General features: G+C 32.5%; 94 protein-coding genes (1 of these 94 running past the window's edge). 62 read left to right on the top strand and 32 right to left on the bottom strand.

Going from position 1 to position 115343, the window contains the following annotated elements; genetic code table 11:
- The 3 genes from ligA to BN863_RS11825 all read left to right on the top strand — a co-directional run.
- Positions 1-1057, top strand: the 3' portion of a protein-coding gene (gene ligA, locus BN863_RS11835) for an NAD-dependent DNA ligase LigA (protein WP_038530853.1). The gene continues 944 nt to the left of window position 1, outside the view; only the last 1057 of its 2001 coding nucleotides appear in the window; the start codon falls outside the window, past its left edge; its stop codon occupies positions 1055-1057.
- A gap of 86 nt (positions 1058-1143) precedes the next feature.
- Positions 1144-1881 carry a hypothetical protein gene (locus BN863_RS11830; RefSeq protein WP_038530850.1) on the top strand — a complete coding sequence of 246 codons (738 nt, stop codon included), beginning with the start codon at positions 1144-1146 and terminating at the stop codon, positions 1879-1881.
- Positions 1882-2012: 131 nt separating this feature from the next.
- Positions 2013-2777 carry a hypothetical protein gene (locus tag BN863_RS11825; RefSeq protein ID WP_038530848.1) on the top strand — a complete coding sequence of 255 codons (765 nt, stop codon included), beginning with the start codon at positions 2013-2015 and terminating at the stop codon, positions 2775-2777.
- On the opposite strand, the gene BN863_RS11820 is transcribed toward BN863_RS11825, so the two are convergent.
- Positions 2767-3681, bottom strand: coding sequence for a bifunctional metallophosphatase/5'-nucleotidase (locus BN863_RS11820; RefSeq protein WP_038530845.1), 915 nt, complete (start codon positions 3679-3681; stop codon positions 2767-2769). The two genes, BN863_RS11825 and BN863_RS11820, sit on opposite strands and share 11 nt — an antisense overlap.
- A gap of 12 nt (positions 3682-3693) precedes the next feature.
- Positions 3694-4452, bottom strand: coding sequence for a 5'-nucleotidase C-terminal domain-containing protein (locus BN863_RS11815; RefSeq protein WP_038530843.1), 759 nt, complete (start codon positions 4450-4452; stop codon positions 3694-3696).
- A 70-nt stretch (positions 4453-4522) separates the two neighbouring features.
- On the opposite strand from BN863_RS11815, the gene BN863_RS11810 reads away from it, so the two are divergent.
- The 14 genes from BN863_RS11810 to BN863_RS11745 all read left to right on the top strand — a co-directional run bounded on the left by BN863_RS11810 (position 4523) and on the right by BN863_RS11745 (position 17220).
- Positions 4523-5041, top strand: a complete 519-nt coding sequence (locus tag BN863_RS11810; RefSeq protein WP_038530841.1) for a DUF6913 domain-containing protein — start codon at positions 4523-4525, stop codon at positions 5039-5041.
- A 4-nt stretch (positions 5042-5045) separates the two neighbouring features.
- Positions 5046-5924 carry a 4-hydroxy-tetrahydrodipicolinate synthase gene (gene dapA / locus BN863_RS11805; RefSeq protein WP_038530839.1) on the top strand — a complete coding sequence of 293 codons (879 nt, stop codon included), beginning with the start codon at positions 5046-5048 and terminating at the stop codon, positions 5922-5924.
- Between the two features lie 179 nt (positions 5925-6103).
- Positions 6104-6904, top strand: coding sequence for an outer membrane protein assembly factor BamD (locus tag BN863_RS11800; protein WP_038530836.1), 801 nt, complete (start codon positions 6104-6106; stop codon positions 6902-6904).
- 4 nt (positions 6905-6908) lie between these two features.
- Positions 6909-7235, top strand: coding sequence for a DNA-directed RNA polymerase subunit omega (locus BN863_RS11795; RefSeq protein WP_038530833.1), 327 nt, complete (start codon positions 6909-6911; stop codon positions 7233-7235).
- 10 nt (positions 7236-7245) lie between these two features.
- A complete protein-coding gene (gene coaBC / locus BN863_RS11790; RefSeq protein WP_038530831.1) occupies positions 7246-8457 on the top strand; it encodes a bifunctional phosphopantothenoylcysteine decarboxylase/phosphopantothenate--cysteine ligase CoaBC in 1212 nt (403 codons plus the stop codon).
- Entirely contained in the window at positions 8450-9337 is an 888-nt protein-coding gene (porD, locus tag BN863_RS11785) for a type IX secretion system protein PorD (RefSeq protein ID WP_038530828.1), read from the top strand. The genes coaBC and porD overlap by 8 nt, the downstream gene beginning before the upstream one ends.
- Positions 9338-9399: 62 nt before the next feature.
- Entirely contained in the window at positions 9400-11052 is a 1653-nt protein-coding gene (recN, locus tag BN863_RS11780; protein WP_038530826.1) for a DNA repair protein RecN, read from the top strand.
- Positions 11053-11065: 13 nt separating this feature from the next.
- Positions 11066-11326, top strand: a complete 261-nt coding sequence (locus BN863_RS11775; protein WP_148304607.1) for a hypothetical protein — start codon at positions 11066-11068, stop codon at positions 11324-11326.
- 68 nt (positions 11327-11394) lie between these two features.
- A complete protein-coding gene (locus BN863_RS11770) occupies positions 11395-12219 on the top strand; it encodes an enoyl-ACP reductase FabI (RefSeq protein ID WP_038530822.1) in 825 nt (274 codons plus the stop codon).
- Positions 12220-12292: 73 nt separating this feature from the next.
- Positions 12293-13297, top strand: coding sequence for a glycosyltransferase (locus BN863_RS11765; protein ID WP_038530821.1), 1005 nt, complete (start codon positions 12293-12295; stop codon positions 13295-13297).
- A 2-nt stretch (positions 13298-13299) separates the two neighbouring features.
- Complete coding sequence (locus BN863_RS11760; protein ID WP_038530818.1) at positions 13300-14262, top strand: CdaR family protein; 963 nt, start codon at positions 13300-13302, stop codon at positions 14260-14262.
- Positions 14259-14849: a dephospho-CoA kinase gene (coaE, locus tag BN863_RS11755; RefSeq protein WP_038530815.1), complete on the top strand. Its 591-nt coding sequence runs from the start codon at positions 14259-14261 to the stop codon at positions 14847-14849. The genes BN863_RS11760 and coaE overlap by 4 nt, the downstream gene beginning before the upstream one ends.
- Before the next feature lie 77 nt (positions 14850-14926).
- A complete protein-coding gene (locus BN863_RS11750) occupies positions 14927-16501 on the top strand; it encodes a sensor histidine kinase (protein WP_038530813.1) in 1575 nt (524 codons plus the stop codon).
- Between the two features lie 5 nt (positions 16502-16506).
- Entirely contained in the window at positions 16507-17220 is a 714-nt protein-coding gene (locus BN863_RS11745; RefSeq protein ID WP_038530810.1) for a response regulator transcription factor, read from the top strand.
- A 130-nt stretch (positions 17221-17350) separates the two neighbouring features.
- On the opposite strand, the gene BN863_RS11740 is transcribed toward BN863_RS11745, so the two are convergent.
- From BN863_RS11740 to BN863_RS11710, 7 genes are all read right to left on the bottom strand, one after another.
- The gene (locus BN863_RS11740) at positions 17351-18940 is read right to left on the bottom strand and encodes an aspartate:alanine exchanger family transporter (protein WP_038530808.1); all 1590 of its coding nucleotides are present in this window, start codon (positions 18938-18940) and stop codon (positions 17351-17353) included.
- Positions 18941-19254: 314 nt separating this feature from the next.
- Positions 19255-20169 carry a tRNA (adenosine(37)-N6)-dimethylallyltransferase MiaA gene (gene miaA / locus BN863_RS11735; protein ID WP_051774746.1) on the bottom strand — a complete coding sequence of 305 codons (915 nt, stop codon included), beginning with the start codon at positions 20167-20169 and terminating at the stop codon, positions 19255-19257.
- 4 nt (positions 20170-20173) lie between these two features.
- Positions 20174-21049, bottom strand: coding sequence for an ion transporter (locus BN863_RS11730; protein ID WP_038530803.1), 876 nt, complete (start codon positions 21047-21049; stop codon positions 20174-20176).
- 64 nt (positions 21050-21113) lie between these two features.
- Positions 21114-22490 carry an exonuclease domain-containing protein gene (locus BN863_RS11725; protein WP_038530801.1) on the bottom strand — a complete coding sequence of 459 codons (1377 nt, stop codon included), beginning with the start codon at positions 22488-22490 and terminating at the stop codon, positions 21114-21116.
- Positions 22491-22506: 16 nt separating this feature from the next.
- Entirely contained in the window at positions 22507-23172 is a 666-nt protein-coding gene (locus BN863_RS11720) for a YggS family pyridoxal phosphate-dependent enzyme (RefSeq protein ID WP_038530798.1), read from the bottom strand.
- Positions 23173-23221: 49 nt separating this feature from the next.
- Positions 23222-24112, bottom strand: a complete 891-nt coding sequence (locus BN863_RS11715) for a 3-hydroxyacyl-CoA dehydrogenase family protein (protein ID WP_038530796.1) — start codon at positions 24110-24112, stop codon at positions 23222-23224.
- Between the two features lie 26 nt (positions 24113-24138).
- Complete coding sequence (locus BN863_RS11710) at positions 24139-25098, bottom strand: Gfo/Idh/MocA family protein (protein WP_038530794.1); 960 nt, start codon at positions 25096-25098, stop codon at positions 24139-24141.
- A gap of 123 nt (positions 25099-25221) precedes the next feature.
- On the opposite strand from BN863_RS11710, the gene BN863_RS11705 reads away from it, so the two are divergent.
- Positions 25222-25863, top strand: a complete 642-nt coding sequence (locus BN863_RS11705) for a protein-L-isoaspartate(D-aspartate) O-methyltransferase (RefSeq protein ID WP_038530791.1) — start codon at positions 25222-25224, stop codon at positions 25861-25863.
- On the opposite strand, the gene BN863_RS11700 is transcribed toward BN863_RS11705, so the two are convergent.
- Genes BN863_RS11700 through smpB form a run of 3 tightly spaced genes read right to left on the bottom strand, consistent with a single transcriptional unit; the run spans position 25860 to position 28454 of the window.
- Complete coding sequence (locus BN863_RS11700) at positions 25860-26414, bottom strand: hypothetical protein (RefSeq protein WP_038533547.1); 555 nt, start codon at positions 26412-26414, stop codon at positions 25860-25862. The genes BN863_RS11705 and BN863_RS11700 overlap by 4 nt on opposite strands.
- Positions 26415-26425: 11 nt before the next feature.
- Positions 26426-27964 (bottom strand): M61 family metallopeptidase, encoded by a 1539-nt coding sequence (locus BN863_RS11695; RefSeq protein ID WP_084817533.1) that lies wholly within the window; start codon positions 27962-27964, stop codon positions 26426-26428.
- A gap of 31 nt (positions 27965-27995) precedes the next feature.
- On the bottom strand, positions 27996-28454 hold the full coding sequence (gene smpB / locus BN863_RS11690; protein ID WP_038530789.1) for an SsrA-binding protein SmpB: 459 nt from the start codon (positions 28452-28454) through the stop codon (positions 27996-27998).
- 446 nt (positions 28455-28900) lie between these two features.
- Here smpB and BN863_RS11685 point away from each other — a divergent pair, with 446 nt between their 5' ends.
- Positions 28901-29335 carry a hypothetical protein gene (locus BN863_RS11685; RefSeq protein ID WP_038530787.1) on the top strand — a complete coding sequence of 145 codons (435 nt, stop codon included), beginning with the start codon at positions 28901-28903 and terminating at the stop codon, positions 29333-29335.
- A 200-nt stretch (positions 29336-29535) separates the two neighbouring features.
- Here the strand turns inward: BN863_RS11685 and clpB are convergent, their stop codons facing one another.
- Positions 29536-32145 (bottom strand): ATP-dependent chaperone ClpB, encoded by a 2610-nt coding sequence (gene clpB, locus BN863_RS11680; RefSeq protein ID WP_038530784.1) that lies wholly within the window; start codon positions 32143-32145, stop codon positions 29536-29538.
- A gap of 136 nt (positions 32146-32281) precedes the next feature.
- Here clpB and ytxJ point away from each other — a divergent pair, with 136 nt between their 5' ends.
- Entirely contained in the window at positions 32282-32668 is a 387-nt protein-coding gene (gene ytxJ / locus BN863_RS11675; RefSeq protein ID WP_038530782.1) for a bacillithiol system redox-active protein YtxJ, read from the top strand.
- 75 nt (positions 32669-32743) lie between these two features.
- Here the strand turns inward: ytxJ and BN863_RS11670 are convergent, their stop codons facing one another.
- Positions 32744-33772 carry a TlpA family protein disulfide reductase gene (locus BN863_RS11670; protein ID WP_038530780.1) on the bottom strand — a complete coding sequence of 343 codons (1029 nt, stop codon included), beginning with the start codon at positions 33770-33772 and terminating at the stop codon, positions 32744-32746.
- 172 nt (positions 33773-33944) lie between these two features.
- A complete protein-coding gene (locus BN863_RS11665) occupies positions 33945-36491 on the bottom strand; it encodes an ATP-dependent Clp protease ATP-binding subunit (protein WP_038530777.1) in 2547 nt (848 codons plus the stop codon).
- Positions 36492-36750: 259 nt separating this feature from the next.
- Between BN863_RS11665 and gyrA the strand changes: the two genes are divergently transcribed.
- Positions 36751-39312 (top strand): DNA gyrase subunit A, encoded by a 2562-nt coding sequence (gyrA, locus tag BN863_RS11660; RefSeq protein WP_038530774.1) that lies wholly within the window; start codon positions 36751-36753, stop codon positions 39310-39312.
- A gap of 28 nt (positions 39313-39340) precedes the next feature.
- A complete protein-coding gene (locus BN863_RS11655) occupies positions 39341-40585 on the top strand; it encodes a tetratricopeptide repeat protein (RefSeq protein ID WP_038530772.1) in 1245 nt (414 codons plus the stop codon).
- A 1227-nt stretch (positions 40586-41812) separates the two neighbouring features.
- Here BN863_RS11655 and BN863_RS11650 read toward each other — a convergent pair.
- The 3 genes from BN863_RS11650 to BN863_RS11640 are packed head-to-tail and all read right to left on the bottom strand — an operon-like array spanning position 41813 to position 50759.
- Positions 41813-43726 (bottom strand): OmpA family protein, encoded by a 1914-nt coding sequence (locus BN863_RS11650; protein WP_038530770.1) that lies wholly within the window; start codon positions 43724-43726, stop codon positions 41813-41815.
- Positions 43727-43738: 12 nt separating this feature from the next.
- Positions 43739-44704 (bottom strand): PorP/SprF family type IX secretion system membrane protein, encoded by a 966-nt coding sequence (locus BN863_RS11645; RefSeq protein WP_038530767.1) that lies wholly within the window; start codon positions 44702-44704, stop codon positions 43739-43741.
- Between the two features lie 10 nt (positions 44705-44714).
- A complete protein-coding gene (locus BN863_RS11640) occupies positions 44715-50759 on the bottom strand; it encodes a T9SS C-terminal target domain-containing protein (protein WP_038530764.1) in 6045 nt (2014 codons plus the stop codon).
- 776 nt (positions 50760-51535) lie between these two features.
- Between BN863_RS11640 and BN863_RS11630 the strand changes: the two genes are divergently transcribed.
- The 4 genes from BN863_RS11630 to BN863_RS11615 all read left to right on the top strand — a co-directional run bounded on the left by BN863_RS11630 (position 51536) and on the right by BN863_RS11615 (position 55728).
- Positions 51536-52027 (top strand): SixA phosphatase family protein, encoded by a 492-nt coding sequence (locus tag BN863_RS11630; protein WP_038530760.1) that lies wholly within the window; start codon positions 51536-51538, stop codon positions 52025-52027.
- A gap of 98 nt (positions 52028-52125) precedes the next feature.
- The gene (ppk1, locus tag BN863_RS11625) at positions 52126-54189 is read left to right on the top strand and encodes a polyphosphate kinase 1 (RefSeq protein ID WP_038530757.1); all 2064 of its coding nucleotides are present in this window, start codon (positions 52126-52128) and stop codon (positions 54187-54189) included.
- A 1-nt stretch (position 54190) separates the two neighbouring features.
- Positions 54191-55099: a Ppx/GppA phosphatase family protein gene (locus tag BN863_RS11620; protein WP_038530755.1), complete on the top strand. Its 909-nt coding sequence runs from the start codon at positions 54191-54193 to the stop codon at positions 55097-55099.
- A gap of 98 nt (positions 55100-55197) precedes the next feature.
- The gene (locus BN863_RS11615; RefSeq protein ID WP_038530753.1) at positions 55198-55728 is read left to right on the top strand and encodes a porin family protein; all 531 of its coding nucleotides are present in this window, start codon (positions 55198-55200) and stop codon (positions 55726-55728) included.
- Between the two features lie 1644 nt (positions 55729-57372).
- Here the strand turns inward: BN863_RS11615 and BN863_RS11610 are convergent.
- From BN863_RS11610 to proC, 3 genes are read right to left on the bottom strand one after another with little or no spacing between them, the layout of a single operon-like run.
- A complete protein-coding gene (locus BN863_RS11610; protein ID WP_038530751.1) occupies positions 57373-58572 on the bottom strand; it encodes a glutamate-5-semialdehyde dehydrogenase in 1200 nt (399 codons plus the stop codon).
- A 9-nt stretch (positions 58573-58581) separates the two neighbouring features.
- Positions 58582-59310 carry a glutamate 5-kinase gene (gene proB, locus BN863_RS11605; RefSeq protein WP_051774965.1) on the bottom strand — a complete coding sequence of 243 codons (729 nt, stop codon included), beginning with the start codon at positions 59308-59310 and terminating at the stop codon, positions 58582-58584.
- A gap of 43 nt (positions 59311-59353) precedes the next feature.
- The gene (gene proC, locus BN863_RS11600; protein WP_038530748.1) at positions 59354-60160 is read right to left on the bottom strand and encodes a pyrroline-5-carboxylate reductase; all 807 of its coding nucleotides are present in this window, start codon (positions 60158-60160) and stop codon (positions 59354-59356) included.
- A 1400-nt stretch (positions 60161-61560) separates the two neighbouring features.
- Between proC and BN863_RS11595 the strand changes: the two genes are divergently transcribed.
- The 8 genes from BN863_RS11595 (at position 61561) to BN863_RS11560 (ending at position 68487) form a co-directional block, all read left to right on the top strand.
- On the top strand, positions 61561-62451 hold the full coding sequence (locus BN863_RS11595) for an ABC transporter permease (protein ID WP_394331999.1): 891 nt from the start codon (positions 61561-61563) through the stop codon (positions 62449-62451).
- A gap of 292 nt (positions 62452-62743) precedes the next feature.
- Entirely contained in the window at positions 62744-63091 is a 348-nt protein-coding gene (locus BN863_RS11590) for a four helix bundle protein (protein ID WP_038530742.1), read from the top strand.
- 144 nt (positions 63092-63235) lie between these two features.
- Positions 63236-64495, top strand: coding sequence for an ABC transporter ATP-binding protein (locus BN863_RS11585; protein WP_038530740.1), 1260 nt, complete (start codon positions 63236-63238; stop codon positions 64493-64495).
- Positions 64496-64507: 12 nt separating this feature from the next.
- On the top strand, positions 64508-65569 hold the full coding sequence (locus tag BN863_RS11580; protein ID WP_038530738.1) for a DegT/DnrJ/EryC1/StrS family aminotransferase: 1062 nt from the start codon (positions 64508-64510) through the stop codon (positions 65567-65569).
- 32 nt (positions 65570-65601) lie between these two features.
- A complete protein-coding gene (locus BN863_RS11575) occupies positions 65602-66024 on the top strand; it encodes an acyltransferase (RefSeq protein ID WP_197539159.1) in 423 nt (140 codons plus the stop codon).
- 74 nt (positions 66025-66098) lie between these two features.
- Positions 66099-67028 (top strand): glycosyltransferase, encoded by a 930-nt coding sequence (locus BN863_RS11570; protein ID WP_084817532.1) that lies wholly within the window; start codon positions 66099-66101, stop codon positions 67026-67028.
- On the top strand, positions 67025-67942 hold the full coding sequence (locus BN863_RS11565) for a glycosyltransferase family 2 protein (protein ID WP_038530737.1): 918 nt from the start codon (positions 67025-67027) through the stop codon (positions 67940-67942). Before BN863_RS11570 ends, BN863_RS11565 begins: the two co-directional genes overlap by 4 nt.
- A gap of 287 nt (positions 67943-68229) precedes the next feature.
- Positions 68230-68487, top strand: coding sequence for a helix-turn-helix domain-containing protein (locus BN863_RS11560; RefSeq protein ID WP_038530735.1), 258 nt, complete (start codon positions 68230-68232; stop codon positions 68485-68487).
- 209 nt (positions 68488-68696) lie between these two features.
- Here the strand turns inward: BN863_RS11560 and BN863_RS18060 are convergent, their stop codons facing one another.
- Entirely contained in the window at positions 68697-69338 is a 642-nt protein-coding gene (locus BN863_RS18060) for a DUF6266 family protein (RefSeq protein ID WP_051774733.1), read from the bottom strand.
- A 1758-nt stretch (positions 69339-71096) separates the two neighbouring features.
- On the opposite strand from BN863_RS18060, the gene BN863_RS18055 reads away from it, so the two are divergent.
- From BN863_RS18055 to BN863_RS11535, 4 genes are read left to right on the top strand one after another with little or no spacing between them, the layout of a single operon-like run.
- Entirely contained in the window at positions 71097-72062 is a 966-nt protein-coding gene (locus BN863_RS18055) for a glycosyltransferase family 2 protein (RefSeq protein WP_051774729.1), read from the top strand.
- A complete protein-coding gene (locus tag BN863_RS11545) occupies positions 72059-72907 on the top strand; it encodes a glycosyltransferase family 2 protein (RefSeq protein ID WP_038530731.1) in 849 nt (282 codons plus the stop codon). The genes BN863_RS18055 and BN863_RS11545 overlap by 4 nt, the downstream gene beginning before the upstream one ends.
- A gap of 31 nt (positions 72908-72938) precedes the next feature.
- Positions 72939-73718, top strand: coding sequence for a glycosyltransferase (locus BN863_RS11540; RefSeq protein WP_038530729.1), 780 nt, complete (start codon positions 72939-72941; stop codon positions 73716-73718).
- Between the two features lie 4 nt (positions 73719-73722).
- Positions 73723-74880 (top strand): acylneuraminate cytidylyltransferase, encoded by a 1158-nt coding sequence (locus BN863_RS11535; RefSeq protein ID WP_038530727.1) that lies wholly within the window; start codon positions 73723-73725, stop codon positions 74878-74880.
- A gap of 55 nt (positions 74881-74935) precedes the next feature.
- On the opposite strand, the gene BN863_RS11530 is transcribed toward BN863_RS11535, so the two are convergent.
- On the bottom strand, positions 74936-75811 hold the full coding sequence (locus tag BN863_RS11530) for an N-acetylneuraminate synthase family protein (RefSeq protein ID WP_038533536.1): 876 nt from the start codon (positions 75809-75811) through the stop codon (positions 74936-74938).
- 154 nt (positions 75812-75965) lie between these two features.
- Between BN863_RS11530 and BN863_RS11525 the strand changes: the two genes are divergently transcribed.
- The 12 genes from BN863_RS11525 to BN863_RS11470 all read left to right on the top strand — a co-directional run bounded on the left by BN863_RS11525 (position 75966) and on the right by BN863_RS11470 (position 89077).
- The gene (locus tag BN863_RS11525; protein ID WP_038530724.1) at positions 75966-77363 is read left to right on the top strand and encodes a glycosyltransferase family 28 protein; all 1398 of its coding nucleotides are present in this window, start codon (positions 75966-75968) and stop codon (positions 77361-77363) included.
- Positions 77356-78516: a glycosyltransferase family 4 protein gene (locus BN863_RS11520; RefSeq protein ID WP_038530721.1), complete on the top strand. Its 1161-nt coding sequence runs from the start codon at positions 77356-77358 to the stop codon at positions 78514-78516. The genes BN863_RS11525 and BN863_RS11520 overlap by 8 nt, the downstream gene beginning before the upstream one ends.
- Positions 78517-78604: 88 nt before the next feature.
- A complete protein-coding gene (locus BN863_RS11515; protein WP_038530719.1) occupies positions 78605-79414 on the top strand; it encodes a hypothetical protein in 810 nt (269 codons plus the stop codon).
- On the top strand, positions 79411-80409 hold the full coding sequence (locus tag BN863_RS11510; protein WP_316930362.1) for a glycosyltransferase family 2 protein: 999 nt from the start codon (positions 79411-79413) through the stop codon (positions 80407-80409). The genes BN863_RS11515 and BN863_RS11510 overlap by 4 nt, the downstream gene beginning before the upstream one ends.
- Position 80410: 1 nt before the next feature.
- Positions 80411-80962 carry a serine O-acetyltransferase gene (locus BN863_RS11505; RefSeq protein WP_038530716.1) on the top strand — a complete coding sequence of 184 codons (552 nt, stop codon included), beginning with the start codon at positions 80411-80413 and terminating at the stop codon, positions 80960-80962.
- Positions 80959-82095, top strand: a complete 1137-nt coding sequence (locus BN863_RS11500; RefSeq protein WP_038530714.1) for a glycosyltransferase — start codon at positions 80959-80961, stop codon at positions 82093-82095. The genes BN863_RS11505 and BN863_RS11500 overlap by 4 nt, the downstream gene beginning before the upstream one ends.
- Positions 82096-82216: 121 nt before the next feature.
- Positions 82217-83284, top strand: a complete 1068-nt coding sequence (locus BN863_RS11495; RefSeq protein WP_038530712.1) for a glycosyltransferase — start codon at positions 82217-82219, stop codon at positions 83282-83284.
- 108 nt (positions 83285-83392) lie between these two features.
- The gene (locus BN863_RS11490; protein WP_158409007.1) at positions 83393-84124 is read left to right on the top strand and encodes a transglutaminase-like domain-containing protein; all 732 of its coding nucleotides are present in this window, start codon (positions 83393-83395) and stop codon (positions 84122-84124) included.
- A gap of 80 nt (positions 84125-84204) precedes the next feature.
- Positions 84205-85566, top strand: a complete 1362-nt coding sequence (locus BN863_RS11485; RefSeq protein ID WP_038530710.1) for an O-antigen ligase family protein — start codon at positions 84205-84207, stop codon at positions 85564-85566.
- On the top strand, positions 85520-86533 hold the full coding sequence (locus tag BN863_RS11480; protein ID WP_038530708.1) for a glycosyltransferase family 4 protein: 1014 nt from the start codon (positions 85520-85522) through the stop codon (positions 86531-86533). The genes BN863_RS11485 and BN863_RS11480 overlap by 47 nt, the downstream gene beginning before the upstream one ends.
- A 344-nt stretch (positions 86534-86877) precedes the next feature.
- Positions 86878-88263 carry a sugar transferase gene (locus BN863_RS11475; RefSeq protein WP_038530706.1) on the top strand — a complete coding sequence of 462 codons (1386 nt, stop codon included), beginning with the start codon at positions 86878-86880 and terminating at the stop codon, positions 88261-88263.
- A gap of 205 nt (positions 88264-88468) precedes the next feature.
- Positions 88469-89077: a sugar transferase gene (locus BN863_RS11470; protein WP_038530704.1), complete on the top strand. Its 609-nt coding sequence runs from the start codon at positions 88469-88471 to the stop codon at positions 89075-89077.
- A gap of 24 nt (positions 89078-89101) precedes the next feature.
- Here the strand turns inward: BN863_RS11470 and BN863_RS11465 are convergent, their stop codons facing one another.
- The gene (locus BN863_RS11465) at positions 89102-89944 is read right to left on the bottom strand and encodes an NAD-dependent epimerase/dehydratase family protein (RefSeq protein ID WP_038530703.1); all 843 of its coding nucleotides are present in this window, start codon (positions 89942-89944) and stop codon (positions 89102-89104) included.
- A 440-nt stretch (positions 89945-90384) separates the two neighbouring features.
- On the opposite strand from BN863_RS11465, the gene BN863_RS11460 reads away from it, so the two are divergent.
- Together BN863_RS11460 and BN863_RS18290 are read left to right on the top strand one after the other, a co-directional pair.
- The gene (locus tag BN863_RS11460) at positions 90385-90876 is read left to right on the top strand and encodes a hypothetical protein (protein ID WP_038530700.1); all 492 of its coding nucleotides are present in this window, start codon (positions 90385-90387) and stop codon (positions 90874-90876) included.
- 28 nt (positions 90877-90904) lie between these two features.
- The gene (locus tag BN863_RS18290; RefSeq protein WP_084817530.1) at positions 90905-91114 is read left to right on the top strand and encodes a sugar transferase; all 210 of its coding nucleotides are present in this window, start codon (positions 90905-90907) and stop codon (positions 91112-91114) included.
- A gap of 127 nt (positions 91115-91241) precedes the next feature.
- Here BN863_RS18290 and BN863_RS11455 read toward each other — a convergent pair whose 3' ends face one another.
- Positions 91242-91898, bottom strand: coding sequence for a sugar transferase (locus tag BN863_RS11455; RefSeq protein ID WP_038530697.1), 657 nt, complete (start codon positions 91896-91898; stop codon positions 91242-91244).
- A gap of 596 nt (positions 91899-92494) precedes the next feature.
- Between BN863_RS11455 and BN863_RS11450 the strand changes: the two genes are divergently transcribed.
- Genes BN863_RS11450 through BN863_RS11440 form a run of 3 tightly spaced genes read left to right on the top strand, consistent with a single transcriptional unit; the run spans position 92495 to position 95301 of the window.
- Positions 92495-93241, top strand: a complete 747-nt coding sequence (locus tag BN863_RS11450) for an SDR family NAD(P)-dependent oxidoreductase (RefSeq protein WP_038530695.1) — start codon at positions 92495-92497, stop codon at positions 93239-93241.
- A 12-nt stretch (positions 93242-93253) separates the two neighbouring features.
- Positions 93254-94069, top strand: coding sequence for an SMP-30/gluconolactonase/LRE family protein (locus BN863_RS11445; protein ID WP_038530693.1), 816 nt, complete (start codon positions 93254-93256; stop codon positions 94067-94069).
- Between the two features lie 8 nt (positions 94070-94077).
- Positions 94078-95301: a glycosyltransferase family 2 protein gene (locus tag BN863_RS11440; RefSeq protein ID WP_038530691.1), complete on the top strand. Its 1224-nt coding sequence runs from the start codon at positions 94078-94080 to the stop codon at positions 95299-95301.
- 144 nt (positions 95302-95445) lie between these two features.
- Here the strand turns inward: BN863_RS11440 and BN863_RS11435 are convergent, their stop codons facing one another.
- From BN863_RS11435 to rfbF, 3 genes are read right to left on the bottom strand one after another with little or no spacing between them, the layout of a single operon-like run.
- Entirely contained in the window at positions 95446-96339 is an 894-nt protein-coding gene (locus BN863_RS11435) for an NAD-dependent epimerase/dehydratase family protein (protein WP_038530689.1), read from the bottom strand.
- A complete protein-coding gene (rfbG, locus tag BN863_RS11430; protein ID WP_038530687.1) occupies positions 96339-97403 on the bottom strand; it encodes a CDP-glucose 4,6-dehydratase in 1065 nt (354 codons plus the stop codon). The genes BN863_RS11435 and rfbG overlap by 1 nt, the downstream gene beginning before the upstream one ends.
- Entirely contained in the window at positions 97388-98155 is a 768-nt protein-coding gene (gene rfbF, locus BN863_RS11425; protein ID WP_038530684.1) for a glucose-1-phosphate cytidylyltransferase, read from the bottom strand. Before rfbF ends, rfbG begins: the two co-directional genes overlap by 16 nt.
- Before the next feature lie 617 nt (positions 98156-98772).
- On the opposite strand from rfbF, the gene BN863_RS11420 reads away from it, so the two are divergent.
- The 6 genes from BN863_RS11420 (at position 98773) to BN863_RS11395 (ending at position 107614) form a co-directional block, all read left to right on the top strand.
- Positions 98773-100062: an ATP-binding protein gene (locus tag BN863_RS11420; protein ID WP_038530682.1), complete on the top strand. Its 1290-nt coding sequence runs from the start codon at positions 98773-98775 to the stop codon at positions 100060-100062.
- 32 nt (positions 100063-100094) lie between these two features.
- A complete protein-coding gene (locus BN863_RS11415; RefSeq protein WP_038530679.1) occupies positions 100095-100868 on the top strand; it encodes an SDR family oxidoreductase in 774 nt (257 codons plus the stop codon).
- Positions 100869-101411: 543 nt separating this feature from the next.
- Positions 101412-102533: a DegT/DnrJ/EryC1/StrS family aminotransferase gene (locus BN863_RS11410; protein ID WP_038530677.1), complete on the top strand. Its 1122-nt coding sequence runs from the start codon at positions 101412-101414 to the stop codon at positions 102531-102533.
- A complete protein-coding gene (locus BN863_RS11405; protein WP_084817529.1) occupies positions 102526-104439 on the top strand; it encodes a polysaccharide biosynthesis protein in 1914 nt (637 codons plus the stop codon). The genes BN863_RS11410 and BN863_RS11405 overlap by 8 nt, the downstream gene beginning before the upstream one ends.
- Positions 104440-104452: 13 nt before the next feature.
- Positions 104453-105244: a polysaccharide biosynthesis/export family protein gene (locus BN863_RS11400; RefSeq protein WP_038530675.1), complete on the top strand. Its 792-nt coding sequence runs from the start codon at positions 104453-104455 to the stop codon at positions 105242-105244.
- Positions 105245-105250: 6 nt separating this feature from the next.
- On the top strand, positions 105251-107614 hold the full coding sequence (locus BN863_RS11395; protein ID WP_084817528.1) for a GumC family protein: 2364 nt from the start codon (positions 105251-105253) through the stop codon (positions 107612-107614).
- 944 nt (positions 107615-108558) lie between these two features.
- Here BN863_RS11395 and BN863_RS11390 read toward each other — a convergent pair.
- The 4 genes from BN863_RS11390 to BN863_RS11375 all read right to left on the bottom strand — a co-directional run bounded on the left by BN863_RS11390 (position 108559) and on the right by BN863_RS11375 (position 112925).
- The gene (locus BN863_RS11390) at positions 108559-109581 is read right to left on the bottom strand and encodes an endonuclease/exonuclease/phosphatase family protein (RefSeq protein ID WP_158409005.1); all 1023 of its coding nucleotides are present in this window, start codon (positions 109579-109581) and stop codon (positions 108559-108561) included.
- Entirely contained in the window at positions 109574-110713 is a 1140-nt protein-coding gene (locus BN863_RS11385; RefSeq protein ID WP_038530671.1) for a glycosyltransferase family 4 protein, read from the bottom strand. The genes BN863_RS11390 and BN863_RS11385 overlap by 8 nt, the downstream gene beginning before the upstream one ends.
- Positions 110714-110788: 75 nt before the next feature.
- Positions 110789-111841: a glycosyltransferase gene (locus tag BN863_RS11380; RefSeq protein ID WP_038530668.1), complete on the bottom strand. Its 1053-nt coding sequence runs from the start codon at positions 111839-111841 to the stop codon at positions 110789-110791.
- Positions 111842-111851: 10 nt separating this feature from the next.
- Positions 111852-112925: a glycosyltransferase gene (locus BN863_RS11375; RefSeq protein WP_038530666.1), complete on the bottom strand. Its 1074-nt coding sequence runs from the start codon at positions 112923-112925 to the stop codon at positions 111852-111854.
- A 973-nt stretch (positions 112926-113898) separates the two neighbouring features.
- Between BN863_RS11375 and BN863_RS11370 the strand changes: the two genes are divergently transcribed.
- Complete coding sequence (locus BN863_RS11370) at positions 113899-115152, top strand: hypothetical protein (protein ID WP_038530664.1); 1254 nt, start codon at positions 113899-113901, stop codon at positions 115150-115152.
- Positions 115153-115343: the final 191 nt, after the last annotated feature.

Below are 115343 nucleotides of genomic sequence, written 5' to 3'. Positions count from 1 at the left end.
TACCCGATTGAATGAAATTTCGTATCAAGTTGGGCGCACGGGAGCAATAACTCCAGTAGCAAATCTAGAACCTGTAGAATTGGCGGGAACCACGGTTAAACGTGCGTCTTTGCATAATGCAGACCAAATAGCTAAGCTTGATATTCGTGAAGGCGATGAAGTGTTTGTTGAAAAAGGTGGCGAAATTATTCCTAAAATTATTGCAGTAGATTTAACTCAACGTCCAGCAGACTCTAAACCTACTGAATATATTAAGCATTGTCCAGAATGTGATACAGAACTAGTAAGACAAGAAGGCGAGGCACAGCATTATTGTCCGAATTATAACGGGTGTAAACCGCAAATAATTGGTCGTATTCAGCATTTTATTTCTAGAAAAGCGATGGATATCGATGGATTGGGAGGAGAAACAGTTGCATTATTAGTAAACGAAGGGTTAATAGATAATTATTCAGATTTATATGAATTAACTAAAGATGTTGTACTTCCGCTGGAGCGAATGGCAGAAAAAAGTGCAGTTAATTTAATTAATGGAATCGAGCAATCTAAACAAGTGCCATTTGAACGCGTATTATATGCGTTGGGAATTCGTTATGTAGGTGAAACTGTTGCTAAAAAACTAGTTAAGCATTTTAAATATGTAGATGCAATTGCAGAAGCTACAGAGGAGACTTTAGTTAATGTAGATGAAATTGGTGTGAAGATTGCGAAAAGTGTTGTTGCCTTTTTTCAGTCAGAACAAAATAAAGCAATTGTTAATCGCTTAAAAGGGTATGGCGTGTCTTTAGAGATTTCAGAAGAAGCCTTAGCCAATCAATCAGATATACTGGTTGGAAAAGTATTTGTAGTCTCTGGTGTGTTTACAACAGTTTCTAGAGACGAGCTTAAAAAAATGATTGAAGATAACGGCGGAAAAGTTGGAAGTTCAATTTCTTCAAAAACAAGTTTTGTGGTTGCTGGAGATAAAATGGGACCAAGTAAACGTACAAAAGCAGAACAATTAGGTATTGAAATTTTGTCGGAAACCGATTTCTTAATGATGTTAAATAGTAAATAAGGAAATAACGTGTTCTGTGCTTTTTTATGTTTGTATCTAAAAATGAGTAATTAATATTTATATTTGTTAGGTTTAAGGATAAATTTATGCACAAATCAAAAATTATATTGTGGTTTATACTTTTGCTTAGTGTGATTTATGTCTTCTTAGAACTGTTAGACTTGCCAGTCTATTCAGAGTATGTAAAAGCTTTAATTGTTCCTGCTTTATGTGTTTCCTTTTTTACAGGATATATCATGCGACTGCCGTATTTCATGATTTTTTTGGCGTTATTCTCATTAGCAGACCTTTTAACTTTCTTTAGAAATGTATTACCTGATTATTATGAGTATTATTTAGGTAATGTTTTATATCTCTCAGCATATATAGTACTTCTTTATGGAATTTTAAAGCGCTTAAATTTTGTAGAAATTTGGTCCGATTTTAAACTTACAATTTCGGTGTTAGTTGTGCTTAACTTATATGTAATTCGCGTGATGTATTCTATAGTTGGAGGAGAATTATCGCAAGTTGAAATCTTAGATTATTTTGATTTACCTTCTATTATTTTTGAAGTTGTATATAACACCGTAATTTTATTATTACTCATGGTAGCCTTTATAAATTTTTTATATCGAGATAATAGGCGGTCTTTATATTTATTTCTAGGTTCTTTATGTATTGTGTTTTCTGAAGTTGTTCAATATGCCTTCTTTTATGTAGATAATGATATTTCTTTAGGTTTAGGCAATTTTGTTTTATTGGTATCTGGATTTATGTTTTTTTATTTTTATGCTGTTCAAAGTGTTACAGAAGATGTGGAGTCTATTAAAGTAGAATCTTGATTTTATAATTTATCAATTTACAATATTGAAAATTTACAGTTCTCAAATAAATTTTATTACTTTTCGATGAACTGCACGTAAAATACGTTAAAGTGTCGTATGTTTGCTATACCTACTTATGTGTTTTTATTGTGAATAATTGGATTAAATGTAATTTTAATAGAGTTTTCTTAGCGATTTTATATCTGCTAGCTATTGTTAATATATATGCCGAAGTAACTGAGAAAGATATACTTCTGCAATATGTGAAGCCCTTATTCATTCCTGTATTTGTAGTGTTTTATCTTACTAAATATCGTTACATTAACTGGTATTTTGTTTCATTTTTATGCTTTATGTTTTTAAGCGACCTTACTTCGGTATGCTATGGAAATGCAAAAATTTTACAGTTTTCTGCCTTGTTTTATTTTGCGAGTTATTTAAGCCTGCTAGGATTTATAACTACAAAATTTAAGGGGTTTCGATTTGGAAAGTTTCTAGCTTGGTATTTAATATTTGTATTTATACTAAACACATATTTACTATATCAGTTATATACTATTCTAGATAGTATTATGTTAGAACCATTGGAAGTTCTGTTTTTCGGTTTACGAAGTGCGGCATTGGCACTGCTGGTTTTAATATCTTTTGCAGTGTATTTAAGTTCCGAGAGTAAATCGTCTATTTTGTATTTGTTAATGGCGTTGTGCTTTGTCTTTTCAGATTTACTATATTATATTCACTATTACTATATCTACGATATCTCGTTTGTGTTATTTGATAAGTTTTTATTTGCTACGGGATTGATATGTCTTTTTTACTACTTATCTATTAGAAATGAAGCACAAAAAAGAGCGATAAAAATTCGCTCTTATAATTTTGTATTCGAAAAGCAACAACAAGTTGTTAAACATTAATGGACACGCCATCTGCAGCTTTGTTTTTATTATTGTCGAAATAGAAATCTATTTTACCTAGGTTTAATCCATAACATCCTACCTGATTTACAAGCGTATTTTTACCTTCAAGATTCTTTATAACTGTAGGCTTGGGTAAAAAGGTGTGTGTATGACCTCCAATAATTAAGTCTATATTTTTTGTTTCTGCAGCTAACTTTACATCACTTATTTTACCTTCAAAATTGTATTTGTATCCCATGTGAGAGAGACAAATAACTAAATCGCATTTCTCGTCTTCTTTAAGAATACGTGTCATTTCTTGCGTAGTTTCTATGGGGTCTAAATAAACAGTTTCTTTATACATTGCAGGGTCTACTAGACCTTTTAATTCTATTCCTAAGCCAAAAACACCTATTTTAATACCATCTTTTATAAAGACTTTATATGGTTTGGTATGCGTGTCTAGTATGGTGTTTTTAAAATCGTAATTTGAAATTAAGAACGGAAATTCAGCATGTGGTAATTGGGCGTATAAACCATCGATTCCATTGTCGAAATCGTGATTTCCAATCGTTGCAGCGTCGTACTTAAGTTTACTCATCAACTTAAATTCTAATTCGCCACCATAAAAATTAAAATAAGGTGTGCCTTGAAAAATGTCTCCGGCATCTAAAAGCAAAGTATTTGGATTTTCTAATCTAATGCTGTCAATTAAACGAGCTCGTCTAGCAACACCTCCTTTATTTGCTCTGTCTCCTTCATTAGCTCCAAAAGGATCTATATGGCTATGCACATCGTTGGTGTGTAAAATGGTAATTTTCTTTGAAGTGGGTGCTGTAGTAAAAGATGAAAGGCTTAACCCGCCTAAGGCAACTAAAGATGTTGCAACTGTAGATTGTTGAATAAAATCTCTACGTTTCATAACTCGTTACATTTATTGTATTTGGATAAATCTGTCGTCTATCACAGGGTTAATAGTGTCTGTTTTGGTAAAGTAATCTATAATAGCGTTTCTCCACTTGTAATTTAAAACATACAGACTATCGTTTGGTTTAAAAAACGTCATGTGGTCGCCTCCATTATAAAGGTAATCGTTAGTGGCTATGTAATAGGTTTTGTCTTCCTCTATAGGCTGTCCTTTTACTAAAGCTTCGGTAACATTGAAATCTGAATTTATAACCAATTTTAATTGAGATACAGGATGTGGTCGTTTGGCTTTACTTAAGTAGTTCATCGCCTCGTTTACATTCTTTCCTTTTACGTTAACAACAACGATACTGTTTTCAAAAGGCATAATTTCGTAAGCTGTTTTAAGTGTAATATCGCCTTTAGATATAGGAGCACGAATACCACCGTAATTAAGAATAACAAAATCGATATCGTGATTGGATCTGCTTTTAAAAATAGGATTTGATTGTTCGTAAACAATATCTGCCATTAAGTTTCCAAGAGCAGTATTGTACTCGCCATCGCTCTTTTTGTAAGACGCTGGTGCATATGCAAGAACACTATCTAAGGTTTTAACAACGTGGTCATGATATGGTTTTATAAAGTCGGTTATATCTTGGTTAGGTTGAATAGCTTCGGAAATTGGAATCTGTTCGCCTTCAATTTTTTCAAGATTTAAAGTGCTTGTTTTGCAACCTGCTAATAAGACAAGTGAAATGCTTACAATGAATTGTTTAAAAATCATAATTAAACTTATAAATTTTACTGTAGTATGGATATAGTTTTTCTACATTTGCACGAAAGTTTAAATATAAATGATTTTAAAAGGTTTTAGGGAAAAATCTAATAAAAAATATTTTAATAAATTGTTGGCAAACCGTACGGTTTCTCTAGCCTCAAAACCTATTGAAAGTTTGGGGGTTATCTTAAATATAGACGAGTTTTCTAACCTAGAGGCATTAAAATCTTTATCGAAAACTTTAAACATTAGTCCCAATAAATTTCAATGTATAGCCTTTAGTTCGGTTAATAAGGAGGTGGAAACTATTGAATTTCCTTGTTATTCGGAAAAAGATATTGGTTGGAGAGGATCTATCAAGAACAATGAATTGCAATTGTTTTTAGATACAAAGTTTGATGCTTTAGTGAGTTATTATAATGCAGACGAGTTAGATTTAAAAGTACTTACTGCAGCTTCTAAAGCAGAATTTAAAATTGGGATATTACAAGAAGAACAGCGGTTAAACGATTTAATTATTAATGTAAATCCGGAGGCCATAGAGGTATTTAAAACAGAGCTTTTAAAATACTTAAGTATATTAAAAAGAATTTAAAAAGATGAATAGTAAATTAATGGGTACTGGAGTTGCTCTAGTTACACCTTTTAAGGCGGATCTTAGTGTAGATCATGAAGCATTAACAAATATTGTTAATTTTAATATTGATAACGGTACCAATTATTTAGTAATAATGGGAACTACCGGAGAGAGTGCAACTGTTACTCCGGAAGAAAAACAAGCTATTATTAAAACTGTTTCTAAAGCAAATAACGGTCGTTTACCTTTAGTATTAGGAATTGGAGGAAATAATACTGCAGCTGTTATTGAAGAAATAAAGGCTACAGATTTAAGTGGTTTTGAAGCTATTCTGTCTGTGTCACCATATTATAGTAAACCAACACAAGAAGGTGTTTACCAGCATTTCAAAGCAATCTCAGAGGCTTGTCCTATTTCTATTATTTTATATAATGTGCCTGGAAGAACTGCTTCTAACATGTTACCAGAAACAACAATTAGACTGGCAAACGATTTTGAAAATATAGTTGCCGTTAAAGAAGCTGGAAATAATATTGGTCAGTATTTAAAATTGATAAAGGATAAACCAGAAGATTTTTTAATTATCTCTGGAGACGATGATCTAGTTTTAGGAGTGCTTTTAGCAGGTGGTTCGGGTGTTATTTCTGTAATTGGTCAAGCCTTTCCAAAACAGTTTTCTAAAATGATTCAGTTAGGATTAGAAGGTAAAGCTAAAGAAGCCTATGCTATCCATTTTAAATTAATGGATGTAATTGGTTATATTTTTGAAGAAAATAATCCGTCGGGAATTAAAGCCGTTTACGAAGCTTTAGGACTTTGTCGTGCAGATGTAAGACTACCGTTGGTAGAGGCTACACCAGAGTTGAAAGAGAAAATTAAAGTGTTTGTAGAGAGCATTTAAAATAAGATTGAGTGGCGTATGTTTACCTTGTGAGCATACGCTTGTTTTTTAAAGATGGGTTTAAAAGTTAAATTATACTTAAAGCTAATTGTAACCTAATTACAACCTTTAATTTAGCTAAAAAATAATATTTTTAAAATCAATTAGAATAGCTTAATTTTGCATTCTGTTTAAAAACTATGGGGAAATATTTATACATTTTATTCGCGTTTATTGTTTTAAGCTCATGTAGTGAATATCAAAAGACACTAAAAGCTACAGACATTGGACCAAAATTTAAATTAGGAGAGGAACTTTATAATGAAGGTGAGTACTCTAAAGCCAATAGATTGTTCTCTCAAATTGTACCAAGTTACCGTGGAAAACCACAAGCTGAAAAACTAATGTACATGTATGCACAGACACAATATGGTATGAAAAACTATATTGCATCTTCTTATCAGTTTGAGCGTTTTGCAGACTCGTATCCAAAAAGTGAGAAGTTAGAAGAAGCTTCATTTCTAAGTGCAAAGAGTTATTACATGAGGTCTCCTGTTTTTAGTAAAGACCAAACGGAGACAAAAGTAGCTATAGAAAAATTACAGTTATTTATAAATCAATTTCCTAAATCTGAATACCTAACTGAAGCAAGTGGGTATATTCAGGAATTAGATGGGAAGTTAGAACGTAAAGCATACGAAATAGCAAAGCAATACAATACAATATCAGATTATAAAGCGTCTATTAAATCGTTCGATAATTTCTTATTTGCATTCCCTGGTTCTTCTTTAAGAGAAGATGCTATGTTTTATAAATTAGATGCTTCGTATAAGTTAGCAATGAACAGTGTAGAACGTAAAAAACAAGAACGTTTAGAGTCTGCAGAACAATATTATAAAGATTTAATGACAGGGTTTACAGAAACGCAATATGTAGATCAAGCAAGTAAAATGCACGAAGATATCGTAGAAGAATTAAAAAATTACAGCACTAAAAGTTAATATAATGGATTTAAAAAAAATCAATGCTCCTGTAAATACAATAACGTATAACAGAAACAAAGTTGACGAACCGACAGGGAATATATATGAAGCAATTTCTATTATTTCTAGACGTGCAGATCAAATTAACACTGAAATTAAAAAGGAACTAATTGAAAAATTAGAAGAATTTGCAACGTATAACGATAGTTTAGAAGAGATTTTTGAAAATAAAGAACAAATTGAAGTTTCAAAATTCTACGAAAAATTACCTAAGCCTCACGCATTAGCGGTTCAAGAGTGGTTAGACAACAAAGTATATTACAGAAACACTGACGAAGACGTTCAGTAAATTTTAAGCAATGTCAATACTAAGCGGCAAAAACATACTGTTAGGCATTAGTGCAGGTATAGCTGCTTACAAGACAGCTTCATTAGTAAGGTTATTTATAAAAGCAGGTGCAAACGTTAAAGTCGTTATGACACCTGCTTCTATTGATTTTGTAACACCCTTAACCTTATCTACACTTTCTAAACACCCGGTGGTCTCTTCGTTTTATAATGAAGACGACGAGAATGCGGTATGGAATAGCCATGTCGAATTAGGTCTGTGGGCAGATTATTTTATAATTGCACCTGCAACTGCTAATACCATGTCTAAAATGGCAAACGGAACTTGCGATAATTTGTTGCTAGCAACATATTTGTCTGCTAAATGTCCCGTGTATTTTGCTCCAGCAATGGATTTAGACATGTTTAAACACCCATCTACAGCTCAATCTTTTAAAGCTTTACAAGACTTCGGGAATATAATGATTCCTGCAACCTCAGGCGAATTAGCCAGTGGTTTAGTTGGTGAAGGTCGTATGGCAGAGCCTGAAGATATTGTATCGTTTATAGAAAATCATATTTTAGGTAACTTACCATTGTATGGTAAAAAGGTCATGATTACTGCTGGACCAACCTACGAAGCTATAGATCCTGTTCGTTTTATTGGAAATCATTCAAGCGGTAAAATGGGATTCGAATTAGCAAAATCTGCAGCGAATTTGGGTGCTGAGGTTACTTTAATTTCAGGTCCAACAAATCAATCGATTCAGCATAGTTCCGTAAACATTATTCCTGTTATAAGCGCGCAAGACATGTACGAGGAAGCACATATATACTTTAAAACTGTAGATATTGCTATTTGTGCGGCTGCTGTGGCAGATTACAGACCAAAAGAAATTGCACTTCAGAAAATAAAAAAGGACGATAGTACGTTAACATTAGAGTTAGAGAAAACTAAAGATATTTTAGCATCTTTAGGAGCTATAAAAACCAATCAGTTTTTGGTTGGATTTGCTTTAGAAACGAATAATGAATTAGAGCATGCCAAAGGTAAGCTTAAACGTAAAAATTTAAATCTCATTGTTTTAAATTCATTGAACGATAAAGGCGCAGGATTTAAGTCGGATACTAATAAAGTAACACTTATAGACGCTAAAGGGCATATAACTGAATTTAACTTAAAATCGAAAGCAGACGTTGCTCAAGATATATTCAACGAAATATTCAACCAATTAGATGCGTAACTTATTATTTGTATTGTTTTTATGTCTTTCTGTTAGTGTAGCAGCTCAGGAATTAAACTGTAATGTGGTAGTTAATGCACAACAGACAGGTAATGAAAATATTCAAGTTTTTAAGACTTTAGAAAAGCAACTTACAGAATTTATAAATAATACGCAATGGACATCTAGAAGCTATAAAGTATCGGAACGTATAAATTGCAGTATGGTTATTATTGTAAACGAATATGCAAGCGATTTATTTAAAGCTTCTATACAAGTACAATCTTCTAGACCGGTTTATGGATCTTCGTATAGCACGCCGGTTTACAATTATAACGATCCTAATTTCACCTTTAATTACGCCGAATTTCAGAATTTAATCTTCAGTCCAACGCAATTCGAATCTAATTTAATTTCTGTTTTAGCATTTCATATTTATATGATTCTTGGTCAAGATGCAGACACTTTTAAATTAAAAGGAGGCGACGAGTATTTAAACCAAGCACAAACTATTGTAAATTATTCGCAACAAGAAGGCTTTAAAGGTTGGAAAGTTGAAGATGGTTTACAAAGCAGATATATGCTAATCGATAATATGTTGTCGCCAACATTTAAAGAATATCGAGAAGTCATGTACGGTTACCATAGAACAGGGTTAGACCAAATGAGCACCGACGTAAAAGGCGGTAAAGAAGATGTGGCAATTGCTATTGAAAAGTTTCAGACGATGAATAATCGTAGACCCAATTCTTTTTTATTACGAGTATTCTTTGATGCTAAAGGCGATGAAATAGAAGAGATTTTTTCCGATGGTCCAAATGTTAATGTGTCAAGTCTTGTGGACGTATTAAATAATGTCGCTCCGACATATTCAAGCAAATGGAGAAATATTAAGTTTTAATTTGATTTCGACTTAAATCTAAATTATCTTTGATTCTACAAATCTAAAGCACCTCAATTACTTTGCTTACATCCTTATCTATAAAAAACTATGCCTTAATCGACGATTTACAGGCAAATTTTAATAATGGTTTTACAATTATCACTGGAGAAACCGGTGCGGGTAAATCTATCTTATTAGGAGCTTTATCGCTAATTTTAGGTAAGCGTGCCGATTTATCGTCTTTAAAAGACGATACTCAAAAATGTATTATTGAAGCCGTTTTCGATGTCTCGAATTATAACTTAGAATCTATTTACGAACAGGAAGATTTAGATTACGAATCTCAAACAATCATTCGTCGTGAAATTTTGCCATCTGGTAAATCACGTGCTTTTGTAAACGATTCTCCTGTTACCGTAAGTAGCTTGCAGGCGTTGGGCGAGCGTTTAATCGATATACATTCGCAGCACCAAACCATGCAACTAACAGACGATGCGTTTCAGTTTCAAGTTATCGATGCTTTGGCAAATGTAGAATCTGTTTTAGCAGATTATAAAATCAAATTAAAAGATTATAAATCGCTTAAAAAAGAATTAAAGACCTTATTAGATTTTCAAGCCGAAGCCAATAAAGAGCATGAATACAATACGTTCTTATTACAAGAATTATTAGATACTAAATTGGTAGACGGTGAGTTTGAAGCCTTAGAAGCGGAATACGAAACACTCGATAATATTGAAGCTATTAAAGAAAAAATTGGTGCGTCACATCAGTTATTAAGCGACGAGCAAATAGGTGCGTTGGCGATATTAACCGAAGTAAAATCTAATTTCAGTAAAATAGCAACGTTTTCTCAAACCTATAAAGATTTATACGATAGAATAGACAGTAGCTTAATTGAATTATACGATGTTTTTACCGAAATTGAAGCTTCGGAAGATGCATTAGAAGCTGATCCAAACCGTTTAGAGTTTGTAAACAACAGATTGCAATTACTTCATAATTTGAAGAAAAAGCACTTGGTTTCAGAAATTTCAGAATTAATCGTCATTCAAAATGCTTTAGATGAAAAAGTAGGAGTAACAGAAAATCTTGATAAAAATATTCAGAAACTAAAAACTGAAATCAGTAAGGTTGAAAAGACTTTAAATACATTAGCGAAGACAATTCATACAAAACGTAACGATGTTATCCCGACGTTAAAATCGCAATTAGAAACTTTATTAGCAGATTTAGGTATGCCGAATGCACAGTTTGAATTTACACTTAGCGTGGCTTCAGAATTCTATGCTAATGGTAAAGACGATTTAAAATTTTTGTTTTCGGCTAATAAAGGCGGGACGTTTAAGCCGTTAAATAAAGCTGCATCTGGAGGTGAGTTGTCTCGAATTATGTTGGCCATAAAATCGGTATTATCAAAATATATGCAATTACCAACTATTATGTTCGATGAGATTGATACCGGAGTGTCTGGTGAAATATCGAATAAAATGGGAGTAATAATGAAACAGATGAGTAACAGTATGCAAGTGTTTGCTATTACGCATTTACCTCAAGTAGCTGCAAAAGGCGATACACATTTAAAAGTGTATAAAGAAGATGTAAATCAGGTTACAACCACGAATTTAATTACCATAGAAGGTGAAGAGCGTATTGTAGAAATAGCCCAAATGCTAGGCGGACTAGAATTATCTAGTTCGGCGATTGCACATGCAAAACAATTATTAAATTAAAGCGATTTTTATAATGAAAAAAATGTTCTGTCTACTGTTTGTATTGAGTTTGGTTCTAAGCCTAACAAGTTGCGATGTGGATGATGAAGGCAGTTGCAGTGGTATTTATTCTGAAGGAGAATGTATTCCAGATTTTGTATTTCCCCCAATAGATAACGCAACAGAAGGGCAGAAATTTTATCATAAAACTCAGGGTATTATTGTATTTCACAACGGAAATTGGGTAAATACATCGGCCAATATTATTACTAAAAATGAATTATTAATAGAATAAAAAGTTTTCATAACTTTGATGCTTTCGGGAATTAAGTCCCAACTATAGTTAAAATAAGATTTAAAAATATGTCATACAATTTATTAAAGGGAAAAAGAGGAATCATTTTTGGTGCATTAGACGAGAATTCTATAGCCTGGAAAACTGCAGAACGTGTTCATGAAGAAGGAGGAACGTTTGTTTTAACCAATGCACCTGTAGCAATGCGAATGGGGCAAATAAATGAACTGGCTGAAAAAACAGGATCACAAATTATTCCTGCCGACGCTACTTCTGTAGAAGATTTACAAAACCTAGTTGAAAAATCTATGGAGATTTTAGGCGGAAAAATAGATTTCGTTTTACATTCAATAGGCATGTCTATTAACGTAAGAAAAGGAAATCACTATACGGATCAAAATTACGCGTATACGCAAAAAGGAACAGATGTTTCTGCAATGTCTTTCCATAAAGTTATGCAAACACTTTACAAAGCAGAAGCTATGAATGAGTGGGGAAGTATTGTAGGATTATCGTATATGGCTGCACAACGTGTATTTCCAGATTATAACGATATGGCAGATAATAAAGCCTATTTAGAAAGTGTTGCACGTAGTTTTGGATACTTCTTTGGGAAGGATAAAAAAGTAAGAGTAAATACAATTTCTCAATCGCCTACACCTACAACAGCTGGTTCTGGTGTTAAAGGGTTTGATGGGTTTATTGCTTATGCAGATAAAATGTCGCCGCTTGGTAACGCTACAGCTTTAGACTGTGCAAACTATACGGTATCATTGTTTAGTGATTTAACTAAGCGTGTTACATTACAGAATTTATACAACGATGGCGGATTTAGTAACATGGGAGTTAGTAATGAAGTTATGGAAGCTTTTGTTGCTTCAGAGAAGAAATAATATTAGACTTTATATGTCTTTTAAAAGCTGCCTAAAAAGGCAGCTTTTTTTATGCAATTAATTACATTTGTGTATGCACTTACAGTATTCTTTTATTATCCCTGTTTATAACCGTCCCGACGAAATTGAGGAGTTGCTTGAGAGTTTTATAAACTTAAAAACAAGTTTAGATTTTGAAATTGTAATTATCGAGGATGGCTCTAATATAACTTCGGAAGCTGTTGTCAATAAATTTCAAGAACAGCTGGATATTACGTATTTTTATAAAGAAAATACCGGTCCTGGACATTCCAGAAATTTCGGAATGCAACATGCCAAAGGGAACTATTTTATTATTCTAGATTCAGATTGTGTGTTACCTTCAAATTATTTAAATGAAGTTGATGCCAGTTTAAATTCTGAATTTGTAGATTGTTTTGGTGGTCCAGATGCTGCAGATGCGTCGTTTACAAACCTGCAAAAAGCCATTAATTTTTCAATGACTTCATTTATCACCACAGGAGGTATTCGCGGAAATAAAAATCAGGTGGGTAAATTTCAGCCTCGAAGTTTTAATATGGGATTGTCTAAAAAGGCGTTTCAAGCCTCTAAAGGCTTTGGAACCATACATCCTGGCGAAGACCCAGATTTATCGATTAGATTGTGGGGTTTAGGATTTCAAACTAAACTTATTTCTGATGCTTTTGTATATCACAAACGTCGTATTTCATGGTCTAAGTTTTATAAACAAGTCCATAAATTTGGATTGGTTCGTCCTATTTTAAATTCGTGGCATCCACAAACGGCAAAAATTACATATTGGTTTCCAACAGTGTTTATTTTCGGATTATTAGTTGCAATTATTGCTTTTATATTTCAGTTTAAATGGCTTTTAATGGCTTATGTTGCATATTTTGTTGTGGCGTTCTTTTTGGCTTTATTACAATCTAAAAGTTTAATTGTTGCATTATTGGCTATTCCCGCTATATTAATTCAGTTTGAAGGTTACGGGTATGGCTTTATAAAATCTTATATAAACATTCAGGTATTAAAAAAGGAAGCAGTACGTGTATATCCAGAATTATTCTTTAAATTATAGAAATGAAAGATATAAAATCAAGATTCTTAGAATTTGTTAGAAGTAAGAAAATAAACATTTTTGCTTTGTTTTTAGCATTGTCTTTTACCATTTTAATTCTGAATAAATTATCGAGAACAATTACCAATACCATTCCTATTTCTGTAAATATTGTTAATCTTCCAGAAACGTATGTGGTGTTAAACGATAGCAATCAAAAATTAAATGTGACACTTAAAACTTATGGTTTTAAGTTTTTAAGGTATTACTTATCAAATCCGAAATTAACTTTAGATTATAACGATAAATTAAACTTAACAGATTCCACTTTTAAATGGAGTCAGCAACGTTCATATTCTAAAATTAATGACCAGTTTGATAAGGATGTCGAGGTTATAAGTATTTCTCCCGATTCGTTATTGTTTAAGTACGATGAAAATACAACCCGAGATGTACCTATTAAGTTTCAAAAAAACATCCAATTTAGTCCAGGTTACGATGTGCTTGAGGGCTTTACCATAACTCCAGATTCTATTCATATTATAGGACCGGAAAAAACAGTAAATGCTTTAAAATTTATAAAAACCAAATCGTTAGAATTAACTAATGTGCATTTAGATATTAATCAGTATTTAGAATTGGAGTTGCCAGAAAATAGTCAGCATCTACAGTTTTCGCATAAAAGTGTGCGTCTTACTGCAAAAGTAGAAAAGTTTACAGAGGGAACTTTTAATATTCCTGTGACTATTAAGAATGTGCCTAAAAACTTGTCTTTAAAATATTATCCGAAATCGGTGTCGGTTTCTTATTACACAAATTTAAGTGGTTTTAAAGATGTTGTGGCGCAAGACTTTAAAGTAGAATGCGATTACAACAAGCATTTAGAAAATCAGTCGTATTTGGTTCCAGAGCTTGTCGCGCAACCCGAGTCGGTAAAAAGTGCAAAAATTATTCAACAAAAAATAGAATTTATAATTTCAGAATGATAATAGTTGGTGTAACAGGAGGTATAGGAAGTGGTAAATCTACCGTAGCTAAAACGTTTCATAGCATGTTTGGAATTCCAATGTACATTTCAGACGATGAAGCAAAATTATTAATGGTAAATTCTGTAGAAATTAAATCGGAGTTAATCGATTTGTTCGGAGAAGAAGCGTATTTAGATGGCGCTTTAAATAAGCCTTATATTTCTCATGCTATTTTTAACAACAAAGCGCTATTAGAGCAAATGAATGCAATTGTTCATCCTCGTGTTGCAGCACATTTTAAATCTTGGGTGGATAAACAAACTTCTGCATACATTTTAAAAGAAGCAGCGATCCTCTTTGAAAGTGGAGCAGATAGAATGTGCGATTATATAATTACGGTTACTCTAGATAAAGCAACGAAGATAGAACGGCTTTTAAAACGCGATAAAACGTCTGTTGAAAAAATAGAATCGATTATGAAACAACAGTGGTCGGACGACGAGCGTATTGCTAAATCCGACTATGTTATTGTAAATGATACTATGGCGCATATGGAACAACAAGTGAAAGAAATTCACCGAGAAATACTTAAAAAAAACAAATAAAAGAACTGTTTTAACAAATTTGTTAATGTAAGGTTAAATGTTAAAAAAACTAAATGTTAAAATGTTAATTTTGAACGATGAGCAAGAAGTTATTTATGTTGCTAGTAGTATTAATGAGCTTATCGTTGATAGGTATCATTTTTGTTCAAGCACGTTATATTAGCGATTCGGTAAAAAATGAAGAGGAGCAATTTACTTTTAATGTAAAAAAGGCCTTAAGTTTTGTTTCTAAAGATATAGAACAACGCGAATTAAATACATATTTTAGAAAGTTTCAACGTCTAGTTGATCAAAAAAAAGATGCAGATACCATTGCAATCACGCAACTTTTATTTAATCAGCAAAATGAAAGTACAGACGAAACTCTAATTTATAGAAGTGGAATTTTAGAAGAGAATTATAAGTTGTCTTCTTCGATCTTTGACATAGGTTTAGATAGTATAAATATAAAACGTATTATTAGTAAGTCTGAAACGAAGGTTTACAGTAACAAAAGTGTTATTGAAAATAACGTTAATGTAAATCCTGTTTTAAGTATTTCAAAAATCGGACGATTTAATGAAGCTGAAAAACAAAGTTTTGAGGAAGCTTTTAAAGTATTAACAAGTAGAACACCTATTTATAAACGTGTTAAGAAAGAAGAAATTACACGCTTGTTAACTAAAAAGCTTCACGAAGATAATATTGATATAGATTACGAGTTTGCCATTTATAGTAACGATTTAGCAACTAAAGTGCAAAGTGAAGGTTTTGAGTTGAAAGACGATAAAACGTTTAGTGTGCCCATTTTTCAGAACGAAAACAGCCAAAATAATTTTAGATTATTGGTGAATTTTCCAGAGCGAAATAAGTTTATCATGTCGTCTATATTAGGCATGACATTATTGTCGTTTATCTTTACTTCAATAATTATTATTGCTTACATCAGTGCTTTATTTCAGTTGTTAAAACAACGTAAGATTTCAGAAATAAAGAATGATTTTATTAATAATATGACGCATGAGTTTAAAACACCTATAGCAACAATAAATTTAGCTTTGGATGCTATAAAAAATCCGAAGATTATTGATGATAAAGACAAAGTAATGCGTTATCTTAATATGATAAAAGAAGAAAACAAACGTATGCATGCACACGTTGAAAACGTATTAAGAATATCTAAACTAGAAAAAAATGAACTAAATATTAGTAAGGATAGTGTAGACTTGCACGACTTAGTAGAAGATGCTATTACCCATATTGAGTTAATAGTAGAAGACAGACAAGGTTTTATTCATTTGCACTTAGATGCAGATAAATCTACAGTTTTGGCAAGCGAAACACATTTTACAAATGTTATAGTTAACATGTTAGATAATGCCATAAAATATTCTCCTGAAGCACCAAAAATAGATGTGTATACGGAAACGGTAGGGAATAGTATTTTATTAAAAATAAAAGACCAAGGTAGCGGAATGAGTAAAGCCGCACAAAAAAGAGTTTTTGAAAAGTTTTATAGAGAGCACACAGGAAACATACATAATGTAAAAGGTCACGGTCTTGGTCTTGCATATGTAAAACGAATAGTAGATGATCATCAAGGTCATATTTCGGTGGAAAGTGAGAAAGGAAAAGGAAGTACATTCATTGTAAAACTTCCATTAATATCATAAAGATTATGAGCGAACAACATAAGAGAATTTTATTAGTAGAGGATGATCCAAACTTTGGAACGGTCCTTAAAGATTATTTAACCATGAACGACTACGATGTTACCCATGCTAAAAATGGTATGGAAGGTTTCGAAAAGTTCAAAAAAGATGATTTTGATTTATGTATTCTTGATGTCATGATGCCTTATAAAGATGGTTTTACTCTAGCTAAAGAAATTAGAGAGAAAAACACAGAAGTGCCTATTATTTTCTTAACGGCTAAAGCCATGAAAGAAGATGTATTAAAAGGATACAAAGTAGGGGCAGACGACTATTTAAATAAACCCTTCGATAGCGAAGTGTTATTAATGAAGATTCATGCAATCATTCAACGTAAAGCTTCAGAAACGGTAACAGATAGTAAACAGTTTGAATTTAAAATTGGTGCGTTCGATTTAAACTCGAAACTAAGATTTCTTAAATTAAACGATGACGAACCTATTAAATTATCGCCCAAAGAAAACGAATTATTACGTTTGTTAGCTTTACACGAAAACGACTTAATGCCTCGTGAATTAGCCTTAACTAAAATATGGAGAGACGATAACTATTTTACATCTAGAAGTATGGATGTGTATATCGCTAAACTTCGTAAATACTTAAAAGGCGATGAGAATGTCGAAATTTTAAATATTCATGGTGAAGGATTCCGTTTGGTAGTAAACAATCAGAAAGCGTAATATACGCCTTATATTATATTAAAAAATCCAGCATATTGCTGGATTTTTTTATGTGTAGTAGTTTTTATCCTCTTGAAATACATCCTAAACCATTCTACTTTAAATGTATTTAAGAGCAGTACAAATAGGTTTAAAATAGTAAACCTAAGATTTGTGCACAGATTATTAAAAGTACCATAGCAATAGGATAAACAGTAGCGTAAGCCACCGAAGGAGCATCTGTTTTAGTCATGGTATCTACAGCAGCCAAACCAGGAGTACTTGTCATAGATCCTGTAAGTGTTCCTAATAAGGTTAACGTATTTATTTTAAAGAATATTCTAGCAACAATTGCAGCTATAAGCATTGGCACAAATGTAATTAGTCCACCAATTAAAAATAGCTTAATTCCGTATTGCGAATAGGTTTCTACTAAAGTAGCTCCAGCATTAGTACCTACAACAGCAAGAAATAACATTAAACCAAATTGTCTTAATAATTGGTTGGCGTTACCACTCATTACCCAAAGTACATTTCCTGTTTTTCCTATTCTACCTAAAATCATTGCTACAATAAGTATTCCTCCAGTTAATCCTAAATTAAATGTAAAAGCGTCACCAAACGAGATTGAAATACCTCCAACTAAAATACCAATAACAATTCCTAAAGCAAGAGGGAAAAAATCAGTATCAGATAGTTTACTTTTATTGTCTCCAATAAGTCTAGAAATTTCATTAACAGCACTCTTCTGACTAGAAATCATTAATTTGTCTCCAATCTGTAATCTTAATGTAGAGTTAGGAGATAAGTCTATACCACTTCTTCGTATACGTGTAATAGTAGCGTTAAAATTATCTTTTAAGTTTAATTCTCCTAAGGTTTTATTAACCAAAGATGTTTTAGTCATTAAATACGATTGCACGACATAAGCTTCACCTAAAGATATTTCAACGTCAGCTTTAGGTCCAATTAATAACTCAACACGTTTTAAAGCATCTTCGGTTCCAACAACACGTATATAATCATCTTTATGTAAAATGGTATCTTTATGTGGTACAAAGGCTTCATTATTGTGTTTAACTCGAGATACAACACCCTTAGTCATGGAACGGACTTGAAGTTCTTCTAATGTTTTGTTTATTGCACCTTCATTTTCTACTCTAAACGTACTTCTTAAAATAACATCGTAATGTCCATGAGCTTTCTCTTCATATAACTCTTCTTCTTTAGTCAAATTAATTCTGAAAATTTTTGGATATAGCTTAACGAATAATATAACTCCAATAACACCAAACGGATAGGCAATACCGTAGCCAATAGACGCTAAAGGTGAATGCGTAACATCTATAGCTGTTGCTAAACCAGGAGTACTTGTTAACGCCCCAGCCATTAATCCGATAGCTATAGACTTATCTATGTCTAAAAATTGTATGGATAGAAATGTAATAAGTGCGGCAGAAAAGACAATTAAAGCAGCGATTACCACTAAGTTCTTTCCGTTCTCTCTAAAGGAATCGAAAAAACCTGGACCAGCCTGTAGCCCTATAGTGTAAATAAATAATATTAATCCAATTTTTTGTAAAATGTCTGGTAACTCAACGCCAAAATGACCAAAAAGTAAGGCGACAAATATAATTGCAGAAACATCTAACGAAATCCCTTTTATCTTAATATTACCAATAATGAAACCGATACAAATGATTAAGAATAGGGCTAAATAGGTGGCGTTTAAAAATTCCATTGGTTTAGTTTAAATAAGGTGCAAAAGTAATTATTATAATACTGTTGGATAATGACATTTATCATTAAAAAATGTAAAAAAAGTATCGTTATAAAAATTATAATACAGCTTGTTATATTATTGAAAAATGTTTACTAAACCTTAAGTTTTTTTGAGTTTTTAGGTGTTAGTACATGCTAATTTAACATTTTTTTATGCGCTGTTATAATTTATAATAGTGCATCTGTATAAATTAGTAGTATTGCTGTAATAATTTATATTTTAAGCTAAATATGTAATAAAGTGCTGTGTTTTTAAACGATACGTGTAGAATATTAAACAGCTAATGCGTTTTCAATATCTTGAATAATAATTTCAATAGGCGTTTCGTAATCGAACCACAATGTGTTTTCGTTACGTTTAAACCAGGTTAATTGACGTTTCGCAAAGCGTCTGCTGTTTTTCTTAATTTCTGAAATGGCAAAATCAAGAGGCCATTCTCCTTTTAAGTAATTGAATATTTCCTTATAACCAACCGTATTAAGAGCATTTAAATGTTGTTGATCTACAAGTTGTTTTACTTCTTCAAGTAATCCTTCTTGTAGCATAATATCTACACGTCTATTTATACGGTCGTAAATAACATCTCTTTCTGCTTTTAACCCTACTGTAATGGTATTAAAAGGGCGAGCATCTTTGTCCTTATTTAAAAATGAGGAATAGGGTTGTCCGGTGCCAATGCATAACTCTAAAGCTCTAATTACACGGTGCGGATTATCTATAGCTATAGACTCGAACGATTTTGGGTCTAATTGTTTTAATTGATTTTGTAAATTTTCTAAACCTTCACTATCTAGCTGAGCATTTAATGCGATGCGAATATTAGGGTCTACTTTAGGAAAATCGTCTAACCCACGCGTAACAGCATCGACATACAATCCAGATCCACCAACCATAATAACTGTTTGATGTGTTTTAAAAAGTGTTTCTAGAGTGTGTATGGCTTCTTTTTCAAACGTTCCAACATTATAAGTGTCTTCAATAGATTTATGATGTATGAAGTGGTGAGGGGCTTGAGATAATTCGTCAGAAGTAGGAGCAGCTGTACCAATTTGCATTTCTTTAAAAAACTGTCTAGAATCTGCAGAAATAATCTCGGTATTAAAATGCTGTGCAAGTTTAATACTAAGAGCTGTTTTTCCAATTGCCGTTGGGCCAACTATAGAAATAAGGTTTTTAGGTGTTTCCAAAGGGCTATGTATTATGAAGAGGTTCTCCGCAATTATAACAATTTTGAGCGCCGTCTCTGTGGTCGCTTTTTAAGCAGTTTGAACATGATTGCGAATTTAAACGTACTTTTTTAACTTCTGGGTTGTTAGGACTAGTGTTGTTTTTATTATTATTACCTTGACTGGTGTATTCGGCTGTTACAATTCCTGTAGGCACAGCAATAATACCGTAACCTAAAATCATGATTAAAGCTGCTATAAATTGTCCTAAAGGTGTCTGTGGAGCAATATCTCCAAAACCTACCGTTGTAAGGGTTACAATACACCAATACACGCTTTTAGGAATGTTTGCAAATCCTTCGTTATGGTCTCCTTCAATTAAATACATAATAGTGCCTAAAATAACTGCTAGTATTACAACTGTAAACAAGAACACAGAAATTTTTGCTCTACTAGCCTTTAAAGCAGAAACTAAATTATTTGAAGCACCTAAGTAGCGGGCTAATTTTAATATTCTGAAAACGCGTAATAATCTTAATGCTCTTAAAGCCACTAAGGCATGTGTTCCTGCAAATATTAATGATAAATATTTTGGAGCAGTAGAGAGTAAGTCGATAATACCGTAAAAACTAAAAATATATTTGAATGGTTTTTTTACAGTAATTATTCTAGCAATGTATTCAATAGTAAAAAGTACCGTTATAATCCATTCTGAAATGTTTAGAAAGTCGTGATATTTTATATCAATAGAATAAACACTTTCCAGCATAACCAAAAGAATACTGGCAATAATAACCACAAGAAGCAGTATGTCGAATAACTTTCCCGCAGGCGTATCTGCTTCATAAATTATTTCATGTAAACGGACTTTCCAGTTTTTATCTTGTTTTGGCTCAATCATAAAATCAAAAGTAAGTAAACTTAGCTTATGTTCTTAATTTTAAAAAAGTATGTTAAGAATACTTTTAAGAAGGTAGCTGAATTATTTTAATTTTTTTGTGACTGCGTAAGTAACTCTGAATAATATGTTGCGTATCTCTATTGTTTTCCATTTTTGTAATAATAGATTCTAGAACCGAAATATTATTGATTTGAAAGTTTAAATTAAAGAATCCTAAGCCTTCAAATTGTCCGTTCTTAATGTAAATGGCACTGCGCTCGTCAATATCTCGTCCACGATCTACAATAATCATGTTTTTGTGAGCATAACTATTTTTATCGATAAGTTCTTGAACTCGTAAATTGTATTCTGCTGCAGATTCTTCTTTAATACATGCACCGTGACACGTTTTTAAACTGTGATTAAAACATGGTTTTTCAGAATTAGTAGCACCTAAACCAGTTAATTGTAGGCAAAAGTTATAGGCTTCTACATGATGTTCTATAAAGTGTTTTGCACTTTGCTTATTACTAAAAGTGGTAATAGGATGTTTACGACCGTCTGCAACATCAATTTTTAAATTGATATAACCATTTTTATCTTTAAAGGCGTACAAGGCATGTGTAAAATGCGTACGTTTTCTAGCTCTATTATAAATGGGCTTCAGGCGTTTTATTTCTTCGTTTTCTTTAAGCAACGCTACTAATTCGCTACCTGTTTCTTCATAGCTTACGGCACTAACATGAAGTTGAATTTTTTTAGATTTCGTATCTGTAGCGGTAAAATGCTGATTAACGCGACGTTTAATATTTCTGCTTTTGCCAATGTATATAATGTCTCCTCCTTTTTTCTGAATATAATATACACCTGTAATAGTAGGAAGAGGTTCTATAATATCTATAAGCTTATTATCTATTTTATTACGCTTCTGTCCTTCTTTAATTGAAGATTGAATGATTTTTTTAGTCGTGTCTTTCGTTTGGAGTAGTTTAAACAACTTTACTGTTGCCAAAGCATCTCCGTTAGCCCGATGTCTATCTGTTACAGGAATTCCGAGAGATCGAACCAGTTTTCCTAAGCTATAAGACGGCTGGTCTGGAATTAAATCTTTCGATAATTCTACGGTACAAAGTGTTTTACGTTTATAATCGTAACCTAACCTGTTGAACTCTGTACGTAAAATGCGGTAATCGAATTCAGAGTTATGTGCTACGATAATACAGTCTTCGGTAATCTCAATAATACGCTTTGCTATCTCGTAAAATTTAGGCGCATTTTTAAGCATATTACTGTTAATTCCAGTAAGATTAACAACAAAAGGTTGAATGTCTCGCTCTGGATTTACCAAGGATATAAATTGGTCTACAACGGTGTGTCCATCGTATTTGTGGATAGCAATTTCGGTAATGCCTTCTTGATTAAACTTGCCACCGGTGGTCTCTATGTCTAAAACTGCGTAAATAATATACTCTTAAAAATTAATAATTTCGGACTCCAAAAATACTACTTCCAATACGTACCATTGTGCTGCCACATGCTATTGCTAAAGGATAATCTCCGCTCATTCCCATAGAAATGGTTTTAAACTGAGCAGGATTGTTATGCAGTGTTTTTAAAGTATTAAAGATAGTTTTTAATTGGATAAATTCTGTTTTTATTTGAGATTCATTCTCGGTAAAGGTTGCCATACCCATAACTCCTACAATATTAACGTGTTTCAAATCTGAATTCGTTTTAGATTGAAGAATTTGTGTTGCCTCTGCTTCGGTCATACCAAATTTAGAATCTTCATCGGCAATCTTAATTTGTAGTAAACAATCTATGGTACGATTATGTTTTGCCGCTTGTTTATTTATTTCAATTAGTAATTTTTCGTTTTCAACACCATGAATTAAACTCACAAACGAAGCCATATATTTAACTTTGTTTCGTTGTACATGACCAATCATATGCCATTCTATATCCTTAGGTAACAGCTCGTGTTTTTCGGCCATTTCCTGAATTTTATTTTCACCAAAAATGCGTTGTCCAGCGTCGTAGGCTTCTTGTAAATCGCTAACAGGTTTTGTTTTAGAAACAGCAACAAGTGTTACATCTTTTGGTAAATTTTCTTTGATATGATTTAGATTTTTTTGAATCGACATCTTATGTATTTATGCATTTAAAAATGAGCTGTAAGTAGCACAAAAATGATTATTTTAAAAATTGTTTAGCAACAACTTCTGCTTTTCTGCTCTTTGAATAATCGTAAAACCCTTCACCAGATTTTACACCTAATTTTCCCGCATTAACCATATTAACTAACAATGGGCATGGTGCATATTTAGGATTTTTAAAGCCATCGTACATGACATTTAAAATAGATAAGCAGACATCTAAACCAATAAAATCGGCTAATTGTAAAGGTCCCATGGGGTGTGCCATACCTAACTTCATAACCGTATCTATTTCTGTAACACCTGCAACGCCATTGTATAACGTTTCTATAGATTCGTTTAGCATGGGCATTAAGATTCTATTTGCAACAAATCCAGGGTAATCGTTAACTTCTACTGGTGCTTTTCCTAAAGTTTCCGAAAGCTCCATTATGGTTTTAGTTACCGTATCGCTTGTATTATACCCGCGAATAATTTCAACCAGTTTCATAATCGGAACAGGATTCATAAAATGCATTCCGATAACTAATTCTGGACGAGAGGTTACAGCAGCAATTTGCGTAATTGAAATAGACGATGTGTTTGTGGCTAAAATGGTGTCTTTAGAACAAATATCATCTAATTGTTTAAATATTTTGAGTTTTAAATCGATATTTTCTGTAGCGGCTTCAACAACTAAATCGACATTTTTTACACCTTCAGACATCGCTGTAAATGTTGAAATTCGATTTAATGTTTCGCTTTTCTGAACTTCAGATATAACGTCTTTAGAAACTAATCGGTCTAAATTTTTGGAAATAATGTTTACCCCTTTTTCTAAGGCAATTTCATTAACATCTATTAATTGTACATTAAATCCGCTTTGTGCGAAGGTATGCGCAATACCATTGCCCATAGTTCCTGCACCTATAACTGCAATGTTTTTCATGAGTGTTTAAATGTTAAGAGAGGTGATTAAAATTGATCGATAATCATATTTGCAACTCGTAAAGCTTCAGTTCCATCGTGTAAAGTTACAACAGGTTTAGTGTTGTTATTAATGGCATCTGCAAAGGTTTCTAATTCGTCTAGAATGGCATTGTTGTTTGCCACATCTGGATTTGCAAAATAAATTTGCTTTTTAATACCTTCAGCATTTTGTAAAATCATATCGAAATCTCCTGGATTTTTTGGAGCATCTTTCATTTTAACAACTTCACATTTCTTTTCTAGAAAATCGACAGATATATAAGCATCACGCTGAAAGAAACGTGTTTTACGCATGCTTTTTAACGAAATTCTACTGGCAGTAAGGTTAGCAACACAGCCATTAACAAATTCAATTCTAGCATTTGCAATATCTGGTGTTTCGCTAATTACAGACACACCACTCGCGCTAATATGTTTTACTTTAGATTGTACTACACTTAAAATAATGTCGATATCGTGAATCATTAAATCTAAAACAACTGGAACATCTGTTCCTCTGGGATTAAATTCGGCCAAACGGTGCGCTTCAATAAACATGGGTTTATCAAGTAAATCCTTAATTGCGGTAAAGGCAGGGTTAAAACGTTCTACATGCCCAACTTGTCCTTTTACTTTGTACTCGGCCACCAAAGTTCTTAAAGCTTCAGCTTCTTGAACCGTATTTGTAATTGGTTTTTCAACAAAAATATTTTTGCCTTTAGAGATTGCTAATTTAGCACAATCGTAGTGCGAAAGCGTAGGCGTTACAATATCTACTACATCTACAGCTTCTATTAATTCTTCTACAGTTTCAAAAAATTTATAACCAAATTCGGCTTCAACTTTTTTAGCGTTTTCTTTATCTGCATCATGAAAACCTACAAGTTGGTACTTATCAGATTGATTTAGAAGTTTTAAATGAATTTTTCCGAGATGACCAGCACCAAGAACTCCAGCTTTTAACATGTGAATAGGGTTTTAAACAAAAATAAGATTTTTTATGAGTTTTAAATGCTAATAAAAATTTAAAAAAAGATTTACTTTTGCAAAACGAATATTTCTACCAACCTCATAATATTATACACTCTTTTGAAAGATACTTTTAAACATCAAGGATTACGTCAGCAATTGGTAAATACATTAAAAAATAAGGGCATTACAGATGTTAATGTGCTTAAAACAATAGGTAATATACCAAGACACCTGTTTATGGATTCTAGTTTTTTAGATCATGCTTATCAAGATAAAGCTTTCCCGATTGCGGCAGATCAAACCATTTCTCAGCCGTATACTGTAGCTTTTCAAACTGAGTTATTACAACTTAATCGCGATGCCAAAATTTTAGAAATTGGTACAGGAAGTGGATACCAAACTGCTGTGTTATGCGAATTAGGTGTTAAAGTGTTTAGTATAGAACGTCAGTTAGAATTATTTAAAAAGACGAGTAAATTTCTTCCTAAACTGGGATATCGTCCTAAGAAATTAATTTTTGGAGATGGCTATAAAGGGATGCCAGAAGAAGCACCGTTTGATGGTATTATTGTTACCGCTGGAGCACCATTTGTGCCAACGCCATTATTAAGTCAGTTAAATATTGGAGGGCGTTTAGTAATTCCGGTTGGAGACCAAGTGCAAACCATGACACTTTTTGTTAGAAAGGGGCCGAAAGAATTTGAAAAACACGAATTTGGTGAGTTTCGTTTTGTACCCTTGTTAGAAGATAAAAACTAGTAGTCGTCTTTTTGAAGGAATTCTGCAGGGATAGGTTTATCCTCAGTTTCGTTGGTCCATAACAAGTTAATAATCCACCATCTGTTTCCGTCGAATAACAATTGAATACTGTTAATTCCTTTCATGAAAGGCTCTTTGTCTTCTGAGGAATGATAGGCCTCAAATGTGCTAAAAACTTGGGTAATATCGCCATAGGTATGTACGATTCTGTTTATCTCTTTTTCGTGAAATCCGTTTTTTAACATCCACGATTTAGATGCTTTTACGTATTCGGCGGGCGACATGTATTTGGCTTGTAATTTACCTTCGTAATCGACTCCCGTTGTAATTAATTTAGCATCTTCTTTAAATAAGAATTTAAATAAATCCCAATCGCGTTTTTCTTTTTTATCGCCAGAAAGCGATAAATATAAAGTACCTAAAGTGGTTTCTAAAGACTTTACTAAAGGTCTATAATCTGTTTTTTGTATTTCTACCTCTTTCTTTTTTTGAGCAAAAGTTGGTGAAATCATAAAAATACTCAATCCAAATGCAAATAAAAGATGTTTCATTTTAAAAGGTATTAAATGCTTATTGGTGCCATCCATTTAGTTCTTAATTGCAATTGTTCTGCAGTAGGAGTCGCGTTTAATGAAAACGTATTAGTGTTTTCATTATAATCTACGCCAATCTTATTATAATACGTTTTAATGGGTAGCGACTTAGTGTTTACAATATAATCGTCTATAAATGCTTCAATTTCAGGATAGGTTTCTTTTACAAAAGTGCTGTAAAAAGTAGCGTCGTCGAAAGGAATGTCTGGTCCATATTTTTTTGCTAAATCATTAATAACATCTACATATCCGCGTTTTCCATTAGACAATTCTAAAATTTTTATATCTAAAAGTCCTGCAACTATTGCACCTTTCATATAAATATTCCCGTATTGTTTTTGGCCAGCTTTTGTGTAAGAGGTTAATGATAATTGTTCTAAACTTAAGTCTGGATTGAAGTATTTGGTTTCAACCATTATTTTTCGAGACAAGGTGTTAAAGTAATCTTCTGTAGATTTTAATCCCGAACGAAATAGCATCATATGTGCTGCCCATTCTGTAGTTCCTTCGTACAGCCATAAATGTCTAGATGCTACAGGTGTTATAAAATTAAATTGCTCTACAATTTCACTGTGTATATTTAAAGGGGTCACAACATGAAAGAATTCGTGAGCAGCAACTTCAACAACTTGCTTTTCTAAATTTTCCCATTTGTCTTCCTTGTAAATGTATTCTGAACTATATGAGTGTTCCCAGGCACCATTGGTTGTGTCTTCAAAATGAAACAAGAAGGTGTAATTTTTTACAGGTAAACCGTTAAGAAATCCGCTAGCAGAAAGTAACATGTTTTTCATAGACTCTAACACTTGGTTAGAGGTTACCATACCCGTTTTAGAATAGGTATAAATATCTACATTTGTACCTTCAATATTCATATTTGCTTTAGTAAGATTTCCTAGCAGAATAGGTGAGTCTACGACTTTGTCGTAATCTTCGGCATAATATAAACTGTCAGCATTTTTAGTTAAAGCAGTGCCCACACTCCAAGTTTCTGGAAAGTCTAGCTTAATAGTAATAGGGCTATTTTGTTTGTCTTTAAAATATCCAAAAACAGCTTGTCCGTTAATTAAGGCATGATCGTTTTCTATAGAAGTTCCACACATTAAATAGATTTTGTTTTCAGAAACCGGCGTATCCCAGGTTTCTGAAATCTCATATTCTATTTTTGCAATTTTTTCAGGAGAAGTCAACTGGAATTGATTTGTTGTCACCTGATTTGTCGCTAACTCATGACCTTCTGCATCTGTGGCTTTAAAATGTTTTACATAGCGGCCTATATCCATAACTTGATACGTACCAGGTGCTGTAGAAGCAAACTGATAAATAGAATTTGCATCGGTTAATGTTGGAGGTGTTACGGTAACTTTATATGTATCGTTAGAACGGTCTAAAAGATTAACTTCAAACTTTACAGTTTCAACAGTTTTTGTAGACACGTTTTTGGTTACTCCACAAGAGTATAGTACAAACGTAAAGGCAATGAGTATAATTCTGAAACTCGATTTCATAGTTTTAATTCGGTAAAATTAGACGTGCTTTTTATTTATAAATTTTCTTTACGCGATCTAAGTTTCGTTTGTTATCACGATCTTTTATCGTTTCACGTTTATCGAAAAGTTTTTTACCCTTAGCTAAAGCAATATCTAATTTAGCAAACCCTTTATCGTTTATAAACAGTTTTAATGGGACAATGGTTAATCCGCTGTTCTTAACTTCTTTTTCAAGTTTTTTAAGCTCGCGTTTGTTTAGTAGCAGTTTACGTTCTGCTTTTGGGCGGTGGTTGTAATAGTTGCCGTATTTATATTCTTCAACGGTCATATTTATAACAAACAATTCGCCTTGCTCGTTAAATTCGCAAAAACTTTCGGCAATAGAAGCTTTACTACTTCTTATAGATTTTATTTCGGTACCAGAAAGTACAATCCCAGCTGTATATTTGTCTAAGATTTCGTATAAAAAACGAGCTTTCTTATTCTGTATGTTTATCTTTTTTTGCATAGATGTCAAAGGTAAATAATTAAATATAAATTTTGTAACGCTATCAGAGCTATAACTTCAATTTTGAATGGTTAAATATCAATTTTAAAGTAAATGGTCCTTAATAGTACGTTTTATAAGTTCAATTTGTAAGAATTAAAAGTTTTTAAACGGATAAAATCGTTCGTTTATCTGTGATTTATTTTCCTAAAATTAGTTTTAGTCAGATATAGAGTACAGATATTTATTTAATCTCATTGCATTAGAATTTTATTGTAAAAAATGCAACTTGTTAATTTTCAATTTGTTAAATAGTCATATTTATTTTAGCGATTTGTTGCGAACACTTATAAAAAGTAGTTTAAATATATGCAAGTATTAAATTATTCTTAATTTTTCATTTTATGTAAGAAAAAATATATTTAAATTTGAATAGTCAACATTAATAAAATTTTAAATAAAATATTATGAAGAAATTTACATTATTATTCGCTTTTGCTTTAATGCTAAGTGCAGCAAGTGTATTTGGACAAGCCAGAAAAGAATTAAACTTTGGACTAGTAGGAGTTAACTACGAAATTCCTGTGCACAAGAACATTACAATTGCTCCTGGAGTAGGAACTAACTTTGACTTTGATTGGATTACATTAGGCGTTAAAGCAAACTACTATTTTGATGAAGTTTTTGGTATTTCTGATGCCGCTTGGGATGTTTACGGTGGTGCTAATGCAGGTTATGCAATCTATGCTGGAGATAATGATTTTGATTATGATAGTGGTATCGATTTAGGTCTTCAAATAGGAGGACGTTGGTTCTGGAATGATAAATGGGGTATATACGCAGAATTTTCTGGAGGTATCAACACATTTATGCCAGCTTTAGGTGTTACAATGAAATTATAATACGAATACTTTTATATTTAAAAAGCCTTCAGATATTCTCAAGGCTTTTTTTATGTACTCAACTAAATGTTTTAAAAATATGAAAAAAGCAATGCTCATCTAAACTATAGACTCACATTGCTTTTCTCTAACTAACCAACCTGACTGAATAACGAGGTTAATTTTAGTGTAGTATATTAAAATTACGCTTTAACAAAATTTTAGTTTTTTTCAGGAACTAAACTCTCTTGATTTCTAAATACTAATTCATCATCAAAATTATCTAGTAAAATAATACTATCTGTGGTTACTTTGCCAGAAAGAATCTCTTTACTTAATGCATTTAAAACTTCTTTCTGAATAACACGTTTTACAGGTCTTGCGCCATACTCCGGATTGTATCCTTTTTGAGCTAAATAATTTATTGCTTCCTGAGTCGCATCAAAAGTAATGCCTTGTTGAGCAATCATTTTAGACACGCTTTTTAATTGTAAGCCAACGATTTCTTTAATATTGTCTTTGCTAAGCGGAGTAAACATAATCGTGTCGTCGATACGGTTTAAAAACTCCGGTCTAACCGATTGTTTCAATAGGGCTAGAACATCAACTTTTGCCGATTCAATAGCGCTTTCAATATCTTTAGTCGCTTCAAAACGTTCCTGAATAATATGACTTCCCATGTTAGAGGTCATAATTATTATCGTGTTTTTAAAATCGGCTACACGTCCTTTATTGTCTGTTAAACGCCCTTCATCTAATACTTGTAATAAGATGTTGAATGTATCTGGATGCGCTTTTTCAATTTCATCTAATAAGACTACAGAATACGGTTTTCTACGTACAGCTTCTGTTAATTGTCCACCTTCGTCGTAACCTACGTATCCTGGAGGTGCTCCAACCAATCTGCTTACAGAATGACGTTCTTGATATTCACTCATATCAATACGGGTCATAGCATTTTCATCGTCGAATAAATACTCAGCCAAAGCTTTTGCTAATTCAGTTTTACCCACACCGGTGGTTCCAAGGAATAAAAAGGTTCCTATAGGTTTTTGCGGATTTTGTAAACCTGCACGACTTCGTCTCACGGCATCACTTACGGCTTCTATGGCTTCTTCTTGCCCAATTACACGTTTGTGTAACTCGTCTTCTAAATGTAATAACTTGTCGCGTTCACTTTGTAACATTTTAGTTACAGGAATTCCGGTCCATTTTGCTACTACTTCGGCGATATCGTCGTAAGTAACCTCTTCTTTAATTAAAGAACTTTCAGACTTGTTTTCGCTTAAATTCTTTTGAAGAGTATCTAAACGTTCTTGTGCGTCTTTAATTTTTCCGTAACGGATTTCAGCTACCTTACCATAATCACCTTCGCGCTCTGCACGTTCGGCTTCCAGTTTGTAGTTTTCAATATCTAACTTTGCCGTCTGAATATTATCTACAACCTCTTTTTCGCTTTTCCATTTCGCATTTATTTCATTACGGTCTTCTTTTAAATTGGCTAAATCGGCTTTCAGACTCTTTAGTTTTACGTCGTCTTTCTCGCGTTTTATGGCTTCAATTTCAATTTCTAACTGCATGATCTTTCTGTCTAATACATCAAGTTCTTCAGGTTTAGAATTGATTTCCATACGTAATTTAGAAGCCGCTTCATCCATTAAGTCAATAGCCTTATCTGGTAAAAAACGATTTGTAATATAGCGTTCAGATAATTCTACTGCACCAATAATAGCTTCGTCTTTAATACGCACTTTATGGTGTGTTTCATACTTTTCTTTAATACCGCGTAAAATAGAAATCGCACTTTCGGTATCTGGTTCGTTTACCATTACTTTTTGGAAACGACGTTCTAGGGCTTTATCTTTTTCGAAGTATTTTTGATACTCATCTAAAGTTGTAGCTCCAATTGAGCGCAGTTCTCCACGCGCTAATGCTGGTTTTAAAATATTTGCAGCATCCATAGCACCTTGGCCACCACCAGCACCAACAAGGGTATGAATTTCGTCTATAAATAAAACGATATCACCTTCGCTGTCTGTGACTTCTTTAATAACGGCTTTTAGGCGTTCTTCAAATTCTCCTTTATATTTAGCACCAGCAATAAGTGCTCCCATATCTAAGGCGAAAATTTGCTTGTCTTTTAAGTTATCAGGCACATCACCATCAACAATTCTATGTGCTAAACCTTCGGCAATTGCGGTTTTACCAGTTCCTGGTTCTCCTACTAAGATAGGATTGTTTTTTGTTCGTCTGGTTAAAATTTGTAAGATTCTACGAATCTCTTCATCGCGACCAATTACAGGGTCTAATTTTCCGTTTTTTGCTAATTCGTTTAAGTTTTTAGCATATTTGTTTAAAGAATTGTATGTTTCTTCTTGGTTCTGAGAGGTAACTCGGTCACCTTTACGTAATTCCTCAATAGCTGCAATAAGTGCTTTTTCTGTAACACCTTGGTCTTTTAGCATTTGAGCAATCTTGCTTTTCGATTTAAAAATAGCAATGATTAGGTGTTCGATAGACACGTATTCATCGTTCATTTTTTTAGCAATAGTAGATGCTTCGTTTAAAGCTGTACCTAAATCACGGGATGCCATAATCTCGCCTCCAGAAACTTTAGGAAAGTTTTCAATTTGCTTATCTATTGCTTGTTCAAGAATGTTTATGTTTACATTCAATTTTTTTAGAATAAACGGTAACACATTTTCGTCTACTTCAGAAATAGCTTTAAAAACGTGTTCGTTTTCTATGTTTTGCTGTCCATGTTCTTGCGCAATTTGTTGCGCCCGTTGTATGGCTTCTTGAGATTTTATTGTATAATTGTTAAAGTTCATTGTTCAAGTGTTTTTCAATGTATAGTCAACTTTCTTACCAATTTTATATTTGAGACAAAATGTCTGTTTTGCAAGGTTTTAAACTGACGATTTGTCTTTTGTGTAGGGTGAAGTGAGATGTAAATTTAATGAAAATATGGGGTTTTTTGATAAAATATTTAGTAGTAATTCTTCTGGTGAGCAGGAGGAAAGTGCAATCGCTTGGAGGCCTTTAGTGCATATGGATCAATTGGATGCAATTGCGGAAGCGTCTAAGGAAAAAACACAAGCGATTTTTAAACATTCTACACGTTGTGGTATTAGTAGAATGGTGTTGAGTCAGTTTGAAAAATCGTTTAAAGCAGAGACCAATATTGACATGCATTTTTTGGATTTATTACAGCATCGCGATATTTCGAATGGTATTGCTAGTAAATTCGATGTGTTTCACGAATCGCCTCAACTTTTAATTATTAAAGATGGTGAGGTAGTAAGAACAGCATCTCATGGAGACATTAATGCTGTAGATTTATTGGCTTTTTAGACCAAGTTTAGCAAATAGAAAATCCGCTTAAAACAACTCGTTTAAGCGGATTTTTTATTCATTTATTTTGAAAAATTAGATACTTAAAGATGTAAATAATTCTTTTAATTTTTTGTCTGAAGGTCTAGGAGCACTAGGGTCTACTATATTTCCTGCAGGGTCAATTAATATGAATCTAGGAATTCCGTTTATTTTATAATCTCTTACAAATTGTGATTTCCAACCTTCTGGAGCCATAACTTGAACACCGCTTAATTCTTTATCGTTAACCATTGCTAACCAATCCTCTTTTGCTTTATCCCAAGATCCACCATGTGATCTGTCGTCGTCTACAGAAAGACTAACAAATGTAATGTTCTTCTCGCGGTATGCTTCTTCAAGTTCTTTTAATGCTGGAATTTCAGCCTTACAAGGGGCGCACCATGTTGCCCAAACATCTATGTATACATATTTTCCTCTCAAACTTTCTAAAGATGTTTTAGAGCCGTCTACATTCTCATAATCCACAAAAAGCGGAGAAGGCTTTCCTGTCATTTCTTGTTTTAATGCAATGTTTCCTGCAAAGTACTTTTTTGTACCTTCTAACATAGGTTGTAGGTTTTTGGTAACAGATTGTGTAACCATAGTGTCTAGACCTTGCTTAGAGTTGTAAAAAGCAGTTAACTCTGATTCAATGTTTGTAAACGTTTCGTCTAATGTAGTTAAATCCATAGATGAAAAATCTTGATCCATTAAAGCTTCTTGTTTTAAAGAATTTTCTGCTAAGAAATTATTGTTTTCAGCACCTTCACCTGTGTAGGCTATACTCTCGTCGAATTCTTTAGTGTCTAAAGAAATGTTTAAATCGTAGCCGTTTCTTAAGAATACAGTAGACGATTCTCCACCATCGAAAAGATTGTAAAGTCCAGCTTCCACTTTTAAAGTATCGCTAAAAGTACCATCAGCATTAACTTGAATGGTTTTGTTGTACGTACGGCTTCTAATGACTAGAGAGTCGCTGTTTTTGTCGATTATCTTACCAGAAAGAGTGACATAATCTTTTTTTGGAGCTTCTTGACAAGCAAGAATAGAAAGTGCACTAAGTGCAATAAATATTTTTTTCATCTAACAAATTATTTTTACTCAAAAATAGGGCATTACATGTATAAAACATGAATTAATTGTGTTTGTTTCTTGTGTATTTGCTTAAATACAGAATTTTTTATAAATAGTTAATAGAACAAAACATGCCCAATATGTTTAATACCGGGCATGTTATATACTACTTTAAAAAGTTTTAAGACTCAGTAGGATTCTCTTGTTTCTCGATAGTGATAACAAGCTCTTGGTTGTCTTCGTCTAAATCCATTAATATAATATCGCCTTCTTGAATTTTAGCGGTAATTATTTCTTCGGCTAGAGCATCTTCAATGTATTTTTGAATAGCTCTTTTTAGAGGTCGTGCACCATATTGCTTATCATAACCTTTATCGGCAATAAAGCTAGTTGCCTTGTCGCTAAGTTTTAAATCGTAACCTAAATCTTTAATTCTTAATAATAATTTATCAAGTTCAATTTTAATGATTTCATTTAAATCACTTTTCTCTAAAGTGTTAAATACAATAACATCATCAATTCTATTTAAGAATTCAGGAGCAAATGCTTTCTTTAAAGCGCTTTCGATAACACTTCGTGTGTTAGCTGCTTCTTGAGATTTTTGAGATGCTGTTCCGAATCCAATTCCGGTTCCAAAATCTTTCAATTTACGAGCACCAATATTAGATGTCATTATAATAATCGTGTTTCTAAAATCGATTTTACGTCCTAAACTATCAGTTAAGAATCCGTCATCTAACACTTGAAGCATCATATTAAACACATCTGGATGCGCTTTTTCAATTTCATCTAAAAGCACAACAGCGTAAGGTTTACGACGAATTTTCTCTGTTAATTGTCCACCTTCTTCATAACCTACGTATCCTGGAGGTGCACCAACTAATCTAGAAATGGCGAATTTTTCCATGTATTCACTCATGTCTATTCTAATCAATGCGTCTTCGCTATCGAATAATTGCTTAGCCAATACTTTTGCTAATTGCGTTTTTCCGACTCCGGTTTGACCTAAAAAGATAAATGAACCAATTGGTTTATTTGGATCTTTAAGTCCGGCACGATTACGCTGGATGGCTTTAACAACTTTAGAAACCGCTTCGTCTTGACCAATTACTTTGCCTTTAATAAGTTCAGGTAAAAGTGCCAATTTATTACTTTCTGTTTGTGCAATTCTATTTACAGGAATACCTGTCATCATAGAAACCACATCTGCAACATTGTCTTCAGAAACCACTTCACGATGTTGTTTGGTGTCTTCTTCCCATTTTTCTTGAGCAACGGCTAACTCTTTTTCAAGACGTTTTTCGTCGTCTCTTAATTTTGCAGCCTCTTCGTATTTCTGCTTTTTAACAACAGAAGTTTTGGTTTCTCTTACTTGTTCTAATTCTTTTTCAAGCTCTAAAATTTGTTTAGGCACATTAATGTTGGTAATGTGTACACGAGAACCCGCTTCGTCTAAAGCGTCGATAGCTTTGTCTGGAAGGAATCTGTCGGTCATATAACGATTCGTTAATTTTACACAAGCTTCAATGGCTTCTGGTGTATAATTTACGTTATGGTGACTTTCGTATTTATCTTTAATATTGTTTAATATTTCAATAGTTTGTTCAACTGTAGTTGGTTCTACAATCACCTTTTGAAAACGTCGCTCTAAAGCTCCGTCTTTTTCGATGTATTGTCTGTACTCATCTAAAGTTGTTGCACCAACACATTGAATTTCTCCACGCGCTAAAGCAGGTTTAAACATGTTAGATGCATCTAAACTTCCAGTTGCACCACCGGCACCAACAATGGTATGAATTTCATCTATAAAAAGAATAATGTCGTCATTCTTTTCAAGTTCGTTCATAACGGCTTTCATACGCTCTTCAAACTGTCCGCGGTACTTAGTTCCTGCAACTAAACTAGCTAAGTCTAAAGTCACCACGCGCTTGTTAAATAAGATTCTAGACACCTTACGTTTGGTGATTCTAATAGCTAAACCTTCGGCAATGGCAGATTTACCAACACCAGGTTCTCCTATTAAAAGCGGGTTGTTTTTTTTACGTCGACTTAAAATTTGAGAGACGCGTTCAATCTCTTTTTCACGACCCACAACAGGGTCTAGTTTACCTTCTTCGGCCATAGCGGTTAAATCGCGACCAAAATTATCTAAAACAGGGGTCTTAGATTTTTTATTGGTCTTGCCAGTTGGGGTATTGAACAAGTTATCTTTAGACGTGTCGTCTTCGCTCGTACTGTCGTCTTGGAACGATTCAGCTTTCGGTTCTATATAATTATCATTATTTGTAATCATAAATTTAAATTGTTCTTTAACGTTATCATAATCTACCCTAAGCTTATTTAAAAGCTTCGTAGTAGGGTCATTTTCATTCCTAAGAATACAAAGCAGTAAATGCGCTGTATTAATGGAATTACTCTGAAATAATTTGGCTTCTAAAAACGTGGTTTTTAAAGCGCGTTCTGCTTGCCTTGTGAGATGCAAATTCTTCTTCTCGTTAGAAACTGCTGTTAACGTCGGGTTGGCTGGACTTAATATTTCAACTTTTCTCCTTAAATGATTTAAATCTATATCTAAGGCATTTAAAATATTAATTGCTTTCCCGTTTCCATCTCTTAAAAGTCCAAGCATAAGATGTTCTGTGCCTATAAAATCGTGCCCCAAACGGAGTGCTTCTTCCTTACTATAGGCAATTACATCTTTTACTCTTGGTGAAAAATTATCATCCATATTTAAATCCTTTCTGCATTAAAATTACTAAAACATATTACCAACGACAAAAAGTATACCTTAAATAATATGATTAATGCTAATAGAAATAAAATCTTTATTAAATCAAAATATTTGGGGGCTTACTTATTAACTAAAGTATAGGTGGTAGTTGTTAATAAAAACTGTTAAAAACTCCGTTAAAACGCCTGCTATGACTTACGAAATGGTTATCTTAGCGCGATTTGAAACACACAAGATAACTAAATTATTTTTATAGATGGCAGAAGGAGAAAAGCTTATTCCAATTAATATCGAAGACGAAATGAAAACGGCTTACATTGATTACTCAATGTCCGTCATAGTGTCACGTGCTCTTCCAGATGTTAGAGATGGTTTAAAACCGGTGCACAGACGTGTATTATTCGGAATGCACGAACTGGGAATTAGAGCAACTGGAGCGCATAAAAAGTCAGCAAGAATTGTTGGTGAAGTTTTAGGAAAGTATCACCCACACGGGGATACATCAGTTTACGACGCTATGGTTCGTATGGCTCAGGAATGGAGTTTACGTTATATGCTAGTAGACGGACAAGGTAACTTTGGTTCTGTAGATGGAGATAGTCCTGCAGCAATGCGTTATACAGAAGCGCGTATGCGTAAGATTTCTGAAGACATGTTGGCAGATATAGACAAAGAAACAGTAGATCATAAATTAAACTTCGATGATACTTTAAAAGAACCAACGGTTTTACCTACGCGTATACCTGGTTTACTAATAAACGGTGCATCTGGAATTGCAGTAGGTATGGCAACTAATATGCCACCGCACAATTTAAGTGAAGTTGTTGATGGTACTATTGCTTTTATCGAGAATAAAGATATTTCAATAGACGAACTGATTCAACACATAAAAGCACCAGATTTTCCTACCGGAGGAACTATTTTTGGTTACGATGGCGTAAAAGAAGCTTTTCATACAGGTCGCGGACGTATTGTAATGCGTGCTAAAGCCAATATTGAAGAAGTTCAAGGTCGCGAATGTGTTATTGTTACAGAAATTCCGTACCAAGTTAACAAGGCAGACATGATTAAAAAGACTGCCGATTTAGTTAACGAGAAAAAATTAGAAGGTATTGCTACCATTCGAGACGAATCGGATAGAAATGGGATGCGTATTGTTTACGTGTTAAAACGTGATGCAATTCCTAATATCGTTTTAAATAAATTATTTAAATATACACAATTACAGACATCCTTTAGTGTAAACAATATTGCACTTGTAAACGGACGTCCAGAATTGTTAAACTTAAAAGATTTAATTCATCATTTTGTTGAACACAGACATGAAGTTGTAGTAAGACGTACCACTTACGAATTGCGTAAAGCTGAAGAACGTGCTCACATTTTAGAAGGATTAATTATTGCTTCAGATAATATTGATGAGGTTATCGAAATTATTAAAGCCTCTTCTAATGCCGATGAAGCACGAGCAAACTTAGTTAAGCGTTTTAATCTTTCAGAAGTTCAAGCAAAAGCGATTGTTGAAATGCGTCTGCGTCAATTAACAGGACTGGAGCAAGATAAATTACGTTCGGAATACGACGAGATTAAACTTACAATCGATGACTTAAAAGATATTTTAGACCGTAAAGAGCGTCGAATGGATATCATTAAAGAAGAACTGCAGGTTGTAAAAGAGAAGTACGGAGACGAACGTCGTTCTATTATTGAATATGCAGGAGGAGACTTAAGCATTGAAGATATGATTCCAGATGAGCAAGTTGTTATTACTATTTCTCATGCAGGATATATTAAACGTACGTCGCTTAACGAATATAAAACACAACATAGAGGTGGAGTAGGGCAAAAAGCATCTACTACACGTAACGAAGATTTCTTAGAGCATTTATTTGTGGGTACAAACCACCAGTATATGTTATTCTTTACTCAAAAAGGAAAATGTTTCTGGATGCGTGTTTACGAAATTCCTGAAGGAAGTAAAACGTCTAAAGGTAGAGCAATTCAGAATTTAATAAATATAGAACAAGACGATAAAGTCATGGCGTTTATATGTACTCAAGATCTTAAAGATGAAGATTACATTAACAGCCATTACGTTATTATGGCCACTAAAAATGGTCAGGTTAAGAAAACGTCATTAGAGCAATATTCTCGTCCAAGAACAAATGGAATTAATGCCATTACAATTAAGGAAGACGATGTGTTAATGGAAGCGAAATTAACTACAGGAACAAGTCAAGTAATGCTAGCTTTAAAATCAGGAAAAGCAATTCGATTTGAAGAAGCGAAAACGAGACCAATGGGTAGAGGAGCTTCTGGAGTTCGTGGTATTACATTATCCGACAAAGATGATGAGGTAGTTGGCATGATTACTGTAGAGAACCCGCAAGAAGAATCTGTATTAGTCGTATCAGAAAACGGATATGGTAAGCGTACTTATATTGATGATCCAGAAGATGGAGAGCCAGTATATAGAATTACTAACCGTGGAGGAAAAGGTGTAAAAACCATTTCTATTACTGAGAAAACCGGTAAACTGGTAGCAATTAAAACGGTGTCTGATGCCGATGATCTAATGATTATTAATAAATCGGGTATTGCCATTAGAATTGCAGTACAAGATTTACGTGTTATGGGTAGAGCAACTCAAGGTGTTAAGCTTATAAACTTACGTAGTGGAGATTCTATTGCAGCAGTTGCAAAAGTAATGCACGAAGAAGAAGTTGTTGTAGACGTTGAAGCTGTAGAAGGCGAAGATGTACCTAGTACTGAAGATGACTCTACAATTGAAGAAAATAACAATCTAGAAAACAATTAATAAAAACAATTAACTTAATTTGATTACCATGAAGAAACAGGTTATAGTTGCCTTAGCTTTATCAATAAGTGCATTTTCTTTTGCACAAAAAAAAGAGCTAAAGGCAGCAGAAAAGGCGATTAAAAGTAACAACTACGCAGAAGCTAAAGCAGCATTAAATCAAGTAACGCCAACACTTTCGTCTATAGACGACAAGTATAAATCTAAATACTATTTCTTACAAGCTGAAGCGTTGTATGCAAATGGTGCAGGTTCTGCAGAGGATGTAAATAAGGCTATCGAAAGTCTAAGTATGGTAGATGACTCTATGAAAGGAGAAGTTGCTGAACTGACTAGCGTTATGCAAAACTCATTTTTAACAAAAGCTAACGAGAGCTTTACTAGTGGAAACTATAAAGCTGCAAGTACAGAATTTGAGCAATTGTATAACATGGTACCAGCAGATACGACGTATTTGTATTATTCAGCTGTAAGTGCTGTTCAAGACAAAGATTACGATACAGCTTTAAAACACTATATCACTTTAGATGAGTTAGGATATACAGGTATTACTACCGAGTATTTTGCTACAAACATCGAGACTGGTAAAGAAGAAGTTATGTCTAAAGAGAACAGAGACTTATTCGTAAAAGCAAAATCTCATAACAAGCCAGGTCAACGTGTAACGGAATCTAAGCAAGCTGAAATTACTAAAAACATTGCTTTAATTTATGTGTCTCAAGACAAAAGTGAAGAAGCTTTAGCTGCAATTAAAAAAGCTAGACAACAAGATCCAGAAAACATTGATTTAATCTTATCTGAAGCAAACTTATACTTAAAGTTAGAAGATACTGAAAAGTTTAGTGCATTAATGGAAGAAGCTATTAAGCAGCAACCAGACAATCCAAACTTACATTACAATATTGGTGTTATTGCTTTAAAAAATAAAGATTTTGAACAAGCTAGAGCATCTTTCCAAAAAGCTTTAGTATTAAAGCCAGATTATGCTGATGCAGCTTTAAATGAGTCTACTACTTATATTGATGAAGGGAACGAGCTTATTGAAGAAATGAACAGTTTAGGAACTAGCGCTAAAGATAACGCTCGTTATGACGAATTACGTGCTAAGAAAACAAGCTTATTTGATCAAGGAGCAGATGCTTTAATAAAGTATATTGAAAAGAACCCAAATCCAGAACCAAATATTTACCAACAATTAATAAATATTTACAATGCGACTGGGGAGACTGCAAAGTCTAAAGAAATCCAAGCTAAATTAGATGCTGCTAAATAATTAGTAACATTTCTAGTTCTTAAAAAACCTGTGAATATTATTCACAGGTTTTTTTTATGTCTTAAAATCGCTAAAATCTACCACCTCTTCTTTACAATTTACACCTTAAATACTATCCAAACTTACCCAAATTATAAGTTGATTCTAAAAAGTGTTTGCATCTTGATTACTGACTAAATGCAAGCAGAGTCATATTGCTTTCATTGTTTTGCCTTTAATCATACACCTTTTAAGATTCTTGATGAATCCGTTGAGGTTTATGTCAAGTTTATAAAGAAACGAGGCATAAGTATAGTATTCAAGTCAGTGGTCTCTTTTTTATAAAGATGCTTACAAAGGCTTTATTAGAGTCTATAAATGCAATTACCAATGTTACTTTACTTGTAGGTATAATGAAGGTGTAGATAGCTGTTTAGGTCTTGTATCGTCTAAATTATAGCTTCTTAAACATTTAATCCTTTTACTTATCGATCTTCATGATATGTACATATTCGCTATGTAGGCTTATATGTGCTACCCATGATGTGGAGTTATTAGTAATTAGCAAGAAAATAGTATCTACATTATTTTACACATATTCGATAATTTCAATAGTTTTAGTTTGTATTCAAGAATTCATTAAGTCTACATTACAAGGTGCATTAAAAGTGTAGGGGAGCGGTCTGTGTTTTTAGAAAGGCAAATAAGGTTGAACTTTTTAGATGTCTAGAGTATAGTTATAATCTAAATTAGAGAGTGAGCTTATTAGGTTATAATTAAATAGTCTTATCCTGTCGTTTGAGGGCTTCTATAACATGATAGTTCTATTGATGTTATTTCCATATTTGAATATTAAATCAATGTCTTAAAAGTTAAAATAGAGTAATTTCTTTGAGGCGGTACATTATTAAGATGCCATTAGTTCATCTAAAAATCTTTTTCAATTTTAGTATCATGTAGTGAATTGTGTAATTGTCTAAATATTATAATAAAGTCGAACAGTATATAATTTAAAACCTAAGAAGGCTAAAAGCATCAACTATGGGAAGAAACTTTGCAAATCCATTCTTGTTTAAAATCATAAAATTTTAAAGCTGTCTTTTTCATCTAATATCTGTTGGTCTTATTTATTGACATTACAAATCCACTTCTATTAAGATGGAATAGGAGGGCACAAATTGGGAACTTAGTAGAAATAAAAAAGCCGCTAAATAGCGGCTTTTTTTATAATATAAAATAGAGTGTCAATTATTCTTGAGCTCCTAAGATAATAAACTTAGAACGTCTGTTTGCTTGATGTTGTTCTTTAGTACATTTCACACCATTCGCACATTCGTTGATTAACTGAGTTTCTCCGTAACCTATAGCGCTTTCTATTCTAGAAGGATCAATCTCTCTAGATAAGATATAATCTCTAGTAGATTTAGCACGCTTATCAGATAATGTTAAGTTGTAGTTATCTGGACCACGACTATCTGTATGAGATTCAATTTTAATAACCATATTAGGGTGTTCTCTCATAACACTTACAATGTTTTCTAACTCGTAAGCAGCATCAGTTCTAATATCCCATTTATCGAAGTCAAAGAAGATAGGGTTAAGTACAATCTCGTCATCAATAATAAGTGGTATTAAGTTAAGATCAGTAATAACATCGTTTCCGTTAATTAAAGATGTGCTTACAGATTGTAAGTCATCTTTGTAATCTGCTTTGCTACCTAATACATTATAAGTTGCGTTACATCTTACACGGAAAGAATACATACCGTCTTCACCTACCATTTGCTCTTCAATAACTTTACCTGTTTCGTCAATTAACTGAACATTTGCAAATGCTAATGGTAACACGGTTCTACTATCTCTAACAGTTCCTTTTATGTGTTGGTAACAGATTTCGAAAGAATAAATATCGTCTCCTCCCATACCACCTTCACGGTTAGAAGATAAGTATCCTCTACCTTTTTCAGGGTTGATGTTAAAAGCGAAATCGTCGTAACCACTATTATAAGGTGCTCCTAAGTTTTCAACATTAGTACCGCCTTTTAAGATATCAGATTTAAAGATATCTAAGAATCCTAAGTTTAAATAACTGTCTGAAGAAAAGTATAACGTTTCGTCTTGCGCAACAAAAGGGAACATTTCTTTACCTTCAGTATTTACAGCTGCACCTAAGTTAACAGGAAATCCGTAATTGTCTTCTCCTAAAATAGCAACCTTCCAAATATCTGTTTGTCCAAAACCACCTTCTCTATCTGAAGTAAAGTATAAAGTTTTGTTATCTGGACTTAAAGCAGGGTGACCAGTAGAAAAGACTTTATCGTTAATAGATAATTCTTTTACATCTTGCCAAGTACTATCGATATAAGTGGCTTTGTAAATTTTTAAGTGCGATGTACCTTCACGGTCAGCTTTTAATTTTTTATTATTACTTACGTTATCTCTAGTGAAATACATGGTTTTACCATCGTTAGTAATAGCAACACTCGCTTCGTGATATTTTGTATTGATATCGTCTGCGTTAACATAGTTTGGATAACTATAATCTGAAGCATCCTCACCATCTGTAGATTCTGAAATCTGAGATTGGTAGATATCTAAAAATGGTTCGTTATTCCAAGCATATAATTCATCTCTATTCTTTTTAGAAGTAGAAGCGAAGTAAAATGTTCCATTGTGTTCAAATCCTCCAAAGTCAGAGTTTTTAGTATTTATAGGTAGATTAACCAATTCTACGTAAACACCTTCTGTACTTTTTAGTTTTTCGTAAAGTGCAACGTTAGTAAAGTCTGTTCCATCAATACGATCTTCGTCAGCTTGTACAGCATTAAACTTTTCTAAATAGACAACAGCATCTTCATACTGACCTAAACTACGTAAAGACTGTGCGTATTTGTAGTAGTATATAGGGTCTACATCGTCGTATTTTTTAATAGCTTCAGAATACCAAACGGCAGCTTGCTCTGAATTTGAGTTGTTATAATAACAATCTCCTAATCGTGTTAATACATGTGCACTACTATCTCCTTTTTTAACAGCATCTTGATATAAATCACTGGCTTTAACATAAGCGTAATTTTTAAAGAATTTGTCGGCTACCTTTTTCTGAGCAAAGATAAAAGTACTTGAAAGTGCTAGTATAGCGAATATAATTTTTTTCTTCATAGTGGTAGTCTTTTAGAAATATCTTGGGGATTTTATACGTCTCTCTTTAAATAGTTCGAACATTAACAAAATTTCGTGTGTTCCGCTTTGGTAGTATTTGATTTCAGAGTTAATCGGAGATTCGTATGTATAACCAATTCTAAGTTGTTTAGACACTTGAAAGTCAATCATACCTGCAATAGCATTTGTACCTCTAAATTCGTAGTCTGAAACGCCGTTAACTTGGTTTCCATCTACACCTGAATTATGTCTGAAACCAGCACCAATCCAAAACTTATCGTAGAATAAGAAGTTTGCACTTAAGTCGTAAGATAACGGAGCACCGTTAGTTGCTTTTACTAAAAATGAAGGTTTAAGTTTTGTGTAGTCTCCAAGGTTGAACACATACCCTCCAGTTAAATAGTAACTCACACGCTCTAAAGCTTCGTATTCGTTAGTTGCATAATCGTTATTAAGAATTCTTGGAGCCGATAGACCTAAATACCATCTTGTAGAATGCCAGTATACACCAGCACCTACATTAGGATCCCAACGATCTTCTATACCATAGATAATTGGATCGTTAGGGTTTTGTAATCTAAAATCTTGGTCTAAACTATACTGAGTAAACCCAGCGTTAATACCAAAAGCTAATTTAGAATTCTCTCCCGTATTAATGGTATAAGAGAAACTAGCATATAAATAATTGAAATTTTCTGGTCCCAGTTCATCATGTATAAACGAACCTCCTAATCCCATCTTTTCGTTGTTAAGCGGGCTGTGAACAGAAAGTGTTTGTGTAGTAGGGGCACCATCGATACCAACCCATTGGCTTCTATGAAGTCCAACTACACTTAATGTTTCTCTACTTCCTGTATATGCAGGGTTAATAGAAATAGTGTTATACATGTATTGTGTAAACTGAGGCAACTGTTGTGCCATCCCAACCGTGCAACTCAATAATGCAATAGCTACTATGTGATACTTTAAAATTTTCATAGGTTATTTTTTATTTGGTTCCTGTTCCTAAGTAAATTGGACCAGTTAGTGGTTTCAATCCGCTATTTTTTAGTGTTACAATATAATAGTATGTTCCTGTAGGTAAAATCTCTGAACTTCCGAATCCACCATTACCACCTTTTCCATTCCAGTTGTTTTGGTAATCCTGAGCTTTGAATACTAATGATCCCCAACGGTTGTAGATTTCTACATCTATTACAAATCCACATCTATCTAATCCTGTTACTGTAAAGTATTCGTTCCATTGGTCACCGTTTGGTGTTACCGATGTAGATACAATAGGATCACAAGTTGGCTCTACACAATCTTCGTTTACTTCAATAGTAACCGTTGTTTGGTTAGCACATCCATCTGCTTCTGTGAATGTGAAAACATAAGTTCCAACTTCTACATTAATAGGGTCAAATATACTACCATTTAAGGTTGCATCTCCAGAGTCTACTACCCAAGTACCATTTTCATCAGAATCTGCTAAGTAGCTATCTAAATCTATAGCACCACCTTCTGTACATCTTGAATCGTATTCTAATACTGGAGCTTGTAATACATTAACGTTGATTGTTTGTGTATACACTGCTGTATTTCCACAAGAATCTGATACTGTCCAATCTCTAATAACTTGATAGTTTTCGTATGCTGCACCTGTAGACGTGTTATCCTCAGTATATACAACATTTACATTTGTAGAACAGTTATCTGTAAACTCTAATTCTGGTTTCTCAGGAAGAGGAGCACAGTTAACCGTAACATTAGTATCTAAACTATTTACTAATACTGGAGCAGTAACATCTGCTACAGTTATAATTTGAGAAACTTCAGATGTGTTACCACAAGCATCAGTAAACGACCATACTCTAGTGATTACACTAGTACAAGAATCGATATCGTTAACCGTATCCACTCCTGTTGAAGTTATAGTAGCTCCACAGTTGTCTGTTGCAGTAATATCAATCATTGCTGGTACATCGTCTGTACATTCTACTGTAACATCTGCTGGTGCAGTTGCTGTAGGTGCAACATCATCTATAACTGTAATAACTTGCGTTGTAGTTGTAGAATTATTACTAGCATCTGTAAACATCCAAGTACGAGTAATTGTTACGTTACAAGCATCTGCATTGTCTATAGTTTCAGTTCCTTCAGCAGTTATAGTTCCATCACATGCATCTGTAGCTGTTAATGCGTCTAAAGTAGGAACATCGTCTATACAAGCATATGTTGTATCTACTGGAGCGTTATCTACTACAGGAGCAGTTTCATCAATATAAGTAATCGTAGCTGTAGTTGTTACGAAATTACCAGCAGCATCGATAACAGTAAAGGTTACAGTTGTAGCACCTTCTGTAAAATCGTTAGTCCAAGTAATGTCAGTACAGTAATCAGTTGCTGTTGCACCACCGTTAGTAGCTAACCATGCATTAATAACATCAGCTGCATTTTCGTTACACTCTACAACTAAATCTTGTGCTGGTGTTTCAAGAATAGGAGCTGTATCATCCATATAAGTAATGGTAGCAGTAGTTGTTACAGAGTTACCATTAGCATCGGTAGCTGTAAACGTTACTGTTGTAGCACCAAATGTGAAATCGTTAGTCCAAGTAATATCTGAACAGTAGTCAGTTGCTGTAGCACCTCCGTTAGACGTTAACCATGCGTTAATGATATCATCAGGATTTTCGTTACATTCTACTACGATATCTTGAGCAGCTGTCTCTATAATAGGAGCAGAGTCATCCATATACGTAATAGTAGCAGTAGTCGTTACTGAGTTACCATTAGCATCGGTAGCTGTAAAAGTTACAGTTGTAGCACCATTTGAGAAGTCGTTAGACCAAATAATGTCTGAACAGTAATCAGTTGCTGTTGCACCACCGTTATTTGCTAACCATGCATTGATAACATTTGTAGCGTCTTCGTTACATTCTACTACTAAATCTTGTGCAGGAGTGTCAAGAATAGGAGCAGAGTCGTCCATATACGTAATAGTAGCAGTAGTCGTTACTGAGTTACCATTAGCATCGGTAGCTATAAATGTTACAGTTGTTGCACCACTTGTAAAATTGTTAGTCCAAGTAATGTCTGAACAATTATCAGTTGCCATTGCACCACCGTTAGTAGCTAACCATGCATTAATAACATCTGCAGCATCTTCGTTACATTCTACTACTAAATCTTGAGCTGGTGTTTCAATAATAGGAGCAATATTATCTGTTAGGATAATTGTTGCTGAAGTTGTGCTCATGTTTCCACATGCATCAGAAGCAGTAAAAGTAACCGTAACGTCAGTAGCATTATCTAAAGCACTAGAGTCAAAATCATTACTCCAAATTACATCAGAACAAACGTCCTGTGCCATTGCACCTCCATTTGTGTTTAACCAATTTTGAATGTCTGTAATATTTGAGTCTCCACATTCTAAAGTTATGTCTTGAGCTTGTGTAGTAATCTCAGGAGCAAGTTCATCTATAATAGTATAAGTTGCTGCTGTATCTACTGAGTTTCCACATGCATCAGTCGCTGTAAAGATTACTTCTACAGCACCGTTACAGATGTCTGCAGTAGAATCGTAATTGTTTGACCAAGTTACTTCAGAACAATTGTCTTCTGCTAAAGCATAACCGTTAAGCTCTACCCAAGCATCGATAGTTGGATTTCTTTGTTCTCCATCACAATTAAATACGATATCTGTAGCTTCCGCAATAAATGTAGGAGCTGTTTCGTCTATAACATTAATAATTTGACTCCCTGTACTTACATTACCACAAGCATCTTCGAAAGTCCAAGTACGTGTAATTATAATATTACAAGCATCTGTGTCGTTTGTAACATCTACAGGAGATACTGTTACCATAGAACCACAATTGTCTTGAGCAGTTAAGTCTATCATTGCTGGTAATTCATCTGCACAATCAATAGTTACATCAGCAGGAATTGTAGGTACAATTGGTGCTTGAGTATCTGCTACTGTAATGGTTTGAGATACGTCTGTAGAATTTCCGCTGTTATCTGTAAATACCCAGTTACGAGTAATGATTACATTACAAGCATCAGCATCGTTAATTGTTTCTGTACCGTTAGATGTAATAGTACCAGAACAATCATCTGTTGCAGTTAATGCTTCCATTGTAGGAACATCATCAATACACTCTACAGTAACATCTGCAGGTGCATTATCAACTACAGGAGCAGTGTCATCTTTTTCTACTGTTATAGTTTGAGTAGCTTCCGTAGTGTTTCCACAAGCATCAGCAAAAGTCCAAGTTCGTGTTATAACTGTATAAATAGGATTAGAATCATCTACTGTTTCTGTTCCTTGAGAAGTTATAATTCCAGCACAATTGTCTGTAGCAGTTAACGATCCTATTGCAGGTATTTCATCACTACAATCAAGAGTTAAATCTGCAGGAGTATTATCTACTACAGGAGCCGTTTCATCTTTAACGGTTATGGTTTGAGAAACTTCAGTAGTGTTTCCACTTTCATCAGCGAATATCCAGTTACGAGTAATGATAATATTACAAGCATCTGTGTCGTTAATAGTTTCAGTTCCGTTAGAAGTAATTATTCCAGAACAATTATCTGTTGCCGTTAATGCTTCCATTGCAGGAACATCTGATACACACTCTAAGGCTAAATCTGCAGGAGCAGCACCATCTAAAACAGGAGCAGTTTGATCGTTTACTGTTATTATTTGAGAAACTTCAGAAGTGTTTCCACAAGCATCTGCGAATGTCCAAGTACGCGTTATAATAATGTTAGTTGGATCTGTATTATCTTCTGTATCTACACCAGGTACAGTAATCTCACCAGCACAAAAGTCTGTTGCAGTAAGATTAATCATAGCAGGAATATCTTCATAACATTCTACAGTAACATCTGCAGGTACGTTAGTTGGTACTGTTGGAGCAGTCTCATCGATTACCGTAATAGTTGCAGTAGTTGTTGCTATATTCCCACAATCGTCATACGTTGAGAAAATAACTGTAGTTGCGTTGTCTACACCACAAGCTTCTAAAGTGAAAGCAGCTGGATCAAAATCGTTAGTCCATGATACCTCTGCAGAACAAATATCTGTTGCTATAGCTCCACCATTAGACATTAACCAAGTATTTAAAGTACTTTGTGAATTTTCATTACATTCTAATACTAAATCTGTTGGTTCAGTATCTATAGTTGGTGCATTAACATCGTTAAGTGTGTATGTTGCAGATTGTGAAATTGAGTTTCCACATGCATCTGTAGCTGTAAATTCTACAGTAACCGATTCGTTACATGTTAAACTTTCACCATCGTAATTGTTTGTCCAAGTAATCTCAGAACAATTATCTTCTGCTAAAGCATATCCGTTAAGTTCTACCCAAGCATCAATTGTTGGATTTCTTTGTTCTCCATCACAATCATAAACAAGGTCTTGAGGTCCGCTAATAAATATAGGAGCGATATCATCAACCACCATTATGTTTTGTGTTACTTCTGAAGTATTACCACAAGCATCTGCAAAAGTCCATGTACGAATTACGGATTGGTTACATGTACCATCTGAAGCGACTATAGTGTCTACACCTGTTGCAGTTATAATAGCTCCACAATTATCTGTTGCTTCTAATTCAAGATCTGCAGGAACGTCTGTTAAACAAGCAACCGTTATATCTGCAGGAGCTTCTGGCGCAATAGGAGCAGTCGTGTCGACTACATTAATAGTTTGAGAAACTTGCGATGTATTACCACAAGAATCTGTGAATGACCAAGTACGTGTAATAATAACATTACAAGGATCACTAGAGTTAACACTATCCTGAGGAAGCGAAGTAATTTCATTTCCAGGAGCACAATTATCCATTGCACTTAATGCCTCTCCGGCAGGAACATCTGCAAGACACTCATAAGTTGCATCTACAGGAGGTATTGGTAAGGTGTTATCTTCAAAAGATAAGGTTAAGTTATAAATTACATATTTGTCCTTAGTTGCTACATATTCGAAAGATAATGCATCTTGTCCAGGGGCAACACTTGAGCCTGGAAGATCAAATTTATGTAAGTCCAACCCATATACTTCACCACTAGGGTTTCTTACAGAGCCGTCAACAGTTATTGTAGAATTAAAAAAGTTTAATGCGGTATTCGGACTATGTTCCAGTCGGTTATTATAAGCTGTACTCCCATTTCGTTGAGTAGCTAAATAATCACCATTTAAATCAGCATCACCTTCTCCGGCCATAACGCCTATTTGGGCGTTAACAATATCCGAAGTGTTTAAGTTGCTAATATCTAGATTAATATATCTTGCTGGTACATATCCATTATCACCAGGTACATTTTTAAAAGAATAACCATCGAAAACACCAATATTACGCATTTTCATAGTTGGATTCTGGTAAACAATAACCATACTCCATCCTCCGTAATATCCGATACCTAGGTTAGACGAAAGGTCTTGACCTTCAACCAAGGCGATATCGGCAACAGTATAACTACCCGTACCGTTTTGTTTAACATAATCGGTAACATCTGCAAATGCAATATACATATTATCGTATACACTTTCAGGGTAGTAAATATCTCCAGGATTTGCGGTTACCGTTGTATATCCTGAATTAGGGCCTTTTAAAGATACCACTGATTTATTTAATGTTTTTGGACCATTGTCTGTGTTTACAACAAACGTTTGGTCTGGACCTGGACGTCCTGTCCAATATAATCCGGCATATACAATATTAGAATTGTTAGCTACCTGTCCATTATCATCTAAAAGATTAATGTCTGCAGACGAAGAGTTAACCGTACCAGGTTCTCCATCTATATCCACATAAAACATATCTCCAGAATCATTACCCGCTCCTGGGTTCATAGGAGCAAGGTTTGTATTACCTATTATAGTAAAATCTCCTTGTACAGTATAATTAGCCCTCGAGCTAAATGGTACTGCTGACTGACCATAGCTATAAAAACCAAAAGCCATTAGCATTAATGCTAACAGCGAATACTGTTTTATGTTTTTATAAACTTTAATTTTCTTAGCGTAAAATTTTTTCATTTCATGAATCGATTAAGTTATCCTAATACTACTTATGATGGATTAACAACTTTAAATTTATTTGTTATTATTGGATCTATAATTAAATTTAGTACACCCAACTGAGTTGGCCTAACTAAAACTGATTTTCTTATATGTCTTACAAAAGAAAATTTTTCTAAATGATTTATTGTTTCCTTAACATTAAATTGTTGAAGATTGGAAACTCGATTTAGAAAAATGTTTGAATACAAGCTTCTTCTAAAAGCTACATACTCCATAATCGTAGGTCTCTTAATAGAGCTTGTAGTATTCAAATTAAGCATGGGAATTAAAGTGTAATTTATTCTCATAAACAATTTATTGATTTAAGGGTTTGTCCATTAATCATAAAAAAATAATCTTTTAAATTTCAAACAGCAAATAGCGTTACAAGTGGTTAGCAAGTAATACTAATTTTTAAGGAATAAAGTTTTTTTGGGAGTATTCTGGGTTACAGAATAACAGACTTTAGGTTTTGAAATTAGATTTGGGATCATGTTCTTCATAATTAATACCTACAAAAAACGGTAGATAGACCCACAAAAACAAAAAATCATGTTAAAATCTTTAATATATTCGACTAAGTGAACGTGTAAAGTTTTTAAACGCCGTAAAGTGCACTTTAACGATTAAATTGCTATTATCTTGTGTTTTCTTTAGATTTTATTAAGAAAATATAAGTATAATTTAAGTTAAAATACTGTAGATTAGTTTGTTAAAGTGTGTTAAATTTGCTTCTAAACATAAAAACGGAAATGAAAACAATAATACTTGTAAGGCATGCCAAATCGTCATGGAAGTACGATGTTGATGATCGGCATAGACCTTTAAAAACCATTGGGATAAAAAATACAATTAAAGTTTGTAATCGATTTAATGTACTTCAAAATCAACCTTTAAAACATGTATATTCCAGTCCGGCTAAACGTGCCTTAGATACGTGTAAACTTTTTGTAGAACATTATAATCCCAAGTCTCATATAGACATCAATATTACTGAAGATTTATATGATTTCCAAGGAAATTCGCTCGTTCAATTTGTTAAATCTTTACCCGATTCTATACCGTCTGTTTATCTATTTGGTCATAATAATGCATTCAATAATTTTGTGAACACGTATGGCGATATTTTTATAGATAATGTGCCAACGAGCGGATTGGTACTTTTAGAATTTGACATTGACCATTGGACGGATTTAAAACCGGGAACTTTAAAATTAAAATTGTTTCCAAAAGCTCTAGATTAATAGTATTTTTTTTATTTTTATTAACTACATAATAATATTTAATACACCATATTGAAAACTAAATACAATATGTTTGTAGGACATTAAAAAAATGCTAAATGAATAAAATCGAAAAAACTAACAATACCTATATTAATAGAGAAATTAGTTGGCTTCAATTTAATGCCAGAGTACTCCAAGAGGCAGAAGATAAAAATGTACCATTAATAGAACGTCTACGTTTTTTAGGCATATTTTCAAATAATTTAGATGAGTTTTTTAAAGTGCGTTATGCCACAGTTAAGCGTATTGCTTTAGCGGGTAAAGCAGGTAAAAGTGAACTTGGCGGAATTAAAGCGAGTCAGTTGTTAGAAATCATTACAAAAATTGTAATCGAACAGCAATCCGAAAGTTTAAAAATCTTACGCGATATTCAAGAGAAGCTTAAAAAGGAGAATATATTTATTATTAACGAAACTCAAATTTCACCTTCACAACACGATTTTATAAAACACTACTTTATTCAAAAAATTAGCCCTGCACTTGTTACCATAGTTTTAAACGATTTGGTAAAACTTCCTTTATTAAAAGATAGTGCGGCTTATTTAGCGGTTAGAATGGAAATGAATTCTGGCGAAAATCAGTATGCTTTAATCGAAATTTCTAAAAACATGGATCGATTTGTTGTGCTTCCTATGGAAGGAAACAAAGATTACATTATCATGTTAGACGATTTACTGCGTTATTGCCTAAAAGATATTTTTAATATATTCGATTTTAAATCTGTTTCAGCGCATATGATTAAAATCACTAGAGATGGTGAGTTAGATTTTGAAAGTGATTTAAGTAAGAGTTTTATCGATAAATTATCAGATAGTGTAAAACATAGACAAATTGGTGAACCTGTAAGATTTGTTTACGATCAGGAAATCGAACAAGAGACCCTTCATTATTTGTTAAAAAAGATGAATATTGAACCGTCGGATAGTATTATTCCTGGCGGACGATATCATAATAGACGCGACTATATGGGATTTCCTAGTTTAGGACGAACCGATTTGTTGTACGATAAAATAGAACCATTACCTGTAAAAGGGCTTACATTAGAGCAAAGTATATTTTCGGTAATTGCTAAAAAAGATTATTTATTATATGCACCTTACCATACATTCTCTTATGTTGTTAAGTTTTTAAGAGAGGCAGCTTTAGATCCACAGGTTAAAACTATAAAAATTACCATTTATAGATTGGCTCAGATTTCGCACATTGCTAGTTCATTAATTAATGCTGCTAAAAACGGAAAGAAGGTTACGGTGTCTATAGAGTTGCAAGCGCGTTTCGACGAGCAAGCCAATATAGCTTATGCCGAGCAAATGGAATTAGAGGGTATTAATTTAATATTCGGTGTTCAAGGTTTAAAGGTACATAGTAAAATGTGTGTTATAGAACGCGAAGAACAGAAAAAAATAGTAAGATATGGGTTTGTAAGTACAGGGAATTTTAACGAATCTACAGCTAAAATTTATACCGATTATACCTTATTTACAGCCAATCAAAAAATATTAAAAGATATCAATAAGGTGTTTAGTTTTTTCGAAACCAATTACCTTATTTATACCTATAAACATATTATTACTTCACCGCATTATACCCAAAAAGCATTTTTTAAATTAATAGATGCTGAAATTATAAATGTGAAATTGGGGAAACCAGCTAGTATCCGACTTAAAATGAATAGTATTTCTAGCTATAAAATGGTCGATAAACTTTATGAAGCAAGTAGAGCAGGAGTAAAAATACAGATGATTGTTAGAGGGTTGTGTTGTTTGGTTCCTGGTGTTAAAGGCATGAGTGAAAATATTGAAGTAATTAGTATAGTCGATAAATTCTTAGAACATACAAGACTTTATATCTTTGAAAATGGCGGAAATCCTAAAGTCTTTATTTCGTCTGCAGACTGGATGACCAGGAATATAGAAAATAGGGTAGAAGTAACCTGTCCTATTTACGATGAAAGCATCAAGAAAGAACTTATGGATACTTTCGATATTTGTTGGAGCGATAATGTAAAAGCCCGAATTTTAAACTTAAAACAGACTAACGAATATAAGAAAGATAGCAAACCTAAAGTCAGATCACAATTTGCTACTTACGAGTACTATTTAAAGAAGTTAAAAGAGTAATATGCTTATAATAAAAAAATATGCAGCAATCGATATTGGGTCTAATGCCGTAAGGTTACTTATTGCTAATATTATTGAAGAAGAAGGAAAACCTACTAAGTTTAAGAAGAGTTCATTAGTTCGTGTGCCTATTCGTTTGGGAGCCGATGTGTTTTTACAACAGAAAATTTCTGAACAAAATATAGAGCGCATGATCGATACCATGCACGCTTTTAAATTACTTATGAAATCTCATAAAGTTGAAAAATATAAAGCCTGTGCAACATCGGCTATGCGTGAAGCTAAAAACGGACCGCAAGTGGTGGAGCAAATTCTGCAACAATCAGATATTAATATCGATATTATAGAAGGTGACGAAGAAGCTGCAATTATTGCTGCAACCGATTTAAATGCTTACATCAATCCCGATAAAACATACTTGTATGTAGATGTTGGAGGTGGAAGTACCGAGTTTACAGTTATCGACCATGGAAAGACTGAAATATCGAGGTCTTTTAAAATTGGAACCGTACGCTTGTTAAACGATATGGTGAAGCGCGAAACTTGGAGTGAACTTGAAGCTTGGATTAAAGTAAATACTAAAAAATACGATAAAATAGACCTTATAGGTTCTGGAGGAAATATTAATAAAATATTTAAAGTTTCAGGAAAAGCTGTAGGGAAACCATTAACCTTCTTTTACTTAACGTCTTATTACAACATGCTACAGTCGTATTCTTACGATGAGCGTATAACCGAATTAGATTTAAATCAGGATCGTGCCGATGTTATTATTCCTGCAGCACGAATTTATTTATCTGCAATGAAATGGAGTGGCGCTAAAGATATTTACGTGCCTAAAATTGGGTTAAGTGATGGGATTATTAAGAGTTTATATTACGAAACGGTCTCAAGTAAGCAGTTGTTTTAACGGATAAATCTGCCGTTCATCTTTTTTTTCTTACAATTGTCTAAAATAATATCAAAGTGATTCTATAAATTTTAACTTAGCGTCAAAATCTATCAAATATGAAAAAAATTACTTTATTAGTTATAACCATACTTGCTACAACAACGAGTTTTGCCCAATTCGATCTGTTTGGTGTAAGAGCAGGGATTAATATGTCAAATTTAAATTACGAATCTAACGTACCTTCTGGTAATGCGCATAGAAATGGGTTTGTTGTTGGATTCACTGCACAATATGGTATTACCGAGAAATTCTCAATCGCTCCAGAAATTCAATATTCTGCTGAAGGCGCTAAAGATGAAGCATTAAGAATTGATTACCTTAATTTACCAGTATTCTTTAAATATACCATGTGGGAAAAAGTTTCAGTTGGATTAGGGCCTCAAATGGGACTTAAAATTCATGAATACGAAGACGGATTTAGAAACTTAGTATTTTCTGGTGTAGTCGGTGCTGAATATATCTTTTTAGACGACTTTTATGTCGATGTAAGATATGTTTACGGATTCTCTAATGTGTATGACGATGATCAGCCTTTAGAAGCTTCAAATCATAACATTCAAGTAGGTGTTGGAATAAAAATATTCTAAATCTATTAACAACATATTCTTTAAGAAAAGGTTCATGACTGTAAAATGTTGTGAACCTTTTTTATTGGTGTAAGGTTTAAGGTTACTCAATAAGGCTCCACATGCTTCTAGGATGTTCGAGCGGAGTCGAGAACAGTTTTTTTGTTGATATAAGTTTTAAGTTTAAGCCATGAGATAAGTAATATTCATTAAGATTTAAATATAGTGACTCGTTATTTAGTCAAAACATACGTTGAAGTTTAGTACGCATTATCTTCGTATTTCACTAAACTTCTCGACTCCGCTCGAAGACCGTTTAAATTCTCAAGATTTAATCTTTATATCGTCTTTTCCAAATTGTATGTGAAATATAGAGACTCCATACGTTTCTAGGATGTTCGAGCGGAGTCGAGAACAGTTTTTTTTTTGTATAAGGTTTAAAGTTTAAGCTATGAGATAAATAATATTCATTAAGATTTATATGTAGTGATATGTTATTTAGTCAAAACATACGTTGTAATTTAGCACGCACTATCTTTGTGTTTCGCTAAGCTTCTCGACTCCGCTCGAAGACCGTTTAACTTCTCAAGATTTAATCTTTATATCGTCTTTTCCAAATTGTATGTTGAAAATATGTAGAGACTCCATACGTTTCTAGGATGTTCGAGCGGAGTCGAGAACAGTTTTTTTTTTTGTATAAGGTTTAAAGTTTAAGCTATGAGATAAATAATATTCATTAAGATTTATATGTAGTGATATGTTATTTAGTCAAAACATACGTTGTAATTTAGCACGCACTATCTTTGTGTTTCGCTAAGCTTCTCGACTCCGCTCGAAGACCTTTTAAAATCTCCATGTTTAATCTTTATATCGTTCCTTTTCCTAAACTTGTAATGTCGGAAATTNTTAGAGTACTTCCATAACGTTTCCTTAGGACCTTAGGTTACGTAGGCCGGTAGTACGGAGTAACCACGGTTTTTTTTTTACGTATAAGGTTTAAAGTTTTAAGTACTTAGTTAGTAGACTAAATATAGTTACATTAAGATTTACTATTAGTAGTTAGTATATTGTTATTTAGTCAAAACATACGTTGTAATTTAGCACGCACTATCTTTGTGTTTCGCTAAGCTTCTCGACTCCGCTCGAAGACCGTTTAACTTCTCAAGATTTAATCTTTATATCGTCTTTTCCAAATTGTATGTGAAATATAGAGACTCCATACGTTTCTAGGATGTTCGAGCGGAGTCGAGAACAGTTTTTTTTTGTATAAGGTTTAAAGTTTAAGCTATGAGATAAATAATATTCATTAAGATTTATATGTAGTGATATGTTATTTAGTCAAAACATACGTTGTAATTTAGCACGCACTATCTTTGTGTTTCGCTAAGCTTCTCGACTCCGCTCGAAGACCTTTTAAAATCTCCATGTTTAATCTTTGAACATCTCATATCGATTACTTCTAAAATGTTGAAAACGCATATATTTCTATGGAGTTCGAGCGGAGTCGAGAACACAAAAATATTTAAACCGAACTGTTAGGCTGAGCTAGTCGAAGCCTACTCACTACTCACTACTCACTACTCACTACTCACTACTCACTACAAAAAACAACAAAGACCACCTTGCGGCAGCCTTCATTTTTATATAGAAATATAGTTTTAAAGTTTACTCACGAATGTGACCGTCTCCAAAAATATAATACTTATTTGTAACCAATTCTTTCAGTCCTAACGGACCTCTGTGGTGTAATTTATCTGTACTAATAGCAAGTTCTGCTCCTACACCCATTTTTCCACCATCGGTGAATCGGGTAGAGGCATTTTGATATACAGCTGCACAATCTACGTTTTCCATAAATTGAATAGCTTTCTCTTTGCTATTCGTCATAATTGTTGCTGAGTGTCCTCCAGAATAGATGTTTATTTTTTCGATGGCATCATCTAAAGAATCCACTGTACCAATACAACATTTTAAAGCGAGAAACTCTTCATGCCAAACGTCATCATTTGGAATAATAGGCTCGTCTTTAAGAATTTTTTGAGTTTCAGAATCTACTAAAAGCTCAACACCTTTAGCTTTTAAAATAGCTTCTAAATCTTTTAATTTAGCTTCGTAATCAGGAACATCTTTCGCAATTAGAATTTTATCCAAAGCATTACAAGCCGAAATTTTATCGGTTTTTGCGTTTAAAATTACCTTAATGGTTTTATCCCAATCGGCAGTTTTATCAACAAATAGGAAATTATTTCCTCGTCCGCTTACTAAAACAGCGCATCGTGCATGTTCCTTTACAAACTGAATTAAACGTTCCCCACCACGAGGTACGATTAAGTCTAATTTCTCTGAAGGATTTTTAAGGAAATCCTGCGTTTCCTGTCGGTTTAAGGTTAACAGCTGAATGTAACTATTATCCAAACCATTTTCGTTTAAGGCTCTATGCCAAAAATCGACTAATATTTTATTACTGTGAATTGCTTCTTTACCACCTTTTAAGAATATCTTATTGTTGGCTTTAAAAGCAAGCACAGCGGCTTCTATAGTCACATCTGGACGTGATTCGTATATAATCATTATCGTTCCAAATGGAGCTGTTTTATTGGTGATTTCTAAGCCGTCGTCTAATACGCGATGCGAAATTGTTTGTCCAATAGGGTCTTCTTGTTGCATAACTTCTCTTACCGAGGTAATCATGCTATCTATCTTTTTGTCATCTACGATTAACCGATCGTACATGGCTTGGTCGTCTTTACTAAATGCTTCTAAATCTTTCTTGTTCGCGCTTAAAAGTTCTGCTCTATTGGTATCCATTAAATTAATCATGGATTGTAAAACATTGTTTTTTAAGTCGGTCTTTAATAATTTCATCTGTGTTTTTTAAATTTCTACTTTTGTTCCTACAGCTTTACCATCGATAATATCGATAATGGTATTTTCGCTTTTTCCGTTGGCAATAATCGTAGGAATATTTTTTCTAGCTGATTGTTTGGCGTAGTTTAATTTCGATAACATACCACCTCGGCCTTCAGCTTCACCTTTAAGTCCATCATTTATAAAATGATTTACGTTTTCGTTAATACCCACTTCTTCAACTAAAGAAGAATCTTCGGCATCTGGATGTCCGTCATATAAACCGTCAATATCTGTTAGGATAATAAGTTTATCGGCATCAATCATTTCAGCAATTAAACACGCCAACTCATCATTATCCGAAAACATCGCGTGCGATAAAGAAACGGTATCATCTTCATTCGCAATCGGAATCACACCTTCAGATAATAAGTTCTCATAACAGTTTTGCATATTACGACGGTGTTCGCCTGGGTCGAAATCATTCTTCGTTGGCAAAACCTGTGCACATTTCATACCATAATCGTGAAAAATATTATAATACAAACGCATCATTCTTGGTTGTCCAATAGCAGAATACACTTGTCTCCTAGAAGCTTTGTCTTTAATGTCTGAATGTCCTAAAACTTCCATCCCTGCAATTACTGAACCCGAAGATACGAGTACGGTGATAATATCACGCTCGTAAAGTTCGGCAATTTGCTTTACCAGACGGTCTAGTACGGGTCTTACAATTCTATTATCTCTATTCGTCATTACGTTGGTTCCAACTTTAATGACAATACGTTGCTTGTATTTCTTATTTGTCTTTTCCAAGTTCTATAGCTCTATTAAAGGCGGCAAATGCAGCCTCTTTTATTAATTCATTTACATTATTATCGTCCATGCTATCTAAGGCAGCACGGGTAGTTCCTCCTTTTGATGCAACAAGTTCCATCCATCTGTTAGGAGAAATATCGTCTTGATTAAACAAGTCTACTGCACCAGTAAAGGTCTGGCTCACTAATACTTTAGATACATTTTCCGAGAAGCCCATTTGCAATGCGGCTTCCATCATACTTTGCATAAAGTAAAATACGTAAGCTGGTCCGCTTCCTGAAATTCCCGTAGAGGCATCGATAAAGTTTTCATTCTTTACTTGAATCGATTTTCCTGTTGTGTTTAATAAGTTTTCAATGGTTAACAGCTCGATTCTTGATACTTCCTCAGATGCGGTGTAGGACGTTAACCCTTTTCCTACTTTAGCAGGTAGATTAGGCATGGTACGTACAACTTTAGCTAAATCTAAAGCATCTTGAATGTGCTTAATAGTAACACCTGCCATTAAAGAGATTACAATCTGACCTTTAGTGACGATAGGTGCCATTTTGCCGAATAATTCATCAGCATGATACGGTTTTACCGCTAAAAAAATTAAGTCTGCTTGAGGGACGCAGTCTTTTGGGTCTTTGAAGACGTCGAAATGTGAGATTTTATTTAAACTCTCGATTTTCTCGTCGGAGCTGTCTAAAATCATGATGTTTCTTTTTTTAAGAAGCTTCGATTTAGACATCGCTTCGGCATAGGTTAACCCCATATTTCCCGCTCCAATTACTAATAATTTCATTACGTTATTTTTATGTTTAAATTAATGATAGGGACAAACTAATAAATTATATGGAATAGCAAAATCTGAACAGTTTAAAGCCTTTTTTGACCCCGTTTTTATGTTATTTATGATGTTTAGGTGCTTTTATTGTGAATTTTGTAATAGCCTATGGTTATAGTAGATATAAGTAAACTCTATTTTGAAGGGGTGAAATTTGTCTGGATTTACTTGAATTTGAGATGATGTGTTCGAGTGCGTTTTTATGCGTTTGAGATTATGAAATAAATTTATAATTACGTTAGGTGAATGTTTTGTTCATTTTTTTCATTGCTAAAAAAACGAACCAAAAAAATCTAGTCTGCACTTTCTTATTCACCCAACATCGTTTTACATCCTAAATAAAAAGAACTCGTCCGCTTAATGACGTACTCAAACAGCTTTTTATTTTACGGATGCTTCATCGGTTGGGTCCCGAAGTCGAAATTGAGGACGGTTTTATAGATTCGAGTGTGTTTTTATGCGTGTGGGATTCTGAAATAAATTCAGAATGACGCTAGGTTCATCATTTGTTTTTATGTTTGGGATTTCATGTTCTAAGTTGAAGGTGTCGTCATGCCGAACTTGATTCGGTATCTCATTCGAGTGTGGTTTTAAAGCGTGTGAGATTCTGAAATGAATTCTGAATGACAATTGGATGGGGGGTATTGTTTGTTCTTTACTTTTTTGCATTGCCCAAAAAAGTAACAAACCCTTCGACTAAGCTCAGGACAAGTAAGTCTAGGCTTACGAAACTTCATCTAAATGTTATGCTTGCATCCTAAATTTTAGGAACTCGCTTGAATCTCTCATCTTTTGAATATACCTATTGGTTAAAATACGTTTTCTATTTTTTAGCAAGATTTCCTTGCTCAAACAGCCTAAAATTTTGCGGATGCTTCACTGTACATTTTACGCTGATGTTTCGATAGGCCGTTGGGGTGTGGTTTTTCTTATTAATTTTACATTGCTTTGTTACTGATATCGTCATGCTGAACTTGATTCGGTATCTCATTGGAGTATGGTTTTAATGCGTGTGAGATTCTGAAATGAATTCAGAATGACGTTGGGAGGATGTTTGGTTTTTATGATTGTGAATTGTTCTTAGCTGAAAGTCTCGTCATGCCGAACTTGATTCGGTATCTCATTGGAGTGTGGTTTTAAAGCGTTTGAGATTCTGAAATGCATTCAGAATGACGTTGGAAGCGTGGTTTTTCTTGTTGATTTTATATAACTTCAATCTCTTTTTAGTTATGAGCTGTTAAAGTTTTAGGTTTCTAATACAAGATTTCGTCCATTCAACCATTCAACCATTCAACCAGCAACTAATACCAATTCATAATTTGTAATTCGCAAGCATTTATTATATTAGCGCAACTAAAATAAATCCATTGAATCCAGCCGACCAACCAGAATTACCTTGGTTATATACCATTTCACCTAAACGGAAATTAATCGATCTTAATTTTAAAGAGATTTGGCGATATAAAGATTTACTGTTTTTATTCGTTAAGCGTGATATTGTCACGGTATACAAGCAAACCATTTTGGGGCCATTATGGTATTTTATTCAACCCTTATTTACGTCTATAATCTTTACGGTTATTTTTAATAATTTGGCTGCCATCCCTGTAAAACCGGGTGTGCCTGCCTTTTTGTTTAACCTAGCTGGAATTACCGCCTGGAACTATTTTTCGGCCTGCCTAACAGGAACCAGCGATACGTTTACTAAAAACCAGTCCATTTTTGGAAAAGTCTATTTTCCACGAGTCATAATTCCTATGTCGATAGTGGTCTCTAATTTGGTGAAATTTGGTATTCAAATGCTCGTGTTTATTGGGTTTTATATCTATTTCACGGTGTTTACAGACAAAGCTTATGCTGCTAGACCAGAACTTAGTTTGTTGCTCTTACCGGTTCTTGTTCTCATTATGGGATTATTAGGCTTAGGTTTCGGGATGCTTATCTCATCAATGACTACAAAATATCGCGATTTAACCTTTTTAGTCGGTTTTGGGGTACAACTATTAATGTACGGCTCGGCAGTGATGTATCCGTTATCATATTTCGAAGAAAAATTACCGAGTATCTCTTGGCTTGTAGCATATAATCCCATGACTATTGTTATAGAAGCGTTTCGACATATTATGCTAGGCGTTGGAGAGATATCAAGTCTGCAAATTATATATATAGGCGCAGTAAGCGTATTGGTGTTTTTATTCGGACTGATCGTGTTTAATAGCACAGAGAAGAAGTTTATTGATACGGTTTAGGTTAGGGCTGGTGAATGGTTTATCGTTAATGGTGAATGGTGAATGGTGAATGGTGAATGGTGAATTGAGGAATCGTTAATGGTGAAAGGTGAATCGTGAATGGTTTATCGTGAATGGTTTATCGTGAATTGAGGAATCATGAATGGTGAATCGATAAATCGGTTTATCGTGAATTGAGGAAACGTGAATCGATAAAATGTGAATCGGAACATCATAAATTGGTAAACGTAAATCGTGAGTCGGGTTTATGAAGTTTAAAATTGGGTGATGAAACTAATGAATATTTTGAATTATGGATTATAAGGAACTAGATGTTTGGAAACGAAGTATGGATTTAGTGACTGTTATTTATAAATGGACATCAGATTTACCAGAATCAGAAAAATATGGTTTATGTTCACAAATTAGACGCGCTGCTGTATCTGTGCCTTCAAATATTGCAGAAGGAAGCGCTAGAAGAGGAGATAAAGAATTGTTGAATTTTCTTAATTACGCATTGGGTTCAGTGGCCGAGGTAGAAACACAATATTTAATTATACTAAGATTACAATTACTAGAAGAACATAAAGATTTGTACACCTTAATTATAAACGTAAAAAAACTTATTTTAGGATACAGAAATTATATTATTAAAAAATAAATTAAACAACTAACAACTAACAACTAACAACTAACAACTAACGACTAACGACTAACGACTAACGATTCACAACTAACGATTTACGACTAACAACTAACGACTCACAACTAACGATTCACGACTCACACTAAACACTACCAACTAATGACTATATTAAAAGCCGAAAATATAAGTAAACAATACCGTTTAGGGGTAATAGGTACCGGTACGATTAGTCACGATTTAAACCGTTGGTGGCACCACGTACGTGGTAAAGAGGATCCGTATTTAAAAATAGGGGAAGAGAACAACCGCAGTACCAAAGGCAGTAGCGATTATGCGTGGGCATTAAAAGATATTAATTTCGAAGTGCAACAAGGCGAGGTCCTAGGTATTATAGGTAAGAATGGTGCAGGGAAATCGACGCTTTTAAAAATATTATCTCGTGTAACGAGTCCGACTACGGGCGAGATTAAAACCCGCGGCCGTATAGCCAGTTTGCTAGAAGTAGGAACGGGGTTTCATCCCGAATTAACAGGGCGTGAAAACATCTATTTAAACGGTGCCATTCTCGGGATGACCAAGGCTGAAATTAAAGCCAAGGAATCTGAGATTATCGCATTTAGCGGTTGCGAACGGTATGTCGATACCCCTGTAAAACGTTATAGTTCAGGGATGCGTGTGCGTTTAGCTTTTGCTGTAGCTGCTTTTTTAGAACCCGATATTTTAGTGATTGACGAGGTATTGGCGGTAGGTGATGCCGAGTTCCAGAAGAAAGCCATTGGTAAAATGCAGGACATAAGTAAAAGCGATGGCCGTACCGTGTTGTTTGTAAGTCATAATATGGCAGCTGTGAAGAATTTGTGTACACGTGCTATTGTTTTAGAGCATGGGATGACTGTGTTTGAAGGTGGGGTTGATGAGGCTGTAGATTTTTATTTAAAATCAGGAAATTTAATAGTTAATAATGTTAGAACGTTTAATGATGTAATTCAAAAAGGTGTGTTTGAACTTTTAGAAATAGGATTGCGAAATGCTAATAGAGAAAATGAAGCTGTTATTGTAGAATCTGAAGAAATTGTATTAGAAACAATATTAAAAATTGAAAAAGATTCTGAGAAATATCATGTTACTTATCATTTAATAAATGATGAAGGAGATGCTTTATTTAGTTTCCATCATTTAAAATCCGAAGTAAAATTAAAAACAGGGAAAAATCATTTAAAGACTTTAATCCCAGCATATTTTTTTAATCCAGGAACGTTCTTTTTAAAGTTTTTTTTAGTTAAAGATGGTAAACGTGCTGTATGGGTTGAAGACAACGTAATAAGTTTTACAATAATAAATGGGAGTTTGGAAATTGGAAGTTATATGGGTAAGGAGCCAGGTTATATTAAACCAATGTTTGAATGGGAAAACTTATAATTTGATAATTAAATGATAAACGTCACTAAAACATTTTTACCACCCCAAGAAGAGTATCAAGCGATTTTGAAATGTGCTTGGGAAACGGGGTGGATGACTAATCGAGGTGTTTTAGTTAGAGAACTTGAAGCTCAATTGCAATCTCATTTAGGGGTTACTAACCTTATTGCCATGACAAATGGTACTTTACCTTTACAAATAGCTATAAAAGCTTTAGGTTTAAAAGGCGAAATTATTACGACTCCATTTAGTTACGTGGCTACTACTAGTAGTATTGTTTGGGAAGGTTGTACACCTGTTTTTGTCGATATTCATCCAGAATATTTAACAATTGACGAAACCAAGATTGAAGCAGCAATTACACCTAATACATCAGCAATATTAGCAACTCACGTTTTTGGAAATCCATGTAATATAGAAGCTATCCAAATCATTGCAGATAAATATAATCTGAAAGTAATTTACGATGCAGCACATTGTTTTGGAGTAACATATAAAGGGAAATCTATTTTTGAATATGGTGATGTAAGTACGTGCAGTTTTCATGCTACTAAGTTATTTCATACAGGAGAAGGTGGGGCCTTATTTTGTAAACCAGAGTTTTATGACGATATGTTTTATCACCATAATTTTGGACATGATGGAGCTGAAGCATTTCATGGTTTAGGTATTAATGCTAAAATGAGTGAGCCACAGGCAGCAATGGGACTAGCTGTATTTTCTCATATAACTGAAATAATGAGTACTCGTAGTCGTGCAGTTAAACTGTATGATGAAATATTGAAAGAGACTTCTTTTCAAAGGTTAAAAATTAGAGAAGGTACTTTATGGAATAATAGTTATTATCCTATAATTTTTAATTCTGAGAGTGAGTTACTACAAGTTCAAAGAAAAATGAATACGAATCATATATATCCTAGACGTTATTTTTATCCAAGTTTAAATTGTTTACCCTATATTGAAAATGTGGATTGTAAAATTACAGAGAGTATAAGTTCACGGATATTATGTTTGCCATTGTGGGCAGGTATGGAAAATAAAATAATTAATCAAATTTCTAAATTTTTAATATGAATTCTTTTTATTCAATAGATGAGCTGAAAAAGTTGGGAGTCAAATCCTTTGGAACAGATGTCTATATCAGTAGGTTCGCTAGGCTTTATAATCCAGGAGATTTAGTGATAGGGAGTCATGTTCGAATTGATGATTTTTGTATATTATCTGGGAAAATAACATTAGGTTCTCATATACATATTTCTGCCTATTGTGCATTATATGGAAAATATGGTATTGTAATGAAAGATTTTTCAGGGCTTTCACCTCGATGTACCTTGTTTTCAGCTTCAGATGATTTTAATGGGGATTATTTAATGAGTCCGATGTCTAAGCCAATTCATAATCATATTATTTCAGGAGAAATATTTTTAGAAAAATATTCACAAATTGGAGCTAACTCAACGATACTTCCTAATGTAGTTGTTAGTGAAGGTGCGGTAACTGGAGCAATGAGTTTAGTAACAAAAATTTAGAAGCTTGGTCTGTTAATGTAGGGGTTCCTGTAAAAAAATTAAATCAAGGAAGAAGGGACTATTAAAATTTGTCGATGATTATTAGACCCAATATTATGGTATCTGTTTGTATGATTACTTATGGACATGAAGATTACATTAAGCAAGCTATTGAAGGTGTTTTAATGCAAGAGTGTGATTTTGAAGTAGAGTTACTAATAGCAGATGACTGTTCTCCAGACTGTACTCAAACAATTGTAGAAGAAATTAAACGTACTCATAAGAATGCTCATTGGATACGTTATGTAAAGCATCAACCAAATAAAGGTATGATTCCAAATTTTGTTTGGGCATTACAAGAGTGTAGAGGAAAATATATTGCTTTGTGTGAAGGAGATGATTATTGGACAGACGTTTTAAAACTGCAAAAACAGGTTGGTTTTATGGAGGGGAATAGTGATTTCTCTGCAATAGCGTCTAATTCTTTGATAAAATATGAAGGTAATAATAAAGCAAGTCATAATTTTAAAAAGAATATTAAAGATACTTTAGTTACCAATGATTTTTTAGAAGGGCGACATTTTCACACAGCTACTTATATGTTTAAGAAAGAGTTATTTAAATCAGATTTCCCAACAAATATATTATCTGGAGATAGAACTTTATTTTTGTTGATTTCATGTTTTGGAAAAACTAAAATGATACCGGAAATAACTGCTGTTTATAGAAAAAATGAGGGAGGGATTTCTAACAATGTCATTTCGGAACAAATGATGAGGGATTTTAATTTGCTCCCATTTATAAAAAAATATAGCAATAATAAAATTTCTTTTGATAAATTAAAAGCATTTATAGCGTTAACAGTGATCTCGTATTCCCATTCGATAGAAAAAAAGCATTTTTTACAAGCTTCCTTAGCATTGATTTTATCAAACTTTAAGCAGCAAACTAATTTAAAAAATGGTATTAAGTCAGTTTATAAGAATTTAAGTATCGTTAAAAAATATTATTATAAGGTAAAATGATTGACACATCATTTATAATCATAGTCACTTACAATGGCATGCCATGGCTAGATACATGCTTAAAAAGTTGTGTAGACTATCCCGTTGTGGTTGTAGATAATGGGTCTACAGATGAGACGGTAGATTATATTAATAAACACTTTCCAAAAATAATTGTCTTGCCACAAACTGAAAACAAAGGCTTTGGTCAGGCGAATAATATAGGTATTCGGTATGCTTTAGATCAAGGCGCTGAACAAGTGTTTTTGTTAAACCAAGATGCCTATTTGGTGAGTAATGTATTGGATAAGCTAGTTCAATTTCAAAACATGCATCAGGAGTATGGCATTTTAAGTCCTGTACATATTACAGCAGATGAAAAACGGTTAGACTATAATTTTTCTGGCTATATGCTTCGTGATAGATCTAATCCATTTTATTCAGACTTTGTGTTAGGAAATACTTTAGCAGCTGTTTATCCTGTATCGTTTGTAAATGCGGCGGCTTGGTTAATTTCTAAACACTGCTTAGAAACTGTAGGAGGGTTTGATCCTTTGTTTTTTCATTATGGAGAAGATGATAATTACTGCCAACGTGTGTTGTTCCATGGGTTAAAAATTGGTGTCGTTCCAAAGGGGTATGTAATTCACGATAGAGCAGATCGGGTGCGGTCTAAAGTTACAGAGTTTAGTGAGCATTATTACTCTAAAACGTTACGAATATTCAAATTAAAACATTCTAATTTACTAAACACGGACAAGCACGAAAAACAAATATCGCAGTTGAAAAAAGATATTTTAAAATTAAAACTTCAAGGTAAGTTCAAAAGGGCAGCTCAACACCAAAAAACTTTAATGTTAATGTTAGCAGCTAGTCCAGATATTATGAGGAGTCGTGAAATAAATATCCAAAAAGGGAAGCATTATTTGTATTAGGAATGAAAACTTCTCGTCCTTCAACTCTGCTCAGTGCGAGATTTAAAAGAGTTAGCCCGTTTTATTGAAGCTCCAATTAAGATTCTTACTATACAGTTAAAAGGGGGTCTACACAAAGCTCCTTTGTATTAAATGCCGTCGTTTTTTTAGAAAATTGGAGAGTGTTATCAATCTACGTAGTCCTACGTATTTTTAGGTTAAGACTTTTAGATGCTGTTTGAAATTAGTATCTTAGGTATAATAACTTGAATTTTAGTTATTTATAATATTTAAAAACGTATAGGACGATGAAGACGACAAAAGCAAACACACCAACAGCCCTAAACAAAGACCTACATTTTGATTCCGAATTTTATAAAAATGAAGAATGGTTAACAATCGATGCCACCATGAAACATTTAAATGTAAGCAGGAGTACCATCTATCGCTTACGTAAACTAGGCATGATTCCCAGTTTCAAATTAGGCGGGGTACTGTTGTTTCCTAAAAGTTTTTTAAATCAGTTACTGTTACATGGTTCTAAGCGTAACTTAAAAATAGATTAAGGATTGCACTGTACCGTATACCTCAAAAAAAAAGTATATACCCCTCTTGCAACCCATCAAAATAGATTTTAGGATTGTAGGACGTGGCGATTATACTTAATACGGCATCCGCTTGCTCGTGTAATAACTGTACTTTAAAAAAGCACATATTTCTGTACCAGATTACGGATACAAAAATATGCGCTTTGTCAAGAGGTCCCGGTGTAAGCTTACAGTATGGTAGCCATACCCATGTACGTGCTTATCGCCGCTTGGTGGGTTCCAGGTTTGTTAAACGAAGCCCAGACTTCCACTTCAAAACCCGCCATAAACGGTGGTAAGGTTACACTAGCAGCAGTTGCATCTCGGGTATCTACTGCTAAATTGGTGTAAAACGTGTTTAGGTCTGGTGCATACGCCACCACCATAAACTCATCAAAAGCTGTGGCATTACCTTGCCCACTGTTATCCACCCAAGTAAAATTAAGTGTCTGCCCCGCCGCCGCTGTCATGGCGCCATTGTCTATACCTCGTAAATCGCCTTTACTAATAAGCACTTTAGTATAGTCCATAGCATACCCCAAACCCGAGGCAATAACAGCTTCCCGTAAGTGGTACGAAGCCGCCAAATTATACCGCGATTTATCGCCTTGTTTATTCCCAAAATACATGTTTACTACAGATAATATGGGAGTTAAAAACGAAATCACCGTCTTAAACTTTTTACGCTGTTCCTCCTGCTTAGCAGTTGGTGTATAATTACCCCGTTGAGGTAAACTGCGCATTACATCTTTTCCTCGCCATCGCGAGCCTACTACGTTGCCTACTTTGCCGGAGAATCCGCCTAGTATGCCTTTTTCGAAAATTGCCATATCGTTATGGTTTTAGAGTTAATAGATGACTAATGTAAAAGCTATTTATTTAAAAATCAATGTGTTGAATGGTATTGGCAGCTGTAGGGATATATTGATAGGCATTGAATGGTTTTGATACACGCTGACACAAATTGACACATGTTGAAACACGCTGAACGGTTGTGAAACCTTCTGAACGTTCTTGAAACAGATTCTTGGTCAGATAAGGGTTTTGTTCGAGTCTTGTTCGGGCTTTGTTCGATACCGCTTCGGGTGTATTTTTCGAAAATAGACCGTTTTGCGAACCAGATGCGAAACTGACTCTAAGGGGGGTAATGAATTATGAATGGGTTTTAAAGGTTTTTCGATAGGCCGTTAGAGTGCGATTTAAAAGTGTGTGGGATTCTGAAATGAATTCAGAATGACGATTGATTGGGGGTATTGTTTGTTCTTTACTTTTTTGCATTGCCCAAAAAAGTAACAAAAAAGTCTAGGCTTACGAAACTTCATCTAAATGTTATGCTTGCATCCTAAATTTTATGAACTCGCTTGAATATCTTATCTTTTTAAGTATACCAATTGGTTAAAATACGTTTTCTATTATTTAGCAAGATTTCCTTGCTCATACAGCCTAAAATTTTGCGAATGCTTCACTGTACATTTTACGCTGATGTTTCGATAGACCGTTGGGGTGTGGTTTTTCTTATTGACTTTATATTACTTTGTTACTGATATCATCATGCCGAACTGGATTTGGTATCTCATAGGAGTGTGATTTAAAAACGAGTGGGAGTCTGAAATGAATTTAGAATGACGATTGATTGGGGGTATTGTTTGTTCTTTACTTTTTTGCATTGCCTAAAAAAGTAACAAACCCTTCGACTAAGCTCAGGACAAGTAAAGTCTAGGCTTACGAAACTTCATCTAAATGTTATGCTTGCATCCTAAATTTTATGAACTCGCTTGAATATCTTATCTTTTTAAGTATACCAATTGGTTAAAATACGTTTTCTATTATTTAGCAAGATTTCCTTGCTCATACAGCCTAAAATTTTGCGAATGCTTCACTGTACATTTTACGCTGATGTTTCGATAGGCCGTTGGGGTGTGGTTTTTCTTATTGACTTTATATTACTTTGTTACTGATATCGTCATGCCGAACTGGATTTGGTATCTCATAGGAGTGTGATTTAAAAACGAGTGGGAGTCTGAAATGCATTTAGAATGACGATTGATTGGGGGTATTGTTTGTTCTTTACTTTTTTGCATTGCCCAAAAAAGTAACAAACCCTTCGACTAAGCTCAGGACAAAGTAAATCGAGGCTTACGAAACTTCATCTAAATGTTATGCTTGCATCCTAAATTTTATGAACTCGCTTGAATATCTTATCTTTTTAAATATACCAATTGGTTAAAATACGTTTTCTATTATTTAGCAAGATTTCCTTGCTCAAACAGCCTAAAATTTTGCGGATGCTTCACTGTACATTTTACGCTGATGTTTCGATAGGCCGTTGGGGTGTGGTTTTTCTTATTGACTTTACATTGCTTTGTTACTGATATCATCATGCCGAACTGGATTCGGTATCTCATTGGAGTGTGATTTAAAAGCGAGTGGGAGTCTGAAATAATTCAGAATCACGATGGAGTTCCATAGGCTAAGCTCGTCGAAGCCTAACAACTAACAACTAACAACTAACAACTAACAACTAATAATCCACAAAAATCCTTATATTAGCTTTTTGATAGAAAACCAGCAACCAACAACCAACAACCATGCCTACAACACCTCTGGTGTCTATAATAATCCCCACCTACAACCGTGCCCATTTAATAGGGGAAACCCTAGACTCTGTCTTGGCACAAACCTACCAAAACTGGGAATGTATTGTGGTAGACGATGGGAGTACCGATGGCACCGACCAGCTCATGGAAGAGTATTGCACTAAAGATTCCCGCTTTCAATACCACCTCCGTCCCGCAGACCGGTTAGCTGGTGGTAATGGGGCTCGGAATTATGGATTTGAGGTAAGTAAGGGGGATTATGTGCAGTGGTTTGATAGCGATGATCTTTTTGTTGTTGATGCTATAAAAATAAAGGTTGAAGCTATATGTTTAAATGGTGAAGTTTATGATTATGCCTTATGTGGCTTTGAAACTTTTGGTGGGGAAGACTATTATCTAAGAACGTATAATTTAGATACTTTAGAAAATATAACTCATTTTTTCTTAGAAGAAGGAATTGTATTGAATACGCCTTGTATTATGTATTCACGAAAAATAATAAAAGATATAACCTTTAATGAGAGTTTAACAAGAACTCAAGATTTAGATTTTGTATTTAGAGTTTTAAAGCAGAACGGATTAAAGGGCGTAAATATTGATAAGGTTTTATTAAGAACTAGAATGCATAGACAAACTATAACACATAAGTTTAAAGAAAGTGCTAATAAAGATGTAGTCTCTGAGTTATCTGTTTGGAAGCAAATCTATAGCTATTTATTAAAGGAGAGTGATAAAAAAAACAGTAATATTGCTTTGGAGAAATGCTTGAAAAACATAAAAAAGCTATTATTAAATAAAGAAGTAAGTTTGTTTTTTAAAGAATTAAACAGTTTAGAATCGTTAAATTTTTTATTAAAATTAAAATTAAATGGTGTTGGTTTTACATATTACTTTTTTAATAAAGGAGGAGCATTTTACAATAGGGAGATGAATAGTTATTTTAAAAATAATGTATGAATAATGAAAAAGTATCTATAATTGTACCTTGTTATAAACAAGCACATTTTCTAGACGAAACCTTAGAATCTGTTTTACTACAAACCTATACTAATTGGGAATGTATTATTGTTAATGATGGTAGCCCAGACCATACTGAAGATGTCGCTAAAGTATGGTTAACACGAGATCCAAGATTTAGTTATATCAAGAAAGAGAATGGGGGATTACCTAGTGCTAGAAATACAGGTGTGAAAAATTGTAAAGGGAATATTATTTTGGCTCTAGATTCTGATGATGTTTTGCATATAGATTTTTTAATAAAATTAGTTCCTGTTTTATTAAATGATAGTTCATTAGGTATTGTTTCTTGTTACAGGAAATTTTTTAAATATGATAAAACTAAAACTTTTAAAAATTTTACGGAATCAGGAAGTGATTATAAGGATATAATGTATGGAAATAGATTAATGCCTTCTTCCATTTATAGAAAAGAATGTTGGGAAGAAGTTGGTGGATATGACGAAAAGATGATAAAAGGATTTGAGGATTGGGAATTTTGGGTCAATATCACAAAGAGAGGATGGAAATTTACTTTTGTTGAAGAATTTCTGTTTTATTATAGAAGAACTGAAACATCAATGTTATTAGATACTATGGAGAATCATGAAGAATCCAATATATCGTATATTTTTAATAAACATAAAGAGATCTATATAGAAAATTACAGTCAAACTTTAGATTTTTTATTAAGTAAAACAGTAACATATAGATCAAGTCAAAAAAGATTGAAATCATCAAAGGAGTACCTTATTGGAAAAATATTTATGAAACCATTTAAAGTCGTTAAAAAACTATTTAAATAATTTAAGTAGAGGATTTAAACAATTTGTTTATATGATTTCAGTAGTTATTAGAAATAAAAATCAAAAGAGGGCTCTAACTTTTTTATTAAAAAATCTCACAGAGCGATATGCAGAAGATATATCTGAAATATTAGTAATAGATAATGAGTCTACAGACGGTAGTATAGAAATTGCAGAGGAATTTGGAGCTAGAGTTGTTACGGTGAAACAGTTTAGTTACGGTGGCAGTGCAAATATAGCTGCAAATGCAGCAAAGTATCCTTTTGTTGTAATTTTTAGTGCCCATTCTTACCCTGTTAGCCATGATTTTTTTAAATTAATTAAAGAAAAATTTAATAGAAACCAGAAATTAGCAGGTTTAAGATGCTTACATAGTCCGAATGATTACAGAAATTATATTAATAAAGTTTCAGCAAAGGATGATGCCAATAGATCAGGGTTAATTTTTTCCGGATCTGCTTTTAGCAAAGACGTTTGGAAAAAACACCCGTTTAGGGAAGATGTATCTACGTTCGAAGATAAAGAGTGGAGTAAACGCGTTCTAGAATCTGGTTACGATATTGAGTTTGTAAATTCTATTTTTAGCTACGAAATAAAAAGAACGAGGAAACAGGTGTTTTTTAGATTTAAGAATGATGTTGTTGGAAACTATCAATTATGGCATACAGATGTTTATTTATTAACTGTTTTTAAACAATTACTGGCAGATATTTACGGAACCTTTAAAAGGTTTTTTGTTGCTATTTACTATAGTTTTAAACGTTTTGTCTTCCGAATTAAATTTATTTTAAATAAACCATCAAAATTTTAAAAGTATGAAAACAGTAGGCTTTATTCCTATACGAAAAGGATCTAAAGGAATTATAAATAAAAACAAAAAGAAAATGGTTGGAAGGCCATTGTTTTGTTGGGTATTAAAAGAAGCCATTTTTTCTAAACTAGACGAGGTTTATGTCTTTACAGACGATACCTCTGTAGTGCGTTTTATTGAAAAAGAATATCATTGGACAGATAAAGTGCATGTTATAGTTAGGGGTAGCGAAAATGCCGATGATTTAGCTTCTACTGAATCGGCGATGATTGAGTTTTCTAAACGCATAGACTTTAAATTTGATGTTTTGTGTTTATTGCAGGCAACCTCGCCATTTACTATTAATATCGATATAAATAATTGTATCGATAAAATTGTAGAAGAATCTTATAATAGTGCATTAACCGTTGTTAATTCTCATAGATTTATATGGAATTCTAACGGAGAACCGGTTAATTATAATATGTTTAAAAGGCCAAGAAGGCAAGACTTTGATGGTTTGCTTATCGAAAATGGTGCAGTATATTGTACAACAAAGAAGGCTTTTTTAGAGAGTGAAAATAGAATAAGTGGTACGATTGCTACTGTGAGAATGTGTGAAGAATCGCTTACAGAAATAGATTCGTCTGCAGATTGGGTTATTGTAGAGCAGCTTTTAATTCAGAGGTTAAAAGAAAAAAGAGCACCAAAAAGAATTACCCATTTTGTATTGGATGTAGATGGCGTATTTACAAAAGGTACAATTAGTTATACAGCAGAAGGCGAGCATACAAAAACATTTGATATGCGAGATGGAATGGGGCTTGAAATTTTAAGACAAGATGCTGTTAAAGTTATGGTTATGACCTCTGAAGATTCACCTTTAGTTGCTGCTAGGATGAAAAAATTAAATATAGAAGATGTTTTTTTAGGTGTAAAAGATAAATATGCTTTTTTAGCCGATTTAAGGGAAAAGAGAAATCTTGATCTAGAAGAAATGGCTTATATAGGAGATGATGTTAATGATCTTGCAAACTTATGTAGTGTGGGTTGGTCGTTTGTTCCCGGAAACGGAACAGAGCATGTGAAACCGTATGCAGATATTTTGTTGAAATCCAATTCAGGAGAAGGTGCTATTAGAGAAGCCTGCGAGTGGATATTAAAATATAATAAGCGCTTTTAATAAAAAAACCAAAAGCAAAAATTTTAAATTATTTTTGCTTTTGGTTTTTTTATGTTTAATTTTTTCGGTACTTGAGTTTGTCTCTTTGTACTTGTTCAATTTCAAGAATATCTTTTTGTTTATAGCTAAGTGCTTCATAAACGGCTGTTAAATCCCTAGATAGTTTTCTTAATCCCATAGGTTCTAAAGAAGCAGCGTGATCAGTTCCTTTCCATGTTCTATCAATTGTATAGTGTCGCTCAATAATGTTTGCTCCCAAAGTAAAAGCTGCAATATCTACCGCGATACCTAAATGGTGACCTGAAAAACCTATATGTTTTACAACGCCACTATATTTTTTTATTAATAATGAAATGTCTAAAAGACAAACATCACTAAAGGGAACAGGGTAGCCCGAAGTACAATTATAAACAACAAGATCTTTATTTCTATTTTTATCTATAAAGTAATTAATTAAAGTATCAATTTCATTTTTAGAAGTCATTCCTGTAGAAATATGAATTTCTCCCTTATAATTTTCACATAACCATTCTAACATCTCGAAGTGATTATTACAAGCCGAAGGAATTTTGATGAAATCAGGATTTAATGACGCTATTTCTTTTGCAGAAGATGTATCCCAAACAGACGTAGAGTACGTAATACCAATTTCTTCGCAATACGCTTTTAACGTTTTATGTTGTTCAAGGTTAAATTCTAAAAACTCTCTGTGAGATCCATAAGTGTCGCCATAAGAGTTGGCTGGATTAGGGTGTGGTGCATTGTATTGGTTTTCTGTAAGCAATTCTTTATTGTTCCTTTTTTGAAACTTTACAGCATCTGCATTACAAAAAATTTTAGCTACTTTAATAAGTTCTTTAGCTATTTCCATATCTCCTTTATGGTTACAACCAATCTCTGCGATTACAAAAGGTTTTTTATAATTTTTTATTTCCATGAATTCTAATAAACAAGTGATAGTGGACAAATATATATAATTAAGGTCCTACAATAATTCATTAATTAATTTTAATTCAAAAAACCTATAATAAAGTTTCTCTAACAATTTTAAATGCTATTTTTGGAAGATTAATTTATAGTATAAGATGACTAAAAAAGTTTTTGTGCTCTTTCCAGATGGAGTAGGTCTTAGGAATTTCGCGTTAACAAATTTTAAGAATGAAGGAGAAAAACAAGGTTTTGATGTTTGGTATTGGAATAATACAGATTTTTCTTTAGCGGATAATTTAGATTTTCAAGAAGTGAAAATTGAAGACAAAAAAACTTCTGCAATGACGCAGTTGTACAGTCGCGTAAGAAAAAGTAAAGATCTTGATTTTTGGACTAAAAAGTTTGACGACCAAGTGTATCAAACCTATAAATTTCCATTACCCTATAATGGTATAAAAAACATATTAAAAAGTACTTTTATAAGTAGTTATATAGGGTTGGGTTCATCAGAGAAGGATATTATTCGTTTACGAGAAAAAATAAAGAATGAAGAACGGTCTACGTCGAAATTTAAATATTGTAAAAATCAATTGGAATTACATAAACCAGAAATGGTTTTATGCACTAGTCAACGTGCAACCCAAGCTATAGCCCCTTTATTAGCCGCAAAAGATTTAGGAATTACAACCGCAACATTTATTTATTCATGGGATAATGTACCAAAAGCGATGTTGGTTGTGGAGACAGATTACTACTTTGTATGGAGTGATCATATGAAAAAAGAACTACTTTATTATTATTCTTTTATTTCTGAAGATCAAGTGAAGGTTACAGGTACACCTCAATTTGAACCTCATTTTGACTCATCTTTAATATTGCCTAAAGTAGACTTTTTTAAAGAAAATAATTTAGATATTAAGAAAAAGTATATCTGCTTTTCTGGTGACGATGAGACAACTTCACCTTTAGATCAGTTTTATTTAGAAGATTTAGCGAAGGCCGTTAGACAGTTGAATAAAGAAAATTATAATTTAGGAATTATATATAGAAAATGCCCTGTAGATTTCACAGCTAGATATAATGCTGTCCTGGAGCGTTATAAGGATGTTATTGTTCCAATAGCTCCAATTTGGGAACCTATAGGCGAAAATTGGAATCAGATTGTTCCATCTAAGGAAGATTTTAAAATGCTTATTAATGTGTGTGTGCATACAGAACTGGTAACAAATGTTTGTTCTTCTACAGTATTCGATTTTGTTATACATGATAAACCATGTATTTACTATAATTACGAACAGCCTCAACTAAAAAAAGGAATTAGAGACATCGGTCAAAATTATAATTATGTCCATTTTAGATCTATGCCTAATGATAATGCTGTAGTTTGGGCTAAAAGTAAATCTGAATTAAAGGATAAAGTACAATTGTTATTAGATAATAACATTAATCCTGTACCCATAACAAAAAAATGGTTTTCTAAAATAGTAGGAGAAAACCCTAGTAAAGCTTCAGAAACGATATGGAAAAATATAAATGCGTTATTAAATGCATAAGGTTAAATTAAAAATTGCATTTTTAACTCCAGAGTACCCGCATCCGGAAGTAAATCATGCTGCAGGCTTAGGAACTAGTATAGGTAATCTAACAAAAGCACTAGCAGAACAAGGCCATTCAATTTATGTGTTTGTTTATGGACAAAAGCAAGATTTAGAATTTAAAGAAGATGGCATTCATTTTTATTTAATTGAAGATAAGTCTGGGTTTGCAAAATGGTTTCAGTATAGAAAACATATTCAGCGTAGTATTCAAAACGTAATATTTAAGGAAAATATAGATGTTTTAGAAGTCCCAGATTGGACGGGGATTTCAGCCTTAATGAAGTTTTCTGTACCAGTAATTATGCGATTTCATGGTAGTGACAGGTACTTTTGTTATTTGGAAAATCGAAAACAAAAACTAAAAAATAAATTATTTGAACTTTTAGCCGTAAAAGCTGCAGTAGCTTATATAGCACCCACGGCTTTTGCAGGACAATTATCTAAACAACTATTTAAAATATCAGATAATAAACCTATAGCAACTATTCATTATGGTTTACAATTGGATAATTTTGAAAATGATAAACCTAAATTATTTAAATCCAATACCATATTATATATTGGAACAATAGTTAGAAAGAAAGGCGTATTGGAATTACCCGGGATTTTTAAAAGGGTAAAACAAGAAGTCCCAAATGCAAAACTAATTTTAATAGGGAGTGATGCCCCCGATATTCTAACAGAAAGTCCATCAACTTGGGAATTACTGAAACAAGATTTTCAGGAAGAGGATTTAAAAGATGTCCAATACCTAGGGAAAGTACCCTATACCGAAGTGCAAACTTATATTAAAAATGCGCATGTTTGTGTGTTTCCAACGTTTGCAGAAACACTAGGTATGGTTACCATAGAGGCAATGGCCCTGCAAAAACCAGTAGTCAATAGTAATATTGGTTGGGCCCAAGAACTTATGGAAGATGGTAAAAGCGGCTATTTAATCCACCCTACAGCTCATAAGGACTATGCGGATAAAATTGTCTTGTTATTAAAAGATGAAAATTTATGTTTACAGATAGGTAAAGCAGCGAAACAGTTTGTTGAAGAGCGTTTTGATATAAAGAAACAAGCTTACAAAAATATTGAGTTTTATAAAACAGTATTAAAGTAATTGGGATTAATAACTTATGAATTCTAAATTTTCTTGTAAAAGTGACTTTAGTAAAAAAATATAGGAGTAAAATTAAAGATTAAAAGACATGAGTTTACAAATTACTTTTTTACACTCACTTTCTCAAAGAGCAGGACATAATTTTTTGGCTCAGATTATTATACAAACAGGTGATTTTAAAACTATAAATTATGAAAGCTATGAAACTTTATCAACAGCATTATTTGGAGATCTTCATAAAAAACTAAATTATAGCAATCATTTTGTTCGCGCTAAAGATTCAAAAAATATTGAATTACAATTAATTGTTGATGGTTACAGAAAAGAGTTATTAAAGTTAAATAGTAATATTTTATTGAAGAGCCCTTTTTTAGATAGTATATCGCAAATAGAAGTGTTTCCAAAAGACAAGCACATTATTTTATTGAGAGATCCATATAATCTTTTTGTAAGTGTTGAAAAATCTATATATAACTTTAGAACGACTAATATCAAAACCACTATAAAACGTGTTTGTAGACCCCTATATTCTTTGTACTTTCTCTTAAAATGGAGAAAAAAAATGAATTTTTATCACAATTTATCTTCTTCTTCTCAATTCCCAAATAATGTGTTATTAATTAAATATGAAGGTTTAAGAGAGAACAAAACGCTTGAAGCTTTATCCGAATTTTTAGAAATTAAAAAGTTAACTGTTAAGGATGTTGGCAAAGTACATAATATAAATTCTTCATTTGCACCAAAAGATGAGCAATGGAAATTACATAATAAAAACGTAGGCGATCCAAATAAAAGGTATAAAAATGCACCTTTATGGATTAAATTGTATTGTTATTTATTTTTAAGAAAAGAAAGAGAAATTCATAATAAAATTAACGATTATTCTCAATTCAGATGATGTCTTTTACACTTATTATTTGTACCTATATGCGACCTAAAGCTTTACTGAATTTATTGAATTCAGTAAAGAATCAAGTTTTGTACCCTAATGAAATTCTAATTATTGATGGTTCTATTAATAATGAAACAACCGATTTATTTCAAAATTCTAATTTTAAGAACCTGAAGTATTTTAAGGTTAATGAAAATCAAAGAGGCTTAACCAAACAACGAAATTTTGGTATATCTAAGGTCACTGAAAATATTGATGTGGTTTGTTTTTTAGATGATGATACAGTATTAGAGCCTGATTATTTTAAACACCTTATAAATACGTTTGAGAGAAATGAAGATGTAATAGGTGTTGGAGGAGTTGCTATAAATGAAAATCGATGGGAGCAAAAACAAAAAGGAAAAACTTATGATAAAAAGAAGTACTACAAATTAGATGGGTACATCTATCCCGAAGGGTTACGAAATAGAGTTCGTAATTATCTAGGTTTAACATCTAGTTTGCCTTCTAATTGTATGCCTGATTTTTCGCATGGTCGTACAAGCGGATATCCCTTGACGGGTAAAATTTATGAAGTTGATTTATTAATAGGGATGTCTATGTCTTTCAGAAAATCGCTTTTTGATCATATTCGCTTTTCAACCTATTTTGAAGGCTATGGACTTTATGAGGATGCCGATTTTAGCATTCGTGCTTTAAATTATGGAAAAAACGTAATAGACACTAAGGTACAGTTAAGTCATTTTCATGATGCTGCAGGTCGTCCTAATATGTTTAAATATGGGAAGATGGTTTTACGAAATGGGTGGTATGTTTGGCGTGTTAAATACTCGAACCCTAGTTTTAAAGCAAAATTTAAGTGGTATGCTATTCATGGCGTTTTAATCATAATTCGTTTTTTTAATGTAATAACAAATAATAGAAAGGCGGCATTAACCGATGCACTGGGAAGAACTATAGGTTGGTGGAGTTTAATTTTTAATAAACCAAATATTAAGTAGTATGCTTAAAGCTTTTAAAAAGGATTTAAATAAATACAAAGCGTACAGTGATTCCAATACTTTGGTTCTACTTTTTACGCAACAGGGGTTATGGGCATTATTTGTGTATCGTGTTTCTAATTCCATATATGTTAGTAAAACACCCTTATTTATTAAGCGTATTTTATTAATATTCTGTTTAATTTCACAAAAAGGAATAGAGGTTTTAACAGGGATATCTTTACCGTATTCAGCAACTATAGGAGAACGTTTTTATATTGGTCATTTTGGAGGAATTATAGTAAATGCGAATGTTATTATAGGTAATAATTGCAATATTTCTCAAGGCGTAACTATAGGGGTTAGTGGCAAAGATAAAAATCGAGGAGTACCTATTATAGGTAATAATGTTTATATTGGTGCAAATGCAGTAGTTGTTGGGAAAATTACAGTTGGAGATGATGCTGTAATAGGAGCGAATTCTTTAGTTACAAAAGATGTTTTAAAATGTACCACAGTTCTAGGAGTTCCTGCAGTAAAAATAAATGATAATGATTCCAATGGTTATATATGAATAATCGGACAAAAAAATTACTTGTAGTTTCTTTAGCTCCAACTATTTTAAAAGATGGAAAATATTGGTCTTATGCACCGTATGTTAATGAAATGGATGTTTGGTTTAAATACGCGGAAGAACATCGGATATTAGCTCCATTTTCTTATCCAGAGGATGTTTTGATAAAACCTTTTAGTACAGAAACTATAGAACGCTATTATGTACCTTTTTTTGCATTTAATTCTCTTGTGAATGTAATTAAAGCTTTAGTTTGTATGCCCTTGATTTTGTTTCAAATGATTCGGGCTATGGCTTGGGCCGATCATATACATTTACGTTGCCCTGCAAATGTAAGTTTAGTAGCATGTTTTGTTCAAATATTATTTCCTTGGAAACAAAAATCGGCTAAATATGCAGGGAATTGGGATCCAGATAGTAAACAGCCTTGGACGTATCGCTTGCAACAGGCTATACTTAAAAACACATTTTTAACCCATAATATGAAGGTTTTGGTGTATGGGAAATGGCCAAATACAACAAAAAACATTAAACCTTTTTATACTGCAACATATACAGAGGAAGAAAAAATACCATATCAAGTAAAAGATTATTCTAAAGCATTAATTTTTGTATATGCAGGGATGTTGGTACCCGGAAAACAACCTTTGTTAGCGATTCAGTTTATAGAGTCTTTAAATAATCACGGTATTTCCTCTCGCTTAGAACTCTTCGGCGATGGGCCATTAAGATCTAATATAGAAGATTATGTATCTAAAAATGGCTTGTTTAACTGTGTTAATATTCATGGGAATCAGGATAAGTCTGTGGTAAAAACGACATTGTTATCTGCACATTTTAACATCTTATTATCAAAGAGTGAAGGTTGGCCAAAAGCGGTAGCAGAAGGTATGTTTTTTGGTTGTATACCCGTAACAACAGCAGTATCCTGTGTCGCATGGATGCTTGGAGAGGGAGAACGTGGGATTATAGTTCCAAATCATTTAGATGCAGCTGTTTCTCATTTTAAAGCGGTGTATGCCACTTCAGATTTAGAAGCTATGTCTAAAAATGCTTTATGTTGGTCGCAACAGTATACTGTAGATCGCTTTGAGAGTGATATTGAAAAACTATTAGGTATTAAAAAATCATAATAAAGTGGGCTGTTTTATGGTGAATCTGTAAAAATAGACTACTAAAAAAAGGATTATTAATTGAAATTTATGAGCGAGATATAAAAGATATTTTGTTATTTTAATTTTTTAAAAGTTAGTATTGAGAGTATTACAATTAATAGATAGTTTAGAGGCTGGTGGTGCCGAACGTATGGCCGTAACCATTGCAAATATACTGGTAGCTGAAATTGATAGGTCGTATATTTGCACAACACGAGGGGAAGGGGTCTTAAAAAATACAATTTCTAAACATGTGGGCTATCTGTTTTTGAAGCGGACTAAAAAATTAGATTTAAAAGCCCTTTTTAAATTATTAAGATTTATTAAAAAAGAGAACATTACTATTGTGCATGCGCATGCCTCGTCTTTCTTTATGGGCACGTTATTAAAAATAGTTCATCCTAAAATAAATTTAATTTGGCATGATCATTACGGTGATAGTCAGTTTTTAAATCAACGTCCGAAAGGTATATTGCGCTTTTGTTCGCGGTTTTTTACACATATTTTAACTGTAAATAAGACATTACAAATTTGGGATGCTAAACATTTATGTTGTAAACAAGTTGAGTTGGTGAAAAACTTTGTAATTCCTTATCAAGGTCCTAAAATAACAACATTAAAAGGAGCATCTGGAAAGCGAATTCTGTGTCTAGCAAACTTAAGAGCACAGAAGGATCATGTTACACTATTAAAATCATTTAAAAAGGTATTAAAGATATATCCAGATTGGAGTTTACATTGTGTAGGGAAAAACTTTAATGATGACTATGCTGCTTCTATTAATGATATTGTAGTAGATTTGAGGTTAAAGGGGCATGTCTATTTTTATGGGAGTTGTACAGACACAGATAATATAATCTCTCAAGCAGATATAGGTGTATTAGCTTCAAAGTCTGAAGGTCTACCATTAGCCTTGTTAGAATACGGTCTTGGTGGATTAGCAGTGGTTGTAACAGATGTCGGAGATTGCGGGAAAGTGGTATCGAATGATCGGGAAGGCCTCTTAATACAAGCAGAATCTGAGAATGAGTTGTTTCAAGCTTTAGAATTATTAATTATTGATCAGAAATTAAGATTTCAATTAGGTAAAGGTTTAGAACAGACCGTAGCTCTGAAATTTTCGAAAAAGGTGTTTTTAGATCAAGTTTTATCGATTTACCAGAAATGATGAATTCGGTATTATAATTTAAGTTGATATATGAAGTTTATAGATTTTAATAAAATTAAATGGTCCATTAAAAGACATCCTTTTCTGTACACGACACGATTTAAATTATTGGCAAAAAATTCAATAATTACAGAAATGGAAAATTATAATACTTTGAATAAAAAATCTGATCTGCCTATTTGTTTTTTCAACATTAACACAAAGATTTTTGAATCCGGTCGTCCTGTTGAAGATTTAGAAACCGTTAAAAAAATGAGTGTTTGGTTGCGGAATCATATAAAAGGAGGTCCTGGGTTGAGTTTGGCCTCAGATGATGCATTGGACTATATGTTAACTGATAAAGGTGGTGTTTGTAGTGATTTTGCACAAATCTTTAATAATTTTTGTGTCATTAATAATATTAAAGTTAGAGAATGGGGAACTGCCAGAAATCAGCCTAATGGAAAATTTGGAGGCCATTCTTTTAATGAAGTATATATCTCTGAATTAAATAAGTGGGTGTTAATAGACGTTTCTTATTGTGTTATGTTTTATTTACATTCTGAGATTCCATTATCTGTAATTGAAATGTTTGAGTTAATCCGAGTGGGGGAAAATATTGAATGTATATCATTTAATACCGATTTAAATGTAGATGAGAGAAGTATGCATAATAATTATTTTTATCCAGATACTGTTCCTTTTTTAATTTGCAGCTACCGAAATAAGGTTTATGACAAAGTTTTAAAACATTCTAAATCTGTACTACCAGTATTTGTATCTCACTTTTTGATTTATCTTACGGGGAAGAGTTATTATTATAAATTTCCGTTAGATGATTATAAAAAAATATTCTCATAGTGACACTTTTAACTTTCATTATTATTTAAACTATCAATTTATATTAACTTACGCACTCGTATAAGAGATATTAATAAACATTGAAAACCGATATTACTTACATCAGTGCCGTTATATTGCATGCAACCTTGGGCATGTTAATTTTTTTTAATAAACCTTTAGCTAAGGTTTATTTTATTGGGGCCTTTTTTTATTTTTTAATTCGGGTTATCATTGCTGCAGATTCTCAAAAAACTATTGAAGTTTTAAAAGCATGTGGATATTTTGTGGGGATAGAGGTGCTTATGCGTACTACAGGTGGTGCTATTTCTTATGAAGCCTCAAAGTATTTGGTGATCTTGTTTATGATAATTGGTATGTTTTATAAAGGCATTTCAGGACATGCCTACCCTTATTTTTTTTACATTATGTGTTTGGTACCTTCGATATTTATTGCAAGTACCACCTTGAGTTTCGATGCTAACTTTAGAAAGAATATTGCATTTGTGTTGGCAGGGCCAATTTGCTTAGGTTTTGTTGCTATGTTTTGTTACGATAGAAAAGTAAAATTAAAAGAATTACAGGCCGTATTATTGTATATTTTGTTACCGCTTATAGCACATGCTAGCTATAATTTTTTTTATACACCGGATGTAAAAGAAATCATTTCAAGTACAGCATCAAATACAGATGCTGCCGGGGGGTTTGGAGCGAATCAAGTATCTACAGTTTTAGGATTAGGTATGTTTATACTGGCCATTCGTTTTTTTATGAAGTCTCCTAATTTGGGTTTAAAGCTATTTAATATCAGCCTCTTTATTATTATGAGTTTTAGAGCTTTGGTAACATTAAGTCGTGGTGGTGTAATTGGAGCAACTATTGCTTTAATAGCATTTTTTGTGTTGTACTATGGGTATATTAACAGACGCAAACGAAATGAGCTTATTGTAATGGTCGGTATTTTTAGTATAGGGGTTATTGTAGTTTTTTTATATAGTTCTATTCAAACCAACGGGATGCTTGACAAACGCTATGCCAATGAAGATGCTTTAGGGAGAGAAAAAGAAGATGTGTCTACAGGACGAAAAGGATTATTTATAGAAGAAATTGAAGGTTTTTTAGCTAGCCCTTTTGTTGGTATTGGATCTAGTCGAGTGAAAGATCAACGTATTGAAAACACAGGTGAAATTGTAATCTCTCACAATGAAGTGAGTCGTACTTTGGCAGAGCATGGTATTTTTGGTGTTATTATATTACTTATTCTGATTTTTAAACCATTAGCATATCGTTCACAAAATAAGGGTAATGTGTTTTTTTATGCTTTTTTATGTCTTTGGTTTGCCACGATTAACCATTCGGGAATGCGAATTGCCATGCCTGCCTTTATATATGGTCTTGCTTTATTAAATGTGACTCATGAAAAAAAACGTCTTATACCTAGGAAACAACTTATCGAGCCATAAAACCAATGTCTCGTATATGAATGGGTTGAGTTGTGCTTTGCGAGAAGCAGGTATGACTGTGGTTTGTAAGTCGGCTGTTCAAAATAAGATGCTTCGACTTTTAGACATGCTTAAAGCGACCTTAAGGCATGGATATAGTATGGATAATGCCTTAATAGATACCTATAGTACTCAGAATTTTTACTATGCCTTGCTGGTGAGTCAATGTTGTAGACTCGTAAAACTACCTTATATTCCTATTTTACATGGAGGGAATTTGCCACAGCGTTTGGTGCATAGTCCGAAGTTGAGTGCGCTGTTGTTTAAATCTGCTAAGGTAATGGTGTCGCCTTCTTTGTATTTAGAGTCGGTTTTTAAGGCCCATGGCTACCCGAATGTCGTGTATATACCTAATAGTCTACAATTACAAAATTACACGTTTACAGCGCGTCCTATAGATTCTATTAAATTGTTGTGGGTGCGGTCTTTTTCTGCCATATATAACCCCAAACTTGCTGTAGATATTTTAAAGGAACTTTTAGATGCCGGACAACACGCCGAATTGTGTATGGTAGGGCCAGATACCGATGGTTCTATGGCTGTAGTAAAAGCATATGCTGAAGACTTAGGCGTTTTAGTAACCTTTACAGGAAAACTGACTAAAGCTGAGTGGACCCATATAGCAATGGATTATAATGTTTTTATAAATACCACTAATTTTGATAATATGCCCGTGAGTGTTATTGAAGCTATGGCTTTGGGTTTACCTATAGTGTCGACTAATGTAGGCGGTCTTCCGTTTTTAATAGAGGCTGGGGTAGATGGTATTTTAGTACCCCCTAATGATTGTAAGGCCTTTGTGGAGGCTATTTTGGCGTTGAAGTCAAATCCTGAACATACTAAAGCTATGGCGCTAAAAGCTCGTAAAAAAGTAGAGCAGTTTGATTGGGAGGTTGTGAAGGCGCAGTGGATTGACGTGTTGGGGTAAGTGGTTTCTGGTTATTAGTTTTGAGTAGTTTGTAATGAGTAGTTAATAATGAGTTGCTCGTTATTAGTTTTCTGTTGTTGGTTGAAGGTAATAGGGGAAATAGTGTGGTAATGTAACTAGACTGCACGCGATGTGACCGTTTAAAACAGCATTCCGATTATAAGAAGATGGTTGTCTATGAATAAGGATATTTTAAAACCAATAACTTAATAAGTTTTTGACCAACCAAAAGAACATCAGACGGACAATTAATCGTTAAAATATGCTTTATATCGATTGACTAAATTAGACTTGTCTAACAGGTGTTAATCGTATATATTTACTATGTAATTGCTAACCTAACCATGTCTAAAAACCAAATATCATTTAACATCTCTGAGCGGAAGATTTTATTGCGCTTAGTAGATATCTGTATCGTTTTGGCCGTGTTATTTGGTTTAAGCTCATATTTTCATTTTGATTATTTTACCCTCTCTAATGAAAATTGGTCATGGACAATTGTCTTGGTGTTATATCTCACTATTTTTGGGACTGTATTCGAGATTTACGACTTGCAAAAGTCGAGTACCTTTCAGTCGACTTTACCTAATGTGTTTATGACGACTATGTTGGTGGTTGGGTTTTATCTTCTAACGCCTTATTTTACACCCTTTCTTCCGGAGAAGCGTATTCAAATTTTCTTTTTCTTTTTAGGGATATTAGGAGCACTGCTGTTTTGGCGTGCTATTTATATTACTTTAATTACAACACCGCGTTTTTATAAACATGTCTTGTTGGTTGGGGAACCTAAGCATATTGATGAAATCGTATCGTCTTTTAAGGCGGTAGATCCCAATTATAATATTGTAGGATTTATTAATTGTGAGCCCAACACGACCGATCTACCTAAATTAATCCCAGCCTATAAACCTGCAGAATTGAATAGCCTTATTGCCAAGGAAGATGTGTCTGAAATTATTGTAGCGACGTACGATTCGGAGTTAATTACAGCTGACCTTTACCAGGAGCTGATGAATTTGCTGCATCGTGGGTTCCCTATTAAGGAATATACTCAAGCTTTTGAGGATATGACTTACCGCATACCCGTTCACTATTTAGGTAAGGATTTTTATAAGTATTTTCCGTTTAATAGTAATAATCATAATAAATTATACCTCTTACAGCGTTGGCTATTTGATATGGTATTTGCAATATTTTGTAGCTTATTAGGGGTGTTAGTTATACCGTTTGTTTTAATTGGGAATCTTTTTGGGAACCGTGGACCTTTATTTTACAGTCAGAAGCGCGTAGGGGAACATGGGAAATTGTTTTCAATTATTAAATTCAGGACCATGGTGGTGGATGCCGAAAAGAACGGTGCTGTTTGGGCTTCTAAAAACGATGCTAGAATAACAGCTTTTGGGCGCTTTTTAAGACAATCGCGTATTGATGAGATTCCACAATGTATTAACGTATTAAAAGGCGAAATGAGCCTGATAGGGCCTCGACCAGAACGTCCAGAATTTGTGAAGGAATTGGCTGAGGTGATTCCGTTTTACGAAGCTAGGCATATGGTTAAACCCGGAATAACGGGTTGGGCACAGGTAAAAGCCCGTTATGGAGCTTCTGTTTCTGATAGTCTTATAAAATTACAATACGACCTGTTTTATATTAAACGCCGTAGTTTCTTCTTGGATTTAAATGTGGTTGTAAAAACCATAAGTACTGTTATCTTTTTTAGAGGGCAGTAGGGGGAAGCTTTTACTGTTTACTATATTCTTTCTAATTTCTATAGCTATGTTTTCTAAATTATTACATTTGCGTTTTAGTGGGCGTAGGCTTGCTAACTGCGATTTAGATTTTAATACTAAAGTTTCAAATTGCATTTTAATCTAAATAAGTAAATTTACTTATCGTTTTAGGACTAGTACCTCTTTAAAAATTAATTAACCATTCATGAATCTTTATAAGTCGTTTTTTAAACACTTTTTTGACCTAATTTTAGCCATACTAGGTTTTATTCTATTATTACCTTTAATTGTTTTAATTACTATTGTTTTGTATTGGAAAAATGACGGTACCCCTTTTTTTTTACAAGCACGACCAGGTAAAAATGGTAAAATATTTAAAATTATTAAATTCAAATCTATGACAGATAAAACGGATAGCTTTGGGAATTTGCTTCCTGAAAACGAGCGTTTGACAGCTGCGGGTAGATTTGTTAGAAAATATTCTTTAGACGAAATCCCTCAACTTATAAATGTTATAAAAGGAGACATGAGTTTAATTGGGCCTAGACCGCTTTTAGTACATTATTTACCGCTATATAATGATACCCAAAAACATAGACATGATATTAAACCAGGCATTTCTGGTTGGGCACAAGTAAATGGACGAAATGCCATTAGTTGGGAGAAAAAGTTTGAATTAGATGTTTGGTATGTTAATAACCTCTCTTTTTTTTTAGATTTTAAAATAATACTACTCACCATTTATAAAGTGTTTAAAAAAGAGGATATATACTCTTTAGAAAACGATATTGTAACGGAGTTTAGGGGGGAGTGATTTTACATAGAGGGACTTAAATACTCAATATTCAATTTGTTTTACATTTAGTATTTCAGACAAACCGTCCTTTATTGATACTTTGGGATAATAGTTAACCTTTTTATAAATGGTATCATTGTATTTAGATACAATACCTGATTCTTTTTTATCTTTTACAAACTCAATGGTAACAGGATTGTTAGTTAATTCGTAAACATGACGTGTAATCTCTAAATAGGTATTAGGAGTCATTGTAGTACAATCATATTCTCCGAACACATTATTTTTAACTACCCTATAAAGCACTTCCGAAAAATCTTTAATATGAAGATAGTTTGCACTTCCACCTTGCTTTCCGTATAAAGAAACGTTCTGACCTTTGGATGCTATGTCTATGATTTGATAAAGAAATGGATGATGTGATATAAAAGAAGGGTCATTACCATATAACTGAGATGGTCTTAAAATAGTGTATGGAATTTCTTCTCTTTTTAAACAAAATCTAACAATTTCTTCTGAGTGCCTTTTAGAAATAGAGTATATACTGCTGTATGGTGATGTGTCTTTTAAATGGACAAATATGCTCGAAATATGAATAAAATGTTTTACATTCATTTTCTTCAACTGAAAACACAAGTTCATAGTATTAAGAACATTAAACTTTTCTGTTTCATATATTTCGTCATCTGTTTCTCCTCCAAATGCAGCAGCTGTATGAATGACAATATCTACTTTATCAGGCAACTGATCAGCTAAAGATTTATTTGGGTCTAAATTAATATCACAATCTCTACGACCAATTGTGATTATTTCATAATCTTTAGATAGTAATGGTATTACATACCTTGAAACACTAGAATTCCCACCAGTAACAAGTATTCTCATATTATTCTTTATCACTATTTTTTTAATTTGATAAATATACTCCTTAGAGTTCAGTCTATCTGTACTTTAATTAAATTTAAAAACTTTAAAACAAATTCTAAATGTTTTAATAATTATCATCTATTTAAGCCGATGATACATTTGCAGGAATGAAGATAACATTTTTTTTCAAAATCACTAAGACTTGGTTCTGTAATAAGATATTGACGCATAATAAATGCTTCTCTTTTTTTTAAGTATATCAGGTTTATAAATGAACAGTTCTATAGATAGAAAAAAAATATAGAATAATTCGATTGTGATGGTTAGGTAAATCTGTGTTTTTTTAACTAGACCTAGTAAAATAATTACTCTAATTTTAAGTCTTTAGTTGCTCTAATTCATATGAGTTGGTATATTTGATAGATGTAAATGAAGCTATAATCAAAATTACGAATTAGATGAAAGAAGAATATTTAAAAAAAGTTCAGACTGTTGATGATTTAATAACAGCGTTTTATGCTTGTCTAGGAGGTGAGTCGGGTGAAAAAAGAGATTGGGATTTCTTTAAATTTCTATTTCATCCTCAAGCCTTTAAAATTGGCTATGAAAAGGATATAAATAGTAATTTTAGGCCTCAGTGGATACACCCAAATGATTATGTTGAACGTATTGGTTATTGGTTTGATAATACACGAGAAACGGCTTTTTATGAAAGAGAAGTAGGACGTGTAGTTGAAACATATGCAAATATTGGTCATGCATTTAGTCATTGCGAAGCTTTTCATAGTAAGGAAGATATGGCTAATAACAAACCGTATAAACAAGATATGAAAAGTATTCAATTGGCTTACTATCAGGATCGCTGGTGGATTATAAACATGTTTTGGCATGGCGTAACTCCTGAATTTCCAGTTCCAGAGCGATATAAGACATTTCAACAATTCCCATAAATCATTGTAATTTGTTTTTCTATTTGTAATAAGACCAGGTATTACCGGTTGGGCACAGGTAAATCACAGCTTTGTCTTGGAAAGAAAAGTTTTTATTTACGACGTCTGGTATGTAACTTATTTAAGTTTTAATAATGATTTAAGAATCTTATTAAAAACCTTACAAAAACTATTTCATAAAGAATCTATAACTTCTATAGAAAATGCATCGTTAGGTGCTTGGCAGGGTAATACCTGAACATAATCACTTTAATGTGATTGAAGCTAGATAGAAAAGTAGAAATAAAATAAGAACATGAAATATTAACCACTTAGATAAATTTTAAATTCTACTACCCTTTGCCTTTGGGTTATTGAGTTTGTTTTTAAGACAGTTTAGAAGTTTTATCGGCCTCCCATTGTTTTTTTCGGTAAACGTTAAACCAGTCTAAAAACTCATCTTGGTCAATTGCAACTTCAGATTTTGAAAACAATTTTTGTATGGTCCAATAGAGAATTTTTATATCTAATGATAGGCTTAAGTTTTCTACATATTCAACATCTAGAGCAAATCGCTCTTCCCATACTAAACTGTTACGACCCTTTACTTGTGCTAGCCCTGTAATACCAGGTCTTACACTGTGTCTTTTACGTTCTATTTCGTTATAATAGGGCAGATAAAGAACGACAAGGGGTCTAGGGCCTATTAGACTCATATCTCCATTAATAACATTAAGTAATTGAGGGATTTCGTCTAAGGAGTACTTTCTAATAACTCTTCCTAATTTTGTGGTTCGTTCTCTGTTAGAAAGCAAATTGCCTTCTGCATCCTTTTTATTATTCATGGATTTGAACTTAATGATTTTAAAAACTTTTTCATCTTTTCCAGGTCGCTCTTGAAAGAAAAAAGGTGAGGTTTTAAAATCTATCCAAATAACTATTGTAAGAATAATAAATATAGGTGATAATGCTAAAAAACCCAAAACTGAAGCAGTAAGGTCTAAAGCACGTTTTAAATAAGAAGAGTATAAGTTGTTTGACATAAAACATTTACTTTAATAAAATATAAGCTTTGTTACGCTCATGTAAATGAACAATAAATAAATTTTAATTGAACAATTTAATCGATAAAAAAACAATTCATTAGATATATAGTTTAGAATCAGTTCTAGGGATATTAATCGGGAATATTTTTTATCTGAAATCTAATGTTCAGCGACTTAAAAGTATTAAATTTTATAAACTATGTTTATTCCTTCATTTAAAAGTAGTGAAATTAATTTATGTAAAGAGCTAATTTAGTTTCTAATATTGGGATATCAGATATTATGATTTATTGTTCGTAATATAATTTGATAGCGTCCAGTGTTGTTTGACTATACAATACTTAAACTATGGGAAATTATATTATAGATGTACAATTAGTTGATACGGTAACTTATTTCTGAAAACAAATTTAAAATCCAAAAATCTCATAAAATGACTGAGTTTTTGTTATTGAGAACCTTTAAGAGTTTCACCTCTTGTATTATTACTTTAAACGATATTATTTTAATTATATAGATTAATATTTTGAACTAAGTTTTAAATAATTAGATTTGAGTAGTGTGACAATTTATAACAGAAAAATTACAAATCTATGAAAACAGTTATGATTTTAGGTGGGACTAAGGGCGTTGGTCGCGAAATCCTTAAGTCTTGCTTAAAAAAAGGTTACAATGTGTCTTTTAGTGGTAGAAGTCAAGAGGAAGGCAATGCCATCATGCAAGCATTGGAATCTGAACATAAACTTTATTTTCATAAGTTAGATATGACTAATGTTCAGGATATTGAAGATTATTATAAACAGACCATAAAAAGATTCGGTAGAATAGATACATTAGTTTTATATGCAGGAATAACTCCTGTTTCATCTCTTATAGAAACCGATGAGGAGGTATATGACAGTGTTTTTAATCTGAATTTAAAAGCAGCCTATTTCTTAATAAAACACGTATTAAAATCTATGATGGAATTTAAAGTTGGTTCTATCATCTTCTTTGGATCTCCACATATGGATTATGGAGATTTTGATAGAGCTCCTTATGCTCTTACAAAAGGCGCCCTTCTTACACTTTCAAATCATATTGCACATCATTATGCTAAATATGGCATACGCTCTAATTACTTAGTCATGGGATGGACTAACACAGAAGGCGAGCTTCGTTTAAGAAACGAGCAAGGTATGGGGCAGGATGAATTAAATGACATGGCTTCTGATGCAATTCCAATGGGGCGGATTTTAAATACTACAGATTACGTTCCAGCTGTTATGTATTTTATTTCTGATGAATCAGCGATGACGACAGGCTCTGTATTAAGAATAACTGGAGGACATTATATTTAATTATACGTCTATATGAATCCGTTACCTATTATTTCTGACCTCAATTCTGATCTCTTAGAGGGACCTGTGTTCGATAGTAAAGAGAGTCTTCTTTATTTTGTATCTATATTAGATTTTTTGGTTTTTTGTTATAACCCTTCTACAGGTGAAGTTTTAAGTGTAAAGTTAGATTCTCCTGTAAGCTGTGTGTTCTTATTGGATCAAAAAAGAGTAATGGTGGCTACTAAGAATGGTTTTTTTAAAGTCGATTTCAATACATTACAAAAACAATTAGCTTTTCAGATGGATATCCCCGATTTTGTGAGATATAACGATGGAATTAGAGATTCTGAAGGACGGTTTATTATTGGTACAATGGGTTTTCCTGTAATTAAAGATCATATAGGGAAGGTATTTTCGTATTCAGAAGGGACATATAAAGTTATAATTGAAAATACAACAATCTCTAACGGCTTGGTATTTTCACAAGATGGATTTACTCTTTATTTTGTGGATAGTCCTACAAAAAAAGTTGCAAAATACGCTTATAATAAAGATACAGGAGATGTTTTATTCCTGTCTTACGTGATAACATTTATGGGAGAAAGTATTCCAGATGGGATGTGTATGGATAACGAGGGAATGTTATGGATTGCAGAATATGGTGGCGGGTGTGTATCTCGTTGGAATCCTGAAAATGGTCAGAGAATAGAAGAACGAAAATTACCATGTCCAAACGTGACATCTTGTTGTTTAGATAATAATTTAAACTTATATGTAACGACTGCTAAGTCTAATATAAAAGATGATAAGTATGGTGGTAGACTTTTTTATATTGAATTAAATTAATTAAGATTATGAATGAAATTAGCATTAGTGTTATTGTTCCAATTTATAAGATAGAAGCCTATCTTCCTAAATGCATTGAAAGTATTTTAGATCAGTCTTTCACGGATTATGAGCTGATTTTAGTTGATAATGGTAGTCCTGATAAATGTCCTGAGATTTGTGACGAATATGCGAAAAAGGACGACCGAATTAAAGTTATACATAAAGAACATGGTCAACTTTTAAGCGGAAGGAAAGAAGGGCTTAGAAATGCTAAAGGAAAGTATGTCGCATATATAGATGGAGACGATTGGGTTGATAAATTTTATCTTGATATTCTTTATAAACTTGCCGAAGTTAATAATTCCGATCTTGTTGCTACAGCACACTTTAGGGAGTTTGATGGTAAAATTGAAACCGTAAGGCCATTATTGACAGGTGTTTTTAACGAAGAAGAAATTAAAAATTCGATTCTACCTAAAGCCATGTATAACGGTGTGTTTTGTAAACATGAATTGGCGACTTATGTATGGAGTAAATTGTTTAAAAGGGAATTGCTTAATAAAATTTTGTTTGACGTTCCAGGGGAAATAGTCATGGGTGAAGATGCTGCTATTACGTATCCGTATCTGTCAATTTCAAAAAAACTGACTATTAGTAAAATACCATTATATTATTACAGACAACGTAACGATTCTATTTTAAAATCTATAAAAAACACAACAGTTGAGTTTTATAGATTAGGACTATTAAAAACATTTTTAGAAGAAAAATTAAGTCCATTCTTAACTAAAGAAAATCTAAATACACAAATTCTTTATTACCTATATTCTTCCATTTTAGTTAGATCTGGAGGGTTAATTCATGACAAATCTGAACAAGTTATTTTTAATCCGTTTTTAAAAACAAAACAGAACTCTAAGATTGTAGTGTACAGCTCAGGCTCTTTTGGACAACATTTGTTATCTGCGAACAGTAGAAGCAATTATTTTGATATTGTAAAATGGGTAGACATAGACCACCATGTTATGAATATTGGAGACCATTATGTAGAGCCACTTAGTTCTATCGTGAATATAGAGTTCGACTACTTAATAATCGCTACAATTAACCCAACGGCATTTAATTCGATTAAAGAAGAATTACAACTTTTAGGTATTGACTGCGAAAAGATAGTGCAAATTAATACAGATGAAACTGAAATCACGAAACTACTAACTCAATTGGGTTTTGAAAACACTCTTTTAAATTAGAAATCTTTTGCAAGATAATTTATAAAAATTGGCCTGAAGTTATGGACTTATAAGTCTATAAATTCAGGCCAAATATGATTTAATAAATAGCACTGTTATTTTATATAGTAATAAGAAGAATGTATTGTAGGCTTATTTGTTATACTAATACTTTGCTATAGTTTCTGCAAGCCCTTGATTCATGGTATAACTAGGTTTCCATCCCCAAGAATTTAACACACTAGGCGTTGCTTTTGCTTCCATAATCTCATTTTCACGATATGGTAAAGCTCCAAACTTCAGTTCTGTTTCAGTATTACCAGCCACTAATTTTAAGGTTTCAAGAAAATCACGTAATGAATAAGAAGAACCTGTACCTAAATCTGTTTGAGTATATACGTGTTCTAAATCTACAAAGCGTTTTAAAGTTACAGCAATTGCAGCGGCAACATCGCCCACATAAATAAAATCTCTCTTTTGTTCTCCAGGAGTTAAATCAATAAAAAGATTTTTCTCTTTAATAGCCTTAACCATTTGGCTTACAAATTTACTATCGGCATCTCCAGGCCCATAAGGATGGTACAGGTTAAAGTCGACCACCTTACATGAATCCGTTTTATTTGCTATCAACTCAAGCCATTGACTGCACTGTTTTTTAGAAAGGGCATAGTCTTGTAAGTAATTATAACCTTTTCCTTGGGTTATAAAACTACCAATATTTATAAAGATCTGAGTTTTGTATTTTTGAGATAACTCTAATAAATGTGCAGGTAAATCTACATTTACATCTAGTAAACGCGGAACAGATTCTCCTGTTCTGCCATATTTTGTTGCTGTATGTACAATGCCAATTGGTTGGTGTTCTTCAAAAACATTTTCTAAAGGTTCAGAGGTACTATATAAAGTTATCTGCCCAACCTTTAAACGCTTAAGTTTTTCTGGCGATCTTACTAGACCGATGATGTTATAGGTATTGGTTAATTGTTGTACTAGATGATGGCCTAAAAAACCATCGGCTCCAGTAATAAAAATGGTTTGCTTCACCATATCATCAAGCATTATTGTAAAAGGAATTCATCTATTTGTGTGTTGCAAAGTTCTAAAGCATCTTCACCTTCGGAGAAAGCTTTATACCAAGAGACAATTTGTGATACCGTTTTTTCCATACCCCATTTAGGTTCCCATCCTAGTTCTTGTCTCGCTCTAGAAATATCAAGTCTTAGTAAGCCGGCTTCATGAAACGTGTCGTTCCCTTCAATTTTATAAGAAGCAGTTTCTCCCCACGATTTACAAACTTTACTAATAAGAGATTCTACGGTTCTAATATTATCATTTTCTGGACCAAAATTATAACTCGTTGCTAATTCTCTATTTGATGATAATTGCCATATAAGATGAAGGTATCCACCAAGACAATCAAGAACATGTTGCCAAGGTCTCACAGCTTTAGGACTTCTAATTATTACTTCTTCTCCCGCTTGTATTGCTTTGATGAAATCAGGAACTAATCTGTTTTCTGCCCAATCACCTCCGCCAATAACATTTCCAGCTCTTGCGGTAGCAATTAGTGTATTAGACTTTGTGAAAAATGAATCTCGATACGATTGCGTTACAAATTCTGAACAAGCCTTACTATTAGAATAAGGATCGTGCCCACCCAAAGTATCGGTTTCTCTATATCCCCAAAGCCACTCGTTATTTTTATAAACTTTATCTGTAGTGATATTAAGACAGACATCTACATTTGGTAATTGACGAACTGCTTCAAGCACATTCACCGTTCCCATTACATTTGTTTCGTAGGTATTTATAGGGTTTTTATAAGATTCAATAACCAAAGGTTGAGCCGCCATATGAATAACTATATCGGGATTTGCTTTTATCATAGCATCTTGTAAAACAGAAAAATCTTTAACATTCCCTATATGAGAATTCATTTTTTTGTCTAAACCTGTATAATCGAATAAATTTTGCTTCTGATCCGGAGAAAGTGCGTAACCTGTTACATCTGCTCCAAGCGACTGTAATAAGAGAGTCATCCAAGACCCTTTAAAACCGGTATGTCCAGTTAAGAAAACTTTTTTTCCCTTGAAAAAACCATCGTATGCTACCACGTTTTCCATTTTGCTTTATTATTTGCTAACATTTCTTCAAGTTGATTTTTATCTCTAAGTGTGTCCATAGGTTTCCAAAAACCAGTGTGTTTAAACGCGTAGAGTTCTTTGTCTTCTGCCATCCTTTCTAGTGGTTCCTTTTCAAAAACGGTAGCATCTCCGTCTAAATAATCTAAAACTTTAGGATCGCAAACAAAGAAACCTCCATTAATCCAACCGCCATCTCCTTTTGGTTTTTCTAAAAACTCACTAATACGGTCTCCGTCCATTTTAAGTGCACCAAATCTTCCATCAGGCTGAACAGAAGTCATTGTTATACAACCAGAATGACTTTTATGGTATTCTGCTAACTCTTTAATATTAACATCAGACACTCCATCTCCATAAGTAAGCATGAATGGTTCGTCACCAATATATTTACGAGCTCTCAGTACCCTACCTCCAGTCATACTATGCATACCAGTATCTAATAAAGTAATTTTCCAAGGTTCTGATTTATTATCATGAATAGTTATCTTATTTTCTTCTAAATCCACCGTAATATCGGACTGGTGTAAAAAGTAGTTTGCAAAAAATTCTTTGATGACATACCCCTTGTATCCTAACAAGACAACAAAATCATTAAAACCATAATGAGAGTACATTTTCATGATGTGCCATAAAATTGGTCTTCCTCCAATTTCAACCATAGGTTTAGGCTTTAAATGTGTTTCTTCAGAAATACGTGTTCCAAGCCCACCGGCTAATAATAAAACTTTCATTTTGTAGAAATAATTTTAAAAGTTAATTCTTTACTGTAAATATCATATTTGTAATTATCTACAGACTTGTCTTGTTAACAAATCTAAATACTTTTTTATGAATTTACATCTGTTTATTTTATTTTTTTTAATAAAATACTTTATTAATACAGGATTTAGGTAAGGATGTATAATCGTTAATAAAAGTTAATTTTATAATGATGACTTGATGTTTAAAACATGGCTTTACTATGTGTAAAAAATAAGACTATATTACTGTAATTTATTTTAAACAATAAGTATATTTGTTAAAAAAATGACAATATTGATAGTTGTTTCTTTAAAAATGTATACATGTTTAAAGTAAGGAGTAATTAATCCCATAGCAGATGTTTGTTGCTTTTACGATACTTTTTATACTGATGGTAAGAGTGGTTTTAGAGTAGTCTAGCTTTAGTAATGTTGAGATTAAAAATAGATGTAACAAATAATTATGTCTCTTTTTAGAAGTTAGAGTTTAACTAGATACGCTTGTTAGACAATTTAAAATGTCTGTTTATTTATGATTTTAATTAAATCTTTTTTCTTTAGTAATCTTGTCAATTTATTTTTGACAACGAAATTAATATAGGTAATCTATGCAAAAAAAATTAATAATACTAGGTGGTAATCCTGAAACAGGGGTCTTAGTAGATGTTGCTGAATCCATGGGGGTTTATACCATTGTAATTGACCCGAATCCAAATGCTCCAGCAAAAAAGATGGCTTCGGAAAGTTATGATATCGATGGTTTTGATGTTGATAACATTGTACGTATTGCGAAAGAAAGAAAAGTAGATGGCGTTTTAGTTGGAGTCGCTGACATTCTAGTAAAACCGTATAGAGAAATTTGTGAGAAACTTGATTTTCCATGTTATGCTACCGAGAAAGCAGTAGAAGCTTTTTGTAGTAAGGATGGATTTAAACGTTATTGTGAAAAGTACAACATCCAAGATATTCCAGGTATATACTTAACCAAAGGTTCTGAAATTAAAAAGCCGGATCATATTAGTTACCCTTTAATTGTTAAGCCTGTAGATAGCGGTGGAGGAGTTGGTGTTAAGATTTGTAGAACCGAGGAAGAATATATTGAAACAGTAGAAACAGCCTTTAAACATTCTAAAAAAGGTGTTGTATTGGTAGAAAAGTATATGGATACTAACTGCGATGACTTGGCTGTTTATTATACATTTAGAAATGGTATTCCATATCTTTCAGCTACTTTCGATAGGCAACTTACAAGATTGCAAGGCGATTCAACTCCTATAGCTTTAGGGACTAAATATCCTTCAAGATTTACCGAACAGTTTGTACAAAAAGTTCATCCTAAATTATGTAAAATGTTTGAGGGGTTAGAAATTCAAGCTGGCGTACTTTGTATTCAATTCTTTGTTGAAAATGGTGAGTTCTATATCTATGACCCGGGATTTAGGCTTCAAGGAGAAGCTCCTCACATTCATCTTGCTCATATTAATGGATTTGATCATCGAAAAATGTTAATAAATTATGCGTTTACAGGTGTTTTAGGAGAGGATGATTTTTCAGAAAAAAATGATTATACATTTAAAGGTAAATCTGCTTGTTCTGTATGGGTACTTCTAAAAGAAGGTAAAATTGATAAAATCAAAGGACTAGATGAAATGAAAGCACACGACAACATACATTTTGTTGTAGAACGTTTTAAAGAAGGAGATGAAGTTAAGAAAGAATTTATAGGAACAGAAAGACAGATACTATTTAGAATTTATACTGCAGGGGATTCAATTTCGGAGATTAATCAAACTATTGAAGATTTACAGAACATATTGGAAATTACAGATAGCCATGGAAACGACATGGTTTTAGAGTGGGTAAAACCTTGGGAAGCTAAAAATTATAGTTTTAATTAATCAACTTATACATTTATATAAAACAAAATAACATGGCGAATAATATTTTAGAATCGTTCAGTTTAAAAGGTAAAAAAGCAATTATTGTAGGAGGTGCAGGAGATTTAGGGATGGCGATGGTTGAAGCGGTATCTCAGGCAGGTGCTCAAAGTGTTATCATCGACTTTGATGAAAGAGTGTTTGATATCTGTGAGAATTTTAAAAATGATGGACTGGATGTAAGTCCAATAAAAGCTGATATAAGTAATATTGAAGAAATAAAAGATTCTTATGCTAAAGCTTTAGATATATTAGGAGGTACTATTGATATCTTAATTAATTCGGCAGGTATCCAAAGACGATATCCTAGTGAAGATTTTCCAGATGAAGAATGGCAAAAAGTAATGGCAGTAAATTTAGATGCTGTTTTCTATTTCTGTAAATACGCAGGTAATACCATGTTAAAAAACGGTGGAGGTAAAATTATTAATGTAGCGTCTATAATTAGTTTTTTAGGAGGGATAACCATTCCTGCCTACGCGGCTTCAAAAGGAGGAGTTGCTCAATTAACTAAAGCTTTATCTAACGACTGGTCTTCTAAAGGCATTTGTGTAAATGCTATTGCCCCTGGGTATATGGATACACAGTTAAATACAGCTTTAATAAACGATAAAATAAGAACAGAGGAAGTATTTAACAGAGTGCCAATGAAAAGATGGGGAACTGGAGATGATTTAAAAGGATTAACGGTATTGTTAGCTTCATCTGCAAGTGATTACATGACGGGATGTGTTATACCTGTTGATGGAGGATATTTGGTAAGGTAAACTGTATAAGTTAAAAGGGTAAAGTTAAACTGAAGCCTATTTACTTATCTACAATTCCATATCAGATAATCTAAAATAAATAATTAAGTAATTATTTTAAAACGCGATTAAATCACAGTGAATCTGTACTTTAATCGCATTTTTTTTTTAATATCATAAATTTATATTTAAAGTGATATTAAAAAGGTAATTTATATGTCACAGTTATGAAATTTCGTTTTACCTACTAGTTTTTAATTTAATTGTAAGAAGTTTTTTTTGACAATTAAAATTATATATACATATATTTAATTCACAGTAAAAGATTCTTTTTCAATAAACATTTATAAAAATATCAAGTCATTTAATCTTTGGTTTCTTAATTAACGTAAATTTTTGCTATTCATCGTTTTTATTTAATTGCACTTGTTTTATTGTAGATATTTATATCAATATTAGTGTAATAGCAAATAAACAAGAGTTCGTTTCTTTGCATTTTTTTATGTTGCAAGTCCCTAAATCGACATAAAAATTGTTTAAAAATTTTATTTAACAATTTTACTTATGAATTCTAAAATATGGTTATCCTCGCCACATATGGGCGGTCACGAATTAGACTTTATTCATGATGCTTTTTCTACTAACTGGATTGCTCCTTTAGGACCTAATGTTACAGGTTTTGAAGAAGATTTGAAACTGTTTTTAAAAGAAAATAAACATATCGCGGCAGTAAGTTCAGGAACAGCAGCTTTACATTTAGCCTTAATTTTACTGGGGGTAGAGCAAGGAGATGAAATAATCTGTCAATCTAAGACTTTTTCGGCATCAGCAAACCCCATTGTTTATCAAGGTGCAACTCCTGTATTTGTAGATAGTGAAAGAGATACATGGAATATGTGCCCGATTGAATTAGAACACGCAATAAAAGACCGGATTTCAAAGGGTAAAAAACCTAAAGCGATTATTGCTGTTCATTTATATGGTATGCCTTATAAAAAGGATGAAATTAATGCTATCGCTTCACATTATAACATACCAATTGTTGAAGATAGCGCCGAGGCATTAGGGAGTCTTTACAAAGGACAAAAATGTGGGACTTTGGCAGACTACTCAATACTGTCCTTTAATGGTAATAAAATTATTACAACTTCGGGTGGAGGCGCATTAGTTTGCCCGACTGAAGAAGATAAAAGTAAATCCATTTTTTTAGCAACTCAAGCTAAAGATCAAGGTGTCGCTTATATACATTCTAAAATCGGATATAATTACAGAATGTCAAATATTGTAGCAGGTATTGGAAGAGGACAGATGATGGTTTTGGAAGACCATGTCAATAAAAGACGTGCCAATTATGACTATTATGTTTCTAAACTAAGTAAAATTAAAGGTATTTCTTTTTTAGATGAGCCAGAAGGGTTTTACTCCAATAGGTGGTTAACGTGTATCTTATTAGATAGTAATAAAGATCAAGAAGGTCTGAGATTATTTTTAGAAAAAGATAATATAGAAACTAGACCGTTATGGAAACCTATGCACCAACAACCTATTTTTAAAGATGCACCTAGTTATTTAAATGGTGTTTCTGATGATTTGTTTGAGAGAGGCTTATGTTTGCCTAGTGGTTCTAATTTAACTTTAGACGATTTAGATAGAATTGTTTCATTAATTTTAGAATATTTTGAATAAAATAAACAATTTCCTTTTAAAATTATCTAAAAGATATGCTTCTAAATGGTTGGTTTTAGCCTTTGACCTAGTTTTAGTTGCTATAACCTTCTTTTTGGCATATATAATTAGGTATAATTTTAATATCGATTTTAATATAGATACCTTTTTAAAACAAATCCCTTTTGTGCTAGTTACTGCTGCTATAAGTTTTATTGCAGTAAATACACATAAAGGTGTTGTGCGATTTACAGGAGTAAGGGATGTTATTAATATTATTGTCGGGATTAATTTATTGGCCACATTGCTAATAATTATAACATATTTAAGTCGGAAATATAATTATGATACTTTATTTGATATTCCTGGATCTATAATTTATATCCATTTATTACTGAATGTCTTTTTCTTGATTGGAGCTAAATTTTTCATTAGATCCATTTACCATAGCATCAAATCAGATGACCTATTTAAAGGTAATAAAGATCATGTGATATTAATTTATGGTGCTGGAACTTCAGGAATGGTTACTTATGATGCCATTACGAATGACTCTAATAGTACTATTGAAGTTTTTGGTTTTTTAGATGATAATATTAAAAAAATTGGAAAGAAAATAAATCTCCTTCAGGTTTATGATCCAAAAGTAATTACTACAGACTTTCTTGAGAAACATAATATCGATGAGATTATTATTTCAATTCAAGATATTAGTTCAGAGCGTTTATTAGAAATTACTAAAGACTTTCTATCCAAATCGATAAAAGTTAAAATCACTCCACCTGTTCAACAATGGATTGATGGAGACCTCCAAGTTAGTCAAATTAAAGACGTAAATATTGAAGATTTACTTGGACGTGAACCTATAAATATTGTGAACCCTTTACTTACAGGAGAATATAATGATAAAGTAATCTTAGTCTCTGGAGCAGCTGGTTCTATAGGAAGTGAAATAGCTAGAAAACTAACAAAATTTAGTTATAAGAAACTTATACTTATTGACGTTGCAGAGTCTCCGTTATATGAACTTCAACAAGAATTTATTCAAAAAAAAGTACCAGATTTTGAAGTCATTATTATAGACGTTAGGAATGAAGTAAGGATGAATCAGATTTTTACAAAGTTACAGCCACAAGTTATTTTCCATGCTGCAGCTTACAAGCATGTACCGCTTATGGAAAACAATCCGTATGAAGCTGTAAGTGTAAATATTAGTGGAACTATAAACATCTCTAATCTAGCTGTTAAATATGGTGTAGATAAATTTGTAATGATATCTACAGATAAAGCCGTTAATCCTACTAATGTTATGGGGGCTACTAAACGCATTGCAGAACTCTATATTAGTTGCCTTAATAATACTGGTAAAACTAAATTTATTATTACCCGATTTGGGAATGTATTAGGTTCCAACGGATCAGTTATACCATTATTTAAAAAACAAATTGAAAAAGGAGGACCTTTAACAGTTACCCATAAAGATATTACGCGATATTTTATGACTATTCCAGAAGCGTGTTCTTTAGTTTTAGAAGCTGCAGCTATGGGGAATGGAGGAGAAATATATGTTTTTGATATGGGACAATCAGTTAAAATATTTGATTTAGCAATTAACATGATAACCCTTTCTGGCTTAAAATACCCTAATGATATAGATATAAAAATTACGGGACTAAGACCTGGAGAGAAAATTTATGAAGAATTATTAGCCAACGGGGAAAATACTAAGCCTACATATCATGAAAAAATTATGATTGCTAAATCAAAACAAATTAATACTCAAATCATTTCTCAAAAAATTATTGAATTACATAAAAATAATCTTAATTGTCAAACCCTAGAAACCGTATCTAAAATAAAGGAAATAGTTCCTGAGTACATTTCAAATAATTCTAAATTTGAAGTTTTAGATAGTAAAACGAATTAATCAAAAAAAACCTATGAAAAAGCCTTTAAAAAACTACCTATTAAAGATCACATTAATTTTATCCGCTTTCATTTTTGTCTCATGTGGGGCCAAAAGAGAAAGTATAGTGTATTTTCAAGATGAGCAGTCTACAGCTATTAATAACAACCTTGAAGCTTTTGAAATAAAATTTAAACCAGATGATTTATTAACCATTGATGTGTCAGCACTTGATCCAGAAGCTGCTAAACCATTTAATTTACCTGCAGTTTCGTATAATGCTACTTCCATAATAAGTGCACAAGGAACTTTAAAGATGCAAACTTATCTTATTGATAAAAACGGAAATATTGAGTTTCCTGTTTTAGGAACTCTTAAATTAGGAGGATTATCTCGAAGTGAAGCTAATTACTTTCTAAAGGAAACTTTAAAGGAGTATTTGAAGGATCCAATTGTGAATATTAGATTAGCAAACTTTAATGTAACTATTTTAGGTGAAGTTAACCGTCCGGGGACATATAATGTGCAAGATGAAAAAGTATCACTTACAGAAGCTTTGGGTTTAGCAGGCGATTTAACAATCTATGGGAAAAGAGAAAATGTTTTTCTGATCAGAGAAATAGACGGTGAAAATAGATATTATAAATTCGATTTAACTTCTATAAATGTAATGAATTCACCTCATTTTTATTTAACACAAAATGATGTGATTTATGTTGAGCCTAACAAAGCGAAGATAAGGTCATCTAACTACAATCAGAATAATGTAGTTTTAATTTCTGCAATCGCTACATTAGCAACTATCACTGCTCTAATTATAAAATAATCAGCTATGAAAAATAATAAACTTGATAGTAAAGAAGAATTCATAAATAATTTTAATTTATATTTTTCTAAATGGAAATACTTTGTATTATCAATGCTCTTTTTTCTTTTATTAGCATTTTTATACTTGAGATACACTTCTAACATTTATAATAGCACAGCTATAATAAAAATTAAGGATGAGCAACAGAATAACCAACTTGCAGAAATATCTAGTATGCAAAATTTTGGGATGTTTTCTAATAATTTTAGTAATGTAGTTGATGAAGTGGCTATTTTAAAATCTAAAACTTTAATAGAACAAACAGTTAAGGATTTAAATTTGAATGTGAGTTTTTATATTCAAGGAAGAATTAAAGAAAAAGAAAGTTATCTAAATCCTCCTTTCAATTTTACTTTCTTAAAAAATGATTCTATAATTGATCAAATAGAATCAACATTTTATATTACAGTAATTTCGGACTCAAAATTCAAAATTTCTTTCAATAATACTAATGAAGAACAGAGTATATCTACCACTGAAAAAGTGTTTAATTTTGGAGATAAACTAGATAATACTCCTTTTGGAGAGTTGATAATTACACCTAATCTAGGTGCTTATGGGACCAAAATTGGCTCGATTGTTAAAGTGCAATTTCTTCCTGTAAATAAAGTAGTAGACTTGTTTCAGAAAGAATTAATAATTCAAAATACTGACGGGTCAAATATTATCAATCTATCTTTAAGTAATAAAATTAGTGCCAAATCAGAAAATTTTTTAAATGTATTAATTAAAAAGTATAATGAAGACGCTATAAAGGATAAAAATGAGGTTATTAAAATTTCTTCAGATTTTATTAATAATAGATTAGAAGTTGTCTCGGAAGAATTAGAAAAGGTTGATTTAACTGCTGAAAGTCTAAAGAAAGATAATAGACTATCAGATTTAACAACACAATCGAATATTTTTTTACAATCTGAAAAAGAAAATGAGAATCAATTAATTACTACTTCAAATCAAATTCAGTTGATTGATTATATGGAAGAACATATAAGTAGTAATAATTCAGATGGAGATTTATTACCTGCAAATGTGGGGATAAATGACCCGAACATTGCTTTGGTGACTAAAAGTCATAATGATTTAGTGTTGCAAAGAAATAGAATTTTGAAAAACTCTAGTAATAAGAACCCGACTGTAATAAATTTAAATAATCAAATAAAAGCTTTAAAAGATAATTTGCAACAAAGTTTATTAAATTTAAAATCTTCGACGAAAATAACTCTAAATTCTTTACAAAAAACAGATTCTAGAATAAATGCTCAGATTTATTCAGCCCCAACTAAAGAGAGGAAATTTAGGGATATTACTAGACAGCAGTCGATTAAGGAGTCATTATACCTTTATCTTTTAGAAAAAAGGGAAGAGTCAGCTATCACACTTGGTATGTCACCACCTAATGCAAAAATAATTGATGTAGCTCATAGTGAAGCTGAACCTATAAGTCCTAAAAAAGGGTTTGCTTATCTGGCTGCTTTGGTTCTTGGATTTGTATTTCCTTTCATGTTTTATTACATAAAAGATTTATTAGATAATAAGATTCATAATAAAAAAGATTTAACAAATTATTTGAGTATTCCATTCATTGGTGAGATACCTAAATCTAATATAAAAAATCTAAATGTTAAAAAGGTAGACTATTCTCCAAAGGCAGAAGCTTTTAGAATTTTAAGAACTAATATTGATTTTATGCTGCAGAATATTTCTCATAAATCCAAAATTATTTTCGTAACCTCTACAACTAGTAAAGAAGGTAAATCTCATACATCTGTAAACTTAACACTGTCTCTTTCTCACTCTCAAAAGAAAGTTTTATTTATTGAGACTGATATTAGAGTGCCCAAAGGTACAAGGTACTTAAATATTGAAAATCAAAAAGGATTAACAGATTATATTAGTAATGACAGCTTGGATGTTAAAGATGTTATTGTTAAAACAAAGGATAATCCATATTTAGATATAATACCTTCAGGTACTATACCTCCCAATCCAGCGGAATTATTAATGGATAAACGAGTTGAAGATCTTTTTAATACTGTTCAGAATGATTATGACTACATAATTGTAGATACTGCTGCAGTTGGTTTAGTTACTGATACACTGCTAATAAGTAAATACGCTGATTTATTTGTATATGTCGTCAAAGCTGATTATTTAGATAAGAGAAATCTACAAATTGCCCAAACGATGTTTGATGAGAAAAGATTGCCAAATATGACAATACTTTTAAATAATGTGGATCATAAAAGAAGTTATGGCTATGGCTATGGTTATGGTTACGGAAAAAATCCAAATAGCAGCATAAAATGGTGGCAGTTGAAGAAGGGATGAGTTGAGTTGATTGAGCATTAACTTATCACCATAATAAAAATATTTAGATTACTACATTTAAGATTAATTAAAACCATATTTTTAAGTTAAAGAAATATGTAGAAACGAATATTAAGTTATAATAGATGGGCAAGCCTATAGCTATTATAACTTAATATTCATGTTTGTTTTGGTTAGAATATTTTGTGATTAACCTTACCTCTTCTAAATGACGAGCCTCTTTGAATTCATAAACGAGTATGTAAAGTTTATAAATTTAAGGTTGAATAGTCAGGAAACGTTTGCTTAAAAAATTAAAGAGCCTATTGCTGTTATGTAAATATTGAATCACGCTTGGAGTATGGATTTTATAATTGATGTTTTTAGAAACAAGAGACGTTTTTTTGGCTTCAAAGTGAATGACTATTTGAATAGTGAAAGACTCTTTATAGTAATATATTACTCCTTAACTTAGTAGTCATAAAATCTAGATTCTTAAACATTTAATGAATAAATTAGGCGCTACAAATGAATAATGGACTAGAATTTAGGGTAAATATTACAGTTATTTGGAGTATAGTATGTGCACAATATGAATTTAAATGCATCAGCTAGGGAAATTCACTCAAAATACCTTTGTGGAGTGCTCTAAATGAAGATAGAAGAGGTGTTTTAAATAAATACACTTTTGAAAGCTTAAGTCAAGCCTGTGAGCAAAATAAATGTGGTGGGATGACTACAAGTTTTTATAATTCATGATTTTCTGGGTAATATACCTCCTTTGACATATGAAAAAATTAGTTCTATATGATAAATATTTTAGAATTAGAAAATGAAACAGCTCTAATTTATGGGAGGCTTTCAAGAAGAGTAAACAAGTATTTGGAATTTTATTTATATAAGCCTAGTTGATAATTGTAGAATGAATTTTACTATTGATATTTATGATTTAAAGCCGAGGTCAGTTAGAATTTAAATTTAGCTAATACAGGTTCGTGGTCAGACAATTTTATATCAAAGTTTGTATGACTCACAACTTCTATTCGCTTATCTAAAAAAATATAATCTAGTCTTAAGGGGTAACCTTTCAAATTATAAGAAGTACCTAAACCATGCCCTTTTTTTAAAAAAGAATCATTTAATTCCTTACCTAATATATGGTAAGGTAAGGTATTTTGAGGTGTATTTAAATCTCCACAAATTAGTATTTTATTCCGAGTGCTTTCTAAGTTATTTCTAACGATTTGTGCTTGCTTTATTTGTTGACTAAAAGTGTAGTTCATTTTTTTAAATACATTATCATATATACCTTTATTAATTTTGAACGAATTACTCCTTAGTTGATAAGATTGTAAATGAAGATTGTATAACCTAATGGTATCTTTATGTATTAATATATCAGCATAAATACCATTATTTCTAGTGTTAGGGAAATCTGTATAACCAGTGTTTAATATTGGAAACTTAGAGTGTATGGTTAATAATGTTTTTTCTTTATTTTTTCTATGCCCTGAAAACATGAAGTTGTAACCCTTCAATTTTCTAATTGAAATAGAATGAGATTCTTGTAATGCTAAAATATCTGGTTGTATTGAATCTATAAATTTTATGATTTTAGATGGAATGTCGTCATTTCTTTGTAGTGAGCGGTACCTGAAACTTGCTGCGTTATAAGAAAGGACACTTATACCTTTAGTGCCATCTGTTCCTTTTTCATTAGAAAAACTATAGAATGAATTGAAATTTATTAAATAAATTATTAATCCAATTATATAATAGTATTTTCTAATTAATAACCCATAAATACTTACGAAGATATTTAAAACAACTAGTATCGGTAAGATTATACTTAACACTAGAGAAACCCATCCCAGATTTAGAGATGTGCTTATCATTGCTAGAATAAAAAGAGTAATTACTGAAATTGAAACGACATGTGATAAATTTGATGTATTAGTAAATAATATATTTTTTAAATAACTAACCATAAATCTCATTTTTAATTAAGGAAGTTAGGTCGTTATTAATAATTTCAACATCAAATCTTTCTTCCGCATAAGTACGGCTGTTTACTCCCATTTCTTTGACTTTGTGTGGATTTATAATAAAAAATTCCATGGAATTAATCAATTCATCTAGATTATTTGGTTTTATTAAAACACCATTAAAGTCCTTTTTTATGGTTTCCTTACAACCAGGTGTGTTTGTTGTTATTATAGGTAATCCTACAGATAAGGCTTCAAGAATAGAGCGAGGTATACCTTCCCTATAGTATGTTGGTAATACAAATACATCTCTTTTGTAAAGATGATCAGGAACATTGTTTTGTTTTCCGTGATAAACGATTATCCCTTCCTTATTTAAAGTAAGTAAATTTTCTAATTTGATTGCAGAAGGTGATTGATCAGGTTCTCCTATAATATGGAATTCTGCATTAGGATATTTTTGTTTTAATACTTTAGCAGCTTCAATATATAATTCAATTCCTTTTTCTTTTATTAATCGAGCTACTAAAAGAAAACTTATTTTATCAGATAAATTATTATTAACTCTGTATTCATATCTATTTAAATTAACTCCAGAACCACTTACAAAATCTACCTTATTGTCTTTTGATAATATTTTTCTATCCAAAAATAATTGATAATCATCTTTGTTTTGAAATACAATCACCTTGTTCTTTCTTATAGAAATTTTATATAAAAACTCATTAAGCCTTTGTAATGTTCGAGCTTTAAAAGTTAAACCTGTAAAAGCAAATCCTAATCCAGTAATTAAAGATATTACAGGTATGTTACAAGAATTTGCAGCAATTGAACTATAAATAACAGGCTTAACTGTATAAGGAAATACTAAATCTATATTGTTATTTTTAATAATCGACTTTAATTCAGATATCGATTTTAAATCATTGAAAGGATTTAGTCCTGTACGTTGTAATTTGAACGCTATAGGAGTTGCTCCTAAAGTAATGAGTTTTTCTTTAATCTCTATGGGGTAATCTGGTGCTGCAGTATAAACTTCGAAATCATTCTTGACCAAATTTTCAATAAAATCACCTCTAAAATGAATTAGTGAACCTGAATGTGAAGCCACTATTAGAATTCTTTTTTTTTCCATTAAATATTTTAGTTGTTCAAATAGATATTATCTTTCTCTATGTTGAAATTATAGATTTAATTAATATTTAGGTATTTATTGTAAACACTCTCGATATAATATTTCATGCTTTTTGTACACCTCATTTATATCAAAAATTGATTTATTATCTTTATACAACACTTTTGCTTTTATTAAAGCTCCATCATAATCTTCCATTACTTGAATCATATGAAGGTGAAAACTATCTAATTCACTTACATAACTATTCTCATCATTAAAATATTCCGGTATACTACCAACGGGGGTTGTTATTATAGGTAATAACGTAGTAGATGCTTCAATTAGCGTTACAGGTAAACCTTCCCATAATGATGGCATAATAATGCAATGAGATGTTTCTAATAATTGTTTCACATTATTTTGAAACCCTAAAAGTTTAATATATTTATCATAATTTTTTAATGTAACTAACTCCTCTAGTTCACCTTTTAAATTTCCATCGCCCGCAACTTGAATTTCAAAATTTGACTTGCCTTCCTTTAATAACTTTGTTACTAAATCAACTAAAAAAAGAGGATTCTTTTGTTCTTGAATTCTACCAATGAACAGAAAAACAAATTTTTCATTTACATTATACGACCTTTGTTTCGATATTACAAATTTATTAAAATCTACACCATTGGCTATAACGGTAATGGGTTTTAAATACCATCTTTCACCATCTTTACTAAAATTAATATCAAATTTTCTAAGGTGTTTTGATATATATAGAAGATAACGTCTATATGGTAATCTAACTAAGGTATTATGTAGTGTAAAAACTATAGGTGTTTTTTTGTGAAATAGACTGTACAAAATCCCGAACATTAATCCATGAAACATATGGCAATGAAATACAACTTGGTCTAAAGGCTTAAGGATGTTGTTAATTTGATTTAAACTCGATTTTAGATTAGAAATAGAGTTTATGTTAAGAAAATGTGTTTCTATATCTGCTTTTTTGAATTTATGTTCAATTTGGTTAATACTAGACAAAGAAATGACAATATTTTTAATGCCATTTTTATTACCCTTTTCTGCTAATTCCAAAATAATGTGTTCTGCACCTCCACCTCCTAAACCAATATTAATATGTACTACTGTCATTTTTTTAATTTTAGCTAATTTGTTTCGCAGTTTTAGTGATTAGATCCTCATATTGCTTAATAATCTTACCTTCATTAAATTTTTTATACACTGATTCTCTTATTTCTTTTGGATTCCAAATCCGATTATCAGAAAGTTTTTGCAAAAATTCAATTTCATTTTCTACTAGAAATCCATTAACATTATTTTCAACAATTTCTCTAGTACCACCAGGGACATTAAAGGCTATAACAGGTGTGCCAACTACACAGCTTTCTAATAGAGCATTAGGAAACCCTTCCACAAAGGAGCCTTGTAAAAACATGTCATTTTTAGATAAATATGCATTTACTTCATTCGTAAAGGGTATATATTCTATATTGTCTAAAATAGACAATTCTTTAGCTTTTTCGAAAATAAGATTTTTGTATTCTCCTTCACCAATAATAGTATATTTAAAAGGGTAATTAAGTTGCGCTAATATTTCTAATAATCTTAAATGTCCTTTTACTTCAGATAATCTACCTACAGTTATAAATTTTTTCGTTTTAGTTGTTTTGCTTATTGTTTTTATAGGTGGTAAGTTTGAAATTGGATTATTAATAATACTTATTTTTTCCTTAGGCACTTGATAGTTAAGAATCATATCCTCTGCCATATCTTTAGATTGACAAAGAAGCACATCTAAATTTTTGAATTTATTAGAAACAAGATGAATTGGAGACCATCTCCTAGAATTTGCTTCTTTATTATTTTCACTTAATATAGTAGCTTCTCTTCCAATAAATTTTGTTTTTTTAAATAATGGAGAAATCATTGACATTGCTAAATTTGTATGCGAAATAGAGCTTATTACAACCTGTGGTTTCAATTTTCTAATATGTTGCATTATAGAAGGCAATGCGGTGAGAAGTCTCGTTTTATTTAAATAAATTACTTTTACACCACTAATGTCATATGCCGTATCGATAGAAGAGCCAGCAATTAATAGTGTTGTATTAAATTTCTCTTTATTAATATTTCTTGAAACAAATGACATAACTCTTTGAGCTCCTCCTGCAGAAAGAGAAGGTAATACAAAAAGTACATTTAATTTATGATTCATAACGCTAGGAATTGTATTATTCAAAAGTAGATTTCAGAGTGCTTTTAAATAGTAAAATTTAAATATGTATCTTTTTATTCGAATTATCAAAATTATTCTTTGAATTGTATATTTATAACTTTCAAGGGTTAACAAATTAAAATATTTAATCATTAGTATCACAACAAAATAATGTTTTTATTAATTATGTTTATAATGAACAGTACCCTCCGTTTTATTTATGTGTTTTGTAATAGAAATGTGCTGTTCTGAAAAAAACAATCATTTGTTAGCCTGGCCCCTTTGTAGTTAATTCTGACCATTGTTTGTCTGGTAATCTAAGAATTTAATTAAACTGAAGTTTGTCCTCAAAGTTAAAGTGTATTTTTAACTCCATATTAGAATATGCCTATCTTCGATTCGTTTTTCGCTGTGTAACTTATGATAGTAATTGTATTTAATACTCGTGCCAAATCGGTATTATGCTAATTTTTTTGATTGTCTCCTGCGATGTGTTTTAATGAAAGACTATGTCTAAACCTTTTAATAATGTTCTCTATTTGCCATCTATGTTTTTAAATATTTTTAGTTTACAAAAGCTTATAAGGAAGTTATTTGTTATACACTCAGAGACTTTAACTCTATAATACCCCTATATAGAACCTTTTAAATTTAACAACTTTTACTTTTTATCTTTGTGTTATTGATAGGGTTACGTCTAGCACTTTAAAATGTTGATATAGATGTTTATGGCATTTGAAACAAGAATTTTTGATACTACACGAACAAAGGTAAAGAATTGTAATACTACTAATTATAAAGTGAGGAATCTACTTTAATAACTGTTTGATAATAAACTGTCCTTCAAAGTAATTTTTTATATTCAAACATCTATTTTTGTGGTTGAAATTAAGACTTAAACTAGTTAGGGAATCTATTAAAGAAATCCCGCTTTATCAAATATTTAACGGACGCTAATAATTTAATCTATACAATGAACTTAACCAAATCTCGCGTTTCAAGTAAAATTGAAGCGCTTCACATTATTATTAGATTATTTCTATTTATAATGTTAAGCAACTCTGCTGTTTATGCTCAGCAATATCCTAAAGAAACTGTTATGAGTAAAGTAAATTACACTCCTCCTAAGTCCTTACCAACTTATTTAGAGCCATTTCAGGATGAAAATTTCAATAACACTATTACACGTATATCCGATTTATCACTATTTGGAGGAGATGTAATTGGTTTAGTTCATTCATATTCAAAAAGACAAGCCTGGAATTCTGATCAGTCTTTAATTTCATTGAGTTCATCAAATATTTTAGATGGTAAGACTTATAAATTGCTATCTAATAATAATATAGGTAATTTAGGGTGGAGTAATACCAATCCATTGATTAATTATGGTACTTCAGTACGAAGTAATTTTCTTAAAATTTATAAGTTAGATCCAATAAGTTTTAAGAATAATCTAATTTTTACAAAAACTTTTAGTAATTATAATGTTTTATCACATTGGACTTCGGAAACTAATTTATCAACGGATGATAGATATATCTCATTATATGGGACTAGGCAGAGCTCAGGTACAGATTGTTGGGTTGTTATATACGATATAAAAAATGATTTAATTGTTACTGAAACAAATATAGGCACTCCATTATCAAATATTAATTGGATATCTATGTCTCAGAGTGGTGATTATGTTTTAATTCAATATAATACACGTGGTGGAGGTAAATTTGAAGGGACAAAATCCTACGATAAAAAATTAAATTTACTTCGACATCTTACAGATATCAATCCTCATGGAGATATTGGTTTCGATCAAAATGGGAAAGAAGTTTGGGTATCAAATGATGATAATTATATTAGAAGTATTACTTTAGAAGGGAATGATAAAGAAATTCAATATAGTTATGTGTCAGGTGGACATGTAAGTTGTCGAAATATAAATCGTCCAGGTTGGGCATATATAAATGATCATGGAGATATTTCTCAACCTCAAGACTATGCGGCGTTTAGGGAGATTTTTGCAGTGAAATTAGATGAAAAAGTAACAGGGGAAGTTGTTGTTAATAGATTTACTAAAACATATGCAAGAACAAATAAAAAATATAAGCACGAACCTCATGCTTCAGTAAGTCCAGATGGCACAAAATTAATTTTCAAGTCTAATATGGAAATTGATACTGTTAAAAAACAAAATTATCCATTCTCTTGGATTGTTGAATACAAACAATAATAGAACCTAACACCTCTGGTAAATGTAAATACTGGAGAAAATTAAACGATATATAAGGTGCATGAAGTGACATTAAAAGCATCTGGGGGTTCAACCTACGAATGGAGCAATGGAGAAAAAACAGAAAGTATTACGGGATTTTCTAATAGTACTACTATATATACAGCCATAGGGAAAAGATGGTTGTAGAA

The organism is Formosa agariphila KMM 3901 (genome assembly GCF_000723205.1).
GTDB classification, from domain to species: domain Bacteria; phylum Bacteroidota; class Bacteroidia; order Flavobacteriales; family Flavobacteriaceae; genus Formosa; species Formosa agariphila.
Note: the sequence above shows the minus strand (reverse complement) of the source record. Positions and strands in the feature narration are given on the sequence as shown.

Coding starts and splice junctions, on each gene's coding strand:
- BN863_RS11830 (WP_038530850.1), top strand. CDS start 1,144: ATGCACAAATCAAAAATTATATTGTGGTTTATACTTTTGCTTAGTGTG.
- BN863_RS11820 (WP_038530845.1), bottom strand. CDS start 3,681: ATGAAACGTAGAGATTTTATTCAACAATCTACAGTTGCAACATCTTTA.
- BN863_RS11815 (WP_038530843.1), bottom strand. CDS start 4,452: ATGATTTTTAAACAATTCATTGTAAGCATTTCACTTGTCTTATTAGCA.
- BN863_RS11810 (WP_038530841.1), top strand. CDS start 4,523: ATGATTTTAAAAGGTTTTAGGGAAAAATCTAATAAAAAATATTTTAAT.
- dapA (WP_038530839.1), top strand. CDS start 5,046: ATGAATAGTAAATTAATGGGTACTGGAGTTGCTCTAGTTACACCTTTT.
- BN863_RS11800 (WP_038530836.1), top strand. CDS start 6,104: ATGGGGAAATATTTATACATTTTATTCGCGTTTATTGTTTTAAGCTCA.
- BN863_RS11795 (WP_038530833.1), top strand. CDS start 6,909: ATGGATTTAAAAAAAATCAATGCTCCTGTAAATACAATAACGTATAAC.
- coaBC (WP_038530831.1), top strand. CDS start 7,246: ATGTCAATACTAAGCGGCAAAAACATACTGTTAGGCATTAGTGCAGGT.
- porD (WP_038530828.1), top strand. CDS start 8,450: ATGCGTAACTTATTATTTGTATTGTTTTTATGTCTTTCTGTTAGTGTA.
- BN863_RS11775 (WP_148304607.1), top strand. CDS start 11,066: ATGAAAAAAATGTTCTGTCTACTGTTTGTATTGAGTTTGGTTCTAAGC.
- BN863_RS11770 (WP_038530822.1), top strand. CDS start 11,395: ATGTCATACAATTTATTAAAGGGAAAAAGAGGAATCATTTTTGGTGCA.
- BN863_RS11765 (WP_038530821.1), top strand. CDS start 12,293: ATGCACTTACAGTATTCTTTTATTATCCCTGTTTATAACCGTCCCGAC.
- BN863_RS11760 (WP_038530818.1), top strand. CDS start 13,300: ATGAAAGATATAAAATCAAGATTCTTAGAATTTGTTAGAAGTAAGAAA.
- coaE (WP_038530815.1), top strand. CDS start 14,259: ATGATAATAGTTGGTGTAACAGGAGGTATAGGAAGTGGTAAATCTACC.
- BN863_RS11750 (WP_038530813.1), top strand. CDS start 14,927: ATGAGCAAGAAGTTATTTATGTTGCTAGTAGTATTAATGAGCTTATCG.
- BN863_RS11745 (WP_038530810.1), top strand. CDS start 16,507: ATGAGCGAACAACATAAGAGAATTTTATTAGTAGAGGATGATCCAAAC.
- BN863_RS11740 (WP_038530808.1), bottom strand. CDS start 18,940: ATGGAATTTTTAAACGCCACCTATTTAGCCCTATTCTTAATCATTTGT.
- BN863_RS11730 (WP_038530803.1), bottom strand. CDS start 21,049: ATGATTGAGCCAAAACAAGATAAAAACTGGAAAGTCCGTTTACATGAA.
- BN863_RS11720 (WP_038530798.1), bottom strand. CDS start 23,172: ATGTCGATTCAAAAAAATCTAAATCATATCAAAGAAAATTTACCAAAA.
- BN863_RS11715 (WP_038530796.1), bottom strand. CDS start 24,112: ATGAAAAACATTGCAGTTATAGGTGCAGGAACTATGGGCAATGGTATT.
- BN863_RS11710 (WP_038530794.1), bottom strand. CDS start 25,098: ATGTTAAAAGCTGGAGTTCTTGGTGCTGGTCATCTCGGAAAAATTCAT.
- BN863_RS11700 (WP_038533547.1), bottom strand. CDS start 26,414: ATGAAACATCTTTTATTTGCATTTGGATTGAGTATTTTTATGATTTCA.
- BN863_RS11695 (WP_084817533.1), bottom strand. CDS start 27,964: ATGAAATCGAGTTTCAGAATTATACTCATTGCCTTTACGTTTGTACTA.
- smpB (WP_038530789.1), bottom strand. CDS start 28,454: ATGCAAAAAAAGATAAACATACAGAATAAGAAAGCTCGTTTTTTATAC.
- BN863_RS11685 (WP_038530787.1), top strand. CDS start 28,901: ATGAAGAAATTTACATTATTATTCGCTTTTGCTTTAATGCTAAGTGCA.
- clpB (WP_038530784.1), bottom strand. CDS start 32,145: ATGAACTTTAACAATTATACAATAAAATCTCAAGAAGCCATACAACGG.
- ytxJ (WP_038530782.1), top strand. CDS start 32,282: ATGGGGTTTTTTGATAAAATATTTAGTAGTAATTCTTCTGGTGAGCAG.
- BN863_RS11670 (WP_038530780.1), bottom strand. CDS start 33,772: ATGAAAAAAATATTTATTGCACTTAGTGCACTTTCTATTCTTGCTTGT.
- BN863_RS11665 (WP_038530777.1), bottom strand. CDS start 36,491: ATGGATGATAATTTTTCACCAAGAGTAAAAGATGTAATTGCCTATAGT.
- gyrA (WP_038530774.1), top strand. CDS start 36,751: ATGGCAGAAGGAGAAAAGCTTATTCCAATTAATATCGAAGACGAAATG.
- BN863_RS11655 (WP_038530772.1), top strand. CDS start 39,341: ATGAAGAAACAGGTTATAGTTGCCTTAGCTTTATCAATAAGTGCATTT.
- BN863_RS11650 (WP_038530770.1), bottom strand. CDS start 43,726: ATGAAGAAAAAAATTATATTCGCTATACTAGCACTTTCAAGTACTTTT.
- BN863_RS11645 (WP_038530767.1), bottom strand. CDS start 44,704: ATGAAAATTTTAAAGTATCACATAGTAGCTATTGCATTATTGAGTTGC.
- BN863_RS11640 (WP_038530764.1), bottom strand. CDS start 50,759: ATGAAAAAATTTTACGCTAAGAAAATTAAAGTTTATAAAAACATAAAA.
- BN863_RS11630 (WP_038530760.1), top strand. CDS start 51,536: ATGAAAACAATAATACTTGTAAGGCATGCCAAATCGTCATGGAAGTAC.
- ppk1 (WP_038530757.1), top strand. CDS start 52,126: ATGAATAAAATCGAAAAAACTAACAATACCTATATTAATAGAGAAATT.
- BN863_RS11620 (WP_038530755.1), top strand. CDS start 54,191: ATGCTTATAATAAAAAAATATGCAGCAATCGATATTGGGTCTAATGCC.
- BN863_RS11615 (WP_038530753.1), top strand. CDS start 55,198: ATGAAAAAAATTACTTTATTAGTTATAACCATACTTGCTACAACAACG.
- BN863_RS11610 (WP_038530751.1), bottom strand. CDS start 58,572: ATGAAATTATTAAAGACCGACTTAAAAAACAATGTTTTACAATCCATG.
- proB (WP_051774965.1), bottom strand. CDS start 59,310: ATGACGAATAGAGATAATAGAATTGTAAGACCCGTACTAGACCGTCTG.
- proC (WP_038530748.1), bottom strand. CDS start 60,160: ATGAAATTATTAGTAATTGGAGCGGGAAATATGGGGTTAACCTATGCC.
- BN863_RS11590 (WP_038530742.1), top strand. CDS start 62,744: ATGGATTATAAGGAACTAGATGTTTGGAAACGAAGTATGGATTTAGTG.
- BN863_RS11585 (WP_038530740.1), top strand. CDS start 63,236: ATGACTATATTAAAAGCCGAAAATATAAGTAAACAATACCGTTTAGGG.
- BN863_RS11580 (WP_038530738.1), top strand. CDS start 64,508: ATGATAAACGTCACTAAAACATTTTTACCACCCCAAGAAGAGTATCAA.
- BN863_RS11570 (WP_084817532.1), top strand. CDS start 66,099: ATGATTATTAGACCCAATATTATGGTATCTGTTTGTATGATTACTTAT.
- BN863_RS11565 (WP_038530737.1), top strand. CDS start 67,025: ATGATTGACACATCATTTATAATCATAGTCACTTACAATGGCATGCCA.
- BN863_RS11560 (WP_038530735.1), top strand. CDS start 68,230: ATGAAGACGACAAAAGCAAACACACCAACAGCCCTAAACAAAGACCTA.
- BN863_RS18060 (WP_051774733.1), bottom strand. CDS start 69,338: ATGGCAATTTTCGAAAAAGGCATACTAGGCGGATTCTCCGGCAAAGTA.
- BN863_RS18055 (WP_051774729.1), top strand. CDS start 71,097: ATGCCTACAACACCTCTGGTGTCTATAATAATCCCCACCTACAACCGT.
- BN863_RS11545 (WP_038530731.1), top strand. CDS start 72,059: ATGAATAATGAAAAAGTATCTATAATTGTACCTTGTTATAAACAAGCA.
- BN863_RS11540 (WP_038530729.1), top strand. CDS start 72,939: ATGATTTCAGTAGTTATTAGAAATAAAAATCAAAAGAGGGCTCTAACT.
- BN863_RS11535 (WP_038530727.1), top strand. CDS start 73,723: ATGAAAACAGTAGGCTTTATTCCTATACGAAAAGGATCTAAAGGAATT.
- BN863_RS11525 (WP_038530724.1), top strand. CDS start 75,966: ATGACTAAAAAAGTTTTTGTGCTCTTTCCAGATGGAGTAGGTCTTAGG.
- BN863_RS11520 (WP_038530721.1), top strand. CDS start 77,356: ATGCATAAGGTTAAATTAAAAATTGCATTTTTAACTCCAGAGTACCCG.
- BN863_RS11515 (WP_038530719.1), top strand. CDS start 78,605: ATGAGTTTACAAATTACTTTTTTACACTCACTTTCTCAAAGAGCAGGA.
- BN863_RS11510 (WP_316930362.1), top strand. CDS start 79,411: ATGATGTCTTTTACACTTATTATTTGTACCTATATGCGACCTAAAGCT.
- BN863_RS11505 (WP_038530716.1), top strand. CDS start 80,411: ATGCTTAAAGCTTTTAAAAAGGATTTAAATAAATACAAAGCGTACAGT.
- BN863_RS11500 (WP_038530714.1), top strand. CDS start 80,959: ATGAATAATCGGACAAAAAAATTACTTGTAGTTTCTTTAGCTCCAACT.
- BN863_RS11480 (WP_038530708.1), top strand. CDS start 85,520: ATGAAAAAAAACGTCTTATACCTAGGAAACAACTTATCGAGCCATAAA.
- BN863_RS11475 (WP_038530706.1), top strand. CDS start 86,878: ATGTCTAAAAACCAAATATCATTTAACATCTCTGAGCGGAAGATTTTA.
- BN863_RS11470 (WP_038530704.1), top strand. CDS start 88,469: ATGAATCTTTATAAGTCGTTTTTTAAACACTTTTTTGACCTAATTTTA.
- BN863_RS11465 (WP_038530703.1), bottom strand. CDS start 89,944: ATGAGAATACTTGTTACTGGTGGGAATTCTAGTGTTTCAAGGTATGTA.
- BN863_RS11460 (WP_038530700.1), top strand. CDS start 90,385: ATGAAAGAAGAATATTTAAAAAAAGTTCAGACTGTTGATGATTTAATA.
- BN863_RS11455 (WP_038530697.1), bottom strand. CDS start 91,898: ATGTCAAACAACTTATACTCTTCTTATTTAAAACGTGCTTTAGACCTT.
- BN863_RS11450 (WP_038530695.1), top strand. CDS start 92,495: ATGAAAACAGTTATGATTTTAGGTGGGACTAAGGGCGTTGGTCGCGAA.
- BN863_RS11445 (WP_038530693.1), top strand. CDS start 93,254: ATGAATCCGTTACCTATTATTTCTGACCTCAATTCTGATCTCTTAGAG.
- BN863_RS11440 (WP_038530691.1), top strand. CDS start 94,078: ATGAATGAAATTAGCATTAGTGTTATTGTTCCAATTTATAAGATAGAA.
- BN863_RS11435 (WP_038530689.1), bottom strand. CDS start 96,339: ATGCTTGATGATATGGTGAAGCAAACCATTTTTATTACTGGAGCCGAT.
- rfbG (WP_038530687.1), bottom strand. CDS start 97,403: ATGGAAAACGTGGTAGCATACGATGGTTTTTTCAAGGGAAAAAAAGTT.
- rfbF (WP_038530684.1), bottom strand. CDS start 98,155: ATGAAAGTTTTATTATTAGCCGGTGGGCTTGGAACACGTATTTCTGAA.
- BN863_RS11420 (WP_038530682.1), top strand. CDS start 98,773: ATGCAAAAAAAATTAATAATACTAGGTGGTAATCCTGAAACAGGGGTC.
- BN863_RS11415 (WP_038530679.1), top strand. CDS start 100,095: ATGGCGAATAATATTTTAGAATCGTTCAGTTTAAAAGGTAAAAAAGCA.
- BN863_RS11410 (WP_038530677.1), top strand. CDS start 101,412: ATGAATTCTAAAATATGGTTATCCTCGCCACATATGGGCGGTCACGAA.
- BN863_RS11400 (WP_038530675.1), top strand. CDS start 104,453: ATGAAAAAGCCTTTAAAAAACTACCTATTAAAGATCACATTAATTTTA.
- BN863_RS11395 (WP_084817528.1), top strand. CDS start 105,251: ATGAAAAATAATAAACTTGATAGTAAAGAAGAATTCATAAATAATTTT.
- BN863_RS11390 (WP_158409005.1), bottom strand. CDS start 109,581: ATGGTTAGTTATTTAAAAAATATATTATTTACTAATACATCAAATTTA.
- BN863_RS11385 (WP_038530671.1), bottom strand. CDS start 110,713: ATGGAAAAAAAAAGAATTCTAATAGTGGCTTCACATTCAGGTTCACTA.
- BN863_RS11380 (WP_038530668.1), bottom strand. CDS start 111,841: ATGACAGTAGTACATATTAATATTGGTTTAGGAGGTGGAGGTGCAGAA.
- BN863_RS11375 (WP_038530666.1), bottom strand. CDS start 112,925: ATGAATCATAAATTAAATGTACTTTTTGTATTACCTTCTCTTTCTGCA.
- BN863_RS11370 (WP_038530664.1), top strand. CDS start 113,899: ATGAACTTAACCAAATCTCGCGTTTCAAGTAAAATTGAAGCGCTTCAC.